Annotated in this window: 103 protein-coding genes and 4 tRNA genes (1 of these 107 running past the window's edge); 62 read left to right on the forward strand and 45 right to left on the reverse strand. The window is 38.1% G+C overall.

What is annotated here, in order from left to right:
• On the reverse strand, window positions 1–622 hold a 622-nt coding region (locus JW962_00755; protein MBN1373851.1), incomplete at its 3' end, for a hypothetical protein.
• A 161-nt stretch (window positions 623–783) separates the two neighbouring features.
• Complete coding sequence (locus JW962_00760; protein ID MBN1373852.1) at window positions 784–1,722, reverse strand: 50S ribosome-binding GTPase; 939 nt, start codon at window positions 1,720–1,722, stop codon at window positions 784–786.
• Between the two features lie 136 nt (window positions 1,723–1,858).
• Here JW962_00760 and JW962_00765 point away from each other — a divergent pair, with 136 nt between their 5' ends.
• From JW962_00765 to JW962_00785, 5 genes are all read left to right on the forward strand, one after another.
• Complete coding sequence (locus JW962_00765; protein MBN1373853.1) at window positions 1,859–2,704, forward strand: hypothetical protein; 846 nt, start codon at window positions 1,859–1,861, stop codon at window positions 2,702–2,704.
• Window positions 2,705–2,790: 86 nt separating this feature from the next.
• Window positions 2,791–3,870 (forward strand): class I SAM-dependent methyltransferase, encoded by a 1,080-nt coding sequence (locus JW962_00770; GenBank protein ID MBN1373854.1) that lies wholly within the window; start codon window positions 2,791–2,793, stop codon window positions 3,868–3,870.
• A 2-nt stretch (window positions 3,871–3,872) separates the two neighbouring features.
• Window positions 3,873–6,191: a hypothetical protein gene (locus tag JW962_00775; protein ID MBN1373855.1), complete on the forward strand. Its 2,319-nt coding sequence runs from the start codon at window positions 3,873–3,875 to the stop codon at window positions 6,189–6,191.
• A 36-nt stretch (window positions 6,192–6,227) separates the two neighbouring features.
• Window positions 6,228–8,222 carry a hypothetical protein gene (locus JW962_00780; protein MBN1373856.1) on the forward strand — a complete coding sequence of 665 codons (1,995 nt, stop codon included), beginning with the start codon at window positions 6,228–6,230 and terminating at the stop codon, window positions 8,220–8,222.
• A gap of 33 nt (window positions 8,223–8,255) precedes the next feature.
• A complete protein-coding gene (locus JW962_00785; protein MBN1373857.1) occupies window positions 8,256–8,705 on the forward strand; it encodes an MGMT family protein in 450 nt (149 codons plus the stop codon).
• A gap of 58 nt (window positions 8,706–8,763) precedes the next feature.
• On the opposite strand, the gene JW962_00790 is transcribed toward JW962_00785, so the two are convergent.
• From JW962_00790 to JW962_00810, 5 genes are all read right to left on the reverse strand, one after another.
• On the reverse strand, window positions 8,764–9,162 hold the full coding sequence (locus JW962_00790; protein MBN1373858.1) for a cupin domain-containing protein: 399 nt from the start codon (window positions 9,160–9,162) through the stop codon (window positions 8,764–8,766).
• Window positions 9,163–9,207: 45 nt separating this feature from the next.
• Window positions 9,208–9,921 (reverse strand): helix-turn-helix domain-containing protein, encoded by a 714-nt coding sequence (locus JW962_00795; GenBank protein ID MBN1373859.1) that lies wholly within the window; start codon window positions 9,919–9,921, stop codon window positions 9,208–9,210.
• 147 nt (window positions 9,922–10,068) lie between these two features.
• Window positions 10,069–10,773 (reverse strand): hypothetical protein, encoded by a 705-nt coding sequence (locus JW962_00800; GenBank protein MBN1373860.1) that lies wholly within the window; start codon window positions 10,771–10,773, stop codon window positions 10,069–10,071.
• Window positions 10,774–10,965: 192 nt separating this feature from the next.
• A tRNA-Ser gene (locus JW962_00805) sits at window positions 10,966–11,053 on the reverse strand.
• A gap of 72 nt (window positions 11,054–11,125) precedes the next feature.
• Window positions 11,126–13,249, reverse strand: coding sequence for a chitobiase/beta-hexosaminidase C-terminal domain-containing protein (locus JW962_00810; protein MBN1373861.1), 2,124 nt, complete (start codon window positions 13,247–13,249; stop codon window positions 11,126–11,128).
• Window positions 13,250–13,366: 117 nt separating this feature from the next.
• On the opposite strand from JW962_00810, the gene JW962_00815 reads away from it, so the two are divergent.
• From JW962_00815 to JW962_00870, 12 genes are all read left to right on the forward strand, one after another.
• Window positions 13,367–14,302, forward strand: coding sequence for a hypothetical protein (locus tag JW962_00815; protein MBN1373862.1), 936 nt, complete (start codon window positions 13,367–13,369; stop codon window positions 14,300–14,302).
• A gap of 105 nt (window positions 14,303–14,407) precedes the next feature.
• On the forward strand, window positions 14,408–15,361 hold the full coding sequence (locus JW962_00820; protein MBN1373863.1) for a hypothetical protein: 954 nt from the start codon (window positions 14,408–14,410) through the stop codon (window positions 15,359–15,361).
• Window positions 15,362–15,463: 102 nt separating this feature from the next.
• A complete protein-coding gene (locus JW962_00825; GenBank protein MBN1373864.1) occupies window positions 15,464–15,694 on the forward strand; it encodes a hypothetical protein in 231 nt (76 codons plus the stop codon).
• Between the two features lie 142 nt (window positions 15,695–15,836).
• Window positions 15,837–16,679 (forward strand): hypothetical protein, encoded by an 843-nt coding sequence (locus JW962_00830; GenBank protein ID MBN1373865.1) that lies wholly within the window; start codon window positions 15,837–15,839, stop codon window positions 16,677–16,679.
• A 1-nt stretch (window position 16,680) separates the two neighbouring features.
• The gene (locus JW962_00835; protein ID MBN1373866.1) at window positions 16,681–17,172 is read left to right on the forward strand and encodes a hypothetical protein; all 492 of its coding nucleotides are present in this window, start codon (window positions 16,681–16,683) and stop codon (window positions 17,170–17,172) included.
• Between the two features lie 14 nt (window positions 17,173–17,186).
• Window positions 17,187–17,696, forward strand: coding sequence for a hypothetical protein (locus JW962_00840; GenBank protein MBN1373867.1), 510 nt, complete (start codon window positions 17,187–17,189; stop codon window positions 17,694–17,696).
• A gap of 101 nt (window positions 17,697–17,797) precedes the next feature.
• Entirely contained in the window at window positions 17,798–18,034 is a 237-nt protein-coding gene (locus tag JW962_00845) for a hypothetical protein (GenBank protein ID MBN1373868.1), read from the forward strand.
• A gap of 17 nt (window positions 18,035–18,051) precedes the next feature.
• Complete coding sequence (locus tag JW962_00850) at window positions 18,052–18,231, forward strand: hypothetical protein (protein MBN1373869.1); 180 nt, start codon at window positions 18,052–18,054, stop codon at window positions 18,229–18,231.
• Window positions 18,232–18,258: 27 nt separating this feature from the next.
• The gene (locus JW962_00855) at window positions 18,259–18,543 is read left to right on the forward strand and encodes a hypothetical protein (GenBank protein MBN1373870.1); all 285 of its coding nucleotides are present in this window, start codon (window positions 18,259–18,261) and stop codon (window positions 18,541–18,543) included.
• Between the two features lie 91 nt (window positions 18,544–18,634).
• Entirely contained in the window at window positions 18,635–19,756 is a 1,122-nt protein-coding gene (locus tag JW962_00860; GenBank protein ID MBN1373871.1) for a hypothetical protein, read from the forward strand.
• Window positions 19,757–19,772: 16 nt separating this feature from the next.
• Window positions 19,773–20,402 carry a hypothetical protein gene (locus tag JW962_00865; protein ID MBN1373872.1) on the forward strand — a complete coding sequence of 210 codons (630 nt, stop codon included), beginning with the start codon at window positions 19,773–19,775 and terminating at the stop codon, window positions 20,400–20,402.
• A 63-nt stretch (window positions 20,403–20,465) separates the two neighbouring features.
• Window positions 20,466–20,999, forward strand: a complete 534-nt coding sequence (locus JW962_00870) for a hypothetical protein (protein ID MBN1373873.1) — start codon at window positions 20,466–20,468, stop codon at window positions 20,997–20,999.
• A gap of 6 nt (window positions 21,000–21,005) precedes the next feature.
• Here JW962_00870 and JW962_00875 read toward each other — a convergent pair whose 3' ends face one another.
• From JW962_00875 to JW962_00885, 3 genes are read right to left on the reverse strand one after another with little or no spacing between them, the layout of a single operon-like run.
• Window positions 21,006–21,953, reverse strand: coding sequence for a DUF459 domain-containing protein (locus JW962_00875; GenBank protein MBN1373874.1), 948 nt, complete (start codon window positions 21,951–21,953; stop codon window positions 21,006–21,008).
• A 1-nt stretch (window position 21,954) separates the two neighbouring features.
• Window positions 21,955–23,355 carry an MBOAT family protein gene (locus tag JW962_00880; GenBank protein MBN1373875.1) on the reverse strand — a complete coding sequence of 467 codons (1,401 nt, stop codon included), beginning with the start codon at window positions 23,353–23,355 and terminating at the stop codon, window positions 21,955–21,957.
• Between the two features lie 4 nt (window positions 23,356–23,359).
• Entirely contained in the window at window positions 23,360–23,737 is a 378-nt protein-coding gene (locus tag JW962_00885) for an FKBP-type peptidyl-prolyl cis-trans isomerase (protein ID MBN1373876.1), read from the reverse strand.
• Between the two features lie 230 nt (window positions 23,738–23,967).
• On the opposite strand from JW962_00885, the gene raiA reads away from it, so the two are divergent.
• From raiA to JW962_00905, 4 genes are all read left to right on the forward strand, one after another.
• Complete coding sequence (gene raiA / locus JW962_00890) at window positions 23,968–24,522, forward strand: ribosome-associated translation inhibitor RaiA (GenBank protein MBN1373877.1); 555 nt, start codon at window positions 23,968–23,970, stop codon at window positions 24,520–24,522.
• Window positions 24,523–24,587: 65 nt separating this feature from the next.
• Entirely contained in the window at window positions 24,588–25,538 is a 951-nt protein-coding gene (locus JW962_00895; protein MBN1373878.1) for a hypothetical protein, read from the forward strand.
• Window positions 25,539–25,553: 15 nt separating this feature from the next.
• The gene (locus JW962_00900; protein MBN1373879.1) at window positions 25,554–26,192 is read left to right on the forward strand and encodes a hypothetical protein; all 639 of its coding nucleotides are present in this window, start codon (window positions 25,554–25,556) and stop codon (window positions 26,190–26,192) included.
• A gap of 24 nt (window positions 26,193–26,216) precedes the next feature.
• Window positions 26,217–26,582 carry a hypothetical protein gene (locus JW962_00905; GenBank protein ID MBN1373880.1) on the forward strand — a complete coding sequence of 122 codons (366 nt, stop codon included), beginning with the start codon at window positions 26,217–26,219 and terminating at the stop codon, window positions 26,580–26,582.
• Between the two features lie 45 nt (window positions 26,583–26,627).
• On the opposite strand, the gene JW962_00910 is transcribed toward JW962_00905, so the two are convergent.
• Window positions 26,628–28,268 (reverse strand): 2,3-bisphosphoglycerate-independent phosphoglycerate mutase, encoded by a 1,641-nt coding sequence (locus JW962_00910; GenBank protein ID MBN1373881.1) that lies wholly within the window; start codon window positions 28,266–28,268, stop codon window positions 26,628–26,630.
• A 54-nt stretch (window positions 28,269–28,322) separates the two neighbouring features.
• Between JW962_00910 and prfB the strand changes: the two genes are divergently transcribed.
• The 4 genes from prfB (at window position 28,323) to JW962_00930 (ending at window position 32,601) form a co-directional block, all read left to right on the forward strand.
• The gene (gene prfB / locus JW962_00915; protein MBN1373882.1) at window positions 28,323–29,408 is read left to right on the forward strand and encodes a peptide chain release factor 2; all 1,086 of its coding nucleotides are present in this window, start codon (window positions 28,323–28,325) and stop codon (window positions 29,406–29,408) included.
• A 205-nt stretch (window positions 29,409–29,613) separates the two neighbouring features.
• On the forward strand, window positions 29,614–30,282 hold the full coding sequence (locus JW962_00920) for an ATP-binding cassette domain-containing protein (protein ID MBN1373883.1): 669 nt from the start codon (window positions 29,614–29,616) through the stop codon (window positions 30,280–30,282).
• Window positions 30,279–31,238: a hypothetical protein gene (locus tag JW962_00925; GenBank protein MBN1373884.1), complete on the forward strand. Its 960-nt coding sequence runs from the start codon at window positions 30,279–30,281 to the stop codon at window positions 31,236–31,238. Before JW962_00920 ends, JW962_00925 begins: the two co-directional genes overlap by 4 nt.
• Complete coding sequence (locus tag JW962_00930; GenBank protein MBN1373885.1) at window positions 31,222–32,601, forward strand: hypothetical protein; 1,380 nt, start codon at window positions 31,222–31,224, stop codon at window positions 32,599–32,601. The genes JW962_00925 and JW962_00930 overlap by 17 nt, the downstream gene beginning before the upstream one ends.
• Window positions 32,602–32,683: 82 nt before the next feature.
• Here the strand turns inward: JW962_00930 and JW962_00935 are convergent, their stop codons facing one another.
• The 5 genes from JW962_00935 to JW962_00955 all read right to left on the reverse strand — a co-directional run bounded on the left by JW962_00935 (window position 32,684) and on the right by JW962_00955 (window position 38,875).
• Window positions 32,684–33,736, reverse strand: a complete 1,053-nt coding sequence (locus tag JW962_00935) for a hypothetical protein (GenBank protein MBN1373886.1) — start codon at window positions 33,734–33,736, stop codon at window positions 32,684–32,686.
• Window positions 33,736–34,185 (reverse strand): transcriptional repressor NrdR, encoded by a 450-nt coding sequence (gene nrdR, locus JW962_00940; GenBank protein MBN1373887.1) that lies wholly within the window; start codon window positions 34,183–34,185, stop codon window positions 33,736–33,738. The genes JW962_00935 and nrdR overlap by 1 nt, the downstream gene beginning before the upstream one ends.
• Window positions 34,186–34,264: 79 nt before the next feature.
• Window positions 34,265–34,951 (reverse strand): anaerobic ribonucleoside-triphosphate reductase activating protein, encoded by a 687-nt coding sequence (locus JW962_00945; GenBank protein ID MBN1373888.1) that lies wholly within the window; start codon window positions 34,949–34,951, stop codon window positions 34,265–34,267.
• Window positions 34,952–34,956: 5 nt separating this feature from the next.
• Window positions 34,957–37,056, reverse strand: a complete 2,100-nt coding sequence (locus JW962_00950; GenBank protein ID MBN1373889.1) for a ribonucleoside triphosphate reductase — start codon at window positions 37,054–37,056, stop codon at window positions 34,957–34,959.
• Between the two features lie 16 nt (window positions 37,057–37,072).
• A complete protein-coding gene (locus JW962_00955) occupies window positions 37,073–38,875 on the reverse strand; it encodes a ribonucleoside triphosphate reductase (GenBank protein MBN1373890.1) in 1,803 nt (600 codons plus the stop codon).
• Window positions 38,876–39,224: 349 nt separating this feature from the next.
• On the opposite strand from JW962_00955, the gene JW962_00960 reads away from it, so the two are divergent.
• The 5 genes from JW962_00960 to JW962_00980 all read left to right on the forward strand — a co-directional run bounded on the left by JW962_00960 (window position 39,225) and on the right by JW962_00980 (window position 43,471).
• On the forward strand, window positions 39,225–39,446 hold the full coding sequence (locus JW962_00960; GenBank protein ID MBN1373891.1) for a hypothetical protein: 222 nt from the start codon (window positions 39,225–39,227) through the stop codon (window positions 39,444–39,446).
• Between the two features lie 55 nt (window positions 39,447–39,501).
• A tRNA-Asn gene (locus JW962_00965) sits at window positions 39,502–39,573 on the forward strand.
• 181 nt (window positions 39,574–39,754) lie between these two features.
• Window positions 39,755–40,330, forward strand: coding sequence for a DNA-3-methyladenine glycosylase (locus tag JW962_00970; protein ID MBN1373892.1), 576 nt, complete (start codon window positions 39,755–39,757; stop codon window positions 40,328–40,330).
• A gap of 27 nt (window positions 40,331–40,357) precedes the next feature.
• Window positions 40,358–42,268: a right-handed parallel beta-helix repeat-containing protein gene (locus JW962_00975; protein ID MBN1373893.1), complete on the forward strand. Its 1,911-nt coding sequence runs from the start codon at window positions 40,358–40,360 to the stop codon at window positions 42,266–42,268.
• Window positions 42,269–42,367: 99 nt separating this feature from the next.
• Window positions 42,368–43,471 (forward strand): helix-hairpin-helix domain-containing protein, encoded by a 1,104-nt coding sequence (locus tag JW962_00980; protein MBN1373894.1) that lies wholly within the window; start codon window positions 42,368–42,370, stop codon window positions 43,469–43,471.
• A 218-nt stretch (window positions 43,472–43,689) separates the two neighbouring features.
• Here the strand turns inward: JW962_00980 and JW962_00985 are convergent, their stop codons facing one another.
• Both JW962_00985 and JW962_00990 read right to left on the reverse strand, forming a co-directional pair.
• A complete protein-coding gene (locus JW962_00985) occupies window positions 43,690–44,862 on the reverse strand; it encodes a glycoside hydrolase family 3 protein (protein MBN1373895.1) in 1,173 nt (390 codons plus the stop codon).
• Window positions 44,863–45,369, reverse strand: a complete 507-nt coding sequence (locus tag JW962_00990; protein ID MBN1373896.1) for a DJ-1/PfpI family protein — start codon at window positions 45,367–45,369, stop codon at window positions 44,863–44,865.
• A gap of 273 nt (window positions 45,370–45,642) precedes the next feature.
• Between JW962_00990 and lexA the strand changes: the two genes are divergently transcribed.
• Window positions 45,643–46,275 (forward strand): repressor LexA, encoded by a 633-nt coding sequence (gene lexA / locus JW962_00995; GenBank protein ID MBN1373897.1) that lies wholly within the window; start codon window positions 45,643–45,645, stop codon window positions 46,273–46,275.
• Here lexA and JW962_01000 read toward each other — a convergent pair.
• Window positions 46,272–47,030, reverse strand: a complete 759-nt coding sequence (locus tag JW962_01000) for an NUDIX hydrolase (protein MBN1373898.1) — start codon at window positions 47,028–47,030, stop codon at window positions 46,272–46,274. The two genes, lexA and JW962_01000, sit on opposite strands and share 4 nt — an antisense overlap.
• A 186-nt stretch (window positions 47,031–47,216) precedes the next feature.
• Here JW962_01000 and JW962_01005 point away from each other — a divergent pair, with 186 nt between their 5' ends.
• Window positions 47,217–48,617 carry a hypothetical protein gene (locus tag JW962_01005; protein MBN1373899.1) on the forward strand — a complete coding sequence of 467 codons (1,401 nt, stop codon included), beginning with the start codon at window positions 47,217–47,219 and terminating at the stop codon, window positions 48,615–48,617.
• Here JW962_01005 and JW962_01010 read toward each other — a convergent pair whose 3' ends face one another.
• Window positions 48,618–49,286, reverse strand: coding sequence for a hypothetical protein (locus tag JW962_01010; GenBank protein MBN1373900.1), 669 nt, complete (start codon window positions 49,284–49,286; stop codon window positions 48,618–48,620).
• Between the two features lie 82 nt (window positions 49,287–49,368).
• A complete protein-coding gene (gene mutL / locus JW962_01015; protein ID MBN1373901.1) occupies window positions 49,369–50,415 on the reverse strand; it encodes a DNA mismatch repair endonuclease MutL in 1,047 nt (348 codons plus the stop codon).
• 103 nt (window positions 50,416–50,518) lie between these two features.
• Between mutL and JW962_01020 the strand changes: the two genes are divergently transcribed.
• Window positions 50,519–52,573 (forward strand): PKD domain-containing protein, encoded by a 2,055-nt coding sequence (locus JW962_01020; protein ID MBN1373902.1) that lies wholly within the window; start codon window positions 50,519–50,521, stop codon window positions 52,571–52,573.
• Between the two features lie 6 nt (window positions 52,574–52,579).
• Here JW962_01020 and JW962_01025 read toward each other — a convergent pair whose 3' ends face one another.
• The gene (locus JW962_01025; protein ID MBN1373903.1) at window positions 52,580–53,701 is read right to left on the reverse strand and encodes a hypothetical protein; all 1,122 of its coding nucleotides are present in this window, start codon (window positions 53,699–53,701) and stop codon (window positions 52,580–52,582) included.
• A 147-nt stretch (window positions 53,702–53,848) separates the two neighbouring features.
• Here JW962_01025 and JW962_01030 point away from each other — a divergent pair, with 147 nt between their 5' ends.
• The 10 genes from JW962_01030 (at window position 53,849) to JW962_01075 (ending at window position 68,193) form a co-directional block, all read left to right on the forward strand.
• Window positions 53,849–54,970, forward strand: coding sequence for a tyrosine--tRNA ligase (locus JW962_01030; GenBank protein ID MBN1373904.1), 1,122 nt, complete (start codon window positions 53,849–53,851; stop codon window positions 54,968–54,970).
• Between the two features lie 176 nt (window positions 54,971–55,146).
• The gene (locus JW962_01035; GenBank protein ID MBN1373905.1) at window positions 55,147–55,809 is read left to right on the forward strand and encodes an ABC transporter ATP-binding protein; all 663 of its coding nucleotides are present in this window, start codon (window positions 55,147–55,149) and stop codon (window positions 55,807–55,809) included.
• Window positions 55,806–57,149: an FtsX-like permease family protein gene (locus JW962_01040; GenBank protein ID MBN1373906.1), complete on the forward strand. Its 1,344-nt coding sequence runs from the start codon at window positions 55,806–55,808 to the stop codon at window positions 57,147–57,149. Before JW962_01035 ends, JW962_01040 begins: the two co-directional genes overlap by 4 nt.
• 107 nt (window positions 57,150–57,256) lie before the next feature.
• Window positions 57,257–60,805 carry a DNA polymerase III subunit alpha gene (gene dnaE / locus JW962_01045; GenBank protein ID MBN1373907.1) on the forward strand — a complete coding sequence of 1,183 codons (3,549 nt, stop codon included), beginning with the start codon at window positions 57,257–57,259 and terminating at the stop codon, window positions 60,803–60,805.
• 185 nt (window positions 60,806–60,990) lie between these two features.
• Complete coding sequence (locus tag JW962_01050) at window positions 60,991–61,977, forward strand: hypothetical protein (protein MBN1373908.1); 987 nt, start codon at window positions 60,991–60,993, stop codon at window positions 61,975–61,977.
• Window positions 61,977–63,122, forward strand: coding sequence for a hypothetical protein (locus JW962_01055; GenBank protein ID MBN1373909.1), 1,146 nt, complete (start codon window positions 61,977–61,979; stop codon window positions 63,120–63,122). Before JW962_01050 ends, JW962_01055 begins: the two co-directional genes overlap by 1 nt.
• On the forward strand, window positions 63,119–65,281 hold the full coding sequence (locus JW962_01060) for a hypothetical protein (GenBank protein MBN1373910.1): 2,163 nt from the start codon (window positions 63,119–63,121) through the stop codon (window positions 65,279–65,281). Before JW962_01055 ends, JW962_01060 begins: the two co-directional genes overlap by 4 nt.
• Before the next feature lie 53 nt (window positions 65,282–65,334).
• Window positions 65,335–65,832, forward strand: coding sequence for a hypothetical protein (locus JW962_01065; protein MBN1373911.1), 498 nt, complete (start codon window positions 65,335–65,337; stop codon window positions 65,830–65,832).
• Between the two features lie 55 nt (window positions 65,833–65,887).
• Window positions 65,888–67,666 (forward strand): arginine--tRNA ligase, encoded by a 1,779-nt coding sequence (gene argS, locus JW962_01070; GenBank protein ID MBN1373912.1) that lies wholly within the window; start codon window positions 65,888–65,890, stop codon window positions 67,664–67,666.
• Window positions 67,667–67,674: 8 nt separating this feature from the next.
• Complete coding sequence (locus tag JW962_01075; protein MBN1373913.1) at window positions 67,675–68,193, forward strand: hypothetical protein; 519 nt, start codon at window positions 67,675–67,677, stop codon at window positions 68,191–68,193.
• A gap of 1 nt (window position 68,194) precedes the next feature.
• Here JW962_01075 and JW962_01080 read toward each other — a convergent pair whose 3' ends face one another.
• Both JW962_01080 and JW962_01085 read right to left on the reverse strand, forming a co-directional pair.
• On the reverse strand, window positions 68,195–70,048 hold the full coding sequence (locus JW962_01080; protein MBN1373914.1) for a GTP-binding protein: 1,854 nt from the start codon (window positions 70,046–70,048) through the stop codon (window positions 68,195–68,197).
• A 114-nt stretch (window positions 70,049–70,162) separates the two neighbouring features.
• Window positions 70,163–72,145 carry an ATP-dependent DNA helicase RecG gene (locus JW962_01085; GenBank protein MBN1373915.1) on the reverse strand — a complete coding sequence of 661 codons (1,983 nt, stop codon included), beginning with the start codon at window positions 72,143–72,145 and terminating at the stop codon, window positions 70,163–70,165.
• A 285-nt stretch (window positions 72,146–72,430) separates the two neighbouring features.
• Between JW962_01085 and JW962_01090 the strand changes: the two genes are divergently transcribed.
• Both JW962_01090 and JW962_01095 read left to right on the forward strand, forming a co-directional pair.
• The gene (locus JW962_01090; GenBank protein ID MBN1373916.1) at window positions 72,431–75,475 is read left to right on the forward strand and encodes a transglycosylase domain-containing protein; all 3,045 of its coding nucleotides are present in this window, start codon (window positions 72,431–72,433) and stop codon (window positions 75,473–75,475) included.
• Window positions 75,476–75,668: 193 nt separating this feature from the next.
• Window positions 75,669–77,600, forward strand: coding sequence for an alanine--tRNA ligase (locus JW962_01095; GenBank protein MBN1373917.1), 1,932 nt, complete (start codon window positions 75,669–75,671; stop codon window positions 77,598–77,600).
• Here the strand turns inward: JW962_01095 and JW962_01100 are convergent.
• A complete protein-coding gene (locus tag JW962_01100) occupies window positions 77,593–79,590 on the reverse strand; it encodes a hypothetical protein (protein ID MBN1373918.1) in 1,998 nt (665 codons plus the stop codon). The genes JW962_01095 and JW962_01100 overlap by 8 nt on opposite strands.
• A gap of 34 nt (window positions 79,591–79,624) precedes the next feature.
• Between JW962_01100 and JW962_01105 the strand changes: the two genes are divergently transcribed.
• Both JW962_01105 and JW962_01110 read left to right on the forward strand, forming a co-directional pair.
• Window positions 79,625–80,512 (forward strand): DUF1749 domain-containing protein, encoded by an 888-nt coding sequence (locus tag JW962_01105; protein ID MBN1373919.1) that lies wholly within the window; start codon window positions 79,625–79,627, stop codon window positions 80,510–80,512.
• Between the two features lie 527 nt (window positions 80,513–81,039).
• On the forward strand, window positions 81,040–82,404 hold the full coding sequence (locus JW962_01110) for a hypothetical protein (protein MBN1373920.1): 1,365 nt from the start codon (window positions 81,040–81,042) through the stop codon (window positions 82,402–82,404).
• Between the two features lie 82 nt (window positions 82,405–82,486).
• Here the strand turns inward: JW962_01110 and JW962_01115 are convergent, their stop codons facing one another.
• Both JW962_01115 and JW962_01120 read right to left on the reverse strand, forming a co-directional pair.
• The gene (locus JW962_01115) at window positions 82,487–82,693 is read right to left on the reverse strand and encodes a hypothetical protein (protein MBN1373921.1); all 207 of its coding nucleotides are present in this window, start codon (window positions 82,691–82,693) and stop codon (window positions 82,487–82,489) included.
• Window positions 82,694–82,855: 162 nt separating this feature from the next.
• Window positions 82,856–83,044, reverse strand: coding sequence for a hypothetical protein (locus JW962_01120; protein MBN1373922.1), 189 nt, complete (start codon window positions 83,042–83,044; stop codon window positions 82,856–82,858).
• Window positions 83,045–83,122: 78 nt separating this feature from the next.
• Here JW962_01120 and JW962_01125 point away from each other — a divergent pair, with 78 nt between their 5' ends.
• A complete protein-coding gene (locus JW962_01125) occupies window positions 83,123–83,386 on the forward strand; it encodes a hypothetical protein (protein MBN1373923.1) in 264 nt (87 codons plus the stop codon).
• A 169-nt stretch (window positions 83,387–83,555) separates the two neighbouring features.
• Here the strand turns inward: JW962_01125 and JW962_01130 are convergent.
• From JW962_01130 to JW962_01140, 3 genes are all read right to left on the reverse strand, one after another.
• A tRNA-Pro gene (locus JW962_01130) sits at window positions 83,556–83,629 on the reverse strand.
• Entirely contained in the window at window positions 83,607–83,879 is a 273-nt protein-coding gene (locus JW962_01135) for a GIY-YIG nuclease family protein (GenBank protein MBN1373924.1), read from the reverse strand. The genes JW962_01130 and JW962_01135 overlap by 23 nt, the downstream gene beginning before the upstream one ends.
• Before the next feature lie 265 nt (window positions 83,880–84,144).
• Window positions 84,145–84,453 (reverse strand): hypothetical protein, encoded by a 309-nt coding sequence (locus tag JW962_01140; protein ID MBN1373925.1) that lies wholly within the window; start codon window positions 84,451–84,453, stop codon window positions 84,145–84,147.
• Between the two features lie 134 nt (window positions 84,454–84,587).
• Here JW962_01140 and JW962_01145 point away from each other — a divergent pair, with 134 nt between their 5' ends.
• Window positions 84,588–86,057: a bifunctional metallophosphatase/5'-nucleotidase gene (locus tag JW962_01145; GenBank protein ID MBN1373926.1), complete on the forward strand. Its 1,470-nt coding sequence runs from the start codon at window positions 84,588–84,590 to the stop codon at window positions 86,055–86,057.
• Window positions 86,058–86,082: 25 nt separating this feature from the next.
• Here JW962_01145 and JW962_01150 read toward each other — a convergent pair whose 3' ends face one another.
• The 3 genes from JW962_01150 to JW962_01160 form a co-directional block, all read right to left on the reverse strand.
• Window positions 86,083–86,724: a zinc ribbon domain-containing protein gene (locus JW962_01150; protein MBN1373927.1), complete on the reverse strand. Its 642-nt coding sequence runs from the start codon at window positions 86,722–86,724 to the stop codon at window positions 86,083–86,085.
• Between the two features lie 481 nt (window positions 86,725–87,205).
• Window positions 87,206–87,279 (reverse strand) — tRNA-Val (locus tag JW962_01155).
• A 9-nt stretch (window positions 87,280–87,288) separates the two neighbouring features.
• Window positions 87,289–88,752, reverse strand: a complete 1,464-nt coding sequence (locus JW962_01160) for a PEGA domain-containing protein (protein MBN1373928.1) — start codon at window positions 88,750–88,752, stop codon at window positions 87,289–87,291.
• A 178-nt stretch (window positions 88,753–88,930) separates the two neighbouring features.
• On the opposite strand from JW962_01160, the gene JW962_01165 reads away from it, so the two are divergent.
• Window positions 88,931–89,935, forward strand: a complete 1,005-nt coding sequence (locus JW962_01165; GenBank protein MBN1373929.1) for a rod shape-determining protein — start codon at window positions 88,931–88,933, stop codon at window positions 89,933–89,935.
• Window positions 89,936–89,968: 33 nt separating this feature from the next.
• Here the strand turns inward: JW962_01165 and JW962_01170 are convergent, their stop codons facing one another.
• A complete protein-coding gene (locus JW962_01170) occupies window positions 89,969–90,847 on the reverse strand; it encodes a deoxyribonuclease IV (protein ID MBN1373930.1) in 879 nt (292 codons plus the stop codon).
• A gap of 198 nt (window positions 90,848–91,045) precedes the next feature.
• Here JW962_01170 and JW962_01175 point away from each other — a divergent pair, with 198 nt between their 5' ends.
• The 4 genes from JW962_01175 (at window position 91,046) to JW962_01190 (ending at window position 97,177) form a co-directional block, all read left to right on the forward strand.
• Window positions 91,046–94,147 carry a M23 family metallopeptidase gene (locus JW962_01175; GenBank protein ID MBN1373931.1) on the forward strand — a complete coding sequence of 1,034 codons (3,102 nt, stop codon included), beginning with the start codon at window positions 91,046–91,048 and terminating at the stop codon, window positions 94,145–94,147.
• Between the two features lie 152 nt (window positions 94,148–94,299).
• Window positions 94,300–95,259 (forward strand): hypothetical protein, encoded by a 960-nt coding sequence (locus JW962_01180; GenBank protein MBN1373932.1) that lies wholly within the window; start codon window positions 94,300–94,302, stop codon window positions 95,257–95,259.
• 23 nt (window positions 95,260–95,282) lie between these two features.
• Entirely contained in the window at window positions 95,283–96,125 is an 843-nt protein-coding gene (locus tag JW962_01185; protein ID MBN1373933.1) for an alpha/beta hydrolase, read from the forward strand.
• A complete protein-coding gene (locus tag JW962_01190; protein MBN1373934.1) occupies window positions 96,122–97,177 on the forward strand; it encodes a glycosyltransferase family 4 protein in 1,056 nt (351 codons plus the stop codon). Before JW962_01185 ends, JW962_01190 begins: the two co-directional genes overlap by 4 nt.
• Here the strand turns inward: JW962_01190 and JW962_01195 are convergent.
• The gene (locus tag JW962_01195; protein ID MBN1373935.1) at window positions 97,162–98,394 is read right to left on the reverse strand and encodes an oligosaccharide flippase family protein; all 1,233 of its coding nucleotides are present in this window, start codon (window positions 98,392–98,394) and stop codon (window positions 97,162–97,164) included. The genes JW962_01190 and JW962_01195 overlap by 16 nt on opposite strands.
• A 287-nt stretch (window positions 98,395–98,681) precedes the next feature.
• Here JW962_01195 and JW962_01200 point away from each other — a divergent pair, with 287 nt between their 5' ends.
• Together JW962_01200 and JW962_01205 are read left to right on the forward strand one after the other, a co-directional pair.
• On the forward strand, window positions 98,682–99,842 hold the full coding sequence (locus JW962_01200; GenBank protein MBN1373936.1) for a YibE/F family protein: 1,161 nt from the start codon (window positions 98,682–98,684) through the stop codon (window positions 99,840–99,842).
• Window positions 99,826–100,959: a YibE/F family protein gene (locus JW962_01205; protein ID MBN1373937.1), complete on the forward strand. Its 1,134-nt coding sequence runs from the start codon at window positions 99,826–99,828 to the stop codon at window positions 100,957–100,959. The genes JW962_01200 and JW962_01205 overlap by 17 nt, the downstream gene beginning before the upstream one ends.
• Here the strand turns inward: JW962_01205 and JW962_01210 are convergent.
• The 4 genes from JW962_01210 to JW962_01225 all read right to left on the reverse strand — a co-directional run bounded on the left by JW962_01210 (window position 100,945) and on the right by JW962_01225 (window position 106,412).
• Window positions 100,945–101,826 (reverse strand): threonylcarbamoyl-AMP synthase, encoded by an 882-nt coding sequence (locus JW962_01210; protein MBN1373938.1) that lies wholly within the window; start codon window positions 101,824–101,826, stop codon window positions 100,945–100,947. The genes JW962_01205 and JW962_01210 overlap by 15 nt on opposite strands.
• A gap of 70 nt (window positions 101,827–101,896) precedes the next feature.
• Window positions 101,897–102,907: a tryptophan--tRNA ligase gene (gene trpS, locus JW962_01215; protein ID MBN1373939.1), complete on the reverse strand. Its 1,011-nt coding sequence runs from the start codon at window positions 102,905–102,907 to the stop codon at window positions 101,897–101,899.
• Between the two features lie 109 nt (window positions 102,908–103,016).
• Entirely contained in the window at window positions 103,017–103,649 is a 633-nt protein-coding gene (locus JW962_01220; GenBank protein MBN1373940.1) for a hypothetical protein, read from the reverse strand.
• 69 nt (window positions 103,650–103,718) lie between these two features.
• A complete protein-coding gene (locus tag JW962_01225) occupies window positions 103,719–106,412 on the reverse strand; it encodes a DNA gyrase subunit A (GenBank protein MBN1373941.1) in 2,694 nt (897 codons plus the stop codon).
• Window positions 106,413–106,543: 131 nt separating this feature from the next.
• On the opposite strand from JW962_01225, the gene JW962_01230 reads away from it, so the two are divergent.
• Both JW962_01230 and JW962_01235 read left to right on the forward strand, forming a co-directional pair.
• Window positions 106,544–106,738, forward strand: coding sequence for a zinc ribbon domain-containing protein (locus tag JW962_01230; GenBank protein MBN1373942.1), 195 nt, complete (start codon window positions 106,544–106,546; stop codon window positions 106,736–106,738).
• A gap of 24 nt (window positions 106,739–106,762) precedes the next feature.
• Entirely contained in the window at window positions 106,763–107,683 is a 921-nt protein-coding gene (locus JW962_01235; GenBank protein MBN1373943.1) for an FAD-dependent oxidoreductase, read from the forward strand.
• Window positions 107,684–107,717: 34 nt separating this feature from the next.
• Here JW962_01235 and JW962_01240 read toward each other — a convergent pair whose 3' ends face one another.
• Entirely contained in the window at window positions 107,718–108,248 is a 531-nt protein-coding gene (locus tag JW962_01240) for a transposase (protein MBN1373944.1), read from the reverse strand.
• A 76-nt stretch (window positions 108,249–108,324) separates the two neighbouring features.
• Here JW962_01240 and JW962_01245 point away from each other — a divergent pair, with 76 nt between their 5' ends.
• Window positions 108,325–108,987, forward strand: coding sequence for a hypothetical protein (locus tag JW962_01245; protein ID MBN1373945.1), 663 nt, complete (start codon window positions 108,325–108,327; stop codon window positions 108,985–108,987).
• Window positions 108,988–109,001: 14 nt separating this feature from the next.
• On the forward strand, window positions 109,002–109,436 hold the full coding sequence (locus JW962_01250) for a hypothetical protein (GenBank protein ID MBN1373946.1): 435 nt from the start codon (window positions 109,002–109,004) through the stop codon (window positions 109,434–109,436).
• A 58-nt stretch (window positions 109,437–109,494) separates the two neighbouring features.
• Here the strand turns inward: JW962_01250 and JW962_01255 are convergent, their stop codons facing one another.
• A complete protein-coding gene (locus JW962_01255; GenBank protein ID MBN1373947.1) occupies window positions 109,495–110,232 on the reverse strand; it encodes a hypothetical protein in 738 nt (245 codons plus the stop codon).
• 117 nt (window positions 110,233–110,349) lie between these two features.
• Here JW962_01255 and JW962_01260 point away from each other — a divergent pair, with 117 nt between their 5' ends.
• On the forward strand, window positions 110,350–110,544 hold the full coding sequence (locus tag JW962_01260; GenBank protein MBN1373948.1) for a hypothetical protein: 195 nt from the start codon (window positions 110,350–110,352) through the stop codon (window positions 110,542–110,544).
• 103 nt (window positions 110,545–110,647) lie between these two features.
• Here the strand turns inward: JW962_01260 and JW962_01265 are convergent, their stop codons facing one another.
• Entirely contained in the window at window positions 110,648–111,325 is a 678-nt protein-coding gene (locus JW962_01265; GenBank protein MBN1373949.1) for a TIGR00266 family protein, read from the reverse strand.
• A gap of 438 nt (window positions 111,326–111,763) precedes the next feature.
• Here JW962_01265 and eno point away from each other — a divergent pair, with 438 nt between their 5' ends.
• On the forward strand, window positions 111,764–113,083 hold the full coding sequence (gene eno, locus JW962_01270) for a phosphopyruvate hydratase (protein ID MBN1373950.1): 1,320 nt from the start codon (window positions 111,764–111,766) through the stop codon (window positions 113,081–113,083).
• A 57-nt stretch (window positions 113,084–113,140) separates the two neighbouring features.
• Here eno and JW962_01275 read toward each other — a convergent pair whose 3' ends face one another.
• The 3 genes in view from JW962_01275 to rsmH are tightly spaced (at most 16 nt apart) and all read right to left on the reverse strand, a layout consistent with a single transcriptional unit that may run on beyond the window.
• On the reverse strand, window positions 113,141–114,877 hold the full coding sequence (locus JW962_01275) for a penicillin-binding protein 2 (protein ID MBN1373951.1): 1,737 nt from the start codon (window positions 114,875–114,877) through the stop codon (window positions 113,141–113,143).
• Window position 114,878: 1 nt separating this feature from the next.
• Window positions 114,879–115,208 carry a hypothetical protein gene (locus JW962_01280; GenBank protein MBN1373952.1) on the reverse strand — a complete coding sequence of 110 codons (330 nt, stop codon included), beginning with the start codon at window positions 115,206–115,208 and terminating at the stop codon, window positions 114,879–114,881.
• Between the two features lie 16 nt (window positions 115,209–115,224).
• Window positions 115,225–115,343, reverse strand: partial view of a 16S rRNA (cytosine(1402)-N(4))-methyltransferase RsmH gene (gene rsmH, locus JW962_01285; GenBank protein ID MBN1373953.1) — the 3' end only. Its footprint extends 775 nt past the window's final position; 119 of the gene's 894 nt are visible here — the last part of the coding sequence; the start codon falls outside the window, past its right edge; the stop codon is at window positions 115,225–115,227.

A 115,343-nucleotide genomic window follows, 5' to 3' on the forward strand; every position in this document is an offset into this window, starting at 1 on the left:
ATGAATGGTCACCCCAACCATATGCTGTGTTCCAATTGGTAATGTCAGTACCCGTAATTCCACTTGATACATGTGCTGTAAACAATGGATCACTTTCGGCATATGATGTTAGGTATCCAGCCAATGAATGATCACCCCAGCTATAGGCAGTATTCCAGTTTGACAAGTTGCTTTCGGTTATTCCGGCAGAAACAGATGCACCGAATATGGGATCTGTTTCTGAGATCGATCCAGATACTCCGCTAGTCGTAGCGCTTGCCCAGTAAGCGTTTCCCAAAGCATTTGTAGTTAAAACATATCCTGGAACAGCTCCATTAGGTATGGTGAGTCCTGTTGTTTCAATATCCTTCACGTAAATCTTACCAGCTTCTGTAATTTGAAATATATCGCTCCCAATACCTTTTATAGCCAGTGCGCCATCACCGCTTTCCCAAAAGGTTTGTGTTTCTTCGGAAATCATTTCTTTGCTCTCTTGGAGTATATCGGCTTTTATTTCAGTTTCTAGCTCACTTATTTGAGTTCTGGAAAGTTTAAAAGCTAATGGGTCAAATTCTGACAAACTATTAACCGTGTTCTGAAGCTGTTCAATTTTTCTTACTTGTGTATACCAAATATAAAACATACAAGAGAAAAGAAGTAAAGAAAGTGTTACTATACCAAGTGCTTTCCCTGTGTTATGGGTTGTTCGATTATTTGCCGTTTCCAATTGGGTATAAATATAAAATTAGTTTTTCACACTTACAAATGGTATCATAAATGATAACTGATGCAAACCGTATATATTTACAGCCAAGTTTTTAACTTTGCCTGAACCTTTTTTATTGAGCTATCGTCTAATATTGAACAGCTAATAACTGTAAGCCCAAGGCCTTTAATTTTTTTTGACGTGGCTTTAAGTTTTTCTTTTGTAACTTCGTCGGTTTTGGTAAGGATAATAACCTCCGGTTTTTTATAAAGGTCTTTGCTTATGGCTTTAATCTCTGCCCGCATGGTTTTGTAAGCCTTTACAGGATCATCGTTTTCAAGGCTAATAACATGTGCAACATTTCTAACGTGTTCGGTATGCTTTAAAAACTTTGTACCAAGGCCTTTACCTTTATGAGTGTCCTCGATAAGTCCTGGCAAGTCCATAATTTTAATGCCATTCATTACACCGATTTGCGGGTCAAGTGTTGTAAATTCATATGGGGCAACTTTAACTTTGGCATTGGTGAGTGCATTTAAAAGACTCGACTTTCCGGCGTTTGGATATCCAATAAACATAATATCTGCCTTCATTTTAAAGATCATGTGGACGTTTATGGGTTCCGGAGTCGCTCTTGGTAAGTTTGTTTTTACTTCAGGGTGTTTTTTTCGGGATACGTTACCAAGTCCCCCCTTGCAACCATTACGTAATCTTACGATTTGGTTATGAGTATCAATTATGTAGGTGATCGGTTCTTTAAGCTCAACGGTAACCTCAGTGGTTAATGGCACAAGCAATATAAGATCCTTGCCTCGACTTCCATTTCGGTTGTTTCTTCTTCCGAATTCTCCGTTATCGGCTTTATATAAATGCCAGGGTTTAAAAAAATTAAGATCGTAAATATTTTCCGAACCTTTTACGAAAACACTGCCGCCTCTACCGCCATCTCCGCCATTGGCTCTTCTTAGAAATATATAGTTAGATCCGATCCCTCCCTTTCCAACCATTATTTTTATTGATATTTTGTCTTTTAACATAATATCTATTATAGCAGTATTTGATTGATAATGTGGTATAATAACAATATGAAACACAATTCTAGATCTTCGGGATCTTCAAATTTCCCTTATTGAATCTGCAAAGGTGTTGTAAATAACGTAAAAGGAGTGAACAATGAATATACTATTATTGCCCGCAGTTGAGAATTTTTCAAGAATCGAAAGTTCCCTGGGAAACAATCATACCTATACAAAAGGATACTTTAAGGACCTTGTGTTTAAGTTTAACAGCGAACCTAAAGTTCATTTAGCCGGTAAGGATATTAAAGAGTTTGATTTTGTGTGGCTGTCATCCTACTGGGAGACAAGAGATCTTGCGTATGCTATTAGTTTGTATCTAACTGCACATAATGTTAGGCATACAAAAGTTGAGGCTTCCGGGTCAAAAATTGTGGATCACATGATCTTTAATCTTGCAGGAATAAGCGTACCGGACACGTTTTTTTCGCTATTTTGGTCTAATCCCGTAGTTATACAAAGGGTTAAAGATTACTGTAGCTATCCTATTGTAATAAAAGATATTCGTGGTTGTAGAGGAAAATTTGCAAATAAAGTTGATTCCGAGATCGAGTTTGAAGAGGCAATAAAAGGATTACCTTTTTATAAAAAGTTTATGTACCAAACATATATTCCAAATGATTTTGACTGGGGTGTACTTGTTGCTAATGGAAAGATTGTTGCCGGCGAAAAGAGTTTCCCTAAAAAGGGTGAGTTTAGAAATAATGCTTGTAACGGTGCAACTGAGAGTTTTGTACCGGTTAGTGAAATTCCTTTAGAAATAAAAGAAATTGCAATTAAGTCGGTAGCTTCACTTTGTCTTTCTTGGGGTAGAGCCGACATTATTGTAAACAAAGACACAGGCAAACCATATCTTCTAGAGGTTAATCGATATCCCGGGATAACAAAAGGTTCCGATGAGGAATCTGCCGCAATCGGGTACATTAATTATTTATTGAAATAACACTAAGATTGTTTTTTGTTTTTGAAATTGCCTAGAATTTTCCCTGATGGTATATTGTATATACAGTTAAGTTTGTACAATACCTCATGAGTAAACTTAAGGAAGTATTCGATCGTATTTATGCCGGTACCAACGTACCTTTTTTGGAACCGGAAGTATATTCCGGTATTCTTGACAAAATAGACGGAAAAACAACTGAAATTGCAAGTAAACTAAATATCACAATTTCAGAAGAAGAGAGTTGGGATCTGGAACTTCTAAAGGGGCTTCTAAGAAAGGGAATGAATCCGGTGGCACTTGAACCTAATCTCATAAGTACTGCGCTTTTAGTGGAGGAAGGATTAAAATCGTTCCCGGGGAAAGAGCACTTTAAGATTTTGGAACTTGGCTTTGGTGCCGGATGGTCAACGATTGGACTTTGGAATCACTTAAAATCTACACTTGGTTCATCATTTACATTATATTCATGTGATAAATCTGTATATGCGGCAGGGACAACCGTACTAATGCTTGAATATTTTAAAATTCCTTACAAGTTTGCAGAAAGAAATGAGCTAGGAGAGGATGAGTTTAATGGAGTTGTTATAGTTGTCGACAACTTTGAAAATACAGTGCAAAGATTTAAAAACAACACCTTGCACGCAGCATATTCAAATCATGGTGTGGCATATTTGTCAATTACCGACTATGTAGGCTTACTTATAGCGCTATACGAAAAGGTCAAAAAGGGTGGATCGGTAATTTCTGATTCATTAAATCCTGATTTAATAATAAATTTGAATCAAAACAAAATTAAGATGCGGGTTCTTTTGGGAGGTAACGTTAGAAAGTTAAATAGAAATCCTGAACTTGTAGGTGTTACTATTATGAACGGTTATGTCACAGATGCGTATGATTACTCTGCTGCAAGATTTTTGGACTTTATGCATTACCTATTCTTTAGAAATCAAAGGATGTTTAAACTCTATATGGATGCAATAAGTAGTTCTGAAGAATCACAAAAGCTTTTAAGAGAGTGGGTGAAGGTTCCCTCCTCAGATTTTTATGTTTTGCTAAAATATAACTCCAAGCTGATTCCATTTAAAACAGTAGAAATTCCAAGCGTTTTTGCAAAGAAATATGTTAGGGAGCATCCTTACGTAGAAGCAGTATGGTTTAAAAAATAATTATGAGTCCGGAACAGATTCTTACTAAAATTCTGAATATGCGAATAGAGAACTTTCTTGTTTTGTTTTGGGGAGTGTTGTCTGTAGTTATTGCCATTTACGTTGGGATAAAGGGGAAGTCGCGCGTGTCAAGTCTTTTGTACGCATTTATTTCTACAATAACCGGACCACTGTGGTCAATAGCAATTGCATTTTTTAGGGAATCAACAGATATCCCAACCGCGCTGTTTTGGGATCAGATAATCTATCTGGTGTCAATACTTATTGCTCCACTTTTTTACACGTTCTCAACGTTTTTTCCGAGAGAAAAGAAGTTTCCTATTACAATGATGCTTGTTTCTGTTTTGGGTTTTTCCTATTTTCTTTATGAAATATATTTTGGAAAGAACTTTATAGCAGAGATAATTCTTAATGACAATGGAAACACAATAAGGATAGGATATGCATACGTTATTTGGTTCGTGTGGTTTGTACTCTTAATGGGACTGGGACAGTTAAGAATTTTAAAGGAGTTTTTTAGCCTAAAGGGAACGGAACGGGAACAGGTCAAATATCTGACTTGGGGTATACTTCTTCCCGCACTAGGAACTATTCCAACTAATGCCTTATTTCCGCTTTGGGGCGAGTACCGTTTCATATGGATAGGTCCTTATTTTATGATCGCAATGCATATTGTTGTAACATATGGAATTACTAGAGCAAGATTTAGAAATATCTCATCGGTAATAGGTGCAATTTTGAGATTTTTTTGTGGGTTTTTGTATTTGATCGGTGCGTTTACCATAATAAACTATTTGTATATTTATCTTTTTTCAAATGGATTTTCCGAGATTTTCATTCCTGTTGTGTTTGGGGTTGGGGTAATCTTGGGGGCACCTGCAATTTACCTTTTTAAGATAATTGATCAGTTAATTGATTCTTCACTTCAGGGCACCCAAAATCTTGATGAGTTAATGGATTTGCTCTTCCGCAAGATTCAAACGGAATTGAGTATTCTAAAGCTTACGAACCTAATAGCGTCATATCTTTCAGAAATTTTTAAAGCAACCGGCAGTGGAATAATGATAATTAATAATGAGACCAAAGAGGTTGAACATGAGGCATTTTCGGGGTTTGACGATCTGTCGACAGAAAAATTGATTCCGCTTGCATCTTTTTGGGATGAGATATACGAAAAAGGTGAACCAATAATTCTCTCCGAGCTTGAATATATTATAAAGCTTGGATTGTCGTTACCCAGAAGTAAAAGTGCCCAGAAAGTTATTGAAATTATTGACTTCATGTCTAAACACAATATTGAAGTGATTATTCCTCTTAGCGAGAAACTAAATCTTTCCGGTCTTATAATCCTTTCCAGGAAAAAGGGAGATGCTCCTTATTGGGTTGAGGATATAAAGAACCTTAAGTTGTTAACTGAACGTATATCACTTTCTGTTAGCAGGGCTCTTTTGTATGATCAGATAAACGATTTTAATCGGACACTTCAAACAAGAGTAACCAAAGCGACTCAGAAAGTTAAGGATAAGAATAAAATATTGCGGGAGAACCTTAGGAGAGAACGAGATCTTATAGACATAATGGGTCATGAACTTAGAACGCCGCTTACAATTATTCGGAACTGTTTTGATCTTGTACTTGTAAACATGCGGGCTAAAAATACTAAAGGTGTTCTTACCTGGGTAGAAAAGGGAATTGCTGGAACCAAACGAGGTATCGATATTTTAGAAAGTATGCTCACAACGACTAAAATCGATAAAAACAAAATCCAGGTTGTTATGGAAAAAGTATCATTATCTGAACTAGCTAAGTCGGTTGTAGATGGACTTACAAAAGAGGCATCCATTAAGGGGCTTGAGTTTAAATCACAAGTTGAAGACAGAATATTTGTTTATGCTGATACTGATAAAGTGCTTCAAATCATTAATAACCTAGTTAATAATGCAATAAAGTATACTGATGCCGGTTACATAAGGCTCTTGATCGAACGAAGGGGTGACAATGTTATTCTCGAGGTATCTGATACAGGAGTTGGTATTAGTAAGGAAGATATTAAAAACCTTGGGAAGAAATTTTTTAGATCTAATCCGTATATAGGTAAAGAGGAAGGAGTATCGGAAATTGTACGTCCCGGTGGTACGGGCCTTGGATTATATGTGGTTTTTAACTATGTGAAGTATTTGAATGGGGATATAAGTGTTAAAAGTGGACTTGGTAAAGGTACTACATTCACGGTGACTCTTCCTGTTTTTGAAGGACAAAAAACAAAATCTTCTAAGGGATTTTCAACGGACAAGTTTGAAAAGTTAAAGAAAGAGGTATAATAATACAAAATAAAATTATTGAATAATCTAAGAAAAATGAAAAACTATATAAGACCTGCGTTGTTTGCTGTACTTGCATTTGCCTTGGTGCTACCGATTTTTATTTCGCCTACCTATGCTGCAACTATTTACGGTGAAGGTAATTTTACCGGTGCCAGTGCAACCGGGGATGCCTCTACTTACTCAAAAGATAATACTCCCACATACACATTTACAGCTACAAACACTTCGGGAAGTGAACTTACCAATGTGAAATGTGTTTTTACTCCAGTGGATCTAAATGGAACAATAAAATATCCCGATTACATTGACTTTATTTCGGGAACAGCTACAGTTGGGGGATCAACTTATGCAATTTCCAAGGCCAGCGACCCGTCCGGCTGGTATGCTACTTCCGAAGAATTTTCCGTTCCTAATGGGACATCGGTTTTATGTAGTATTAAGATAAAAATATTAAATAACACACCGACTAACCCTGACATTGATCCACTCGGTTATGCAAAATTTCCTTTGGAATATGGAATTTATGGGTGGGGAAGCACTGTTTATGCGGATTCAAGTATAAAAGTAATCCAAGAGGCAGGTGTAGTGGAGGCACTAACCCTTAGTGTTACCGGTTCAGGTTTGTATAAAGACACCGATACAGCCACATTTAAATCTACAATAAAGAATATTTCATCGGTAATGGTAAATACTATTTGTGGTTTTGCTCCGGGGGAAATAACAGGAACAGGTTACGGGAATTTCTATGATTACATGGAATTTTCTTCTGCCAAGGCTACGGTTGGGACAACAAGTTACACAGTAAATAAAGTAGAAGATACATCAAAGCCGGGATTTTGGAAACTCGAGTCAGCTATTTTTCAGTTACCTGCGGGAGGGACTGCAATCTGTGAATTTAACGTAAAAATAAAAAAAGAAGCCCCACTAAAACTCGATACCGCAAAACTTGGTTACATGTCGATAAATATAGGTATGACTGCATCAAAGTCTGATGGGTCAAGTTATAAATCGGAAACTGTATATTTAAAGATAGAGAACGAGTCATTGGCTGCTGTTGCGAGTATTAAACTCCCATCGATATTTGGAGGAGATACAACGAATTTTTCCAATTTAACTGATGAATCGGCAAAAAAAATAGAAGATTTTACACTTGAAGTAGTCGGGAAAGGGAAGATTGTTTACAAGGAAACAGTAAATCTTTCTGGTGATGCAATAATCGTACGCATGGAGAAGCTTGATGAATACGTAATGATCAACTCGGGAAGCGTTGAAGTAAAAACAGACCGCTTTTCGGAGCTTAATAAACCGGCAACGGTTTATCTATATGGACTTAATCTAGTTAAGATTGAAGAGCTGCCCTTTACTATTTATAATGACGGTAAGGCTTCTTCCGGTGCAGTTTCGAATGTCAGATACGAAAATAAAGTTCTAAGTTTTGATGTAACGGGGTTTTCCAGATACTCTTTCGTTCCGGGGATTTCCTATGAATATGAAAGAGTAGACGGAAAATTAAAAGTTGATGGATTTGTGAACGATCTCGATGCAATAATTAAACTTATTGCCGGTGATAAAGAAGTTGTTCTAGAGGTTTCAGACGACGGTAGTTTTAAAGGTGAAATTGATGCTGATAGTGGTTCAGCAGTTAAGCTTTTAGCAACCGGGATAAGTGGTGATAAGATGGAAAAACTACTTGAAGGCGAAAGTGGATCAGGTAAATCTGCCGAAAATGAAAAGCTCTTTTTGGGGCTTGATAGTGTGAGTTGGATGTTGATAGGTGGCGGATTTTTAATCTTCATGGGTGGCTTTACCTTTATTGCATACAAAAAGGGTTGGCTTAAAAAGTGGATGGAGGCTGGTAAAAAATTTGGTGAGAAACTAAGGGTAAAATTTTCTAAAAAAGGTGCAAAACCCGTTTTGGAGATTGAAGTTTCTAAGGCGGATATAGCGTCGGATGAAAACTTAGGTACAAACAAGGTTACAACGAAGACCGGTGATGAGATTACTTTTAACGAGGTTAAGGATAATTAAGCGGCTGCCTATATAATTTAAAATTTTAGTTACATGGCAAAGGAGACCTGGATACAAAAGCGTGACAAAGAAACAAAATCGCAACGCAAAATGACCCCAAAGGGAATGATGTATATTTCAACCCCTACGGAAATTAACGAAATGATAAGAAAGATTCCTAAAGGCAAAGTTACAACGACTAAGCAAATGACCGACTTTTTGAGTAAGAAATACAAAACAGATTTTACTTGCCCATTAACTACAGGGATATTTGTTAGTATATGTGCAAATGCGGCACAAGAAGAAGAAGCTTCGGGTAAAAAAGATGTTGTGCCTTATTGGAGAGTAATTAAAGACAAGGGTAAACTATATGACAAATATCTTGGAAATACCGATACAAAACAGAAAAAGCTTTTGGAATCCGATGGGCAAAAAATTGTGCCACCCAAGCGTGGTAAAGGTGAAATAGTAGAAAATTGGGAGGATTCTTTGTTTGAGTTTTAAAAGGGCTGGTTTGAAATCCGACCTGTACAAAATCCTCCCGTACGAAACCGACAAAGGTTTATTCGGTAGTCACGCCGTCAAAATCAGCTTCGTTTGCCATGGCTTCCTCTTTTGTTGCCCTAACAATTCCGTCTTTATGATGAGCGGGTGAATAAATTGTGTAAAGCTTAAGCTCTTCTGTAGCTGAAGTATTAATTATATTGTGCTTTGCACCTTTGGGAACCACGATTGCACTGCCGTCTTTAACCTGATACTCGTTACCGTCAATTACAACTCTCCCGGTACCTGCCTCAAAACGGAAGAATTGATCGTTTTCCGGATGAATCTCTTCGCCGATGTCTTCCATTGGTTTAAGGCTCATAAGTACAAGCTGGCTAGCTTTTCCTGTGTAAAGTACCTTTCGGAAATTGGCGTTTTTGAGGGTTTCCTCTTCGATATTTATGTGAAAACCGTGCATTTTGGGGTAGTAAAAACTTATTTAACTAATTCTATTATACACGTTTTATCTGTTCCTATAAAAGACAAATTTATAATCTAGCGTATCGTTATTTGAAGCCAACTGCCAAGGGGCATCCCATTTTAAGTAATTTTCAAACTCTGTAATATTTAAATTTGATAACCTGGCAAGTACCCAATCAATGTGATTTAATTCCTGTATACTGACTAGGTTTGAAAAATTTGGATCTCTTGTGGGAAGATATTTTTTCTGAAGATAAGCAAATTGCTTACTTTCAATAATTTCGATCTCCTTTAGAGCTGCCATCTTTTTAATTAGTTTTTCAAAGTAGAGCGGTTTAGGTCCGACAGGTTTTTTTACGTAAGTTGCATCTATGATATGTTTTTTATATTTTTTGTAGTAATCAAAATCAATGAAATAAAGAATATAGAAGATAGTATTCTTATAGATATTGGGTTTTGCACCGATTTTTGTGAGAATATAAAGAAGAATTTCTTTATATTTTCTATAGTTGGGCTTGGGTCGAATGGTTTCGAAGGAAACGTCAATTATTCGATCGGCGGTATGCGGTTTATTTACAAGTTGGTCAATGGATATACCTAGGATTCTTGCAAGTTCTTCGGCTTTTGTGAGTGTGAGATCTCTTTCCCCTTTTTCTATTAGGACATAAGTTTGACGTGATATTCCAAGCTTTCGTGCAATATATGATTGCGTAAGATTTCTTTCTTCCCTTAGTTCGCGAAGATATTCTTTAGTCATTGGAGATGTGGATAGCTTAGTTATGAGTTTATCATACAGATGTACACAAAGCGTTACAGGTGATGTGTAAACAAAACAGTACACTTCTATGGCTTACTGTCACAATAGGTGAGTGGGTTCATCAAGGTACAGCGATATGTGGGATTTCTATTCTTCCGGAATTGAAGGAGGAAGATTAAGCACTTTTTCCGAAAAGGTCTCCGAAAGTGCAAAAATTAAAGCAAGTCCAAATTTTACCAACCAGAAAAAAATAAAAAACGCAGCAAGTGAATGAAATGGTGCTGCAAAAAAGAAAGCAAAGAGGTATCCGAACCAATTCGTAATAAGTTCTCCAATAGCGGGCCCCCAGTATTTAGATTTCCAACCTTTCCGGACCGCCATCATGACATATATTTCGATTACATGCCACAATCCTGCAAGCATCCAAATGTATGATGGAATCGATCTAATAAATGTAATAAGATTATTCCATTCGTATTCAAGATGTAACGTGTTATCATCAGAACAAACCAGCCTGCTTGTATTTCCTACCGTTTCGTAATGGCAGCTAGGATCTGTTACGTTTTTTAGAAAAAATGATACCAATATAAAAAAGACAATAGGAATAAATGTTAGCATAAATATGACAAGGATATTTGCTAACAGTAGACCAATTCCTTTTAATACTTTTGTGCCTGTCTTACCGAATCCAATTCCGAAAAAAGAAAAGTTTATATTTGTAGTAAACGTTGCCTCAGGTAACTTTTTAAGTTTAAAGATTCCAAATAAATGTTTTCCAAGAAATGCCGGAAAAGATAATAGGTAAATCGCCATTATTAATCCGACTAGGGCATTATCATCCTTCTTTAGCACAAAGTATAATGGAATTATGAATAGATATGGTATTAGAACGAGGTATGGTTTTATTGTTTTCACGTATTCCGATTTTTATGGATTTAAAATAATCACTATTTTAACGGAGAGGACCATGCCAGAGGCAGAACAGGTTCTCACCTTTTTTGTCCGTTGCTGGTTGACCCCACATTCGTTGGGATCATTCAGCAACGGAGAGGACAGGATTCGAACCTGCGGTTCCGACAAGCGGAACACTTGCTCTCCAAGCAAGCGCTTTCGACCACTCAGCCACCTCTCCTAGATGGTGTATTTTAACACAAGTCTCGGAAATTTCACCATATTTCAAGGGAGATTATATTTGATCTTTCTTTTATTTGGTAGCCCTATATACAAAATATGAAATTGCAACAATCACCGGAATCAACCACCAAAGAAACGTAAAATCAAATTCATTTGCGGTTTTATCTGAGGATTCAGTAGTATCAGTTGTATTATCTTGAGGAAGGGAGGGATCTCCTGTATCTTGGGTTTCTGCATCGTTATCTGTAGTTTCGGTTGGAGTCTCTTCTGGCTCTTTTTCTATCTCTGTTGTCGGAGTATATGTTAGATTTATTACAAATCTTAGATTAGCAATTCCCGATGGATTACCGGCTTCGTCACATGCAATTACGTTAAGCGTTCTTGTCGTAAAAACTCGTAAAGTTGTTTCATATAAATATCCGTAGGTGCAAGATGGATTTAGATTTCCAATAGTATATCTAATAACAGACGCTCCTTCTGCAGCCAGAGTTACAAATATGGCATTGGGATAGGTTCCGGGTACAGGTGTAGAAGTTGGAATAGAAGGGGCAACATTGTCTAGATAAACAGAAGATTTGTTTGTTGTATTGGAATAAACTTTATCAAGGTTGTCGGCGGAAATATCAAACCTGATTTGCCCTTCCCTATCGCTTGTACTTATAACAACGGTTGCGGTGTAGTGATTAGGGCTTGTTTGGATAATGACTGTTGTTCCAAGATTATATCCTCCGGCATAAAACGTAACGGTTGGATTTATCAAGGTAATGCTTGATGTAAAGCTTAGTGTAATTGTATCGTTGTTTTTTGCAAGGGTGGTAATTGCGTTAGAGCTTAGTATACTTATGCCCGAGAGCGTGGCTATATTGCTTGTGTTATAAATATTAAATGGCTCGGAATAAAATCCTGTACAAAGTGACGGGGTTCCGTTATCATAAATTGTGCCTTTGAGTATATATGAACCGTCCGATATGGTTTCTGTATCAAATATAGTACTAGTGCTAAGTGTATCCGTAATAATGTTTTGGTTGAATGACTGGTTAGCATTTAAAAGATCAATTGTGTAGGTAAGTGTGTCATTGTTCGCATCGGATGCAGGGTCCCAAGTAATATTAAGCATTCCCGAAAATGCCCCTGATACGGGATTTGTAAAAGAGGTTAAGTTTGGTGCTAAATTCGGAAGAGGTCCAAAATAAAAGTTTTTTTCAGTATAGTCTGAGCCACCGGAAATATAATTAACAGTTATTCCGGCATTTACTCCATCACGGTTGGTACTTCTGCGGGCAACATGGATGTGAGAATCTGGGCAGCCTGACTGCTCGGTAAGTGCCCAGCCAAACTGGTTGCCTGTGTACCAGCGGCCTGGGTGGTTGCAGAGCGATGCCGGCTGATATCTAAGTGTCCAGCCTCTCTGGACATTTGGCGACTTTGAGTAAAGTATAATCCAGAAATTGTTTGATACATTTAAGTTTTTTACTCCAATTGTTCCATCGGCATTTGTTTGCAAAGAGACAAGGTGATGTGATGAATTCACCGAATGGGTATGATGAAATGTAGCATCTTTGTTAAGTGTTCCAACAAGCTCAACCAGGCCCGAGCTTCGCCAATCTGTACTTAAAGTCGAAAGCGTAGCTGCATTGCCTACAAGATAAACTTCTAAATCCGAGGAATTGCCTGCATTAGGTATTGCATTAAACTCGATCCAGAAACTCATGTCGGAAACCATTTCAAACGGATTTTCATATCTGAAGACTGAGTAGGTTTCACGAAATACAGGTGTGCCTAAGGGTGCGTTGTACCAGGTAATATCTGAGGGAGCAAAGTAAACTTCAGGGTAAATTTGATCGGGATAAATATTGGGTGACTCCCAACGATCTTCTGTGCCGTTATAGGTTAGATTGTAGCCTATATGTTCTGGATTGCAGACTCCGTCAACATAATAGTTCCAGCACGACGTTGATACTGTGTTTCCGTTTATTCCATTTACGTCAATTGAAACCGAGGCAACGGTCTCATCTTCTTCGTAAATATTTGCAATATATACTTTATATGGCGAAAATCGGGAGATATCCAATGTTGGGTTAATGCTTGCATCGAGGGTAAGTGCATAAAGCGGGGACAGTCTAAAAACCAATAATCCTACAACAGATAATAGCACCACACCCAAAGCGACCCTTAAAACAGGCGGCTTTTTCATAAATTCAAAGGTTTAATAATATTCATTATAGAGTGCACATTAAATTTGTGCAAACGTTACCTTGTCGGTACTGTGCTATAATGAACTATCTATAAATAAATTTGTGTTCCTTTATATATGGAATCTTCTGCAAATGTTCCTGCTCCTAGCACGCCGGTCTCTAGTACGGTAACTCCTTCACCCGTTACCGCTTCGGTCAAGAAGTCATCGAGTTTGTTGCTTACCGTCCTTACAGTATTAGGGTTTGCTCTTGTTGTAGGTGCAGCTGTTTATATTTGGCAAGCCACAAATTTTAAGAAACAGATTGATTCTTTGGAAAAAAAGATTGACGACTTAGAAGAGGAACTAAAAAGTTCAGACAATAATGGTGATTTAAATACGGAGGATAGTGAAGACACAGAAGAGTCAACAATAACCTCGTATAACTCAGACTATGATTTATATACAAACAACAGGTACGGATTTTCCATGTTAATTCCCGTTGAGTTTTATCATGGTTATGGTGCCGATTGCGTTTGGGATAATGATTCTTTTAGGCCTGCGGGAGCTATTGTTCCAACTGCCGTATTTGAGCATGCAAATAGCATTTACATTACAAGCGAGTATTTTTACAACCTTACCGGTGAATCAGCAAATAATGGCTATCATACATATTCGGGTTGTGAGCTAATTACAAATTCATTTGCAATTATAAATTCAGGAGACTATTTTCAACAAAGTTACTGGGAAATTGTTGCAGAAGAGGTAAACAATGAAGCCGAGCTTACGACATTTATTCAGAATCGTTTTGGAGGTGGGTGTAGCCTTGGTACCCAGACTGAGTCCTCACAGAGCGGAGTGTATGATGTCTCCATATCCGGTGACTTTAATATTGAAGACTTAGATGATCCTAGTTCCTGTCCTGTAAATTATGCATATATAATAAAGTATTACCCGGCTCGAAATATTGTTGTGTCTTGGAATCTTGGACAGGCAATAACATTTGCCAGCAATGAAAACTGGACTGAGACTTTCGATCAAGAAATGGTAGATAGTTTTGAGTTTATTGAATAACTATTCTCATGGAAAAAGTAGTCCATTGCGGAATTATTTGTTCGGAATGTCCCGACTTTCCTTGTGTGTTGCTTATAAAACCTAAACACCAAAAATAGCGTTAGTATGAGTACAAATGCTTTTGTAACATTTTTAATGCTTAACGACAGTTACCTCCCGGGAAGTTTAGTACTTGGATATGCATTGCGCAAGCAAAATATTAAAGCCGATTTAGTTTGTCTTGTAACTCCGGTTATCACACAAGAAGCAAGAGCTGCTTTGTCTGTAATCTATGATCATGTAATTGAGGTCAATGAAATTTATGTTCCACATAAAGATAGACAGCGCAGACAAGATGTTCCGTATTTATGTACCAGATTTAATGCGTTACGACTTGGTGCAGATGGAGATCTTGGAGTTGCTTATGAAAAGATTGTAATTTTAGATTCGGACGTTTTGCCACTAAAAAATTACATGAGTCTTTCAAAATTAAATACACCTGCAGGAATTCTTAATGAGAAAAAAGGTCACTTTAAGGGAACTAATGACAATCGTGAAAATTTAACGGAATGGAGCTGGCATGAGGTTTATGGAGATATTTGTCCGCATGGGGCAAGAGTTCCGCAAGAAATTACGGACAGAGTAAAGTATGATCCATCCAACATGGGCATGAACGGATCTTTGTTTGTTGTAACCCCCTCATATGTAGAATTTAAAAATATCCTGAAAGATATAAACTCACCATTAATGGCAGAATATGTAGGAGACAAATTTGTATGGCCCGACATGCAGTATTTAACAATGAGATGGTCCGGAAGTTGGTATAGTGTTGATATTAAATACAGTGGATTAAATGGATATCCAAATCTTAACGCACTTAATGGAACACATTTTGCAGGAGTGAAACCTTGGTATTTTAAGCGAGACAAAAAAGCAGTAATAAGTTTCTCAAAATTCCCCGATTACCAACTTTGGTATAAAACTTATTTGGAAATGATTAAAGATTATCCTCAGCTACTAAACGTGAAACGATTAAATGCATTAGTTGAATATATCAACGGAATAGTAGTTAGTTTTTAGTGTCGGTAACCAACAATAAACAACTCACTATAACACAAAAAACTTGACAGATTCCTTAAACTATTAGATATTAAAGTAATATTTAATTTTTCTTTTACTTAAATGGCCCCAGCTAAGAAAGGAAAGGTCGCGACTAAGAAGAAAGCTGTTAAGAAAACAGTACGAAAGACAGTAAAAAAAACTGTACGAAAAGCCGTACGTAAACCTGTACGAAAGGCAGTACGCAAGCCCGTACGAAAAACAGCAAAACGGGTAGTTAAGAAAAAGACTACAACACGTAAGCCGGCAAAGAAGGCCGTGAAAAAAGTAGCAAAGAAAAAAGCTAAAAAATAGTAAACCTTCGTTGAAAAGCCGGTTATGGTAGTTTACCATAACCGGCTTTTGCTTATATAACTTACAACCTTTAGGGTCTTTCTTACTTGCCGAAATCAGTCAGTATACTGTATAGTGGGGTAGTTAAATTTATGCTAATTTAATGAAAATTAAAGACCCAAACCTTAAACTCGTAATTATTGCCTTTGTTGTTCTTCTGGTTCTACTTTTATCGTGTATTGGTTGTGGTGCTTTGAGTTACGGTTACTACAGACTCTCCGTTCGAGACTTTAATCAACTTGTTGATACAACCAAAGAGATTGATAATTATACCCTTTCATATGATTTCTACTTAAGAGGAAATTCCGAATATATGAAAGAAGATTTTTGGATTGATATTTCCGGTAGTCAGACTGTAGATGGCAAAATCTGGAGAGGGACATTAAACATCGATTCGCACGAATATGAATCAATGTCCGAGTTTGTCGATTTAGGTGATACTCTTATCGGTAAGATTGATTATGAGGATCCCAAACTTAATAAGTCTTGGAAAGAAATAACCGATCGCGGTTATGATCCGTATAATCTGAATTTCCAAAAGAATGAGAACATTGTTCTGGACGGTATTACTGCATACAATTCTGTCCTTAGTAGATTAGTTATAGCATCCGAGAAAGAAACTGTTCACAATCTTAACATCTTTGAAGGTAAGTATTACGTCACATTTGAGAACCCTGACCCGGTGATTTCATATTTCGTATCTAGTCTAATTGATGAAGCGTACCATTATGTATGTTTGGATTCCGTTGACGTCGATGTAGAAAACGTTTGGGCAACTGTTAAGGTTGAAAGCGGAGTAATTACCGAGATAAAGATTTATTTTACTGATGTTACAATTAAAGACTGTGGTGACAAATTTTACATAGAAGAAGGTGGCATTACATATACCCTAACAGATATTGATAAGACCAAAGTTGATATCCCATTTGGATTTGAGGAAGATTAACATGAAAAAGCTTGTTGTTTACAAATCATTTTTTGGTGCAACCAAAAGCTATGCCACATGGATTTCAGAAGCTATAAATGCATCACTGCTTGATTTCTGGAAAGCAAGTAGAAAAATCATTGCAGATAATGATCTTATTGTAATTTGTTCGGGCACTTACGTTGGATGGATGCCGCTTGTGCAATATCTAAAAGCCAACTGGGATATTCTTGGTGACAAAAAGGTTGTTATTGTTGCTGTTGGTGCCGTACCGGAATCTAGCCTTGATAGCAAAAGAACATACGAAAAAATTCCCGATGAGATTAGAAGATCGGTAAGATATTTTAAGCTTCAAAGCGTTCTTGGTCCTGCAAGGAATGCTATTGTAAAAAAGAAAAATATTAAAGAAGTTGTTGAATATATAAAAAAGCTAGATACAAAAAAGTCGGCAAATAGATCGCTTAAAAAGCCTACCAGGAAGCCAAGAAGCAAACATGGATATTCTAAAACCTGATCAAGAAGTTCCCGATGAGATTAACTTCGTATTCCCAAAAGGTTAAAGAGCATTCAGTAAAGTGCCTTGCTTGTAGTAATTGTTGTAATCTTCAGCTTTCTCAAAAAGGTGCTTGCGGTGCGTATCAAAATATTAATGGTAAGTTGTACTCACTTTTGTACGGACTTGTTTCCCAAAGAGTAATTGATAAAACTAAAAATGAGGTTGTAATTGCTTCGCTTGGCGATACAAATCCTTTGCTAAGACGATTTTCTAAAAAGATATCTTTCTGCCTTACAGATGCTTCGGTTAAAATTCCGGCACTTTTAGAGGTTTATCCTTTTGAGCTCTTGCGGATTTGTAAGTCCGAGGGTTTAAAGAGAATCATTTTTGATGGAAGTGATCCCGCATGTTGTATTGATTTTATTGTTGATATTGCAAAAGAGGCTAGGCGGAAGGATATTATGGTTGTTGTAAAAACGACCGATCAGTTAAGTGATATTGTAAGAAAGCGAGTCAATCATTTGAATAATCTTTCCTTGTAGATTTTACGATTTCAGCCCTTGTCTATGTTGTGCGCGGGTATTAACACTTTGGGTTGGTGGTGATATAATATCCTCCAGATAACTTAGAGACTATTAAGTAAATGCTAGAATCTCCGAGAAATAAATATATTTCAGGTGCGGATAATGTTAGTGTTGGTGTTACCGAACTTTGTTTAGGTATAGGAGGTATGGTTCTTGCAGAATCAATTCTTGCTGTAATTGGAACAGGATCACCTTTAGATATATTTGGATCAAGTGTTCCTGCAGTTTTGGGTGCCTGTTGCCTTGTAAGGCGGTTATTACTTGCTCGTCAATTATATGAGGATTCACTGAGATAATATTATTAAATAAGTAAATGGACTTCCGTGAATCAGAAGACTTTTGGAATGAAGTAGTAAACAGAGCATCAAAACTTTCCTTGTGTTTTTTTTCAACAGTTATTATTGGAGTTGCAGGCTTGGCAATATATGAAGCTTTCTGCATGTCTGATAAGTGCAATGAATTTGTCGGCTGGATAATGAGATTGATAAAGTAATAAAATGGATACTTTAGTGAAACATCTATGTCTCTAGACAAGGACTCCCCAAAAACCGGACCCACGGATGCCTCGGAGACTTGGTTTAGTAGATTAAAACTGCCAGATTTTAATGGATTTTTGTCACCAATTATAATGATTTGCTGTATAGCAGAGCTTACCGTTTTTCAAATACCATTTAGTGATCCAAAGGTTTATGTTCCCGTAGTATGTTCGATCTTTGCATTTTTTCTGGATCCCGGTGCATTGAGTTCGAGTAGTGCTAAAGAAGTAACCCAGATTGTTGATAATGAAGAAGGTGGAGAGTCCTAAACACCTTAAACAACTTTATTCAAGCGGCTAACAATTTACTAACTTTCAAACAGTTGCTATACTAAAAGGCATATAAATTGTATTTTGTATTATGGCAAAGTCAAAAAAAGTAAAACCTGCGGAAAATAGTGCCGCGGAAAACCCTTCAAAAGAATCAAAATCAACCAAAACCGAATCCGAAAAGGTAACTGTCTTGGGTGAAGATATTTCAACATTTCGTGGATTAAATCTTTTTGAAAATGTTGTAAACGCACTGTTTTTTATATTCTTGGGTTCAGTTCTTCTTCTAAATACAACAGGGTTTGTACCCTGGACGGTGTGGTTGTTTTTTATTAGATTCTGGCCAATATTTTTGATATTTGCAGGAATTCGAATAATTCTTGGAAAATCTTTAGTTGCCAGAATTATCATGTTGGTAGTGTCAATTTTGGTTTTTGGATTTATATTTCTTGCCGGAATTGTTGCTACCGCTCCTTCATTTCTGGAACGGTTTAATATTACGGTACCGGTTAACGTCCAAGAATTCATAGAAAGAGTTTGGACAAATAATTTAGAAGAAGCTGAATCAACATTTGTTGTTCCCAAAGATGAATCAGAACTGCTCGACAAACTAAAGCTTTCAATAGACGTCGGATATGGAGAATTTATTTTGTACGATAATTACGAAGGTGAAGACATATTTAAAGTGGAGTCACAATATTGTGAGGGAATTGGCGAACCTTATACAAAATATACAGTTACTGGAGGACTTTTAGATATTGATTTTAATGCTAAAAAGTATTCTAATAATGTTTTTAATTACTGCGATATTTTTTACGATATGGCAATAGAAGAAGAGGGTCTATTAGCAGATCTTGATATTACTGTAGGCGCAGGAAAGGGCAGTATAAATTTTACCAAACAATCCGTTAACAATATAAAAGCAGACGTAGGTGCGGGTGAGCTTATTGTAAAGATTTCAAAAGATTCGGAAATCGAGGGTTTAATTGACTTAAAAGTAGGTGCCGGTAAAGTTGAAGTTTTGTTAGATCCAGGGGTTTCTGTAAAAGTTAATTATAAGGTCGGGGTGGGAGATATTGAAATCTTCGGAAAATCATATGGAAACATTGGTTCCGACGGAACCTTTACGTCTGAGAATTACAATAGCGCCGGAAAGCAGATTGAAATAACTGTCGAAGTTGGAGTAGGAAGCTTCGAGCTTTCGCAAAATTAATTTTAATTATTGGTTTATGGAACATAAGGGTAAATCTATTTGGGGAATTATTCTGATTATTTTCGGAGTAAATCTCCTTATTGGTAACGTAATTAATGTTTGGCCACTTATAATAGTTGCAATAGGTGTATACATATTTGTCAGAGGAAATTTTGGATCGGGAATCTTTATGGTGGGTTTGGGCGGACTTTTATGGGCGTCAACAATTTGGGGATTTGAGTTATGGGCAAAGTTCTGGCCGCTTGTAATTATACTAATAGGTATAAGCTCCTTTTTTGGTGACAAGCGACATGGACTTAAAAGGAGTGTTGAAACAAATGGTGAAATTAGTGAAACCGTCGTATTAAGCGGAGTTGATCGAGTATATAAAACAAATGATTTTAAAGGCGGGGAAATTACTGCAGTTTTGGGTGGGGGTGAAATTGACCTTTCCGCAGTTACGATTTCGGAAGATACAACACTTGAGATAACCGTAGTTTTGGGTGGAATAAAAGTTATTTTACCCAAAGACTGTAAAACGGTAGTTAACGGAACCGCAGTTTTAGGTGGATGGGAAGACAAACGGACCAATCGGGATTCTTCCGGCAAAACACTTACTCTTACAGGTGTTGCTGTTTTAGGAGGAGTCGAAATAGTAAACAGTTAAAAGTTCAACTGTCAAAATAAGTCTTGCAGGTTCGAACATATTTAAGTTAAAACTTTACGGTGTGTGAAAAAATCAATTTTAAGAATCACCCTTGGGATATCTATTTTATTAATAGGTGCAATGCTTCTTGCAGAAAATTTGTTTCCTGGATTTTCGTTTTTTGATATGGCTATATTCTGGCCAATTTTTGTAATAATTCCTGGAATCTTTTTCTGGAGTGGATTTCTGTCGAATAGGAAGGATTGGGGATTAGTAATTCCCGGGACAATTCTTATAATTCTAGGCTTAGGATTCTTCGTGAATATGATAGTCTCACGTTATTTAGGATATGGACAAATTTGGAGTATCACATCATTTATGTATACAGGATCTGTTTCTGCTGCATTTTTTATAGCCTGGTACTTTGCAGATTCAAAGGACAAAGACGGACTTTTAATTCCCGCCTGTATTTTACTGGCCGTTTCCGGAAGTACATTTTTTAATACCGCTCTTGTCGGTGTTCGTAACTTTATAAATTCGGTAATGAAAATTTTACTGCCATTGAGTATTATTGGTGTCGGAATTTGGCTTTTAAGCGGCAGACGAAAACGCGAATAATACGATTCACTTGAAAATGATATTTTTTTCCATATATGTGATTACCAAGTCGGCCAAGATATTACCGCCGTGAACAGTAACATGAACACCGTCGGCACCTTTAACCAGCTGAGTAACCCCGTGATCGTCGGCAACGGCTGCCGCATATTCACCGTTAACAGCAAATCTGTCCCATGCATTTATATAAATTGCGTTATCATATTTTGCACACTCTTCCTTATATATCCTATTAAAAATCTGGAACTTTATATAAAAATCATTTGTGTCTCTTGGAATAGGGTGTCCCACCCAGTAAAGAAATTTCACGTCATCGGCAAAGTATTCTAGGAAAAGTGCAACTCTTTCTCTGTAAATATCTTCCCATCCATCCTCATAAAGTTGGTAATAAGTGCCATCAAAGGCTTGAATTGCCTGACCATCGTTTGCGCCAATCATAAAGATTAGAATGTCAGGGTGGTATGTTGTAATGTAATCGTTGGTAACTGTGTACCAATCGTAATAGTCAATTCTATTAAGTCCGGTCGAATATTGACCAAATCTAACAACCGAAACGTCGTAGTCAATTAATTTTGTCTCAAGCTGAGGACCAAATCCTTCTATTACCATGGAATCACCAAGAATAAGTGCAGAAAACGGTGTTGACAATGACTTTTGTGGCTCGACGGGTACAGTTGGATTATTTATTGGTTCTTCTATTGATGGGGTATTGCCGATTGGTTGATCCGGAATATCCGGTCGTTGAACATTTTGGGGTGAAACAGTTTTTGTGCCTTTTATTTTTCCCCAGACCTCTGCTTCCTCTGATTTTATATTATCTATTGTTGTACTTCCGAGTGAGAGTCCGGTTATCTTATTTATAAGGCTTAGTGTTTTGTCAATGTTAAAAATCAAGACTATTGCACATATAATTGCCCCTGCCCAGAGTATTTTTAGATCTTTTTTCTTTTGATCCATTTTAGAAGTTAAAGTAAATGAAAGGTGGCATTAAGTCGGGACCCAACCTTATTAAGGTATACGCTAATATCCCTGCAATCGCAACAGGTATCAACCCCCTTAAGTCAAAAAACTTTATAGAGGTCTTTCTAAGAAATGATCCGAATATATTTATTATGATCGTGAAGACAATTATAACTACGATTCTTATAAGATGTCCCTGGTCTGTGCTTATCTCAAATGTTGAGAAATCAAATAGATTTTTTACGTATGAAACTGCGATTCCAATGGTTTTGCTATTAAAAAATATCCAAGCAAATGTTACAAAAACATAGGTTATAAACCAACTTGGAATAAGTAGAAGCCATTTAAAAAGCTTAGACTTCAGGCTTTTGTTAAGAGTGATAACCCAGTCCGACAAGATGTTTCCTATTCCATGGAGAATTCCCCAGATCATAAATGTGATTCCTGCACCATGCCATAATCCGCTTATAAAAAATGTAATTAGGATGTTAATGTATTTCCTTAAAATTCCTTTTCTGTTACCGCCCAGCGGGATGTAAATATAGTCTTTCAAAAAGCTCGAAAGGCTAATATGCCAGCGTGCCCAAAACTCCTTGAGGTTCGTAGCACAATATGGGTAATAAAAGTTATCACCGATTTTAATCCCTATGAGTTTTGTAACCGCAATTGCAAAGTCGGAATATCCGCTAAAGTCGAGGTATATCATACTACTGTATGCGAATGCACCTATAATTAGCTCGATTCCGTTGTATGCTTGAGGTGTCGAAAAGATATCATCGATAAATTTCCACAGAAAACTAGCTAAAACATATTTTTTTAACATTCCGGCAAGTACAAGTGTAATAATTTCACCTCTTGAATACTCTGCATTTTCGGGAGTTCTTAATGATTCGTAAAATTCATGTGGACGTTGAATAGGTCCCGATACGACCTGTGGAAAAAATGATACATAGGTTGCATAGCTTACAAACGATGGTTGATATATAAGGTCTATTTTATATGAGTCTATTAAGTGTGCCAGTACTCTGAATGTATAAAACGAAATACCTACGGGGGCAAGTATCTCTATAACAGGGATCTTAACCCCCAAAAACAAAAGTGTATTTGTTGCAAATCCCGTGAATTTAAAAATAAAAAGTGCGGCGATGTTTAAAACAAGACCTAATATAAAAATAGACTTACGTAGCTTCCTTGTGGAATTGACAGCCTTTAGGATCAGGAAATTTATTATTATCGAAATTATAAGGATAATAAAGTTTCTTTGACCAAACTGAAAAATAAAGAAAAGGTTTACCGCTAAAAGAAACCATTTGTAAAGTTTGGGATATGACTTTAATGGTGTCGCAACTAAAAATACAATCGCAAAAAAGAGGAGAAATTTTACGGTAGGGAATGTCATTTATTTATTCCTCTATAATATCGACAAGTTCAACCTCAAAGATTAATGTTGCATTAGCGGGAATTGTTGGAGGGCTGCCTGCTTCACCATAGGCCTTTTCGGGTGGGATGGTTAGAGTCTTTTTTTCGCCAACGGTCATTCCAACGATTCCTTCGTCCCAACCTTTGATAACTTTACCTGCACCTAGTTCAAAGGTGTAAGGAGTGCCTGTATCGTATGAGCTTTCGAATTGTGTTCCGTCTTCTAATTTTCCAATATAGTGAACCGAGATGGTATCACCTGTCTCCGCAACATTTTTTTGTTTTTCCGGAAGGGAAAGCAAAATTAGTGCAATACCAATAATTACGGTGAGGATAAGCAGTAGTGTTCCTGTTTTTGCCATTGATATAAGGTTTATTTTATGCAAAGTTATTATATATTTGAGTTTGTTTTTTCACAAGCTGCTTGGTTTAGTCGCTTGATTGTTAAAGTTTTTTTAACTAAAGTTGGCTATTACTCTAAGGCCCCTGGGGGCACAGGGAACCTTTAATAAGTTTATGGGACTATTGTGCTTGAACAAGCAGCGTTCATCAGTTATCATTGAAGGACATAAATAAATTTAAATTTTACTAAATGGGCATTCAGATAGATGGCGTTGGAATGGAAATAACCCAAGCAATAAGCGATTATATTGAAAAGAAGTTTTCAAAATTTGATCGTTTTGTCGACTTTATTACCGAGGTTCGAGTTCGTTGTAAAGAGCTTAAAGCGTCTCGTGGTGTAAAAGAAGATTTTAAAGTTGAAGTCACCGTTGCTGTGCCTGGTACTATAATAAGAGTTGAAAAATCAGGCAGTGATATTTATCTTTTAGTTGATGAGATCGAGCGAGTTGTAATTCGAAAACTTAACCGATACAAAGAACTTTCCGAAGACTTCAAAAAAGGCTCCTTGCCCGAAAAGTTCTATGAGAATATACATACCCCGGATGATGCTTTCTATACCAGCTACATTCCCAAAGTTATTCGAAGAAAAAAGATTGCCAGTCCAGTTCCTATGAGTGAGGCAGAAGCAATTGAGCGCATGGAACTTGCTGATCTTACTTTTTTTATGTTTAAAAACAGATCAAACAATGAATGGGCTGTAGTGTATAAGCGTGACGATGGGACTTACGGAATTGTAGAACCATAAACCTATTTATTGTATCTCTTTGCGACAGATGGTATAATATTAGTATATAAGTTTTAGGTCTAATAATGGCCGAAAATCAAGGTCCGAACAATGCAAATCCCAAGTCTGCCGATGTAATTACTTCTCCCCCTAAAGCAGGAATTGGTACAGTAGAAGCTATTGGCAAAACGGCCTCAAAAATCCTTGGCGGAGTAGATTTTCTGGCTGGATCTGTTGCAACAGGTCTAACGGCAGTTGCATTAAGTTCTGGACTTGTTGGTCCAGCTCTTGTTCTAGGTACTGCAGCTACCGGGCTATTTCTTCAAGCTAGGCGTAAAAAACAGGAGGCTGAAATTCTTTCCGGAAAAGTAGAAATGACATTAGGTTATGAGGCTGGAACAGCAAAGGAAGCATCAAAAATTTGGTATGATAAAAAGCTTGGCCAGTCGTATCCAATTATTTCGACTTTAGCGGGAACAATCGGCGGCGCATTTGCCGGGGTTGCAGGAATTACTGCACTTTCACTACTCGGAATTTCACTTACAGCTACGGGAGCTTGGGTTGGTATTGCTGCTGCCGCGTTAGGTATGGGTGTTTATCAGTGGTTTGTTTCAAAAGCCGAGATAAGCGGATACGAAGCACTGGGCGAACTTAATCCTCAAAAACAATCTGATTTTTGGTTCCTTGCCAACTTAGGTGGAGGAATCGATGTGTTTTCAAATGTAGCAAGACTTATTGCAAATATTCGTGCTAAAAAGGCATTGAATATGTATAAAGCAACAATGGAAAAGCAGGTTGCTGATAAACCTCAGGATAGTGTATCACAACAACCAGAACAAACAGGGCATCCCGCAACTAACACAGCAAATCCGGAAAGCAATAATACACAAGAGCATCCGGCTAATGCAGTAGATGCTAACGCAACGGCGGAAGCACCTGTTGATGATCAAGCCGGTCATCCCGATCAATCTTCCGCCAACCCAGGTGAGCCCAACGTTCAAACCGCTTCCGGAAATACTGCCGCCCAAGTAGCTTAATTAATCGTTATTAAAATGTCGCTTAGAAAAACACTATGGCGGGCAGGCGAGTTAGCAAATGATCTTGGGTATTATTACGAGGCCGGTTTAGAAGGAATCTGTTCTACAGTATGCACCGTAGGTGCACTGGGCGCATTAGTATTTGGTGCTTCCATCGAGATACCAGTGCTTTTGGGTGCAGTAGGTATTTCTTATGGACTTGCCGGAGTAAGGGCTTTATTAAGACGTAAGTTTAATAAAGATATGTTTAGGTTAACAGAAAAGGAAGGTGCTCCTTCGATAAAGACTTCCGATCGATGGTTTGATGAAAATCTAGCGCAAAATATGCCTTTGGTTGAAGGGTTAACAATGGGTGCTATAGGAGCTACTGCAGTGGGGTTTGGTGCAGTTGCAATAGGGTTGCCGCTTACATTAGGAGTTGGTGCAGTTATGCTAGGCTCGGCAATCGCAACGGGAGCTGTATCGTATTTAATAACAAAAGCAGAAGTAAGCCAGTATGAAGCGCTTGGCAATGGAGATCCAAAACTCGAATCTAATTGTTGGTTTGGTGCAAAGATATTAAGATTTTTAGGAAATATGGAATTTCATCCATTTGCAACTGCAGGAGAAGTTGTTACTACCTTGGCTGCTCAGGATACAATAAGTCGTATGTAAGTTCTAATTTAATAAACTGCCAGAATGAATCCAGATCAGATAACAAAAAAAATGCACACAATCCTTGAGGTTGTTGGATATTCCACAGAGGATCAGTATAAGCGTGTCACAGATTTTATAAATATTGGAAAACTTACATTTTTAGAACAGGTATTAGGAACGCTTGATAAAGCTAAACAGAAAGAGCTTGAAGAGTTTGCTAAAGAAAGCAAAGACATTCAAAAAATTATTGAAAAACTTTCTGTGCTTCTGGAAAAAGATCACGAGTATTTTGTAAAGCTTTATTCCGAGGTTTTAAATAGCCTTTTTAAGGATTATCTCGATACTGTTTATCCGGTTTGCACAGAAATTCAACGGAAGCAGATAGATGATATATTAGTGAGTGTTTAGGTTAGCTTCTCCGATCTGTGGTTTGGTTCAAACTGTTGTGGATATTTATTTCCCGATGAACTCAACGAGATTTAAGCCATTCATTGGTTCGGGTGGAGTAATTCCAAGTAAGTAAAGCACAGTTGTTCCGACATCAGCTAGAATTCCGGTAGCCGGTGAGTTTTCGGGATATCCGACCTTTGGAAGATTTCCTGATTTTTTGTAAAGTTTCTCGGATTTTGGACCGTTTTTATAAATTTTGGTGAATGCAGGGAATTTTTTTATATCATCCGCAAAGATAAATGGAACATTATTTAATGTGTGTGATTTTAGCCGTTTGCCGTCCTTGGGATCGATCATTGATTCACAGTTACCATGATCCGATGTAATGATTACCTGTCCACCCTTTTGTAAAATTTCAAAAACAACTTCACCGACACATTCATCGGTAACCTCTACGGCCTTGATCGCCGCTTCCAGATCGCCTGTATGACCGACCATGTCAGGATTGGCAAAGTTAACAAGGTAAAAATCAAAGCTGTCTTTTCTGATTTGAGTAATTAGTTCATCTTTAACGGGATATGCACTCATTTCCGGGACAACGACATAATCTTTTACTAAAGGAGATGGGATTCTAAAAAGAAGTTCCTTGTCGTGTTTTGCTTCAACTCCACCATTAAAAAAGTATGATATATGAGCGTATTTTTCAGTTTCCGCAATATGCATTTGGCGAAGGTTGTAGGCTGCTAAAACATCGGGTACTGTAACCTCTGGATATACAGGCGGGAAAATAACCTCGGTGTTTAATCCTTCGGCGTAACCCACCATTGACACAAATCGGATATCTTTCAGGGTTTTCTTTCTCGTAAACCCGGTAAAATCTTCCTGAACAAATGCCTGGGTAATTTGTCTAGCACGGTCTTCACGGAAATTAAAAAATAGAACGTAGTCGGAATCTTCAATGCATCCTATGGGTTTTTCTGTCCGCGAATCTAAAAGAATTGTGGGTTCGAATATTTCATCGGTTTCTTTTTGCTTGTATGCCTCCTGCAGGGCTAAGTATGGATCATTGGCAGATCTGCCTTCTATACCAAGCATACAGTTATATGCCTTTTCCGTACGTTCCCATCTTGTATTTCGGTCCATTGAAAAAAACCTTCCTGTCATTGTTGCAATTTGTCCAACCCGTAACTCGGCTATTTTGGCTTTAAGATGATTTAAAAAGAAATAAGCTTCCTGCTCCCCGGTATCTCGACCATCGAGAAACAAATGCAAATAGGGATTGACTTTTTGGTTGGCTGCAATTTCGAGTAACTTGTAAAGATGTTTAATATGACCGTGTACGCCTGCATTTGAGAGTACGCCCATAAAATGCACACGTTTTTTTTCTTTTCTGGCCTTTTTAAAAAGTTCGTTTAGGAACTTGTCTTTTAAAAATGATCCGGTTTCAATTGATTCATTAATAAGTTGTAGGTTTTGGGGAATAACCTGACCTGCACCCATGTTAATATGACCGACTTCGGAGTTTCCTGTATATCCCTGATCTAGTCCAACTGCAGCCTCTGATGCTCGAATTAAGGTAGTATGTGCGCAGTTGCTCCAAAGAAGGTCAAGGTTTGGTGTATCGGCCTTATGGATTGCGTTACCCAAAGATTCTACTGAAAGTCCAAACCCATCCATTACAATTAGCACTAGTGGTTTTGTCATGTGTTTTATATTATCGTGATATAATTAATTGATTTTAGCATAATAACAAAAATAATGGAGCTTACCAGAAAAATTATAGATGAGATAACTGGTCGGATAGATTTGTTGGCAGGTGAACTTGATAAATCCTCATTATATGCACAAAAGACAGAATTGGAGGGAAAGATGGGAGACAAGGACTTTTGGAATGATCCGGTAGCTGCCTCAAAAATAAATGAGCTCTTCTCGGATGTAACAAAGAAAATTGAACTTATAGAAAAATTATATTCCACCAAAAGCGAGATTTTATCATATTTCGAGTTATACTCGGATCCTACAGTGGGACCTAAAGACAGAAGGAACATCGAAAAAGAGATGGAAAAACTTTTGAAAGTTATAAAAGATATTGAAATTATAGTAAAACTTAACGGAAAGTTCGACAAAAAAGATTCGATTATCACAATAAAAGCCGGACAAGGCGGTACCGATGCCTGTGACTGGGTTTCCATGTTGTATCGAATGTATACGAAGTTTGTTAATTCAGTAGGATGGGGACTACAAATAATTGATGAGGTAAAGTCCGAGGAAGCCGGTTATACCCAAGTTGTATTTAAAGTCATTGCTGATTATGCTTACGGTTACCTTAAATCTGAAACAGGAGTACATAGACTGGTTCGAATATCTCCTTTTAATGCCCAAGGTTTAAGACAAACCTCGTTTGCGGGTGTTGAGGTAATGCCTGCATTAGATAAGCTAGATACCAAGGATTTTCAGATTCCCGAAGGGGAAATCGAGTTTAAAGCTACAATGGCAAGTGGTCCCGGTGGTCAGAATGTTAATAAAAACATGACTGCGGTTCGTCTTACTCATATACCTACAGGAATCTCGGTACGTTGTGCTTCTCAACGAAGTCAGGTACAAAACAGGGAGAATGCAATGGAAATTCTAAAATCGAAACTTTTGACAATAGAAGAGGACAAAGAAGAATCAAAACGGCAGAATCTTAGAAAGGATGTTAAAGACGCTCAGTGGGGAAACCAGATTCGAAATTATGTTTTGCATCCCTATAAACTGGTTAAGGATCTACGTTCCGGAATTGAACGTAGTGATGTTGATAACGTTTTAGATGGTGATCTTTGGGATTTGGTGAGTAGTAAATAGGAAGAGTTCAGATTTAAAGCCCAAACTCTCTGTTTCGCTCAGGTCCGGATCTATGTCTTAAACCCAAGCACTTTCCCCCCTTAGGGATCTTTGCTAAGCGTGTGAATAAACTTGTTAAGAATAGCTACCTTTTCGGCGCTAACACTTTACTCTGAACTTGTCAGCTGATACAATGTAATAGTATAAACTACACTGCCAATAACGAATGTTACAAATAAAAAACGTATCCAAACAGTATCCGGGCAATATATTTGCACTTTCAAATATATCATTTAATGTTGACTCGGGGGAGCTTTGTTATCTTATCGGTCATTCCGGAGCTGGAAAATCTACATTGGTAAAACTAATTCTGCGTGAAGAATCACCAACGGAAGGAGCTATTCAATTTAACGACGTACTGGTTTCCGAACTTCCGGATGATTATATCCAGGCCTATCGTCAACAAATAGGTATTGTTTTCCAGGATTATAAGCTTATAAAAACCAAAACGGCCATAGAGAACATAATTTTTGCCATGGAAGTTACAGGAAGAGATGGTTCTGAAATAAAAAGTAAAGGCTTTCAATTGTTAGAGGCAGTTGGACTAAAAGGTAAAGAAAATCTTTATCCTGAACAGCTTTCCGGCGGGGAGGCACAGCGAGTTTCGATTGCTCGTGCTATTGCTAATGACCCGGTTATTGTAATTGCTGATGAGCCAACCGGAAATCTTGACTTTAGGACTTCACTAGGAATTCTTGATCTTTTGGAAGAAATTCGAAAAACCTTTAATACAACAATAATTGTTGCCACACATGATATGGAGATTGTTTCAAATGGTGGTGGTCACGTGATAGAATTAAAAGACGGCAAATTAATTAGAGATATTAATAAATGAAATTTAGCCAAATACTAAAGCGCGCAATCGAACATATAAAAACAACCAAATGGCTAGCCATGGCTTCTGTTGGTGTTATAACCTTAACCTTCACAATTTCAGGAATTATTTTTTTCTTGGTTAGCGGTTTAAATAGGTCCGTTAATGAATTTGCTAGTAGACCAAGAATTTATCTGTACTTTGTACCCTCAACTGAGGAGGCACAGATCTTAGAAATAAAGGATATTATACTTGCTGATTCAAAAGTTGAAAGTGTTGAGTACGATTCACAGGAAAAGGCAATGGAGGAACTTAAAAAAAGACTTGGTACCAGCGCTGAAACAAGAATTGTTGACCTTACTGCGCTTTTACCTCCTAGACTTACAATTAAATCTGCGAATCTTGATTTAGTTGAACCGACGGTAACGTTTATTGCAGAATTGGTTGAAAGTAATCCATATGTTGATGAGATAAGGTATTCATGGGATTCTATAGAGAACCTGCGGGCAATATCAAAACTGCTGTCTATAAATGGGGTTGCGCTTATCGTGCTTTCTGTTCTAGCTACAGGGCTTTTGGTTTTTGTATCCGTAAACTTTAATGTAAAGTATTTTCATGACGAGCTTAAAGTTGCAAACTATCTGGGGGGTGAGCAAAATGCCTTGATTCTGCCTTTTGTCGTTGAAGGTGTGTTGTATGGGCTTGCAGGGGGAATATTCGCGGGACTTTTGTCTTTTGTATTTTCTTATGGAAATCTAGAACTAGTTTTACAAAATAGCGTTTTAAGGCTTTTTATGGAGCGAAATCATTTTGTTTCCGGTGAATTAGTAAGAGCTTCTTGGACCGATATTGTTCTTGGTATTGGCAAAAATATTGCACTGTATTCAGCATTTGCAGTACTACTAACGGTGGTAAGCAGTATGGTTGCGGTTTACACAAATATTTATCTTATGAGAAAAAATGAAAAGACTAAATAAGTACTTTTTGATTCCACTCTTTGTTGCAGGGATTTTAACAGTCGGATTGTGGGTATTTAAATCTAACCCCGAAGTTGTTCCGGCAGTTTATGCAACAGAAACAACTTGTGATTCGATTACTAACCCTCAAGAGAAACTTACTTGTTTGCAAAACCTTTTTAATCAGATTCAGAGTCAGCGGTCACAACTTGAAAAGTCAATTGCATCTGAAAATGCCACCCAAAGCTCTCTTTATTGGCAGATATCTTTGTTAAATAATCAAATCTCCCAGACCGAACTCAATATTTTAGAGAAAAAAGTTCTAATCGAACAATCTAATACAGAAATTCTTATTTTGGAGTCGGACATTTTAACAATAATCGATACTATATCAGCTACTCAACAAGAGCTTTCAATAATGGAAGCTGCTGTGACGGACCGAATCGGTGAGATGTACAAAACCATGTGTATTGATGAAGTTGAGCTTATGTTTAGTAGTGGTGATGTTTGGACAAATATTGGTGATATGAAATACTTTGAGATTACCAAGGCGGAGGATGAAGCTTTAATTGAGCGACTTAGTGAAAAATATCAGGTACTTAAAGCTGATCAAGAGGAAGCCGCTTTAAAGCGTGATCAAGTAATTCAGAAAACGGAGGGTGTTCAGACTGAGCATTCGGAGCTTTTAAATCTTGAGGCCCAGCTTAATAATCAAAAGGCAGATCAGCAGTATTTACTAGCACTTTCGCAGGCCGCTGAAGCCAGTTATGCCCAAGCGTTACAACAAATGAAAGCGTATGAGAGTGCTGTCTCTGGTCAGATGACCGAACTTATAATGGCTTTGTATAACTCCGGGATGCTTGGGGTAGGGACGCCTGTAACTAAGGGTACGATAGTAGGGTTTCAAGGACATACCGGTTGTGCTCTTGGATCACACTTGCATTTTGAGTTCAGGATAAACGGATACAGAACAAACCCATTAATTTATTTGTCTTATAGCGGTGGATATGTCATTGATAATGCTAATTACAAGTCCCCAATGAAATCCGCTTATGTAACCTGTGGTTACGGATGTTATTCAGGACATTATGCAATTGATATGGTAAGTTATGACCCGCTTTATTATACAACGGCAAGGTATTCTTGGGATGAAGCTGGTTTAAGGGCCACGTGCGGCCCGTTCCTAGATTCTGCTGCGCTTAATCAGCTTGTTGCTGCAGCACAAGCGAGTAACTGGCAATTCTCCCTTGTGGGTGAAGGTGCACCTGTTTTGGCAATAGCCGATGGTGTTATCTATAGGAGTACAATTGATGGAGCCGGGGCTAACTATGTTCTTATTGACCATGGTAATGGTGTTGTAAGTCTTTATCTTCACTTAAGATAGAAAAGTTTCTTATCTATTTTGTTGTTAAAGCTTGCCACTTCTCTCATAGGTATCTTCCGGAGAGTATTATTTCACTACTTCACTACCTTACTGTCATATTCTCAATAACGAATTCGAACAGGGCTGGATCGCTTTCTAGTCCGGAAATAATGTATATAATGTTTTGTCCCGGATGGACAAAGCTTGCCACATAATAAGACTTTTCATTAATTAGTATGGTTGAAACAATATAACTTATGTCATGATAAATCTGTGTGTGGGTTCCCAGGATTGAGGGGACTTCGTTTCGGTCGGCAAACTCTTCTTGAATATAGAGAGGAATTGCCTGGTCGAGTGCAATGTTTGGTGCCCACCTAAAGGGAATTACTTCTATTTTGTCAGCCCTTCCTTCCAATGAAAATGCCGGACTTGGAAAGCCTTGGATGTTTTTTTCTTTAAGCTCATATTGAAACGAGTATTTTAGAGAGAAAGGATAGCTTTCCGGTAAACTATCCCCGTGAAGTGATCCAATGATTTGCTTCATCTTGGCTCGAAGTTGTTTTCTTGTTGCAAGCATACTTTCCGTGTCCTCACGGTTAAGGGTTTCATACCAGACATCTCTTGCAATCGTGTATATTCTAAGTCCGATGTTTAGCTCCTCGTTCCAGTAATATATTCCGACTTCGTTTTCTTTATCTGAGTAGGTAGCCTCTCCGATGAGTATCCAACCGTTTTGCGGGAGCAATGTAGAGTAGAATTCCTTTACATCAGAAAATGTATATGTGAATGGGATTTTGTAACATGAAATATTGTACGATATCATTTTTTTAACATAATCGTTATCGGACAGATTACTAAAAGCAAAGGTTGAGTCTTTAAAAGCAGGTATATTAAATGGGAGACCAACTACCGTATCAAGAGATTCAATGTTGGTTACAATTGTTGACTCTCTGTTTTTCCAAAAATTATATCCAATAAATGCAAGCAGAATAAGAGTTATTACAACTGTAATGTAAAAGGAGTTTGCAAGAAGGGCTTGTAGAAAAAGTTGAAGCGTTCGCTTAAATGTGTTGATGGGTGCCTTGGGTTTGTATGGAGAGATAAGACTTTGTTTGCGGGCTTTTATGTTTTTTCTTAGGATCTTTTTTTTAAACATTAGTCATTGATTAGAGACCTAATTTCAATAACAAAATCTTCGAGCTTTGAGAATCCTTTATATACCGAGGCGTAACGCATATATGCAGTTTTGTCTAATCTTTTAAGTCGGGTGAGAATCATGTCGCCCAGTTCCTTTGAGGTTACTTCAAGCTTTTGTCTGGATAAGATTCGCTTTTCGATATCGTCTGTTATTTGTTCGGCAATCTCTTCTGAATTTGACTTGGTGAGTGATTTGGTTATACTCTTTTTAAGTTTTTCCCGGTCAAATAGCTCGTCAGTTCCGTCGTTTTTTAGAACGGTGAGGTCGACCTTTTGAACTTTTTCATAAGTTGTAAAACGCTTTTTGCAAGCCGAACATTCCCTACGTCTACGTGTAAGGTTTCCTTCTTCCTGATCACGTTTGTCGACTACGCTGGTTTTAGAATTTTTGCAGTATGGACAATACATTTTAACCGGTGCCAACTAAGTTTATTATTATAGCACAGTAATTGGTTGGTTTACTGTGCTTATAAAAAAGTAGATAAAATTACTCTCTAATTTCCACATGTTTAATAATTTTTTTTAAATCTTTTGCTAGTTTTGCCAAAAAGTCTGATGAATAGCTACTGGCTTTTTTAAAAGCAGGATCAAGTGTTGTTTTAGATACAAACTGTTGTAGTACATATTTTTGAGCGCCTTTAATTTCGTTTGCCAGCTCAAGTAAGTCTGATTTTGACAAAAGTTCTTTTACTACTGTAGTTCTAAATTCATAAGGAATCGGTGAATTCATTATTAGCTCAATGCTTTCCTTTATATTAAATACCTTATCTGTCACAATTCTATATTTTGAAATCGGTGCTTTAATGTCCATTGCGATATAATCCAAAAGATTGTTTTTTATAAGATAGTTGAGCATTATAAAATTAGTTCCGTTTGTATCGAGTTTTACCTTAAATCCGAGTGATTTGATTTTTTTTATAAATGAGGGCAGGTCGGTCTGAAGTGTTGGTTCACCGCCGGTTATTACAACCCCTTCAAGTTTGTTTTGCCGGCTTTTTAGAAACTTGAGGATTTCTGAGGGTTTTATCTTGGCCGGTGTGGCTTTGGTTTTAGTTACAAGCTCGGGATTGTGACAATAAGGGCAACGGAAGTTACAACCCATTGTAAAAATAGTGCAGGCAATCTCGCCCGGATAATCAATTAGAGTCACCTTTGAAATTCCGCGTATATCCATTTTGGTTAAATTTTAAATGTTTTCCTGTCGGAAAATTCGGACTTTTTGCCTGGGTTCCATCGCTGAACGGGCGCAATTTTCCCTACGACTCTGCTATAGACTTTGCATTCAGACCCACATTCAGGACATTTAAAGTGCTCTCCCGAAATATAGCCATGCGTTTCACAAATACTAAACGTTGGGGTTAATGTAAAGTAAGGGAGCTTGTATGTTGTTGCAATTTTCTTAACAAGTTTTTTAACTTCGTCACCCGAATTTATTCGCTCACCTAAAAACCCATGAAATACCGTACCCCCGGTGTACATTGTCTGAAGTTCATCTTGCAATTCAAGTGCCTCAAAAATATCTTCGGTAAAGCCGACAGGTAGTTGTGTTGAATTTGTATAATATGGCTCGGCACCTTTTTGAAAGTCAGTCTCGTTTGCAACAATAATTTCCGGGAACAATTTTTTGTCTTTTTTCGGAAGTGCATAGGATGCGCCTTCTCCCGGGGTCGCCTCAAGGTTGTACATAATTCCGGTTGCTTTTTGGTATGCAAGAATGGTCTTATTCATAAAAGCGAGAGTTTCTTTTGCAAAATTCTGACCTTCTTTGGTTGTAATGTCGAATCCACCAAAATTTAAACAGGCTTCGTTCATGCCGATAAGTCCGATTGTGTTAAAATGATTGCTCCAGTATTTTCCTGTCTTTTCCTTGACACTGCGTAGATAAAACTTGGAATATGGGTACATTCCCTTTTCCGTTAAATTCTCGATGAGTTCACGTCGTAACATGAGGGTATTGTGACTTACATCCATTAGATATTTAAGCCGTTCGAAGAATCCTTTTTTGTTGCCTTTGTGTTGGTATCCTATTCGTGGAAGATTAATTGTTACATAACCTATACTTCCGGTTAATGGATTCGCTCCGAATAGCCCACCTCCTCGACGTCTTAGCTCTCGATTATCTATCCGAAGGCGGCAGCACATTGACCGGGCATCATCCGGATTCATGTCACTATTTACAAAGTTTGCAAAGTAAGGGATACCGTATTTTGCTGTCATATCCCAGAGTCCCTTTAGGTTATTGTTATTCCAATCAAAGTCCTTCGTAATGTTGTAGGTTGGAATAGGCCAGGTGAACGCACGACCTTTTGCATCTCCCTCAAGATAAACTTCAAAAAGTGCTTTGTTAAACATATCCATTTCGGCTTGGTATTCACCGTATTTTTCTTCTTTAAGCTTTCCACCAATGATTACGGCTTCATTTTTCATGTATGATGGACAGATAAGATCAAGGGTAATGTTTGAGAATACAACTTGGCCGCCTGATTTTGTTGGCATATTCATGTTAAAGATGAACGACTGGATCTGCTGTTTTACTTCTTTGTATGTTAATTTATCATGGCGAATAAACGGTGCCATGTATGTATCCAAGCTTGAAACAGCAACGGCTCCATCAGGCGTTTCATTTGTAAGCGTGTAAAGAAAGTTCATAAGTTGTCCAAGGGCCGATCCAAAATGGCTTGCTGGTTTAGAGGATACATTTCCCGGTACACCTTGATAACCAACAATTAGCAGGTCGCGAATATCCCAGCCAACGCAGTACGAGCTTAATGTTGAGCTTTTGTGAATATGAAGATCTTTATTTATATGAAGATTCCGCATCTCATCTGTATATACCTCGTTCATCCAATACATTTCCGATACTTCTTCTACAATTTTTTTATACATACCTTGAAGATGGTAATCAATCTCGGAATCAGAGTGGATCTTCCAATTTTTTTTATTTATGTAAGTATTGATCCAAGTGCCAACATCAAATAGATTGGACACGTTTCGCATTCTATTGTGAAGGTCCCGATATAAAATGTAGGCTTTTGCAACTTCGGGGTGTTTGTTTAGAATAAGGTGTTTTTCTACAAGATCTTGAATCTGTTCAACGGTTGGAAGTTCACTCTTTGAAAAAAAGATTTGCTTTAGTTCTTTGGTTACGGCATTGGTAACTTTCTCGGCAGCGCTTAGCGACTTAAGATTAACCGCTTCCATTGCTTTAGTAATGGCTATGGTAATTTTTGTCGGAGTGAACTCTTCGATACTTCCGTTTCGTTTTCGGATTTTGAACATGGGTGTGGTGTTGAAATTATTTTTTATTGGATACTTTGTAAGTTTTGCGCTCGGAGTATTCTTGCCTCTTACCGTTATTCCATTGATTTATGGGTCGATAATATCCGACAACACGGGAGTAAATTAGAGGAATCTCTTTGCATTTACTGCCATTTTTGTGAGGACATTCTTTTGCTTCACCTCTGATATAACCATGTACCGGACATATAGAGAAGGTTGGTGTTATTGAAAAATAAGGAATTTTGTAGTTTTCGGCAATTTTCTTAACAAGTTTTTTACATTCTTCCGCAGTAGAAACACGTTCGCCAAGAAACGTATGAAATACTGTACCGCCGGTATATGCTGTTTGTAAAGTTTCCTGAAGTTCAAGTGCTTCAAATATATCATCGGTATATCCAACCGGAAGCTGTGATGAGTTGGTATAATACGGATTTTTGATGTTACCTGCAGTAACAATGTTTTTATAAAGCAATTTGTCTTTTCTGGCAAGGCTGTATGCTGCGCTTTCGTTTGGTGTTGCTTCTAGGTTATACAGATTACCCGTTTCGTCCTGATATTTTAGAAGATTTGATTTCATATGGTTTAAAATTTCAAGTGCAAAAGATATGCCTTGAGTTGTTGTCAGATCAGGGGAGCCGAAGTTTATTAAGGTTTCGTTCATGCCTACGAGTCCAATGGTGGAAAAGTGTTTGTTAAAGGTTCCGAGGTATACTTTGCTGTACGGCATTAATCCTGTTCTCATGTGCTCATCCAGAATCTTTCGTTTATTTTCCAGGATGATTTTTGCAAGCTTCATATTTTGATCGACAAGCTTAAAAAATTTCTTTTTATCGCCATTACTTATGTAGCCAATTCTTGGGAGATTAATGTCTACTACGCCTATGGATCCTGTGGAGGCGCCATATCCCCAGAGTCCCCCGGTTTTTTTTGTAAGTTCTTTCATGTTCATTTGTAGTCTGCAACACATGGCTCGAACATCACCGGGTTTAAGATCGGAGTTTACGAAGTTTTGAAAATAAGGCATTCCATATTTTGCGGTCATCTCGAATAAAAGATTTGAATTACTTGTATTCCAGTTAAAATCCCGAGTGATGTTGTATGTTGGTATGGGGAAAGGGAAGGGTTGTTCTGCAAAATCACCGTCTTTATACACTTCCAGAAGAGCTTTGTTAAAAATATCCATTTCTTTTTGAAACTCTTTATAAGTTTCTTTCTGGACTTTACCGCCTATAATTACTTGCTGGTTTTTAAGATCTTCCGGAACCGTCCAGTCAAGTGTTATGTTCGAAAACGGAATCTGTCCTCCATAACGTGTGGAAAGACTTAAGTCATACATAAATCTTTGGACGCAATTCTTAACTTGGGCATAGGTTAATTTATCATTTCTAATGAATGGAGCCATGTAAGTGTCAACAGAGCTTATAGCTTGAGCGCCTGCCCATTCATTGCATACGATAAGGATAAACCTGGATAAATGATCGAGTGCGGATGCAAGATGCTTTGCGGGTCCTGATGTACACTTATCCGGCACACCGGATAGTCCTCTTGTAAGAATTAGGCGAGTATCCCAACCAGTACAGTATCCAACAACGTGTTTACCTAAATCATGAATGTAAATATCACCGGAAATATGAGCCTTTGAGGCTTTTGCCGGGATCAGCGTGGATAATGAGTATTTTTTTGTTATTTCTTCCGCAAGGTAATTCATAAGTCCGGGAAAACTGTAATGAACATTTGCATCTTGATTTACTTGCCAGTCTGATTGTCTTAAATATGCTTCTACCATTTCTTTGGCATTTATTGCTTGGGATGAGTTCATGTAGGCAGACTTTAACTTAGTGTGTAAACCTATCTATACCACCTGTTGTGGTTCCCGTCAAGTGTATACCCAACATATTGTGTTTAAGGGCGGTGTCAACATTTTTTAAAGAGATGGATTGATTCAGTGTTATACAGTGAATGATAACAAAATAAATGATATGTTTGGGGATAATGTTTTATTGAATTTTACATATTACGTAGGGGCGGGTTTAAACCGGCAGGGGTAATTGATATTAACGTAATTGTGTTGTTTCGCGATGAGGGGTGCGGGTCTAAACCGACGTCTACTTGTTGGGATTGTAAGAATGTTCGATAATGAGGTGAATATAAATTGTCAAATAAACAAAATGACGGCTTACACGGGACTTGTTCTGATAATTCTTGCGTGGTTACTACAGCTTATGAGCAACGAAAAAACAATGAATAAGGGTTTTCTACTTGTTTACATATTTGGAGTTGCTGTACTCGTCTACGATGGTCTTAATGCCGGTGTTACCACAATGGGACTTTTAAATCTTATCTCGGGCATATTGGCAGCTATTGTATTTATGAGGATTAGGAAAAGGTAGAAACTCTGAGGGTTGAAAGTTAACGTTGTTTAAGATATCATTATGTGTTAATCCTTCTGCGGTAGCTCAGTGGTAGAGCGACCGGCTGTTAACCGGTTGGTCGTGGGTTCGACTCCCACCCGCAGAGTATTTTTTGTGCGTGGTTTTCGAACTCCACGACCGTTCTTATCCACTCGATTAACATCGAGATTCAGCTTTAAGCTCGCTTAAGGTGGCGAGCTGGGTTCGACTCCCACCCGCAGAGTATTTTTTTGTGCGTGGTTTTCGAACTCCACGACCGTTCTTATCCACTTTTCTCTAAACAACCCATGACAACAATACTACCTCAAGCATTTTATCAAAAACCGGCGCTTGAACTTACCCCTATGATTCTTGGAAAATACCTAGTAAGAAAGACGGAAAAAGGTATTCTCCCCGGTCAAATCACCGAAGTGGAAGCATATCCATCCTGGGTGGATAATGTTTCTCAGGGCAATAAACGTACACCTAGAACCGAGATTCTATACGCAGGCCCAGGCTTTACCTATATTTATCTTGTTTACGGTTTGTACTACATGTTGTGCGTGTCTACAAACAAAAAGGCTATTCCTGATTGCGTATTAATAAGATCCGTTATTCCGGATGAAGGTGTCGAAATTATGAGAGAAAATTATGGAAGGGAAGTGCAAACTAATAGAGATTTAACGAATTCCCCGGGAAAACTCTGCAAATCATTTGGAATTTCCAAAGAATTATACGGTGAACCAGTTACTGGGAATAGAATATGGATCGAAGATAGGGGAGTAGTTGTTGATCATTCTAAAATTCAGAGTACACCACGAATAGGGATTAGTAAAAACCTTAAAGGTTGGGACTTGCCATATCGATTTGTTGTTGTTGATTAATATTATCATTTAGTCTACATTATATTCATGATGAATAAGCCTGGAAAATTGCTTATAAAAATCATTCTGTTAGTGTTATCCAGTGCAATCATTGGGTTTTTAATATGGCTACTTACTTTTTCTCAGATAAAGTCTTTGCTAAGAAAAGATTCAAGTGACGTCTTAGGAGCCGGCAGTGGATCGACCTATTATGTTTCGACCGGCAGCTGTGTCGGTGCCGATTGTAGTTGTGCTAACGACAGTAACACCGGGTTATATCCCGATTGTTCTTCGGGTGCAGGCAACGGACCATTTGCAACAATTCAGCGTGCCGTAAATGTTGCATCGTCCGACAAGTCAATTCAAATTCGTGGGGGTACATACAATCAGAGTGTCTCGATTAATAACAAATCGAATTTATCCATATCAAATTATAACGGCGAAAACGTAATTATCAATGGGACCGGAATAAATTTTAACGATTGGGGATCATTAATTACTGTTGAGAATTCAAGCACAATTACCGTTAACGGAATAAGGACTCAGAACTCAACGTGGTTCGGTTTTTATTGTGCAAATAGTACTTCCGTAACCTTTTCAAATGGGTCTACCTACAATACAAAGTCTTCAGGAATTTATGCTCAAGATTGTGATCGGATCACCGTAAAAGGTATGGATGTAAATAGAGCTGTAAATGGTGGAAATCAAGAATGTATATCAATTGTTGAATGTACAAATTTTGAGGTTTCATATAACACTGTATATGGTGGAGTTGCTCAGGATGGCGGTGGTGAAGGGATTGATATTAAGCAGGGTTGCAAAAATGGATCAGTTCATCATAATCACGTTTACGATATGACCGATGATGTACTTATTTATATTGATGCATATCATATATTGCAGGAAAACATTCGTGTTTATTCAAATTTTGTTAATTGTACTGCAGGAAAAGGTGAGATAGGTATTGCTACAGCCGCCGAGCAATCCGGCGGAGTATTAAAAGATGTATATATCTATAACAATATTGTAAGAAATTGTGACTATGGCGGTATTTCAATAACCGAATGGGATCCTCCCGGGGGATATGGCTATCATCAAAATATCTTTATTGTAAATAATACTGTTTACGGAAATGGGAGAGACTGGGGAGGGGGAATAGATGTTCGAACTGGACAAATTGTTTCCGGATCGACTGTTACTGTTCAGAACAATATTGCAAGTCAGAATTATGGATGGCAGATAGGCGTGAAAGACTCTATCGCAAGTAAAGTAGTTACGGGATACAACTTGATTGACGGATATAAAAACTACAAAGAGGACGGAAGGACTGAGGTGGCTCCAACTGGCACAAATTTTTCCGGATCACCGGCATTTATTAATGTCTCGACCGGGGATTTTCGTTTGCAGGGGACCTCCTCTGCACTTGATAGAGGATTAAATGTCTCGGCACTTGGTATAAGTAATGATTATGTAGGGACTTCACGGCCTCAAGGCAGTGCCTATGATGTAGGTGCTTACGAACTTATAGTCTCGACCCCGGTAGTTCCTCCTGAGAATACAGGCACTGACAGTGGGCCTACTATCGTACCCAATTCCCAACCTGATTCGCAAAACGGTGAATCTCCAACCGAGCAAAGTGACAATTCCTCTTCAGCTGAAATAGATTCATTAGATGGAGAAAATTCTTCCAACGATGACACAGAAGGTCAGCATAATCCAGAAAATGATTCCGTAAGTTCGACTGGAGCAGAAAAAAGTACTCTTCCGTTAACAGTATTGGGAAAAATACCGACTTCAATTGCGAAATATATTCCGGTTGGCTTATTCATTGCATTATGTGTTTTCTTATTTCAAGTTTTTGATATCAGTGGAGGATATAAGATAATCAAAAATTTTTTTGTAAATAGAGAACGGAAATTTGGATCCCAAGGTTCTAAAAAAGATTGGGACTGGAGCTGAGAAGTTTGTTAATCTTTCAACTGATTTATACTCCATTAACTATTTCTTAAAACTTGACACTCCCCTACTCCGGGTGTAATATCTATTACACCCCTACGTGTGCAGGCTGCCACACAAATGAATCTTTACGACAAAATATCAATCCTTGGGCCATCGGCCAGGTACGATACTTGCGGACCAAAAGATTTTGGCCAAACCACAGATATTCCTGGTGTCTACAATGCTAAGACATCTAATGGGAATGTGTGCCGATTGTTCAAAGTGTTACAAACTAACAATTGTCTTAATAACTGTAACTACTGTGCCTTTCGGCGTGATAGAGACTCGGCACGAACCACTGCTTCACCCGACGAAATGGCAAAAGCATTTGAAAGTGCATATTCTCGCCGACTGGTTGACGGTTTATTTTTATCTTCGGGATTAGATAATCAACCCGATGCTACAATGGACAAAATGCTGGCAACAGCAAATATTCTAAGAAAGCAATATAATTATCGTGGGTATATTCATTTAAAAGTTATGCCCGGAACCTCCTCTGCCGCACTTGATGCAACAATTGATATTGCCAACAGAATTTCTCTAAACATTGAAGCTCCCACCGAAGAATCATTGGCTGTACTTTCTCCTAATAAGCGGCTTAAAAGTGGACTTTTGCATACACTAAGTCTAATCAAGTCTAAATTGAAGTCACGAAAGTTTAACGGTAAAAAGATACCAAGTTTAACAACACAATTTGTTGTAGGGGCAGGTATTGAAACTGATAAAGAGCTAGTAAAAGCCACAAAATTTCTTTATGATAACTTTAAACTGCAACGAGTTTTTTATTCAGCGTTTCGACCTGTTTCAGGGACTCCTTTGGAAGATCATGAACCCGTATCGATAACTCGTGAGCATAGACTTTATCAGACCGATTTTCTTATGCGATTTTATAACTTTGCGCCGGTTGAAATACCCTTCGATAATTCGGGATTTTTAATGGACTCAATTGATCCCAAGACATTATGGGCTAACTTACATCCCGAGGCTTTTCCCGTAAATTTAAACACGGCTACATACTTTGAGTTATTGCGTGTTCCCGGAATCGGGCCCCAAGCTGCCCAAAAGTTGGTCAAGATCAGGCGTGAATCGCCGATTAAATCGTTTTACTCTCTTCACGGGCTTCGACTTCAGATTGATAAAATGAGTCGGTGGGTAACTGTATAAATAGGGTTCGTGTAACAAGATATTTTACAGAGTAAAATTTTCCGGAAAACAGATTTGCAAATTGTTGACAATGATTATTAATAAGCCGACTCAAGGCTAAAGGTTATTTTAAGATTCTCATAGCTGTTAATGCTTGCTTTGTCCATTATTTCAGAAATTACTGGTCCAATGTTTAAAAGTTTTTCTTTCATTTTTTTTAAAATAAAGTTAATACAAAGTTATTTTAAATCTTCTTTTTGTTCTAATATTCTGATGAGTCGTTGGTTTAATTCCTGACTTGAGACTAATGTGTTTAAATTGGCAATAAGATAGTTTTTAAGTGCGATCGTCTGATTTTTGGAAAGTGCGGTGACTAATATATCGCAACCATTGCCTAACATTTGTAATCCGGCCTCATCTATTGAAAGTCCGACGGCACCCATTTTAATATCGTCGGAGATAATAAGACCTTTAAATCCGAGTTCACCTCGTAAAATATCTTCCATCCATACTTCTGAAAGGCTTGCCATTTTGGAATCGATCTGTGGATAAAGAAGATGTCCAATCATAATAAATGGAACATCGTGTTCAATTGCAGTAATAAATGGAATTGCGTCAGATGAAAGCCATGTCTGTTTTGAAATATCGATTGTCGGCAGGAGTAAGTGACTGTCTGTTGTGGTTCTACCGTGACCCGGAAAATGCTTGGCGGTTGATAAAATATTGTTTTGATTGTAGGTATCAATTGTCACACCAACATGGGATGCAACCTTTTGCGGATCAGCTCCAAATGAGCGTTTTTGTATTATTGAGTTTTCTAAGAAAGCAATATCGGCAACTGGAGCAAAGTTTGTATTTATACCTAAGAGCTTTAGATTATCTGCGATGCTTTGAGCGTTTGCAATTGTTGTATTTGGGGTGTTAATGTTTCCAAGTTCCTCCTGTGAATATTGAGCCGGAGAAAAAGTTATTCGTTCAACAATTCCGCCCTCTTCATCCACAGCAATTATAAGTGGAGGAAGTCCTGCGTTTGCTGCCCAGGTCTGAAGATCCGCAGTTAGTTTTTGCGTTTGCGACATTGTCATGATGTTACTTTTAAAAAGTATTACTCCTCCGGGTTTTACAGCATTTAAAAGGTTAATGGTGTCTTGAGTTAACGTGGTTCCTTCAATGGAAATAATTAATAGTTGTCCAATTCTTTCCTCATAGGTTAGTAGGTTGATTTCGTCAAAGTGAGAGTTAAAGTGGTTACTAAAGTTGCTAATAGTAATCGGGTCATCATTATATTTTGGTAGGGGTAAGACATTTGATATGTTGGGGCTTGTTAATCCGGTATATACAATTGTTCCGAATGCTAACAATAAGAAGAAAGGAATTACGAACTTAAGAACGTTAAGAAATTTTGGTTTCACTTATTTTAAGAGTTTAATTAATTCTTGGGAAAACCGAATTGCTGCTGTCGGTCCGTTTGCTGTTACTATTTTTCCGGATACAACAACGGGTTTATTTATAAATATGGCACCTTTACTTGTAAGAGCTTGTACTTCTCCAGGGAAAACAGTGGATTCTATACTGGTTAATATTCCTGCATTTGCAAGAATTATTGGGGCAATGCATATTGCCCCAATAACTTTCCCAAGTTTATATGCAGTGGCAGCAATACTTAAAATTGTTGCATTGTTAAAATAGACTGTTGTGCCGCTACCTCCTATAAAGACTACACAATCATATTTCGGGATGTGTACATCGGTGATACTTAAGTTTGGTTTTACCGACGAACCATCCATTGCCGTTGCCTGATCAGTTGTCGTGGATGCAATTTCTGTAATGTAACCGGCGTTTTTGAACGCATCTAGTGTGGTCGAAAATTCTAAGGGTTGGTATCCCTGAGGGGCAATAACTAACAGTACATTTTTCATATTACGATATTTTACGCAGAAATCTTCAATTAGTAAACTAGTTGTGCCAGGGCTTGACAAACTTGCAAAGCGGGTGTAAAGTTAATTACACCTTTGGGGTAAAACTTAACTAATTTTATTTTTGATATAGCCTGCTTACCCTCGGAAAGAGGATAAAAAAATTCGCCCAAAAGGTCACAAGCGGGAGGTAAGCTTTATTGGGAGCTGCCCTTACAGCAAGTTAATTTAATAATAAAGCTTCCTCCCGATACATATAAATTAATCTAAATCTTAATGCCACAAAAAATACTTACCGAAATACAAATGCAGATTTTAAACAGCATTAAAAGGTACGTTACCAGGTATGACATGGCTCCTTCGTTAAATGAGCTTCGCGAGGAGTTTGGATTTTCATCTAAACGTGCGGTGACTTACCAACTTTCTAGGCTTGAACAAATGGGTTATATAAAACGTTCCGGTGATGCTCGTGGTATTGTTGTTGTCGGTATGCAAAAGGGTAATTTTCTGCCTGTTCCAATTATGGGCTTTGCTAATGCAGGTAGTCCACTTGTAACTGCTCAGGATGAATACCTTGGTGAACTTATGATTGACAAGCGGTTACTCTCATCCATAACAAATCTATTTGCGGTAGAAGTAAAAGGTGACTCAATGAACAAGCGCAAAATAGGTGCAGAATTTTTGGCTAACGGTTCATATGCAGTTGTTTCAAAGGGCTCAAGCTTTACCAATAACGATGTTGTTGTTGCCATAATAGATAATGGTGTTACTGTAAAAACTGCAAGGAAAAAAGGATCAATACTCATACTTTTTCCGGAATCAAGTAATCCGGTTCATAAACCGATCTATATCCATGATGAAGAAGATGCCTTTGTTATTGGAAAAGTTGTTAGTGTATTAGCAGGTTAGTCCAGTTGATTTATTGCTTTAAATGCAAGATATGCAAAGGGTGTAAGTAAACCATTTGCATATAGCTCTCTTATCTGATCAACCGTAAATGGTTCCCAACCTTCCTGTGTCTGTTCATGCGGCTTGTAGTTGTCGGGATTCAGATATGTAATCCAAGTTAGACAAAGGTGGCTTCTAATAACGTGTGTTCCACTTGAGTCAGTACCTCCATGTGTTACGAGAAATGTTCCCAAAGGTTGACTTTCAGAACACTGAGATTGGGTAAGTCTCATTTCTTCCTGGATTTCTCTGAGTCCTGCGATATCATCATAAAATCCATCATAATGACCACCGGGAATCTCGTATTTTCCGGCATGTGTACCGTTGGGTCTTTGTCTAAGATAGAAAGTAGATCCATGTTGGTAAATTGGTAATGATGCGCCTATAAGTATTGCAGGATGGTTTATCTGTATGGGAAGCGGAGTACTGCTAGTGTCTCTGGATGCGTAAAAAAAAATATTACAGCCAAAAGGGTTTGGTCCCAAAACGTACCGGGGTATATTATAACGAGTATGAGCAAGTGTTAACTGATGGGAAAGAAAATCATTTCGAGCGCAGGAACAAAGCGGATCATCCCTTCCAATTGAATTATCACGTGCAGTTTCTTGGTCTGTTCCAAGGATTGCTATAATGTCCAGTTCAGGAATGTATAATTCCCGACTGGAATCTAATTGCTCAATTGGAGGAGTTATTTTGGGATCATTCTCGGGAGACAAGTTTAATAAAAAAATTTAAATTACTGCCTAATTTAGCGATTGTATCAAAATAAATTAAATCTATGGTTAGTATTGTTAAATAACATTAACTGAATAACTGAAATTATACTTAACGGCAGCATATTTATTTTGACAATAACGATATAATCGGTATACTGGAATAGTATTAAGTTAATTACGTTAATAATGATAAAAACACTAAGATGGATTGTTTCATCACTTTTAATTTTGATTTTTCTTGTAGTAATCATTGTAGGGACACCAATGGTGTTGTTTTCTCAATATATTACCAACCCTCAGAATATAAAAGATCTTGTTTCTGACAGTACACTATATAATAAGGCTCCGGACTTTTTTGTGGATATTATGAAGGATAAAGCTTCGGCAGATCCTTTCCTGCAGGACATACTAAACAATATCTCCGATCCGGACAGTGAATCAAGGGAGATTTTTGACAAAGTCTTTAGTGAAGCCAAGCTTGCCGAGCTTGCAAACTCATCAATTGATCAAACCTATAACTTTCTTTCAGGAAAATCCCCCGACCTTGAGATTAATTTGCAACTTGTCGAGTCGAAAGATGATCTGATAAACATTTTTATTGACACATACAGAATAAAATCTGCAAGTCTACCCGTATGTACTGATACCAGTGTCGAAATTACGGCAAAAAATATCTATGAACAAAACTGTGTTCCGAGTGGATTTTCTTTTGATGAATTCGAATTGGAGTTTAGAAATATGGTTGAAACGTCGAGTGATCTTCCGTTGCAAGATATTTTGGATTCAACAACTGTAAATACTGGGAAACTCCTTAGTAGTAACGATGCATCAAGGGTTCAATTGATATTTAGTATTATTAACCAATTTTTAATTGGTTACATATTAGCGATTATTGTAATTGGACTTTTACTAATTCTTATGGTTCCTGGATTTAGAGTAGGCGTAATTGTTACCGGAATTGTAACCTTTTTAGGTGGGTCAGTTCTTTTTATATTAGGTACTTTAGCCCCATATAAAATTGTAAGAATTGTTGAAGTTGTAGGATTGGAAGGTTTTGGGTTTGTAGGGAAACTTCTGCCATATATTCAAAGTGTACTTAATAGTCTCTTAACTTGGTTTTATGGGCAATTTTCTACATGGGGTGTTTATTATATGATTGCCGGCGTGGTTCTTACCGGTATTGCAGTCTTAACTTCATTTTTGGGAAAAGGCAATGGAAAGAAGTCGCCCAAGCCGGGTGCTACCAATGATAACAGTCAAACCGTATTGCCTAGTGGTCCAACCTTTGAAAAAGAACCAACCAGTGTTAACACGGAAAAGGATATAACCGAAGCTACCGACAATTCTTTACTTGATGATTGGAAAAAAGCATCAGATGCAAAATTAAAATCAGAAGATTCTTTAGCTAATGTAGTTGGCACCGAATCAACAGATACGATTACAACTACTCAGACGACTACTGATAGCACAAATCCTGTTTCTCAACCCGTTGACACAAGTACTGTTATTGAATCCGAGCCAACAGAATCGATTACACCGACTGGACAAGGTGTGGTTACTGCAACTAACCCGCAGGACAGCAAATAGTTAGGTGCGGTCAAAGTGGGAGTCAATCTCGTCCGGAGTAATTTTCCAAAGGATTGGTCGTCCGTGCGGGCAGGAATACGGATTTTTGCATAGAAGGAGTTTTCGGACAAAGCTTTTTGCATCGGGATTGGTTATTTGCTGATTTGCCCTAAGTGATGTATGGCAGGCAAATGTTGCAATAATATCCTCATATTTATTTTTGACATAATTTTCGAGAACGTTTTGATCTTCTGTGAAAGCAATAAGCTCTTTTATTATTTCGGTTATATTACCGGACTTTAAGGTTTCCGGGACGGCTGTAATAATTAGGGTTTCGTTTGATAAATCTACTGTAAATCCAATCTTTTGTAAAAGTGGTAAGACGCTCTCAACGATAATGGATTCGGGCTTAGTAAAAGAAAGCTTAATCGGCACGAGAAGTTTTTGACTTGTTGTACTGTCTATGTGTTCGTATGCATTTAAAAGTTCCTCGAATCGGATTCGCTCTGCAGCGGCATGTTGGTCTATAACCCATAATTCGTCATCTTTCTCACATATGATATATCGACTCATATACTGATGAATGTTTGTGAGTGGTATATCGTCTGAAGATTCTGTAGATTCCAAAAGTTGTTGGCTAAATGCAATTGCCTGGTTTACAAGGTTTTTGTTGTGTTGGAATGTTTGCATAGATGAGCTTGCACTCAGTGGATTGTGGGTTGCAGGCTCAAGATCTCTTAATCTTGTTACACTACTTTCGGGCGAGGTCTCATTATATGAAGAGTAGATAATGTCTTTTTTTTAAGGCTGTTTCAAGTGCACTACGAACTGCATGCTCAATATCGCTATACACCCGGTATGGGTTAACAAAACGAACTTCAAGTTTTTGAGGATGTACGTTAACATCGACCTGAGTTGGATCAATTGTTAAGTAGATTGCAAAAGGAATTTTACTTCCGTTAGCTACAAATCTATTGGTTCCTGCATAAACCGACTTTATAATACCTCTATCCCATATGGGTCGTTTGTTTAAGAAAATATATGTATGTGATTGATTTGTTTTGGCAAGTATCGGATGACCAATCATTCCCCCCACAGTAACGGAGTCTGCCTTTGTGTAAACAGGAATTAAAGACTCTGTTTCCTCCTTTCCTAAAACATCTTCGATCCGGCTTGGATGAATGAATGTCTTGGAATCGTGGGTATTAACGGAAATAGGTAAAAAGTCGAATAGTTCTTTTCCGTTGTGAATTAGCTTAAATCGGATTGTGGGGTTTACAAGCACGCGTTTAATTATTTCGGCTGATATTTTTCTAATTTCGGTTTGGGTTGATTTAAGAAACTTTTGCCGGGCCGGAATTTTTTCAAATAAGTTTGTAATAGTTATTGTAGTCCCTGGTTTTCTGTTTGTAACTTTTGGTGTTGATATTTTGCCATGTTCTACTGTAATAGAAGTACCGTTATCAGTCTCGGATTCTTTTGTTTCTACAGTGATTTTGGACACTGATCCTATACTTGCAAGTGCTTCTCCACGAAATCCAAGTGTTTCGAGTTTAGCTAGATCTGAGATGTCTTGTAATTTGCTTGTTGTATGTGGTTCAAAGGCTAGTGGTAGATCGTCTTTTGAAAAGCCGACGCCATTATCTTCAATTTTTATTTCTGACTTGCCGCCATCTTTTAGACTTATAATGATTTCAGTTGCACCTGCGTCAATCGAGTTCTCCAATAGCTCTTTAACAACAGAAGCAGGACCTTCTATTACCTCACCTGCTGCAATTTGGTTTATAACATGTTGTGGAAGCCTTATTATTTTTGCCATATGATGGCATTATACAATATATAAATAGGTAGGGACAGCCCTGGACCTGTCTCTACTTGTAAGATATTATAATAATATAATAAATTTATCTGCAGTTGGGCCTGTGGCTAAAAAACATTTGTGGATAATTCTTTTCTGGATTTTGATAGCTTTCACTTGTTCGTCATTCGTGCAAATTCTCTCAAAAGATAGTGTGCTTGGTATATCGACAAACAAAGGATGGATATCATCTAATGCGACTTTTCCACTTGTTCCTTCAAATCCGAATGCATCTTTAAAAACAAAGGTGGTACTAAATTATATTGTTGACTTACCTACCCGAGCCGCAAATAGAGTGCTTACGGGTCAGTTTGTTGGAGCTAGTGTCGATAATCTGTTTCCGACTCGATACAATACTTATATCACGAGTATATATAGTCAATCGGGTAAGTATCCTGCAATTGTTGGGGCAGATTTTTTGTATTGTGGCTTTGCAAACAGCATGTTAACCAAGCTTATAGAACATAGTAATAACGGTGGGCTTGTGACTATAAGTTGGCACATGATGAACCCTTGGACCTCTGTGCCATTAAACTGTATGGATAGCGAGAGCTGGGGGTGCAGAACACTTCCTAGGTATGACGGCTGTGGCGAGAGTAGCGATTTGTCGGACATTGGTAGTTTGTCAGACTTATATACGCCAGGTAATCAATATTACAATGATTGGCATGCAGACTTGGATCAGAAAGCCGCTTGGCTTGCTACTTTGCGTGATAACGGAGTCGTTGTCTTGTTCAGACCTTTTCATGAAATGAATGGTAATTGGACTTGGTGGGAGAATAGAGACAAAGCTCAATATGTAGCCTTGTGGCAGCATTTATATAATTATTATACTAACACAAAAGGTTTAAACAACTTGCTTTGGGTTTATTCTCCTAATCGAAACGAGGGCGATTATAAAGATGTTCTATACTATTACCCCGGGAAAGCTTACGTAGATATCGTCGGGCTTGATTACTATTATTATGAAGGATTAAGTCAGGGTTGGAATGGCGTAATAAGCAATATTGGCTCTAGTGGTTATACAAAACTTTTGACCTTAGGCAAGCCTATTGCGTTAACAGAATTTGGTCCCGGCAGTGGTGGATACGAGCCGAGTAAGTATGTATTCGATAATCAGCTTCTAATAAACAACATTAAAACATATGCACCTCAGACCTCATATTTTATGTACTGGAATAAAAATTATGCCATAGCTAATCAGAATAATGTATCAGGACTTATGAATGACAGCTGGAGCATAACAAGGGATGAAGTTGATTACCAAAAAAGTATTGACGGGGTTGCAGATTTTTCTGTAGATCATACAAGTGGAATAGCACCTTTTACGGTAGTGTTTACCGATCTTTCGACAAATAATCCTCAAACCTATGCATGGGACTTTAACAACGACGGTATAACAGATTCGACCGATGCAAATCCTAGTTATATATATACCGGTTCGGGAACATATACTGTTAGATTGACCACCCAGAGTCTAGGAATATCAAAAACAAAGGTTGTAGAGGGTTTAATTATTGTCTCCATCCCTGGTGGTAATACTGATTCGACCAACAATAACTCGATATCTCCCAACAACACCAATAGTAATAATAGTGCTACTGATGATAATGGACAAAGCGCTAATTCCGATGACACAAATGTGTTTGTACCCGTAGGAAATGAAAATATATTTTTATCTACAGTTTCTTCCAAAATTGAAGGGGATTATATTAAAGTTATAATCTCGTACTCAGCCGTAAATAAAATAGAAGCGATCGGAGTAAATGTAGATTTGGATCCCTTGATCATTAAGGAAATTATTGTTGATGATGAAACCATTACAATCTGTTTTTACAGGGAGTCGTTAGCAGATATGGGTAAGCAGGTATTCGAAATCCCGATTAGAATTGAGGATATCAATGGAAATTATCTTGATACTGTCATCTCGACTATTCTTCCGGAGCAGGAAACCCAGATAGAATCTCATTTGGACAAAGCCAAAAATATAGGAATTGTCGTTGGAACAGTAGGTTTAATGGGTATAACATATACATATATAACTCTGTTTGTCGGAAAGTATGTAGTAAGAATTACCAGGCGAGCAAGCGGTAAGGATTCGGACTGGTCTTTCTTCTAATCTGTTTTATGCCTTAGGCGAAATGCCAGTTAAAAATTTTGCCAGAAGTTGGCGTCTAGTTAATGGCTTGTTTTCAACCGAAGAAAAAGTACCTGCGCTGAATACGGCAATCAGCCTATTTAGAATATTATTTTCATCTAACGCATCATAGTTATTAAATAGCCGGTCGAATATCTGCTCGGGAAGTTGGTCGGCTGTAATATGGAAAGGATTTGTTTCCGCAGCAGCCATTGATCCGTCTAGCAACCTATTTACAAGCGTAAATCTTGTAATAATTGAATATATACTGTCTTTTCTAGAGAGTATTGGATCTAACTGTTCTTCCGTTTGATCACTATAAAGTTCATGCCAAATCTTTTCCGTATCAGGCTCTTGCATAAGGAAAGGGAATCCATCCAAAAAGTGCCAAAGTTCTGTAAAGTCACTCATACCCATTAACGTACAAAGTATGGCAAGTCTTATTTCCGGAGAGTCTTCATCAGTAGAGTATTTATATTTTGCTTCATAATACTCTTTAGCAACTAGGGTAAAGTTTAAAAGCAGTGCAGATCTCATTAGTTCATTAGATAGAACCAAGTAAAATGCAAGTTTCCTTTGCTCGTCCGTGTACGCATATGTTGTTTCAGGATTACGTAGGCTCTGTCCGAGTATAATAATCCACTCTAGTCCTTCAATTTTGTTAACTGATACAGACATTCCGTCTTTGTTTGTAAAAAGGTAAGAATCTGTACTGGGGTCAACTAGTTGCGAAGAAAATGCACAAACACGAGGATCTATGATGGCCTCCTGTATTGAAAATCCCGTGACTCCAAATCTTTCGTAGAATTCTTGGGGTTGTGCAAGGTACAAATTTAACAATTCCGAGCTCCAGCTAAAAGAAGGAAGGTTGTACCTTGATGCAAGTTTAGCCATTTCATCCGCATAGGTTTGAATTTCTTCTGGGGTTACAGTTCGCTCAACTTGAGCACCTAATACAATTTGCTCGGGAGTTGGTGTTGGTGCTACAGTTTCTGGAACCGAAACGATAGGGGGTGGGATCTCGACGCCTGGTCTGCATCCAGTAACCATACCAGCAGCAACAGTGGCACCCAACCTGGTCAAAATCTGTCTTCTATTAACTTCCATCATTTTTATATAATCAAGTTATCGTGATAATGTTTACGTTTGATATTAGCAAAAGGTAACATTATGAATAGATCGGGACAGACCTGACCTGTCCCTACACGAATTGATTAATTTATTGTACAATTGTCAATTAACTTTGTGGTGCTTGTAATGGCAAAACCAAACTTAACAATTGATGAGCGGCTAAAGCTTGTGCTTTCTGTTGGCGAAGAAGTAGTAGGTGCCGACGAGCTAAAACCCATTTTAGAATCAGGAGAAGATCTAGTATGCTATGACGGATTTGAACCATCGGGACAAATGCATATAGCTCAAGGCATAATGCGTGCGATAAGTACCAATAAAATGACAAAAGCAGGGTTTAAATTTGTGTTTTATGTGGCCGATTGGTTTGCCTACCTTAATAAAAAAATGGGTGGTGATATAGAAAAAATTCGAACCGTTGGTAGATATTTTATTGAATTGTGGAAAGCCTCGGGAATGGATCTTTCAAATGTATCTTTTGTTTGGGCAAGTGCTCATGCAAAAGATCCCTTATACTGGGAACTTGTAATGAAAGTTGCTCAAAACACAACACTTAATCGAATTTTACGTACGACTCAAATAATGGGGCGAAGCGAATCCGATAAACTTATGGCTTCACAGATTTTTTATCCATGTATGCAGGCTGCCGATATTTTTAAGCTAAATGCACGAGTTACTCAGCTTGGAATGGACCAGCGTAAAGTTAATATGCTTGCACGCCAGGTTGGTCCCGAGCTTGGATTTTTTAAACCTATTGTAATTAGTAATCATATGCTTATGGGGTTAGGTAAGCCCGCTGCAGATAATATGGATGCAATCGAGCGTGCTATTGCCATGAAAATGAGTAAATCAATCCCGGATAGTGCAATATTCATGACAGATACAAAAGAAGATGTAGAGCGTAAAATAATGAATGCCTACTGTGCCGAAGGCGATATAAAAGACAATCCGATTCTCGAATACTGCAAATACATAATATTTGAGGCTTATCATCTTGTTGGGTTTGAAGATTTGTTGGCAGCTGGATTTGTTGTAGAACGACCGGAAAAATATGGTGGAGATGTCGTATACAAAACTTATGATGAGTTAGAGAAAGCCTTTTCCCAAAAGGAGTTATTCCCAACTGATCTAAAAGCAGCCGTTATTGGTTATATTAATAAATTACTTGATCCGGTGCGAGAGCATTTTGAAAAGGATCACGACGCAAAAGCACTTTTGGAAATGACAAAAAGCTATCAAGTAACAAGATAATTAAAGAGATTGAAATGATATCAAAATCGTTACTTATACAATTACAAACGGAACTAAAGACAGCATATTCCGGTGATATAACTGCCTTTGTAAACGATATTACTACAGATCTTACCGATTCCAAGACCGAGAAATTAAAACAAAGATCAGGCTCCAATATACCTTCCGGTAAAATAATACTTTCGGCGCGGAACTTAACAAAAACATATACCGTTGGTGGTGAAAGGATTCATGCAGTCGATGATGTAAATCTTGATATAGCTGAGGGCGAAATTGTTGCAATAATGGGATCAAGCGGAAGTGGTAAGAGTACATTACTTCATTTGTTAAGCGGGCTTGATCAACCTACTTCCGGTGAAATTTCCGTTGACGGCAAGTCGCTTTCGAGTATGACTGATAATGAAAGTGCGGCATATCGGAACCAAACAATAGGGTTTGTTTTCCAATTTTTCTTTTTACAACCGTATCTTAATGTTCGTGAAAATGTTGAAATTCCATTGATGTTTCGAAAGATGATAACATCGGAAAGACAGGAAAAAGCAGTTAACGCACTTAATCTTGTTTCGATTGCCGATAGGATAAAACACTTACCGAAGCAGTTAAGTGGAGGGCAGATGCAAAGAGTTGCAATTGCGCGTGCGCTTGTTAATAATCCCAAAATAATTTTTGCCGATGAACCTACAGGTAATCTTGACGAAAAGACAGGCAAAGAAATAATGGATGTGCTCGAAAATATTAGCAAACAAAATAGGACAACAGTTATCATTGTTACTCATAACCCTAAAATTGCAAGTAGAGCAGGTCGAATATTTAATATGGTAGATGGCAAACTTTTATGATAAAAGGCAGAGATGCAAGCAAGCTTGCGCTTACAAAATATAAACAAAGAAAAGTAAGAACAATTACCTCGGGTTGCTCGATATCGTTAGGTATAATTATTCTGCTTGTATTTCTTGTTGGAACAACAGGGGTTAACAACACACTAAAGAAAATATTTAGGGACACAATTTCATTTAAAAACTATGTTGCCGTTGATGCAAGTGCGGACTCATCGGTTCAAAAGACAGTAGAAAATACATACAAGGGAGAATATATCGGGAGAACAGCTCAACTTGACGGTATTAGTGATCATTTGGAATTCTGTATTAGTCCTTTGCTTGATCAGGTTTCATCCGAATACACATATTTCACAATGTATAATCTCGTGCTTGTTCCTGAATTTATTGCACATGATTACTTAGCTGAAGGATATAGTTTCGATGATAAATACGATGGAAAAATTCCCGTAATTATTCCTATAACCGATCTGGCATATATTAAAAATAATGTTGCCGTTTGGGATATGTCTTCAAGGGAGCAGTATGACTTTTTTCATGACTTGGCCGTAGAGTATCTTGGTAAAGAAATCTCGATTTCTTACGAGGCTATGGGTCATGTGGCTTACGATGAAACTAACGATCCAACTTCCTGGACGGAATTAGATAATAGATTTGTTATTGTAGGTTTTAGCCATTCAGGTTTTGGTTCATTATATACAATGGGATATTACAATTCGTTAATTATTCCGGACTGGGCGAAGTCTGAACTTATGGATTCAAAGGTTTTATCTCTTACGGCGGGAAAGAGTATCTACAAATTACAGAATCCTAAGGACGTAAAGAAAGTAGTCAAAGATCTATGGACGAATCCTGTTTATGGAATTGTCGAACAGACACATGAATTCACAAAAATAACAAGAAACATTGGATTGGGGCTGGGTTCATTCTTCCTTATTGTCTCAGCGTTCTCCGTATTCTTCACCGTTAATAAAATTGTATCGGAAAGTAAACGTGAAATCGGGGTATTTAGAGCTGTTGGTGCTACCCGTGCCGATATAAGGAAAATTCTATACAAATATGCTTTATTAATAACAAATGTCGGATTTGTTATTGGGCTTGTACTTTCAATTGGCTTTAATGTTGTTTTATCGCTTTTCTGGGGTAGCAGTTTGTTTTATGCACTTGCTGTAAATTCAATGCAAATGAGCGTATCAAAGCCGATGTTTTTCTTTGTTGGATTTCCTTGGGCAGGTATTATTTTGATATATTTTATTGGACTTATAACAACATTTGTTGGTACAACGATTCCGGCGTTTAGGGCATCCTTAATGCCTACAGTTACCGCCCTAAGAGATGAGTAAATTTTGTAAGTCATAATAAAATTTGACAGGGTTTAAATACTTTTATATAGTTACAGTAATATACTCCCTGGGGTAAGGGGGACTATCAAATATTAGCGGACTTTTTGATGTTTACGCATTTGCATGTACATAGCGAATTTTCTTTGCTTGATGGGCTGTCCTCTCTTAATTCTATTGTGAAGCGAGTTGCCGAAGCCGGCATGAAATCGGTTGCCTTAACCGATCATGGAGTTTTGTTTGGGGTTCACAAGTTTTATATGGCGGCAAAGGCTGCTGGAATTAAGCCCATAATTGGAGTGGAAGCGTATGTTGCCCAGCGCACTAGGTTTGATAAAGTTGCAAAGCTTGATAACGATCCTTACCACCTTATACTTTTGGCAAAAGATTCGGTAGGTTACAAAAACCTTGTAAAGCTTATATCGCTTGCCAACATTGAAGGCTTTTACTATAAGCCAAGAATTGACCGTGAGCTTATCGAAATTTATAAAGAAGGACTTATCGCCACAAGCGGATGTTTGGCCGGTGAAATTCCCCAACTTATCCTTAATAAACAGTATGCAAAAGCAAAAGAGGTTGCACTTTGGTATCAGGGTGTTTTTGGTATGGGTAATTACTATCTTGAACTTCAGGCAAACCGCATGCTTGATCAAAAAAAGGTTAATTCAAAGCTTATAGAACTCTCAAGAGACACGGGAATTCCCCTGGTTGCTACAACTGATGCCCATTACCCTACGGCCGATAACGCATTTGCACAAGATGTACTTTTGGCAATTAACACAAAAAAGAAAATTTCTGACACTAACAGGTTAACAATGGCCGATACTCCCGACTTTTACCTTTGGAAAGAGGATGAGATGCGTGAGTATTTTAAAGATATTCCAGAGGCGCTTGAAAACACCGTTAGAGTAGCCGATATGTGTAATGTTGATCTTGATCCACACGATTGGGTGCTTCCAAACGCCTATGTTCCCGACGAGTATAAAGGTGATGCCGACAAGTATCTTCACGATATTGTCTGGGCACGAGCCCCAAAAAAATTGGGTCGGGAAATGGAAGAGTCTGAAGAGGCTCGCCTAAAATACGAATACGATATTATTTCCCAAAAAGGTTTTTCAAAATACATGCTTATGGTTAGCGAATTTACCGACTGGATGAACGAAAGAAACCTGCCATTTACTACAAGAGGGTCTGCCGCAGGTAGCTTAGTTTCATTTGCACTTGGAATTGTAAACGCAAATCCACTCGATTTTAACCTTGCGTTCGAAAGATTTTTAAACCCGCTTAGGCCCAAAGCTCCCGATATCGATCTTGATATACCAAGCAATAGGCGAGACGACCTTATAAAATATGCAATTAAAAAACACGGTTCCGAAAAAGTTGCCCATATTATTACCTTTGGACGAATGCAGGCTCGTGGTTCGATTCGTGATGCAGGTAGAGTTTTGGACCTTCCTTTAGATTATGTCGACAGAATTGCAAAGCTTATTCCGCCTTCCGGGCAGGGGCTTGCAAAAGTTACTATTCAAAAAGCGCTTGATTCCGTGTCGGAGTTAGCACAACTAATTGATACCGATCCCGATGCAAGGCGACTAATCGATGTAGCAAAGCAAATTGAAGGCACCGCTCGAAACACAGGGATTCATGCTTGTGGAATTTTAGTTACACCTGGCCCAATAACTGACTATGTGCCCGTTGTTTTTGACAAAGATCTTGGCAGAATGGTCACCCAGTACGAGATGGATTCATTAGAAGAGCTAAAACTTATTAAGGTTGATTTTCTTGGGCTTACAAATCTTGAAACAATTATCGAATCTGTAAAACTTACCAAACAAACATATAATAAAGACATTAATCTTGAGGAGCTTGATTTTAAAGATAAAAAAGTCTACGAGACTATTAATAAGCTCGATACTCTTGGCATCTTCCAGCTTGAAAGTGACGTAATGAAACAAACAATAAAAACCATACGTCCGGAAAATATATTTGACGTAGCCGCTGTTAATGCACTTGTACGTCCTGGTCCTAACCAGTACCAACAGGAGTATGCCGACCGTAAATCGGGTAAAAAAGAAATTAAATATCTTGACCCTCGAATGGAGGATTTTCTTAAGCTTAGCTATGGTGTACTTGTGTATCAGGAAGATATTATTCGTGCGGTTATTCATTTGGCTGGAATGGACTGGGGTGAAGCCGATTCTGTGCGTAAGGCTACAGGTAAAAAGAAACCCGACATTTTGTTCGCAATGAAAGATGATCTTTTAAAACGTTTGGTTGATAATGGTATGGATAAAAAAACTGCTAACGAACTTTTTGAACTTTTTATTCCATTTACAAACTATGCATTTAATCAGGCGCACGCTGCCGCCTATGCAATTATTATTTACTATACGGCCTGGCTTAAAACTTATTATCCTGTTGCTTTTATGGCGGCCCTTCTAAAAACCGAAATTGCAGACAAAGAAAAAGTTGCCAAAATTCTCGATGAGTGTTTTAGAAAGGGTATTAAAATATTACCGCCATCTATTAATGAAAGTAATGTAGACTACAAAATTGAAGGGGAAGATGCTATTCGTATTGGGCTTGGCACAATTAAGGGAATTAGTAAAAAAACACTTCGTTTAATAACAAAAAAACGCGACCAGGAACAAACAGTATTTGAATCGCTCGATCATCTTTTGTTTGAATCCAATCTTTTGACCGTTCCCATAAAAACTTTTGAGCTTTTAATTATGGCTGGTGCGCTTGATGAGTTTGGCGATAGGCAGGGTCATCTCGAAATTCTTGATGCTCTTTACAAAAAATTTAAATCTGACCAGGAGCGCAAGAGTATTGGTCAAAATGGGCTTTTTGGTGGTAGTAAGGATACTAAAAAGATTATTCCTGCTAAAACATTGCTTCCTTCGTCTGTTGAGACAACCCCTGCGCAAAAAATCGCCTGGGAAAAAGAGCTTATTGGAATTTTTGTTTCAGACCATCCGCAAAAACGTACCACTGGGCTTAGGGTTAAATGTGGCATTACCGACGTTTCCAATTTATCTGTAGGCAAAGTTGGTAGGCCCGTTACCATTATGGGGTCTATTACTAATGTAAAGCGAATTTCCACTAAAAAAGGCGATCCAATGGCGTTTGTTAAACTTGAAGATTTGTCGGGCTCTATCGAAGTTGTTGTTTTTCCAAATGTTTACAAAAAATACAAAGAGATTCTCTCCGAAGATAAAATGGTTGCTATTAAGGGCAAAATTAACGAACGTAACGATGAGCTTAGTATTTTGGCCGATGCATTTAAAGAGATTTCAGAAGAGATGATTAGTAAATACGAGAATAGTTGTCCATTGGAAGATAATTCAGATGGGGTAGCGACTTCCGAAGCCTCTAACAATACATCTTTCTCCCCCAATGATATCAAACCTAAGAATGGAAGTAGTAAGGATTCCTCGCGTGATAGTATTTCAGAAAAGCTGGTAAAAATATTTCTTCCCAAAGATGCTCCCAAGACCGAGCTACTTAAGCTTAAGGACCTTATTTCTGCTCATCCTGGAGAAGCTAAGCTTGTTTTAGAGCTTGATGACGGCAACGGCGGTAAAAAAATTCCTGTTAAACAGGGTGTTGCCGTGGGTGATTGGTTTAATAGTTATAGGGTTGAAATTATAGGGTGATTGGGGAAAAGAAGTCTGTAGTTAGCAATAAGTTGTTACTGTCTAGCTACATTTCGTGTGACTTTTTTGCGGTTTGTACCATCCAACGGTTGATTTTAGAGCCTAAATTGTGTTATAATTAGCTTACAGAATCGAGAAGAAGTTTCGATAATTGTAGAAATTATTGAGTTGATCCATATAGAGATATGAGCATTATTAACCCTGGTACCCCACCTGATCCGAACGAAAGAGAGGGGCTTCCATCTTCGCTTAGCAATGCGATTTCTTGTGCAGCAGTTTATGTTTCAGCATTTTCACGTCCTCCGTTTTCGGAGATTTGGAAGGTTGCTGGGGTAGAACAGCCTGAGTTTTTACGTGACCCAAACAAAAACCGAGATCTCTTACTAGCGTTAGAATCCACTGGATGTTTGACCTCTGTGAGAACAAATGAAGCGGATGAACAGGTTATATCTGTTCCTGCGGAAATAGTTAACAAACATATGGAATCGCTGGGAATTCAAGGATCGGTAGCCGATCAGATTGTTGAAATAACTTTACCGTATCCTGTAACTGCTGTAATAAATTCTTACATTGATGCGATAGACGATCCACGTTCGGTAGTAGTACTTGCACACAGTAAAACGGCTAATGAACCCGCTGAATACACGCGCCTCGGTGGTTCTATCAAAATTCCCGACATTGATATATTACGTGGGGTTGGAAGGATAATTACCATAAATCATCCTAATGAAGTTGACAGACCGGCTAAGCGTGCCAGTGAAGTTGTTCTTTCAGAAATTAGACATTATCTTACTTCGGAACAAGCGGCAGAGCTAAAAGCCTACTTACAAGACGATTTTGTGACTTATCTTGCAGAAGTGGCAAAAGTTCCAGCAGATGACCCAAGTTTAAATCCGACCCAAGTAATGTTTGATACATACTTAAGAGCCATTGGTTTTTCATATCGTCTTTTAGCACCTAAACCACCTTTTCCTGATCAAGTCGTTTTTTTCACGTTAGAAGGAACAGAAGTTGCTCAGAGTAAAAGGTCGAATAAAAGTCTTGGGTCTATAGTTCAATGGCTTTTGAATAAAATTTCAGGGTGTCGGTATGACAGTATACGACTAGCTTTTCCAAGAAATCCAGGACAGCCACAAGTTGTTGTGGAAATATTAAATAAAATAAAAGAATAATGAAAAAAATTCTTAAAAACTTCTTAAAATCAGTAAAAGTGAGTGATATAACAACCCCACGTTTTATCTATTTTCCTACCCAATTGGAGGATAATTTAGAAGTCCTAAAAGAGTTCGAAAAAAACGGGATCCAGGTTTTATACGCAATAAAAGCTAATAATTTTATTCCAGTTGTAGAGTCGATTATTAGGACGGGATTTGGTTTTGACGTTGCATCCGCAGCCGAGTTGAAATTAGTTCATGATCTTGGAGTAGACAAAGACAAGATATCTTTCTCGGCTCCTACCAAAAGAGAACGAGATTTGATATTTTCAAATCAAATTGGAGTTAAGAACTATGCCTTTGATTCTGAAATGGAGATAGATAAAATTCTTAGGTTTGTTGATAAACCTGTACTTTTTGCAAGAATTGGTACACCGAATAAGCTTTCTGCCTTTGATCTATCAAGTAAATTCGGAATGAGTGATGTATATTTTAAGTACATTGTTAGAAAGGCTAAAAAAAATAAGTGGCCAATTCAAGGAGTAACCTTTCATGTAGGTTCACAAAACACGGCGTTATCTTCGTGGAAAGATGCGCTAGACAAATTAAGTCCCCTATTGGAGTATGCGGATCACTTGGGTGTAAAGATTAAATATTTAAATCTGGGAGGTGGTATACCTGCTAAATATAATGGTGACGTAAAGCAGTTAATTCAATATGTTAGAGGGATTTGCAGGTATGTAAATAGATTTAGACTTAAATGCAGTATCGAAAAAGTTTTTGTTGAACCGGGTCGTTCGGTAGTAGCTAATACGATGGCTCTTCTTACCAAAGTCATAAATATTAAACCATATAAGCGTCCACCAATAGTGGTTGTCGATACTAGCGTTTTCCTTGGTCTTATCGAGGCACTTGAGCACTTTGAATATCCTGTGTATCATCGTTCTCAAGTTCTAGAACTTGAGAAAAATGGAAGTGGAAAGTTTTACAAAATTGCTGGGTTTACTTGTGACGGTTATGACATTATTGCAAAGCGAGTGCTACTGCCACGAAATGTGCAACTCGGTGATCTGCTTGTCATCTCTTGTGCAGGAGCATATACTTCAGTATATGAAAATTTTCATATGAATAAGTACCCTGACATAGAGATATATAGAAAATGACGATCAACCTGTACATAATCTATTCATTTGTAGGACTTACACTTGTCTATAATATATATACGTTTGTCGTTTCGCACAAAAAACTTCCCCCAATTAATCGGTATATATATGGTTACTTGTTGTTATCTGTTGTATGTTGGTATGTAACGAATGCAGGAGCTGACCTGATTCCAGACATAAAAATTGCAAATCTCTTCGCAAAATATGCAATATTATTTCCTATTCATATCGTCAACGCACTATCACATGTTACAACAATTTTCCCCAGGACATATCTTGTTGGGAACAAGAAAAGGGACTTAACCAAAATAATTGACCTGATTGTAATTATCGGTACTGTTGCGGTACTTCCGTTTTTGAATACAGCTCACAATATCTCGGGCTTTAAATTGAATCCTGGAAGCCCTGCAGATTTCGAACCAGGTTTTCTATATATTTTAGTGATGGTCTTATCGGGTGTTTTTCTTTTTGTAGCTTTTCTAAGGTGGTTCTCAAGATATTCAACATATACTTCATTGCAAAAGAAACAAGTCCGGCTTATTGCCTCAAGTATAGCGATTTTGTTTGTTATTCTAACCATTGGACTTGGCGCTTTACCTGTTTTGGGTGTAACTCAATATGCTCCATTAGCCTTTATATCAATGAGTATACTTTTGCTGATCATAAGGGAAAACTTTTTAGTGAGTACACTCGTTATCGATACAGGAAGGTTATTAGGCAATTTGTTTTCAATTTTAATCATCACTGTAATTGCTTCAGCAGAATTATATTTCATTCAGAAGTTCATTATTATTACTGATTTCGTTATTCTGACAATAATAATTGGTTCTAATCTTGTTGTCTTTTATTATTCATACACCCGCCTTTTGTTGCCAATTTTTCTAAGTGATACAGAGCTGTCAAAAGATATATTTACGTTCATTGAGACGAGTACTAGTTCACTTAGTTTAAAATCGATAATTAATTCATTTAAAAGTGTTGCACATAAGCTTGTCAAAAAAGAAAATGTTGAAATAGTTTTTGCGAAACAAAAAACAGATACCTTTGTTGATGTTAAAAAAATGTGGGACATGTTTGGTGAATATTTCATTACTACGCCAGAAGGTCTGTTGGAACGAATGGAAATTAATCAAGTTGACTCATTTAAGCCTTCTGTAAAAAGTGTATTTGGATTAATGACCAATCGAAAGATTGATGTTATCATGCCTTTAAACAAAAATGATGAACTTTTTGGGCTTGTCCTCTTGAAGGATTTGCAGATTGTTCTTACACCTCAAAATTTTGAATTATTGTCTCTATTACAACAAAATTTCTCAATTGCTGTATCCCGTGCTCTCTTGTATGAAGAAGTTCAGGAATTTAGTAAAACCCTTCAAAAGAAGGTAGATGCAGCTACGGTAGAGATTCGTGACAAAATGGAAAAAATGAAAGAAATGCGAAGACGTGAACGAGATATGCTCGATATCATGGGACATGAGCTAAGAACTCCACTTACCATAATAAAAAATGCATCAAGCATGATCGACTATTACGAGACAAATAAGATGATAACGCTTGATCCAATAGTTAAGGAACAGTTTGTCAACATAAAGGAAGCAATGAACAGAGAAATAAACCTTGTGGAAACCATGCTCGCTGCAACCAAAATCGATGCCAACAAAATAGAGCTAAACCTTGAGGTGGTTAATCTAAATGAGATAATTCGCCAGACCAAACTAGCCTTTGATCATACCGCCAAGGAAAAGGGCTTAAAACTAACCTTTAAATACGATAAGCGAAAGAATTGGCTTGTGGTAGGTGATAAACTTCGGGTTCAAGAAGTACTCGATAATTTAGTAAGCAATGCAGTAAAGTATACAATGGAAGGTTCCGTAACGGTTACTATTAAAGAAAAGGAATATTCCGTTGAATGTTCTGTGACCGATACCGGAGTGGGAGTATCTGCTTCCGATATTAAAAATCTTGGAAAGAAATTTTTTAGAGCAAGCCCTTATGTAAATGGGAAAGAAGGTAAAGGTAGTGACGTAATTCGACCGGGAGGTACCGGGCTTGGGCTTTATGTTACCTTTGGATTAATTAAGGCAATGGGCGGAAGGATTCGAATAGAAAGTACATTGGGTAAAGGATCTACGTTTACATTTACCTTGCCGAAAGGGTAAGATTAACTTACTAAGACACTCGTCTTTTACTAAGCTAAGTTTTTAAAACTGCCATGTTACAAAAGATTAAGACATATACTTTTGCAAATTGGGGTTATCTCTTGTGGGGAAGTTTGTTTTTTGTTGTACCTAGCCTTGGACTTCCACAACTTGTTACAGGAATTGTAGTGAATGCACTTTTAGCTTATGGAGTATTAAGCTTTGGATACAAGAAGACCTTTCCATTGACCATTTTTCCATCTTTGATTTCTGTTGCTTTGGGACTTTTGTTTGGACCGTTTACGATTTTTCTCTTGTATTTTGTACCGGTTATTATACTTGCTAACAATCTGTACGTAATTATTCTAAACCGTTATGCAAAGGGCAATAATATAGCTAAATATATTTTGCCATCGGTAGTAAAGTCAGGAGTGTTATTTTTAGCTGCCTATGTTTTTGTAAAACTAGGTATTGTTCCCGGCGTTTTCTTAACAACAATGGGGTTAATCCAACTTGTTACGGCAACGGTTGGACTTTTAATAGGAATTGTCCTCGCTAAAACCAAGAAATAGTAACAAAATACCGAAGTTGTGATACAATTTATGTGTTAACCTTATACTCTGTAAAATGATTACCGATACACTAAAGTCAAAAATCCAGGAAGTCGTTAAGTCACTCTTCAAGGTAGATACTGAAATAGTTGTTGATATTCCCAATGATTCATCCAAAGGCGATTACTTTTCAAATGTGGCAATGCAGCTTGCCGGCAGACTTAAAAAAAATCCGGTAGAAATCGCACAGGAAATCGTTAAGACACTTAACGTTTCAGATATCGCAGAGGCAACCGTAGCCAGTCCCGGATATATAAATTTTAAACTACTGACTTCTGTATATCAAACAAAGTTTTGCGAAATGGTCGATGCCGCAAATAAAGGAAAACCGCTAGCTACAAACAGTCTTTGGAATGGCAAAAAAGTAATGATAGAGTTTGCACATCCTAATCCGTTTAAATCGTTTCATATTGGACACCTGCGAAATATCTGCCTTGGTGAATCACTTGTTCGCCTGTTCGAAGCATCAGGTGCAAAGGTAATAAGAACAAATTACCAGGGTGATGTAGGCTTGCATATTGCAAAATGTTTATGGGCATTTTTAAAAACCGATCCTAAAGATTATCCGATGGCTCCACGTGAGAAAGCTACATTTTTAGGGAAATTGTATGCACAAGGTGCTACCGCATATAAAGATAACGAAAGCGCAAAATCAGAAATAAGAGAAATTAATAAGCAAATATATTCAGGTGAAAATCCCAAAATCACGAAACTTTGGCAACTTGGGAAAACTTGGAGTTTGGAGCATTTTCATGAAATATATAAGCGGGTATATTCCAGATTCGATAGAGAATACATGGAAACAGAAGTTATGAACGATGGACTTATGTATAGTAAACAAGCATTAGAAAAGGGAATTCTTAAAGAGAGTGACGGTGCAGTAATTTTTGACGGAAAGCCACATGGGCTTGATACCAGGGTGTTTATAAACAATGAAGGATTACCAACCTACGAAGGTAAAGAACTCGGACTTGCATATAAAGAATTTACCGATTTTGGGGAATTAGATTTGTGTATTCACAACGTGGCCGTTGAACAGATAAGCTTTTTTAAGGTAACTTTTAAGGTCCAGGAGCTTTTAAACCCTAAGCTTTTTAAAGGAAAACAGTATCACAATGCGTATGAATTTGTGGGGCTTAAAAAAGGAAAAATGAGTTCACGAGAGGGCAAAGTTGTTTTAGCAATGGACATTTTGGATGAAGCTGTTTCTCGAATTAATGCTTTACCAACAGAAACTGCAAAAGACAATTCGGCTGAAGATTCGGATAATACCGAAATTTCGGAAACGGTGGGTGTCGGTGCCGTAAAATATTCATTCTTAAAGGTTAGCCCATTTAAATACATGGCGTTTGACATGGACGAGTGTGTAAGTCTTGAAGGAAATTCGGGTCCATATTTGCAGTATAGTTATGTAAGGGCAAGGGCCGTAGGCAGTAGGGACATGTCTGTGACTTGTCCCGCAGATAGGGACATGTCTGTGACTTGTCCCACAGATGGGGAAATGTCACAGACTTGTCCTGCTTGTTCGACAAAAGAGGAACAGGAATTAATCAAGTCAATAACCAAATTTTCGGGCGTTGTGGAAGATGCCACAAAAGCCTATAGCCCTAATTATCTTGCCGATTACTTATACAAGCTTGCGCAAAGTTTTAGTAGATTTTATGAAAATGTTCCGGTACTTAAAGAGCCTGATACCCAAAAGAAAGCTGCGAGATTAACGCTTGTCTCAATGTTTGCTCGTGTAATGAAGGAAGGGCTTTATCTTTTAGGAATAGAGATAGTAGAAAAAATGTAAAAATCGAAATGAATGATCGCGAGGATCGGCAAGTTGAATCTATAACTGTCCAACTTCCGGATTTTAATTCACCAGAATATCTAGCAGAGCATAGAAAACAACTAACTGGATTCTACGTTAGAGATCCGAGGCAAATAGATTATGATGCGTTTCGTGTACTTTTACTAAAAGCAGGGTATACGGATCTAGCACTTGAGCAGTTAACTCAAATCGATGCAGCCGTTCTTTTGAGACAAGTATCTTTAAATAAAGCCGAGGTTTCAAAATGTCAGGCTTCGGAGTCTAGCGTAAATGATCTCAGACGGGTACAGATTCTTACAGATATATATAGACTGGATCGTTTAAAACAACACCTTTCAGAAAATAACATTTCTGTCTATTCACTTAAATGGAAAGGTTCTTTTCAGCAGGCAAATAATGTAGTTAAACCATTATTCTTCATTAACAATGGAAGGGGAATATTTGGAAATTATACATTGGAGGAGCTTGAGCAGATGGCTAATGTCCAGATCACAACTAGCAAGTAATTTACTTTATGTTCCCAATCTGGCGCTTAGCTTTTGTTCGCTCGGTTCGTGTCAATAAAACCTTTCTTAGTCTTAAGCTTTGAGGCGTTACTTCAAGCATTTCATCGTCGGCAATAAAAACAAGTGCATATTCAAGGGTAAGCGGGAGCGTTTGTTTTAAAGGAATCTGGGTAACTTCACCAACACGCATTCTTGAGGAGACCTCTCGTTCCTTGGCAATGTTAATATCAAGATCTGTATCGAATTTATTAATTCCTACTATCATTCCTTCGTAAACAGGTTCGCCTGGTTTTATAAATAAGTCGCCACGATCTTGGGCTAGTCCTAGTGCATAATCAGTCGAGATACCTTTCTCGTATGCAATTAGTACACCACCTCGTTTAATTTCATCAATTTTCTCTAAAGGCTCATAGCCGGATACAAAACTATTTAAAACCGAAGTTCCTTTGGTTTGAGTCAAAAGCGTGTTTCTAAGTCCCAGCAGATTTCTTGTTTTTATTTGGTAAATAAAATGAACAATTCCTTTTGAGGTTTCCATGCTTTGTAAAATTGCTTTCCTGTGGCCAAGCTCGTTTGTTATGATACCAATCCATTCTTCCGGAACGTCGATATAAAGCTTTTCTACCGGCTCTTTAATAAGTCCGTCTTCTTCTTGCAGAATTACTTCAGGTCTTCTCACCTGAAATTCGTAGCCTTCTCGTCGTAATGTTTCAATAAGGATTGACAACTGAAGTTCTCCTCGACCAGAAATATAATAACTGCTGCCTTGGGCTTTTTCAATTTTTAATGAAATATTGGTTTCCTTTTCGCGCTCAATACGTTGTTCAATTTGCTTTGCCGTAACGTAGTCTCCATCTTTTCCGGTAAATGGTGAAGTATTAGGTTCAATTTTAATTTTTACTGAAGGTGGAGAAATCTTTATCAATGATAATGGTTCAGGAGTTTGAAAATCACAAAGTGTGGCTCCTATTTCTGTTGATTCGATTCCTGTTATTGCAACAATATCACCTGTTTCTGCGATGTCTGTTGACTCGTAGTTAAGTCCTTTTCTTACAAAAATTTTTGTAACTTTTCCCGATGATAGGTTGGAATCTTCCGGTTTACATAATATAAGCGTTTGTCCAATTTTTGCTTTTCCTCTGTTTACTCGACCAATAAGATATCTACCTACATGACTGTCATAATCAAGTGCGGCAACCTGCATTTGGAAGCTGCCATTTATGTCCCCTTGGGGTTTGGGAATATATTCAATAATTTTGTCGAGTAGGGGTTGGATTGTACCTTGAGTTACATCTGGAACGGTTAAGTCACCTTCGGGTAGATTTTCAAAGACTTTACCTTCTCTGCCGATTGCATAGAATACAGGAAAGCTTAGTTGGGTATCACTCGTAGCAAGATTTAAAAATAGGTCCTCAACTTTTTTTCTGGTACTAATGACATCTGCGAACTTTTTGTCAATTTTATTTATTACAACAATTACAGGTAGATTTAGCTCAAATGCCTTGCGCAAAACAAATTCCGTCTGAGGCATTACACCTTCCTGAGCGTCAACAACAAGAATACATCCATCAGCCATATTTAATGTTCGTTCAACTTCACCGCCAAAATCCGAGTGACCGGGAGTATCGATAATATTTATTTTGTAGCCCTTATAATCGATTGCAATATTTTTTGCAAGAATAGTTATACCTTTTTCACGTTCAAGCTCATTAGAATCAAGAATCTGGGTTTGTTTCATCTCTTGCTGATTATCTCTAAACAACTGGCTTTGTTTTATAAATGCATCAACCAGTGTGGTTTTTCCATGATCTACGTGTGCAATGATTGCTATGTTTCGAATATCTGCCTGTTGCATAGAATAATACGTAAAATATCTGTCTGCCTTTATTACTTACCCGAATGGGGATATTAATAAGTAGGAACCGACTATTATACCACCGAATGATGATTTTTTGTATCTATGTTCCGTTTATTCACCAAATACTGCATCGTGAGTGCGTTTCATCAAGCTTTGATCAAGAAGGGATGCAATTTTTATTCTAGGAATACCGCTTTGTAAAGTCCCGTAAACTTCACCCGGTCCCCTCCGCTTAAGGTCATATTCGGCGACTTTAAGTCCATCGATTGTTTTTGCAAAATATTCAAGTCTTTCCTTTACATCAGTTGAATCACTCTCGGAAAACAAAAAGCAATGAGACTTCTGATTTCGTCGTCCTATTCTTCCTCTTAATTGATGCAGTTGTGCAAGTCCAAACCTTTCCGCACTTTCAATAATCATAATACTTGCGTGCGGTATATCAATTCCAACTTCGACTACCGGTGTTGCTACCAATATGTCGTATCTAAGCTTGGCAAAATCGCTAAGAATTTTTTGTTTTTCCTGTTCCTTTTGTCTTCCATGTAGGAGTGCAATATCAAATTCAGGAAAGATTTTATTTTTAAGCCGATCAAACTCAAGCATGGCAGCCTTTGACTGGAGATGAGGGGATTCTTCAATTAACGGACAGATAACAAACAATTGTTCATAGTCTTCAGTTTCCTTTCCATTAAGGATTTTTTCTCTTATCCATTCGTATACTTTTTCCGTATTATTTGTGAAATGAGTTTTGACTGGAATTCTGCCTTTTGGCATTTCATCGATATAAGAGATGTCAAGACTTCCATACAAAGAAAGTGCTAGTGTTCTTGGAATTGGTGTTGCCGTCATAATCAAATAGTGGGGATTATTACCTGTTTTATCAACAAAAGCTAGCTTTCCTCGTTGACGTACGCCAAACCTGTGTTGCTCATCAATTACAACTACACCAATTTTTTTAGGTAGATCCTTATGATGCAGTAGCGCCTGGGTTCCAATTAAAATTTGTGGTTTGTTCTCAATTTTTATTTTTCGGGTTTGTGCCGTTATCAATTTTATAGAGTTTGTATATTTTGGTGGGAGATAGCTTTTTATTGTTTCATAGTGCTGGGCGGCAAGAATTGTCGTTGGTGCCATGATTATTCCGGTTAGCTTGTTGTCAATGGCTGATACAAGTGCTGTTAATGCAACGATTGTTTTCCCGCAACCTACGTCACCTGCAAGTAATCGGTGCATTGGCGCTTTACCGCTTGTATCGACAATAATCTCTTCAATTGATCGCTTTTGGGCTTTTGTAAGTTCATGCGGAAAAGTCTTGATTAGTAGTGGGAGGCCTTTCTTGGGAGTAATAGGGATAGCCTTTCTCTTCTTTTGAATTGTTTTTATTTTCTTAAGTTTTAGTTGAATCTCATATAATTCCTCGAAACCTATACGTTCTCTTGCTTTTTCAATGTCAGTTTCGGATTCCGGAAAATGAATCTTGAAGATTGCTTCCGAGCGGGGAATTAATGATTCCTTTGTTAATAGTTCTGTAGAAAGTGTTTCAGTTACAAGCTCTTTAACGAGTGGTTTGATTTTTGTGAAAATAGTTCTAAATTTTCTTGAGCTTAACCCCTTTGTTTCCGGATATACTGGAGTTATTCGACCAAGGTGTACAGTTGACTCAAGTGAGTTTTCTTTTATTTCCTCATGAATTGGGTTGGATAGATAAAATTCGTTGGTCTTAACCGTTAGTTTTCCCGAAAAAAGATAGTCGTTTCCGGGTTTTATTGCAGAAAGAATATAGGGCTGGTTAAACCATCTTATAGAGATAAAGTTTTCACCATCTGTTCCGGTAGCAGTTACAATTGACATTCCTTTGGTTCTTGTGAAAACCCTTTTAACATTTGTAATTTTTAGTAAAACCGTACCTTCTTTCTCTACTAGTAGTTGGTGGACCCTTAATATTTGTGAAGTGTCAACATATCTTGTAGGAAAATGATTTAACAGATCTTCGACTCGCTCAATGCCTAATTTACTAAGTAATATTGCAACTTTGGGACCAACTCTGGGAAGATATTGAACATTGTCATTGGCAGTAACTTTTTTTTCCGACATTTGGCTTTAGTAAAATATCGTAAGCAAGACTGGACCTATTATTGATAAAAGTGTAGCAACAAGAATAATTATCCAGACAGCTTTTTGAACATTTTTTACTTTCATTTTACTGCCTCTTTAGTTTATGTCGAGTTTGCCTGTAAATGGCAATTCAACAAGGTATATGATACCATTAAATAACGAAAATATAAAGGTTGTTACTTTCTTTAGGTAACCCTCGTATTGTATATACCAACAATCCCAAAATTTAGGTATAATGAAACTTGAATAATTAACAAAAACAAAATGGTAACTTTTAGCGTCTCAACAACAAAAAAACAACCAAAACGTAAAACTCCGCCCAAGCGTCGCTCGGTAATGAACATCGGGTATTCAAAGTATAGACGCAGAATAAAAGGTGTTCACCTTTCAAAAGATGCTCAAACCTGGATTAAACGTGTTGGTACAGCCGCTGTAGTTATCTTTGGAGTCATTGGAATAATAGGTGCAATTGTACTCATGATTTTCCTGCGTAATGTAAAAAAAGACCTTCCGAATCCGGGTGAAATTTGGAATCGGAATATTGCAGAAGCCACCAGAATATACGATCGTAATATGAATCTATTGTATACAACCTTTGGTGATCAGAATAGAGAATACGTTTCTCTCGACCAAATTCCCAATGTAACACGTGCGGCAGTATTATCTGCAGAAGATAAAGATTTTTATGAGCACAGTGGTGTCGATTGGACTGGTCTTGTTGCCGCATTTTACGACAACTTCCGTTCTGGAAAGATTGTCCGTGGTTCAAGTACAATAAGTCAGCAGCTAGTTAGGAACACAATTTTATTGGATTATCTTGGGGAGAAAGCATATGAACAATCATATCTCCGAAAAATAAAAGAGATATTAATAACCCTTGAACTCGAGAATCAACTTACAAAGGATGAGATATTAGAGCTTTACATGAACGAAATTCCGCTTGGTGGAACCGTATACGGGTTTCAGGCAGCAGCTCAGTCATATTTTGGAAAGGACGTATCTCAACTTACACTTGCAGAAAGTGCACTTTTGGCCGGAATAATTAAGGCTCCAAGTTATTATTCTCCGTTATTTGGATTTGCACCGGAGGAAGCGATTGCGCAGAAAGATATGGTTCTTGACTTAATGGAGAAAAATCTCACAAAACTTAACGAAAGATACGGTATTACCCAAGAAGATATTGACGAAGCTCGACTTCAGCAAATTACATATAATCCCAAACCGATTGATATTAAGTCTCCACATTTTGTACTTTGGGTGAGGCAGCTTTTGGTAGAAATGTATGGGGCCGAAGTTGTTGAGCAGGGTGGTCTTACTGTTATAACCAGTCTTGATTATGACATGCAGCAAATTGCACAAGAGGAGATTCGTGTTGCAATTGACGGTACCGGTACTGAAGTAGGATTTCGTGAACAGTACAATGTAAATAACGGAGCAATGGTTGTTCTTGATCCGCAAACAGGGGAAATACTTGTAATGGTGGGTTCATATGATTATTGGACAATTGATGACCCGCGTGTCGATGGAAATGTTAATGTTACATTAAGTCCGCGCCAAATGGGCTCTGCCGTTAAACCAATTACATACCTTACTGCGTTTGAACAAGGTTATTCGCCTTCAACACTTGCTCCCGATATATCTTGGAGTTTTGGAGCAGCATATCAACCTAAAAACTGGGATGGAAGGTACGATGGAATTATTCCTATGCGTGATGCATTACTGCGGTCAAGAAACCTTCCGGCATTATACACTTCCGAACTTGTGGGGGTACACAATTTTGTTGCAACTGCCGAGCGACTCGGGATTTCAACTCTAAATGATGTTAGTAACTACGGAGTTTCGATAACACTAGGTACTGCGGAAATGAAGCTTCTTGAGCTCACAAATGCATATGCCGCATTTGCTTCCGGTGGAATCCAGCATGAACCGGTGCCAATTTTAAAGGTTCTGGATAAAAAAGATAACGTTATCTATGAAGCCGATTTAGGTGACAGTTACAGAGTTATAAATGAACAGGAGGCATATTTACTAAACTGGGTTTTATGTAACGAAAGTAATACAACAAGACCAATGAAAGAACTTTATACAATTGGTGGACAAAGGCTTTGCGGAAAAACAGGTACAACCGATGGACCTCGAGATCTCACCTCATTTTTGTATTACCCCAAGCTTGTTGTAGGAGTATGGGCCGGAAATAACAACAACGAAGTAACCTGTGGATATCGTTATGCCGATGGGACATGTAGAGGTCAGCAGGGTTGGAGTACAACAGTTCCATTGCCAATTGCTCATAGCTACTTGCAGCGTGTGATTGGTAGATTTGATAAAGCCTGGATAACCAGACCGGGAAATATCGTAGAGAAAAGAGTTTGTATGGACACAGGCTTACCGGCTGGCGAAAATACTGCATGTCCTACCGAAACATTTGTGTTTAATGCAGACAGTTTGCCTGACAACGACGATTCGCATAAGACATATCCGATTTGTAGGGTAAACGGCCTAATTGCAACAAATGAATCAGAGGCAAGACAAATGGGATTAATCGACGATATTATGTATGTTGATTACAAGCTTGTAAATACTAACCACGATAACGAGTGGCATAAATGGTTAACCGATCATAGAGATACAATTGCAGGGATGTTAGGAAAGAATATTGCCGATGTCCGTTATGCCTTTGAGCTTCCGGCTGAAGCAACCTGTCCACTTGGACTTGGCGGGAACAATGAACCGGTGGTTGCATTCTCTTCGCCGGTAGAGGGTCAGGAGGTTATTGCCGAGACAAATCTAAGAATTGCTTTTACTACGATTTCACTTGATCCAATTGTTAGTGCACAAATATTTTTTGACTCAACACTTGTTGGAACTGGCGATATTAACAGTAATTCAGCAGATATAACTTACCTTGTTCCTTCCGGGACAACAACCGGTAACCATATCGTACGAGTTGTTGTACGTGATAGTGCCGATAGGGTGACTGAAGCAACAAGAACTGTATCTGTAAGACAACCAAGAAATATATTTCTGTCGGTATCTGTAGTTAACGGATTTTCCAGTTCTGTCAAGGAGTTGCAAGCAAACCTAAGTGGAGCCGATATTGGGGATGTAAATTCGGTTACGTTTTATGTATACAATAGTTCCAACACTTTGGTTAAAACATTGTCTGGCGAAATATCTTCGGTTAGTCTATGGACAACCAACATGACAATTAGCGATATGACATCCGGTGCATGGTACACGATTTATGCTGTTGCAAAGGCTGGTGTTGAAACATTTGAAAGTGCCGCATACAATTATCAAATACCTTAATATTTGATATAATCTACCGCGTTGATCCAAGACAAATGCCACTTGGGGAGCAAGGGAACGTTGGCTTTTCCTTAAGGTAAGTCGGGTAGGTCTTTTGTACCTAACAAGTCTTTTGGGGGTGACTTCAAAAGAAAACGGAGGTGGTACCACCTTTAAAAAGGTCCTCCGGTGTTTAAATTGTTAGGTTTTTGTTATGTTAACATCCGATCAAATCAGACAAAAATGGATATCTTACTGGACTTCTGCTCCACGTAAGCACAAGGAAATTCCGGCAGTTTCACTTGTACCCGAAAACAATCCCACACTATTGTTTGTGAATTCCGGAATGTTTCCGTTAACGGAGTATTTGGCAGGTAAAAAACATCCGCTTGGAACAAGACTTTGTAATATTCAACGGTCATTGCGTACGTCCTATGATGATTGGATGGAAATTGGTGATAATAGGCATACTCTTATGTTTGAAATGGTTGGAAATTGGTCACTTAACGACTATTTTAAGAAGGAGCAAATTCCGTGGATTATGGACTTTTTAGTAGATGAATTAGGGATTGACCCCAGTAGGTTATATGTTTCCGTTTGGGGTGGTGACGACTTGGTTCCAAGAGACGACGAGGCTGTTACCTTGTGGAAAAATGTATTTAAAAAGCATTGTATTACTGCAGAATTTTGTGAAAACAAATCAAACTTACCTAAAGATCTTGTTGCCGGAAAAACACATACTGCTCGTATTTTTCCATATGATCGTAAAAAAAACTGGTGGCAGCGAGGGGAAGCTTCCGGTGAACTAGGTGGATCTACTTCCGAAATTTTTTATGACATGGGCAAGATAGAACGGGAGCAAGACGAATACCATATTAATGATGACTCCGGCAGGTTTGTGGAGATTGGGAACAGTGTTTTTATGGAATATAGGCTTGATGATGCCATGAATTGGACCCCATTGGGTAAGCAAAATGTTGACTTTGGAGGCGGACTTGAGCGAATTTGCATGGTTGTACAAGGAAAGAAAGATATTTTTGAAACCGACATATTCAGGCCGATTATTGAAAAGTTGGAAGAGGTTAGTGGCAAAAAATACAAGGACAACGAAGAGGAAAACGCTAATACACGATATTTCAGAATTCTTGCTGATCATGGAAGGGCTTCTGTTTTCTTGATTGCCGACGGAGTTTTACCTTCAAACAAGGACCAGGGTTATATTCTTAGGCGGTTTATTAGAAGACTTGTGGTTGTTGGGAAAAAATTAGGAATCGATAAAGAGTTTGCAGGCAAAGTTGCCGAAGCGGTCATTGACAGAATGAAAACTCCTTATCCTTTTTTAGAGTCACAGCGTGGTCATATTTTAGACGTAATTCGTGAGGAAGAGGGTAAGTTTAGAAGGACGATTGATAAGGCTGTAAAACAGTTGACAAGTTGGGCAAAAGAGATAAAAGGTGTGGATAATATAACTGGTGAGAAATTGTTTTATTTTAAGGAGACGTATGGTTTGCCGGTTGAACTTATAATAGAGGAAGTTGGTAACCACATGAAATTTCGTGGGGTTATCTTTATGGATTCCGATGTTAAGAAGCTACTTTCGGAATTTAAAGCTGCAGAATTGGCTCATCGTGAAAAGTCACGCATTGGTGCTTCTCAAAAGTTTAAAGGTGGGCTTGCAGACGCATCCGAAATAACCACGATGTATCATACAACTACCCATATTCTTTTAAAGGCATTGCAAGTAGTCCTGGGTGATCATGTGCACCAAAAGGGTAGTAACATTACGGCAGAGCGGTTGCGGTTTGATTTTAGTCACCCTGAAGCATTAACCGATGATCAGGTTACAAGGGTAGAGGAACTTGTAAATAAAGCAATTTCGGGCAATCTAAAAATGACTAAGGAAGAGATGTCTTTAACCGATGCTCGTGAAGTAGGTGCCGAAGGTGTGTTTGATGATAGGTACGGTGAAAAGGTGTCAGTTTACACACTTCTAGACGAAACAACGGGGGAAGTTTTTTCCAAAGAAATTTGCGGCGGTCCTCATGTAGAAAATACTAACGAAATTGCAAAGCAAGGTAAGTTCAGGATTTTAAAGCAGGAAAATATTGGCGCTGGTAGTAGGAGAATTAAAGCGGTAGTTAATTAACAGTTTCCTCATGGTATACGACATGAATTTTTCCATTCACTACCATTACGTAGTAAATCTTAAGGTTAGTTCTATCTGGTAATTCAGGTAGACTTTCAGCACTGAACGTCGCTATATAGCTGCTGCCGTCATATTGGAACTTGGGTATAAAATACTTATCGTTAATTAGTACTCCAAGGAATTTACAGCTTGAATCTGTTACTGAACAGGTTGCAGGGACCGATAGTTTATAATGTCCATCTTCTGTATATCTCAAGAATAGATTAGGCATATCTTTATAGTCATCAGTGACTGCGATAGGTTTATCATAATCCCCAAATTGTCCAGACCCTGGAGTCCAACCTTCATTGAATGTATCAGGTATTGGAACAGGAGTTTGGGTCGGGATAGGTGTATTTGTTGGGATAGGTGTCTTTGTTGGGGTAGGTGTAGGCGTAGGAACAGGTTGGGGTGGTATTATGTTTATTTCCTGGGGTCTTACTTTTCCTGGTGCGATTCCATTTTGAGTTTGGGCATTCCAAGTAGCAAGTGGTATTCCCCACGGGGTGATCAGAATGTAATATGCGTCTACACCTTCGCCAAGCTTAAGAATGTATGTTCGGTAGGAGTGTATGCATAATGGATCGATAGAATCTCTGGGTCGACTTGCCGTTGTGCCCTCAGGCAATATAACCAGTTTACGATCAATCGGAAATTTTCCGTTGTTTTTTTCTGCTGGTACTTCAATTGTATGTGATGCATCATAATCAAATACGATCTGTCTATCATTGTCTACAGCTACGGAGCTAGGCATATAAAAAGTTATTTGAACATTGCAAGGAACAGTGATATCTATATTTTCCGGGATATCTACGGATTCTTCGGAAAAAATATTAACGACCTGTGTTCTCCACCCCCAGTCGGATGTACAATCAGGGACCTTTGTTCTATTAAGAAGAACGTTGAAAGCATTTACTAGATCAGGATTGATTGTCCATTGGTCCTGTGCTACTTTGCAATTTCCAGAAGGGGGTATAAATTCCACTAAACCATTATGTAAGGGTCTTTGTATTGCGCAAACACAATTGTGTTGTGTAAAAACAATTCTAGAGTTGTCTTGGTCGTATAAGCGTAATCGTTTATTTACTTCCCAAAGGTTTAGTTCAGAGTAGTCAATAAAGTGTGTCCCGATATAAAATAAGTAATGCATCAACTCATGCAGGTATTGATAGAAAATAGGTTTTGGAAAGTAGTCCATTGAGAATTCTGGATACATAGAGATTTCTGCCCAAGGTTTCCAATCCTTTGTAATAGGGAATGTTCCGTAAGTATGATTAAATTTTGAAAAGTATGTACAGATCCTTATTTTGTCAGGGTTATCTGTTTGATGCATAAATTCTTCAGTACAGATAACTATATCGGTTAACTGAATAGGCTGGATTGATCTTATTGGTACTCCGGATCTTTCAAGAATATTCATCATTTCCTGTTGTTGGAAAAGCAAAAAATTGATAAGTGTGTTTTGAGGATTTTCTGAATCTTGAAATTGACTTGTATATTCTCCTAATACCGAATAAGGATCGCTTTGCCAGGTATCCCAAGCTTCTTTGGAGACATATAGCATATAATTTCTGAATGAATTGTCAGAATCTCTGTTTTTGAGTGGATCAGATAAAATGGAATTCAGTTCTTCTTCGCTTGAAACCGGATGGTCAAGACAATGAATTTTAAGCTCCTGAGAAGCTTCAGCTAAGGACTCGGAAGTAATGGATATCTGTTCTGAAGGTACTGGAGTAGCAATAGGTGTACTTGTTGGAGATGTCGGAGGTGTGGTAGGTGTAGTCGGTTGCTCATCTGGTGGAATAATTTGCGGTGTTATTTTACAAGCACTCAGCAAAGGTAATACCAATAAGCTCCCAATTCCTTTTAGTGCGTTTCTTCTTCCTTCATCCATGGTTACATTTACATATTTTGTTAGCACCGAACGTATATTATAACGTATTTGTGTCATAGAAAACAGCTTAAAGCCGTGGTAGAATAAATACATGAGCACAAAAGGTCAATTGGTACAAACCTTCACAGAAGATGACTTACAGTTAAGTGCATTTTTTGTGGAAGGGGATAAAACTAAACCTGCAATTATTCATGTTCACGGGTTTGAGGGCGATTTCTTTTCAAATAAATTTGTACATGCGATTGGTGACACGGTTTCCTCAGATGGCAATGCTTATCTAACATGCCAAACTCGAGGCATGGGTATGGCTACAGAGTTTCATACAGCAACTCCCGAAGTTGGTCGAAATATTGGTGGTGATTACGAGCGCTTAGAAGAGGCTCACTACGATATTAGTGCATGGATTAAGTTTCTTTTAGAGCTTGGCTACAAATCAGTTATTTTACAAGGGCATTCTTTAGGAACTATAAAGATTGTAAGATATATGTCAGAAGGAAAATATGCAGATAGAGTAAAAGCACTGATTTTGCTTTGTCCTTTTGATAAAACTGCTGGGTCAGATATCTATACTAAAGGTAAGTTGAAAGAATATGTAGAAACGACAAGGAAAAAGGTTAGAGAAGGTAAGGGCAGAGACATTATTCCTTCGGAGTACGACCCATCTGATTCTTCTTATCAAACGTTTCTTTCCTGGTATGATGATACAAATCTTGGCAGAATGTTTGACTTTTATAATAAAGAGTACGAGTTTCCTGTGCTAAAGGCATTGAACCTCCCTGTACATGTAATTGTTGGGTCTAAAGATGAGTACTTTGCACCAGGGCAAGAAGGCAAGTTTTCAGAAGTTCTTAAATTTATGCTTTCAAAACTTAAAAATGGAACTGGCAAACTAATTGAAGGTGCAACGCACGGTTTTGGCGGGTACGAGGATATGGCTGCTAAAAGTGTTATAGAATTTGTGGGTTCAGTTGACAACTAATTGTCGCTATAGTACGAAGTGAGGTCAGGTCTACGAGGTTAGCTAGACTATTCGACAAGAATATCTTTATCCAAATCCCAAACTTCATGTATTTTTACCAGTACCGCAACAACTGGAGCCGGAGGAGAACTTCTTTTTATCATATTATATTTTCTGATTCGATGAGTGTGAGAAACGTCGCGGCACAGTTCAGTGATAGGCGACATTTTCTGTTCTCGCCTTAGGTTTAAAACCAGAGTATAAAATCAATTCCTTCTAAACATAATGATCTATCGCTGGTCGTAGAATTCTGTTCTCTTTTGTGATAACTCAGAGGTTACAGAACTTGAACCTTCCCGAAGCCTTATACTATAGTACAATGGGTGGTGTATAATTGTTGTTTCTGTATTATTACATTTATTTATTCAATGGTAGACAGTTTAAATCGAGCTACAGCTGAAACAGGAAATGGCACTACACCCTACCTGCCGGAGGAAGAAGACAGACCTACCCAAGGAGACGGTCGCTTATCGAGAAGACAGTTTGGTATGTGGCTACTTAGAGCCCTGGTCGGTGTGACGGTTTCTGCTTGTAGCCGTACTTCCCAAGTGTTTGTTGAGCAGCAGCCTGTCCAGAAAAGTGCTGGCACAACAGCAACACCGATCTCTGAGGTATCCCCAACTTCAATGAGCACAGTAGATGTAGCAAAGGCGCCGGCACCTCGTGCGCATATTGATGAGGAAACCGGACGCGTTATTTTGCATGAAGAAGTTTTTCAAGCTATAGAAGCCATGTCTGAGTCTGAGCTTATTGGCGCAATTCGTAATATCAATGAAGTATATGAAACCGATCCGCGTTTTGCTGGTTTGGGTGTTTTGGATGGGCAGAATAAATCAAGGACTGAAACCGATCCAATGCATTACAAAGAACTTGGCATACCGGTAGGATTACTGGCATTACAGGCATGTTTTGGTACCAGGCTTGCAGAGGTTCATTACAAGGATATTGTCGGCGTAAGAGCTAGAAGCTTTGTAAGAGATATAGATCTTTTTGCATCAAATTATGATCTGGCGATCACGGCAAACAGGATTGTGAGATACTCCCCTCTTGTTTATGATATGTTGGATCATAAGAATATGACACTTGGAGGAATTACGTATTTTGAAGAAGATTCGAGTGGAAGCATGAATTTCAGGCCGAGAGTATTGATTTCTCTTCAAAATATCAGTCACCTGATTGATCCTTTTCTTCGTGCTGCCCAGGTAGGTCTTGATGAAGCCGTTGAGTCATTCAAGCAGATGCCGAATTTTCTTGAAGATATGAAAGTCGTGGGAGCTGACATTTTTAGAGGCAAATATGCCGGGAAATTCATTAAAGGATTTCAAGGTTTCCGGCCAGTTCTTTGCGACACGACTGATTGCAAATATTTCACTAACGTAATTTACAGAAATGTTGATGAGTATTTTACGTCCTGGCTGACAAGGTTTGAAATTGCTGGAGATAATGAAATTGAAGAGCTAGCGTACCAGTGCGAATGCCAGTATGATTTCGGGTCAATGGTTGTTGATTATTTAATGGATAAGGTTGGAATCACTAGAGAAGAAGTGATGGGTATATTATTTACTGGTGGAGGATCTATGGGCATGCAGGACCTTATATTCGAGAGACTTGGGATAAATCCTGGATTGTTGGATTTAAATGATTCCCGGAGGTGGGTGCTATGGGATATTATCGATGAGTCGGCAAACTCAGTCTGGGCAGCTCAAGCAGAAAAACTCCCGGATCTCGGCTCTGGTGTTGCCTTAACTGCGGATATGTTTCTTCGGGCCATGAAAGAAGCGGTTCAAGAGCAATATGATATTTTAACTCAGAGAATCGATGAACATTTGGCGGAGCTTAGTAGAATAAGTTAGTGGAAAATTAATAGATGGGGCACATCATAGCTTTGTCGGGTATGAAGACCAAGTCGCTAAAAGTGTTAAGGATTTTGTAGCATCAGTGGGTTGAGTAATCTATTTGCTCGTGGCCGGTAATTGGTAAAGCTAACCCGGTAAGATTTGGATTTTTACGTTTCTTTAGGTGCTTGTCTGTATATAGAGCCATGTTTTTGCCAACGTAATTTAGCTTTACTTCATGGACGGTATGTCCAAGCTTTTCCGCATACTCGATTAGTGATTTTCTCCAGTTTATTCCGTTTGGCACCGTGCAAGTGTAAACCAATTATTAGATCGTAATTTTTTACATCTTCTGGTTCAAAGTTTCGGGTGATTCTATTAATGCAATCTCGCTCTTCCGGAAGAAGTTTCTTTCTTTTATGATTTAAGTCCCTAAATTTCCAGGGAAGTTCCTGCCAAAGCGGATCAATTACAGTTGAGCCCAGCCGGCTTGGGTAAGAAAGTAGCTAAGAAGCCCTTTTCCGCTGCCCACATCGGCAGCTTTGCAAGGTTCATACATTTCAATTAACCATTTGGCCCAAAGTTGAAACCTAAACTTTTTAGGGCGTCGAAGGCTAGTTGATTTCGTGGATTTGAGCTTCATCTTTCTCTGAGTCATATATCAAAGTCAAGTCAACTTGACTAGATTTTACCAGAAATAATTAGGGAATATCGTGATAAGCCGTATCCTGAAGTTTTGACAAGGCAAGAGATTGAATTAAAGTTAAGTCTTGTAAACAGATTGACGGACGGTCAAAGTGCTTTGCCGATTGAAAGATTGGCAAAGCGTAGACAAAAACAATATGAAAAGCAACTCGAAAAGTTTTCAAGCTATTCAGACGACCAAATATTGGAACAACATACTAAAACAGTTAACAAGGAAAGAGCTATGAGAGAGAAAATGGTAGCCAAAATCAAACGAACATGGGAAGCCGGTACGAGTGTGTCATTAGATGTCTAAATAGATAAAACACTCAAATCGGGGCGATGCCCACTTCGGGGTATCCTCCCCGCTTTGGTATTTTGACTGCACTTTGTTTGTCAAAACACTCAAATCGGGGCGATGCCCGTAAAGGGTATCACCCCCGCTATCGCATTTTGTCTGCACTTTGTTTGTCAAAACACTCAAATCGGGGCGACACGACTTGAACGTGCGACCTCATGACCCCCAGCCATGCGTTCTAGCCAACTGAACTACGCCCCGATATTATACCCGCTTCAACATAAAAGCTATCCCTAGCTATTCTACTCTTCTTTATTTTTTGCTCCAAAGATCTAGCTCCTTTCAAATCTTTACATTTCTTAAAGTACACGAGCTTCCATTCTGTGCCATTTTTCGTATATTTTGATTTTCCTCTATTGTGCTCAGATAGTCTGCGCTTTATATCATCCGTTGATCCAACGTAAATCCTATTCTTTATGTCTTTAATTATGTATATCCCAACTTTATTCATATTTCACCTATTCTATTCATGACCCTCTATCTGTCGATAGACAGGCCAGCCATGCGTTCTAGCAAATCTCCATTCTGATTCATCAGAATAAGGATCCTCGATTCCGAGTCACGGAATCGGGACTGAACTACGCCCCGATACTAGAATTTTACCAGAAAAGCAGCACGAAGTGCATAGGTTAATCAAATGAGCCAAGGGTTTGAATTTACAGCGCTAACGGTATTTATAGTATTGGCGGAGAGAAGCGGAAATAAGGCGGGTTTGCCTACTTTTCAGGTGTTGTTATTGGCTTTTGCTTCTTTTTAGATATTGAGCCAATTACATTGACAATAATTACACCCAAGATAGCACCCAAAACTGCTCCAATTATTAATGATCCGATTGCCGTAAAAAGTATATAGACCCAGCTTTTCACCATCATTTCGACGCCGAATTTCATTTCGGAAATTTTTGGAGGAAGCCAATATGTGAGTGCCCAATGCATAGTGAGATAAGCACCGGGGATTCCCCCAAGTATAATTCCCAAAAGATTTTTGCCTATTGCAACAAAGAGCTTTTTAAGATCAGTCTTCAATATTTTTTATGTAAAGTTATATATTAATATCTTAATCTAGAACTGAAATAAAGTACACACTCAATTTTATCTAATATGATAAAGGTTCTATTTGAGTGTATAATGCTTACGTTATCTTATCTTATTATAAAAATATGAAAACCAGGAAATTTACAATACTTCATTCAAACGATATGCATGGGGACTTTTTGGCGGAAGCAACTTCAGGTAAAGGAAAGCTAATTGGTGGGCTTGCACTTTTATCCGGTTACATAAACAAGGTTCGGAAAGAAGAAGAAAATGTTTTATATGTAATTTCAGGAGATATGGTTCAGGGATCTCTTATTGATTCTGAATATAAAGGTATTTCAACCATTGAAATTATGAATTATTTAGCTCCGGACGTGGTCTCTTTAGGAAATCATGAATTTGATTATGGACTTCCCCATCTTTTATTTTTGGAAAAAATGGCAAATTTCCCGATAGTAAACGCAAATTTGTATATAAAGAAATATTACAAACGGTTAATGCGACCTTACATAATTATTAAAAAAGCAGGATTTGATATTTTGTTTACGGGAATAATTACTGAAAAGGTAATGGATTCAATAAGTCAGGATAAACTTGTTGGGAGTTTTATAACGCTTGAGGAAGCAAGTAGGGAAGTAGGTAGAATTACCGATGCATATAAGCGGGATGACATTGATTTAACTGTTCTGCTTACGCATATTGGATTTGAATCTGATATTGCTTTGGCCAAGATGCTAAAGCCGGAATGGGGTGTGGATATGATAATAGGCGGGCACTCTCATACAATTTTGGATCACCCCAAGAAAGTTAACAAAGTACTTATAGCGCAGGCCGGTGTTGGAACCGATCAAATAGGACGATTTGATATTGAGGTCGATGATGATACAAATATAATTGTTAAATATAGATGGAAGTTAATACCGATAGATGAATCAATTGCTGAACCTGACCAAGAACTCGAGGCGTATATTAATTCATATAAACAGATTGTCGATCGAAAATTTAGCACGCTAATTTGCAAACTTTCCGAAAAATTGACTCATCCTCTTCGTGAAATAGAGACAACAGTGGGAAACCTTTTTGCAGATGCATTCGCAGAATCCACTGAATGTGATGTTATGTTTGTAGGATCTGGATCAATAAGATCAAAAGAGTTAGGACCATTGGTAACTTTAGGCGATTTAAACTCGTGTTTTCCCTATGATGACAGCTTAACAAGGTTTGAAATAACCGGGAATACTCTCCGAAAAATATTTGCACATATTATGCGTGTAAAAAATCGTGATGGAGAAGGCGAATGTTATCAGGTAAGCGCAGGGGTTAGTGCCGTTTATGATGATAATGCAGATAAGCTTAAAAGCCTAACGTTTAAAGGAAAACCTGTAAAAGCTACTGACAAATTCAGAATTTGCTTGCAAGGATACCATTTAAGTCAATCAAAGGCTTATTTTGGTGTTTCACAAAAGGAATTAGCAAAATTAGCGCCCCCTAAGATTGTTTCAAGCTCGGCCCAGAGTGTAATAGAAGAATTTTTAAGAAATAACCAAAATATTGACAAGAAGCTTGAAAACCGGCTGGTTTATTTAGGTTCTTAAAGCCAATTATACTATTAAGTGTAAACTAGGCTTTCTCGCCGCACTCAGGACAGAACTTAGCATTTGCGGACAGCTTTGCACCACATTTTTTACATTTGTTTTCAGGGACAAGACTTGTTCCGCATTCAACACAAAACTTTGAATGGGCTTTAACTGTTGCTCCGCACTTTGGACAAACAGCCTTTTTAACATCTTCCCAGTCTTTTTCGCCAAGGTGTTTGTCTTCTTTTGCCATTCTTGCGTGAGCAAATGCTTCGTCACGACCGTGTTGGGCCTGAGCGGCTGACATTTCCTCACCAAGTTCGGGAGCACACTCTTTGCAAAGTCCACGTTCATGATTCCAGCAGATCTCTTTACAAACCCATGTGCCGCATCGTTTACACTGTATAAACATGGGTTGCATCTCTTTTACTGCCTCGTCAAGAGCTTTATCGTGTTGAGGACCAGCGGCCATTCTGTGAATATCGTCCGATGTTGAGGCTACTGTTGAAACGGCGCCACCAAGTAGGTTGCCTACAACATTTAAAGCCCCGCTAACAAATCCTGTTGTGGATTTTTTAAATGTGCTCATGTAGCCGTTGCCGCACTTTTCACAGATGAATTTAAATTGATAACCCGATTCATTTGACATATCTTCGTAGTTGTTTGTAAATGGAATATTTGCCAAGATTATTTTTAATAAATTTAGTTTAGCTTTAGATGATAGCAGTTAACTGTTTACGTATCAATAGTTGTGAGTTAAAATTGTGATATGGCAAACCCTCTAGTATTTACTATGCCCACTTTTCCTCACATACTCGAGCTTTCTAGCATGTTTCCCAGGGTGCTTAAGCTTGGTCCGAACTTAAAAACCGAGGTTGAATATCTAAAAAATCGAATAAAAAAGGAAAAGCCCGAAATAATAATAGGTTTTGCACTAGCCAAAGGAGATAAAAGTTATATAGAAAAAACGTGTTTTAATGAGATTCATAAAAAAAAGATTCTAAAGTCTGGGTCTGATTCTTTTGAGCTGTACGTGCCTGATAGGTTGCCACCCGAAATTATTCCAAGGGAAGATGCTTCCAGAACGTTTTGTAACTATGTATGTTACTTGCTTTCGGAATTTTTGCAGAGTGAAGGACTTAAACCCAAGTTAAGCTTTTATCATATGGGCACTACAAGATTCGAACTTGTGACCCCGCGAATGTGAATCGCGTGCTCTAACCAGCTGAGCTAAGTGCCCTTGAAATGACTATCTTACAGTTACTTCTACGAGTTTAAGTTCGTTAGTAGTTTCATTGATTTTTCCAACAACAAGACTTCCCGAATCATTTAGTACTGTAAACTTACTTTCAATGTTTTCTAAAAGCTCATTCTTATTAATTCCCCAAAGATCACTATAAGATATTGTTCCATTCTTCCAAAAGAAAACTACACCCGAGTCGTCGCCCCACACAAAATTACAGGAAGTTTCTGTGCAATCAGCAATTTCATAACCGTTATAGGTGGTAAGATAGTCCCATTCATCGACTACAAGCCAGAAAACAAAATAGACGTTAGATATATTGATTATTGCTTTACTTGAGTCCGGCGATATTGAAACAAACTTACAATTAGATTCATAACAATTTACAATCTCGTGTGCCGTAAGTTTTGAAGTGTCAAGAAACCAATACGTTGAGTCAACTTTTATAACAAACATTGTCCCTGTGAGGTCGGCATGAATTTCGGTTACTTCATCTGGGTTAAGAATAAAAGAACCATTGTCTTTTTCTTGCTCTGCAGGTAGTGGTTGATACATAAACTTGGTATTTATTGGAACAATAGTCTCGGTATTATTTCCCGAAAGTGCTTTACTTACGATTCCGTCTTTATTAACGAATACAATACTCCCATTTACAAATGTGTGTGGTATTGTTTCGATTTCGTCTCCGGATAAAATAATTAGGTTTACGGACTTTGCAAAATCGTGTGAAATAATCTCATCGTTACGAGTTAAAATAAGATATTCGCTGTTGGCGGCCCAATCCGAAATATTTGCACCTGTTGGAATGTTAGTTACTTCTATATACGAATTCAATGTATTGGTCGTGAACGCAACAATAGTTTTACTGTCAATTGTGACGGTTGATTCTAGATTTTTTGTGTCTTTCGTTAGGGCACTTTTTATATCGAACTGTAAGAGAACTTTTGATAAGTCTGGAGCAGGAATAAGCTTCAGATTTTCAAGGTCGACTGCATAATCTCCATTGGTTAGGCTGACTTCTTTGCTGTTAAATACTTCGTTGCAGCTGGTTGTTGACCAAAAAACGAAGCTAATATTGCAACGTTGGATCGTAAAGTGGTCGGCAAATTCGGTATAAGCTAAAACCGTATTTTTTTCTTCGTCGGAAAAGTAATGACGTGTTGAGCGTGAAAGCAAAGTCTCCGACTCGATATAACTTTTAGTTCGAAACAACTTTGAGTAAACCGAGTACGATAAGCCTTCCTTAACTCTTACGGGGAATGAATAAGAATGGTAGTTTTCTTTTTTAACTTCAATGGTATAGTCGCCAACTTCCAGTCCTGTGAGGATTTTTGAAGAAGAGGTTCCTAGCGATTTACCGTTAAGCAGGAGTTCGGCACCACGAACATTGCTTTTAATTGTAATTGATCCGGTTTGGATGATTGTGTTGTTTACAAATCGATATCCCTTTGAGTAAAGGATAACTATCACGGTAAAAAAAATAAAAGAGACCGGAATTAGGATTGCCCCGATCCAAGAGAACACTCGTTCTAAAGTCTTCTTTAGTGAACGCTTTGGTCTTGTCATGATAACATATTTTATCACAGACAGCTTGTATATGCATCTTAGTTAATATACAATAAATCGACTATAAGATGATGGTTTTTTAATGGCTAAACGGATTGGAATTGACCTTGGAACCGCAAACTCCGTTGTATATGTGTCCGATAAAGGAATAATTTTGTGTGAACCTACGGTTGTTGCTTTAACAAAAGACGACTTAATGGTTATTGCCGTTGGGCAGGAAGCCAAAGAGATGCTTGGGAAAACACCTGATTCCATAATCGCTCGAAGACCCTTAAGAAATGGAGTAATTGCTAATGCTCGAATAACCGAAGCAATTCTTAAGTATTTTATTGGAAAAGTAATGGGACCAATAAGACTGTTTAAGCCCGAAGTTATGATTTCGGTACCTGTGGGAATAACTTCCGTTGAAAAACGCGCGGTTGTAAAGGCGGCAATTAGTGCCGGAGCCAAAAATGTTGAACTTATACCGGAACCGCTTGCAGCGGCCATAGGTGCCAAACTTCCAATTCATACATCAACCGGAAACTTAATCGTAAATATAGGTGGTGGAACTTCTGAAATCGCTGTGATTTCTCTCAATGGAATTGTAGCATTTAACTCTGCACGTGTTGCAGGTGATGCACTAAATGATGGAATTGCAGTGTATGTTAGAAAGAAACATGGATTAGTGATAGGTGAGCAAATGTCGGAACGAATAAAAATTGAAATAGGAAGTGCACTGCCTATGGAAAAACCCCTTGAAATGGAGATTAGAGGTCGTGATAACTCGACAGGTATGCCAAGATCAACAACAATTGATTCAAATCAAACGGTCGATGCCATGAAACCTCGACTTAATCAGATAATTTTGGCTGTAAAGTCGGTACTTGAACGTACTCCTCCTGAGCTTACATCCGATATTATTGATCGCGGGCTTATTTTAAGTGGTGGTACTGCCATGCTTCGAAATATAGATATGCTTTTTACTAAAGCACTTGGTGTGCCTAGTCATATTGCCGATGATCCTATTTATTGTGTGGCCCGTGGTATCGGTGAAGCCCTTAAACATATTGATATTTTAAGAAAAAGCATTGAAGCAAACATGTAGGGATATGTTTGTAATCTGTCCCTACAAATGTGTTTAAGCATCAGTCGTTGCCCAATCCAAAAGCTTTTTCATTTCGGACTTTGATCCCTCGGGTGTTTTTAATGCGGGACTTTCCAGAATCATTGGGATTTCTCTTAATTTCGGATGGTTTATTATTGCTTTTATGCCTTCTTTTCCTATTAACCCTTCGCCTAAATCGGCGTGTCGATCTTTGTTTGACCCACACTCTGTAAGAGAGTCGTTTAAGTGAATGCAGGTAACATTTGAAAGCCCCAGTGTTGAGTCTATATCTTTAATAACCCCTTCGAGGTTATTTTTCCAATCATAACCCGAGGCAAATGAATGCTGAGTATCAACAACAAATCCAATCCGGTCCGGCTGTGCAGCTTTGCGCCTCATTTCAGAAATCTCGGTAAATTTATCGCCAAGGATGTTTCCCGAACCTGCAGAATCTTCCAATAAAAGTTTGCCTTTAGGAGCATTATCTAAAATCCAATCGAGTCCATAAATAACACGACCCATTGATGCCTTTTCGGAAAGATCCTGCACTGATCCGGGGTGAAAACAAATTCCCAAGACTTCGATGTCTGAATCAAGCCTGTATAAATAATCAGAAAGGGACGCAGCAAAATTTAAGTAGGCTACAAGGGACATTTTGCTTAGGTGGAACATTTGTTTGTCGCCACGGGCGAGGTTGATAAGGTAGATCCCATGAGCAACAATCCTTTTTATTGAACTTTTTGCCAGGGCTTCGGCAAAGGCTTTTATTTGAGATTCATCAATAGGTTTTGTCGTCCAGCGTTGAGGAGCCGTGGGGTGTATTTGGATGCTGTTTGCCGAAATTGCCTCTGCATTTTTTACGGCGTTTATTAGACCTCCGGCGACTGATACATGTGATCCAAGGTAGCGCATTATGGTCTTTGTCAAATTTATTTACCATTATAGCGTGAAAGTATTCATGGGTCTATATCTGAAGTAACGAAAATACTGATAAACCCGGCGGTTGGGCCTCTTAACTTGGCATGATGTCAGATTATATTAAAGTTTTATTAAGAAATTTGGCTGGTTTGAGTGATATTATTGAACTGATATAAGTTAAGGTTGTGGAATATGATTAAAAGGTTTGTGGTTGGAATTTTGGGGTTTGTTATATTTACTCTGCTATTTATATCATCGGTTTACGCAGATCAAGTAATACTTCCTGTTTACCAGGATACTTATGTTGAAGAAGGATATCCAAATGCGATTGTCTGGGATAATAGAAACTTATTTCTTGGGTATGACAGTATCTGGGGAAAAGAGCGCACAAGAATATACATTCAATTTGATTTCTCTTTAATTCCTCCGATTCTTTATTCTGATACCGGAAGGTTACAAAGTGTTCAAATTCAGTTGTATCAATATCAAAGACAGGCTTTAGGCTCATATAATTTTTATTTATTTCAACTTTTGTTACCATTCCTGCAAGGGGAGGTTAATTGGTATACCCAGCCAATAGTGGGAGAGTTAATAGGCGAGTTCTCCTTTTCTGAAAGCCTGGCATATCAAAGTATTGATATAACCAACTGGATAATAGGTTTTTTGCAAGGCGGAGAAAATAATGGCTTTGCACTGGTTGCGGTGGATGAGTATAGCGCAGGCTCTATATTCTGGTCGGATTCATGCGAGGTTGCCGGTGAATGTGCCAAGCCAAGACTCGTTATCAACTATGATTCAAATATGCCTCCCCTTGCAGGAATGGTAACTTCTCATGATGTTTATTCTATAACCGGTGAGAATCAGACTCTTTTAACTTGGGATACGTCAACGGATCCTGAGGGAGATTCCATTACATATTCTGTATTACAGTCTGCCGGTAGTGATTTTTCTAGTGAACTTGTTCAATATTCGGGGCTTTCGGAGAATAATATATCGCTGAATCTAAATAGTGGATCTAACTTTGTTAAAGTATTGTATTGTGATCCTTATCGGTGTACCGAAACTAATCCCATAGAAATTGTTCTTGATGATTTGAGTCCCGGCATTCCAATTGCAAATCCTTTACCACCTTACGTAAGTGGTAAAAGCATTGAAGTATCGTGGCAGCAAAGCATTGATAATTATAGTAACAATGTTTCTTATCAAGTTTGTTATGGTTATACTTCCGACTTGGAAGATTGTCAGACAACTGATTGGACAGGTAATCTTTCCTTTGTAATTAATGATATTGAGATTGATGGTGAAATGTATTTTTGGGTAAGAGCGCAGGATGATTTTGAAAATATTTCAGATTGGTCGAATCGTGGCTCAACTGTAGTCGATAACAATTCTCCCGTGTTGGGAAAACTTACAATTCTAAACAGTGTTATTTCACCAAGTAATCCAACGAGCACAGGCGTTCTTGATGAGCAAGTTTTTGAAGGAGATGTTTTTGATGTAACATTACAAGAATGGAGACTGTTTGTGATGGATCAGTTTCATAATGTGGTTTTTAGTGTGGAAGGGGTCGGAACTTCGATTGAGTACATGTATCAACCGGTACTTCCTGATGGAACTTACTTCGCTTTTTTAGAGGCAACTGATTTAATTGGGAATACAGCTCGAAGCAATATAGTGTCATTTAGGATTGATGATACAAGTCCCATAATTTCTAAAATTAACATTGACAATGCCAAAATCCGTACAGTTGCCTCCGAATATCTTACATTTTCAGTGAGTGAGGAATCAACCTGTCTGGTAACCTTAAACAGTGTTACAGTAGGTCAAGCCGGTTTATTAAATTACGCTCACGGAGGGAATAAACTACTATTACACTGCATTGATACTGCAGGGAATTCAGTAAAGCAACAACTTACAATTAACGTTGATCTTATTCCTCCTGAGGCTCCTCTTATCCAAGTGATATCCGCTTCTTTGGCAGATATTCGATTGGAAGTGACGGCTGAAATCGGCTCGACAGTCTCTGTTTTTGTAAGTGGAGTAAAACTGACAACTGTGTTTATGGATGTAAACGTGAAGAAATTTTCGTTTGCAAAAATATTTTACCCAAGCCTTGATTACGAGGTTCGTGGATTTACCGTTGATTTGGCAGGCAATCAGAGTCCGTGGAGTGAAAAAAGAATGTTTAAGATTCCTTCATTACGTGAACTTGGTATTGGTGGAGGTGAGTTTATCTTACCTCAAAAGGAATATTCACCTACCGGAGAATGTACAATAACTTTTTCACAGAGTAATAACTCTTACAACGTTGATTGTAATTTATCTGCACCTTATATTAGAAGTGTTAGTAGGGTAAACTCCGGGGCGGTATCGGGTGGAGTACTTGAAGTTTCCGGTAAACATATCCCAACCGTCAATGTAAACATAATTTACAAAAGATGTAAGAAAAAAAGTTTTTTAAATCCCGAAACCTGGTTTAGTTGTATTGAGGAGACATATTTTACGGAGACACTTAAAGTTGAGGATAGTTCAAGCAATAGTTGGATTTATGGACAGTTAACCTCCCAACCTGTCAACGGGTTTATAACTTCCGAAAAGCCGAACACTGAGGAGTTTACACTTAAGTATAGGGTAGAGGACCTTAATGCCAAAAGGTTGTATCGGATTAAGCAGCATCTTTTTCTTACTTCATATACAAGTTTGGGAGATTATTTTGGAAGCTTTGAATTTAGTCGGCCTTCGACCTGGTTTTTAATTCCCCCCGAAGTTAGTATGTCAGGAAGTAAGTATTTTTCGTTCATGTTTTCCAGACTTATAAACGTAACACAATGGCATGGTTATACTGCGTTTCAGGCACCTCATAAGGGTATCGACTTTGGTAGTGTGCTTGAGCCGATTCTCGCACCTGCCGACGGCACTGTTGAAGTAATTGCCTGGGACAGTTATGGCGGTGAATGTAACTCCGGCGGAAAGATTTTACTTATAAAACATGATAATGGGATGTATTCTGCATATTTTCATCTTGAAAATTATCTTAAATCTGATGGAACGGTACTTGTTGTCGGCGAACGGGTAAGTAGAGGACAGGTGATTGCAACTTCCGGTAAAACCGGTGCATATAATTGTCAACCTTTAGGGTATCATCTGCATTTTGAACTTAGATTGGATAGGGCTCAAAGTACTCATGTTGACCCTGTTCCTTATATAGATATTAATTGGAATGAAGTTATTACAAGTGGATCAGGTGTTTACCCGGGACGACTTACAGGAGATAATCCCCATCCGGAATACTAAATTATGAGGGTGTTTATATATAAATTAATTTACAATTTAACAAAAAATGTTAAGTCTATAGCGGACTTTATATATACTTCAATATTTGTTCAGTTTATGCTGGGAACAGTTCTTGGGATAATCCTAGCCTTGATAATTTTATAAAAATCAAAATGTCAGAAAACAAAAAACGGCTTTTATCTGTCGTATGGGCTTTGGGAATTGTAGTTATTGTAAGCTTTTTGTTGTACTCGACTGTATATCTTGTATCGTTTTTAATCAGGAGGGATTTAAACCCCGGTGAGGACTCCAACAATGTTCGTGTAAAGATCCTCAGTGATTATCAATTTGTTGGGTTCTTAACCGATGGAATTTTGGTTAAAGATTCTTCGGGAATTGGTTATCTGTGTAATGAAACCTGTGAAGAAATTGTTTCCTCGGAGACAGATCTTATACGCGGAAGTGGTGACTACTTCGGATATTCGGGTGTTTTGGGTGGTAGTAGTCCCAATAATTTATATAATTATTACCAAAGCATCTTTGTCTCAACGCTTGGCGGTGTTGTGTTTTCACTGCCTGATGAGCTTTTCTCGGATTTTATCATATGGGATGAAAGACTTTATCTTATTACATATAAGGAGATCTCGAGTGCTACAGAAGATATTTCAACGATAAGAGTTTACGATATCGGAGACACGGGTCTTTTGTTCCTCGAAGAATTCTCAATTCAGCTTGAAGTTTCGGGGGATATTTTGAACGGTAACACGTTTTATACAGTGTTCCCGAGAGAGCCAATTGCTTATTTTCGTAATAATGATTCGGTACAATCACTAGCATATACCGACGATTTTGTTCTACTAAGTGAAGACTTGTGTAGTGTAAGCGTCTTGGAACAAAAGTTAATGTGTGATCAGAATGAAACTAATCTTCCTAAGTTTGTCGATGCTGCAAGTCATGATGGCAAGTTATACTTGCTTTCAAGCGGTGATCAGGCAACGGTTGAACACCAATCGGTTAATGATATAAACATAACTAAAGTTTCCTTACCGGTTACCGACAGTGCTAAAATTTTCTGCTTATCTGATAAATGTGTTGTTCAGCAGTTTAACTTATTAACAATACTTGATTTTTAATGATCAAACCTATATCCTAGAGTATGAATCAAAAAGAGGCGAAAAAGGGATATAGGCGAAGAATGCAGATTGGGAAGGTAAGTATTTTTTATAGAGAACTTGGAAACGGCGGAGTCCCGGTTTTTTTGTTCCCGGGATTTCCATTTTCTTCAACCATTTTCCAGCCAATGATGCAAGAGCTTTCTCCAAGATATAAAACAATAGCCTTGGACTTTCCTTATTGGAGTGGGAGAACTGTTGTCGGAAGATTTCGTCCTAAAGTCTCAAAATATGCCAAGCTTGTGGCAAAGTTTGTTAAGAGTTTTAATTATGAAAAATATTACGTCATAGGGTACTCAATGGGTGGATTTATTTCACAATATGCACTTACTAAAGGATATATTAATCCGGAAAAGTTTGTTCTAATGTCTACCTTTATGGACGGTTCAGCACTTGCATTTAGCAGGATTCAAAAGGAGATTATTAAATTTGTTTCTCGAAAGGGTATAAGTTCATACTTCAAAGGATATGCGTCCTTTTTCCTCATGATGTATTTTACTGTGTCCTCTGTATCGGAATTTAAATATTTTGAAGAAAGTTTTCGACTAAAAGACCTGATGACAGATTTTTTGAAGATGGATATTGTAAAAACAGTTAAACTTCTTGAGAATATCCAAAAGATTAAGATTAATATGAATAAGTTCCCGAAGATTGAATATTTATCGGTTTATGCCGAAAAAGATCATGAATATGTTATTGAGCAAATGAAGTATATGGCCAGAAAACTAAATATTGATTCAGTACTTGTTCCGGGATCGGGTCATGCTCATGCATTCTTTAATTACAAAATTGCATCTCGTTACATAAAACTTTTTTTTGATCGATGAACCTTATTTATATAACCAAAGAATCGAATCTGTATTCCGGTTGCGGAATGGTTATTTCTGAACTTATAAAAGGATTTTCCGGGGAACATAATATCACCCTTATATGCCCTACCGGTACTCTACAAGCTTGGGCGAATAAGTTTGGAAAAACCATTAAACATGTTCGTTCCGACCTTAATCTGTTTGATCTGTTTCGTGTTAGGCGGGGCATTCCGCTTAAATCGACTATTCATATTCATGGGATCTCGAGCCTGATATTTGGGATTTTTTGTGGGTTGGGTCGTACACGCAACTTATTTTACACAGAGCATTTGTGGACAAATGATTTAAAGCTGCCAAGTTTTATATCCGGATTTTTCCAGAAATTAGCATTACTTTTTTTGTCACCAATGGTTAAAAAGATTGTTTGCGTCTCGAAGAGCGTAAAAAAGTTTTTTGAAGCTCATGGTGTTTCCTCAAATAAACTTGTAGTGATTTACAACTCCGTACCGACTCCCCAAGAGGTTGTTACGCATTCCCCGAAGGAAGAGCTCATTATTTCGACAGTAGGCAATTTTAGTTTTTCTAAGGGGTATAACAATCTTGCGGAAGTTATTGACCTAATCCCTGCATCGATTCCGATTAAAGTCTGTATTGCAGGTTCGGGCAGTGAACTTAATAACTTTAAGAATCTGATAAAAGATTTGGGTATTGAAACCCGATTCGAGCTAATGGGTCAGGTACCAAGTGTTACAAACCTTCTTCTAAATTCAGATGTTTATATCCAGACGTCAATATCTGAGAGTTTTGGACTTGGGATTGCACAGGCGTTGTCGGTAGGACTTCCGGTTGTTGCATATAAAGTTGGCGGAATTCCGGAGGTTGTTCAAGACAACAAAAATGGATATTTAACAAGACTTAACGATACAATTGATTTTGCTCATAAACTTAAAACACTCTTGACCGACAATGAATTAAGAACTGAATTTGGTAAACATGGAATTATGTCTATGAAAAAGTTTAGCAGTGATAAGTTTCTGCGAAAACACAATGCTGTTTACGGACTTTTATAAACAAGTTTCTTTATAACGTAGTAGGCCGATGCTATTGATACTATTCCTTCTGCTATTACAAAGGTTACACTCGCTCCGGTTGCTCCAAATAGCTGACACAAAATAGTTCCGACAAATATATTTACAATAATGGACGTGACTGAAAATACAAGATAAATCTTGGCTTTATTAAATGAGATTAGTGTGTAACCCCAAAGATGCTGCCAAAATACGAATGGGATTCCTAATGTTATTACTCTTAGTGGTATTACACTCTCCATATATTCCGATCCGTTTATAAAGTCTATTATGGGGTTGGAGAAAATATAGATGGCCAAACTTATTCCCAGGCCTAGAATACTTAATACAATTATTGCATATAAAAATATTTTTTTAAGGTTTTGGATCTTTTTTATGTTTCTTGCGATTTCCGGAAATATTGGTGTCATAATTAGTCCCGGAATAACTGTTGCCAGTGTAAGAATTTTTTGTGCTGCAGAATAGATCCCAACCTCGTAGGCATTGCTGGTTATATCAAGAATTGCTTTATTAAGTTCGTGTGTTAAATAGTGCAAAGTAATTACAATCCCAATAAGGATAGATTGTTTTAGTAGCTTGCTAATAATTATTTTGTCCGGTTTTATGAAAGGTGGAATATGGGTTTTGTAAATAATAAAATCGACAAAAAACCATACTATTGCCGCTAACGATGTTGCAATAATAAAAGTGGTGGATGTATAAGTAAAATAACGTACAATTATAAAAAACAGAACATATTTAACTCCGGCAACTGCCACCTCGGAGATTGCTTTTGCGGAAAGATTGTTATCAACCTGTTGAAGCACGTCAATTGGTGCTTTTAAAAGACCCATCAAAACTAATACCGGGCCCATTAAAAGCCCTGATGCAAATCCAACATAATTGTGAATAAAAGGAGTGATGATAAGTACAATGCAAAATGCGAAAGCAAAAATTAACAATCTTAAGTATAATGAGTTCCAGAAATACGTTGCACGGTTCTTGGGCTTTTGACTAATATCTCTTGCTGTTATCGAATTTTGACCAAGATCTGATATGTTTTGAATCAAAAGAAGATAAAAGGTTACAAGATTAAAAATTCCAAGCTCGGCAGGCATTAATGCATGATTCATTGCCTGTGCAGCTAAAAACGAAAACAAAAAATAAAATCCGTTTGCAAAGAGTAAAACGATAATATTTTTTGATATTTTCTTGAACACGATTTTTCCCGGAACTTATAATCCATTATACAGTGAAATAGTGAAGCAGTGAAACAGTAAAGTAATACTCTGGAAGCCCGATATGTGAGCAGAGATTCGCCTTAACAAGAAAGCAAAAGAGATAAAGGGTTCACTTCGAACATAGGAATCGACGGAAGCTTAAGCAGTGAAGTAGTGAAACAGTGAAGTATTCCTCTCCGGAAGATACCTATGAGAGAAGTGCCAGGCTTTGACAACAGATTAAATAAAAAATATACTATTGCACAACATTTTATAAAACCTTGTACATGAAAAAAACTTTGTCGATTGTGTTTCTTGCTATTATTTTCTGGACAGGATTTGCCAATGTTATAGTTGCATCAAATGTAGAATCTTCCTTAAATGAGGAAACCTTATCCGAGGCGGAGGTTTCTTCAAATACTTCTGTTGTTGAAACGCTTGAAGGCAAGGTGATATCAATCATTGATCAACAGGAAACAGAGGATGGTTTCTCTCAAACCCTTGAAATCGAGATAACGAAGGGTTCACAAAAAGGCGATACTGTAACCGTTGAAAATAGTAGTACGGTTTCTTTAACTTCTGTTCGATACAAAATTTCCGATAAAATCCAACTTGAATATAATGAACTTAATGGTCAGTCATATTATTTTATTGTTGGTTATGTTAGAAGAGGCACGGTAATACTTCTAACCCTGATTTTTGTCGCATTTGTAGTTATTATCGGCGGTTTAACCGGAGTCAGGTCGATAATCTCTCTCGTTTTAAGTTTTGTTATTATATTTAGTTATACGCTTCCGCAGATTTATAATGGCAAAGATCCTTTGTTTGTTTCAATAATTACTGCGGTTCTATGTATTCCCATAACGTTTTATGTTGCACACGGCTTTAAAAGGAAAACAACAGTTGCTGTTATAAGTACTATCGTAACATTAGTTTTAACGGTTATTTTGGCTCAGCTTTTTATTAGTGCAACTCATCTTACCGGATTAGGTACCGAGGATGCTGCACTTTTACTAACATTTAAGGGCGGCGATATCGATGTGAAATCGTTAATAATTGCCGGTATTGTTATTAGTGTCATTGGTGTAATAGATGATATAGCTATTGCACAAGTTGGTTTTGTTGAAAGTATAAAAAAGAGTAATCCCAAGATAAAAACGGAGGAACTTTATAAACAGTCCATTCAGATGGGGCGTGACCACATTGCATCCATGATTAATACACTAGTTCTTGTATATGCAGGTGGATCTTTGAGTACACTTCTTTTAATAATCGACAATCCCAAACCGATTTCCGAATTTATAAACTACGAGTTTCTTGTAGATCAAATAGTAAGAACCCTTGTAGGAAGTCTTGGGCTTGTAATTGGTGTTCCAATAACAACCTTTGCTGCAATGGTTGCTTATGACGATAATATACCTAAAGAAAAAAATGAAGCTGGATTTTAAAAGGTTTTTAAACGACAAACTTCTTAAACGATTAATAATTGCGGTGCTGGTTCTAATTTTCGGATACGTGTTTACGCTTACTCCCATTGGAGATTTTTGGCTCAAAGCGGATTCCGAGTCATCCTACATTTATGGAACAATTGTTTCAGTCGAAGAAAATATTATCTGTCCCGATGGAATAAACAACAGTTGCAACGAATACATTGTAGATAGTTTTGGAGATTTAGGTGAAGTTTCCTTCGTTGAGGATCCTCAAAATAGTTATCGGTTAAATGCATTGGACTTATCTGTTGGCACGAAAGTTGCATTATATAAGGGTGCCGGCTCGGACTTGTTTTTTTATGATGTTTATCGAGTACCTTACCTTGCAATGCTTGGAATAATTCTTGTTGCCGTACTTATTTTTATATCGGGAATTCAAGGATTTAACTCACTTTTGGCGCTTATTCTATCCACAATAATTGTGCTTGCATTGGGAATATCACTTATTGGTAAAGGAGTTCATCCTTTCTGGGTCATTTCAATTGTAGGATTTCTTGTCATATTTATAACTACATTTGGCGGACACGGATTTAACAATCGATCACTTGTTGCTTTTGTATCTTCACTTCTGGTTTTATGGTTTGCCTATTTTATGGCTGTATGGTTTTCTTCCTTTGCACGGCTTACAGGATATCCATACCAGCGGGCATCATATCTTATTCAAGATATTGGCTTGTATTCAAATCTTTCTCATATACTTCACGTGAGCTTTGTGGTTGGCGTGTTAGGGCTTCTTGATGACGTAACGATGAGTCAGATAAACGTAACTTACGAAATAATGCAAAATTCTAAATTCAAGCGAAATGTATTTAAAGTTTTTGCACAGTCTATGCGTACAGGAAATGACCACATTGCATCGATGGTAAACACGTTAAGTTTTGCATATATTTCAAGCGCATTCGCCGAGATAATGTGGTATGTCCTTGATGGATGGACACTTAAAGAGATATTCACTCCGGAATTTCTTGCAGAAGAGTGTGTTAGAACAATTGTGGGAAGTATAGCAATTGTGCTTATTATCCCTGTTGCAACAATGCTGGCTGCACTTTGGTTTAAAGACTCAACCCGTAATTAAGGCTTTGCCTATATCACCTTCCCGAAGAATATTTAAAGTACCATCCGAAAGTATCTCTACAATAGTTGAAGGCTTATTCTTAATTTTGGTTTTTGGATCCTTAATTACAAGATCGACTTTGTCGATTATTTTGGGGTCAATCTCGTTAAAGCCTCCCGGTGGGGGAGCTCCTTTCTCGTTTGCAGATGAGGCAACAATAGGTTCTCCAACCTTACGGATAAGTTCCCTCGTAAATGTATGATTCGGGAGTCGAACTCCAATTGTTTGAGCCTTTCTGTTTAGGATAGCTTTAGGGTACAGTTCGGGACTTCCAACTGGAACAATAATTGTAAGTTGTCCCGGCCAGAATTCGCCCATGAGCCGGTCGAGTACGGGAGATCTAAGCGGTGTTATTCTTAGCATTTCTTCTTTGTCTGCAATAAGAATTGCTGTTGGTTGTAGTTTTGACCGTTTTTTGGCTTTGTAGAGTTTGTCTATTGCTTTTTCACTATATAACCTGCAGCCAATTCCATAAACTGTATCGGTTGGAAAGATTAAAAGCTTGTTATTTAGTAAAAGCTCGGTTGCTAACTCGAGTGCTCTGGTTTTGTCATAGGGTATTACCTTGTGAACTCGTTTTAATTCCTTAAGCTTCCACAAGAATAAAGCAACCGTGTTTTCCCGTTTAGGGTAGTCGGATACAAAGCGCATTGCGGCTTCCAAAAGGTCTGATCGTTCTTTCATTGCAAGGCGAATATATGTTGACTTGTTTTGGGGATCGTTAAGAGTTGCCGCGATATGAAGCCCAATTGATTGATAATCTTGTGTTACATAACGTTTTTGTTGCCGTTCTTTAAAGTCGGGCAAAATGTTAGATATTTTTTTCATGATTTTGTGTTGTTTGTCGGGTATGAGACTGTAGGGGCGGTTTTTAAACCCGTCCCTACGGTCTTTGTTTTTAATATCGTAATCCTATTATGTCTCTTGTCTTTTCAACGATTTCGTTGCTTATTGTGCGCACTTTTTTTGTACCTTCATGTAAGACATCCATTACGAAATCGGGTTTCTTTTCAAGTTCTGTGCGCTTTTGTCGGATTGGTGTTAAGAATTCGTCAAGTGCATTAAACAGTTTTTCTTTTACCTCTACATCACCCACGGTGCCTTTTGTGTATCTTTCCTTAAGTTCGGCTACCTCTGACTTATTTGGGTTAAATGCATCATGATAAATAAATACCGGGTTTCCTTCAACTTTTCCGGGATCCGTGGCCTTTATTCTACTTGGATCAGTATACATTTTCATGACTTTCGCTTTTACGGTTTCGGAATCATCTGACAAATATATGCAATTTCCAATGCTTTTACTCATTTTACCCTGTCCGTCAGTACCAGGTAATCGTCCCAAATTAGTTACTTTGGCTTTTGGTTCATGAAAGAAGTCTGTTTTATACATCTTGTTAAATTTGCGGACAATGTCACGAGTTAATTCTACATGTGGAACTTGGTCTTCGCCAACGGGAACCAGATCGGCATTTACACACATTATGTCGGCTACCTGATGTACCGGGTACACATAGAATCCAAGTGGTGTACTATCTTTGAAAGCTTCTTTGGTTTGACTTTTTTCGGCGAGTTCAGTTTTTATTGTTGGATTATGCGACAGCTGTTCTATAGATACGAAGTTTGCAAAATATATAAAAAGCTCTGCGATTGCAGGAATTTGCGATTGTATAAATATTGTAGATTTGGTAGGGTCGATTCCCACTGCCATATAGTCGAGAGCTAGCTCAAACACATTTTCTTGGACTTTTTTAGGGTTGTCAAAGTTGTCTGTTAAAGCTTGAATGTCAGCTACAATTACAAACTGCTCATATTCATCTTGAAGCTCGACTCGCTGCAAGAGTGAACCTACATAATGGCCCAAATGGAGTTTTCCTGTTGGTCGGTCGCCAGTGAGTATTCGCTTTTTCATTGTTGCTTTGCAAAGTTATTTTGTTCTTAAGTATAGCAGATATATCGATAGTATTGAAAATTTTGAGTGGAGTCATATCACTTGGCCGATTGAAGTGATGATAGAGTGCCTAATCTTTAGTTGCGGGTTGTTCAGGTCGAAGAACCCTAAAGACATCAAGAACTAAATTTCCCGGAACTTGCATTACAATGCCACACGATTTCGATGTATCGGTTGGTCGTATTCCAATATTTGCTATAACTCTTTTGTCAAATACAGTCTCGTTTCTTACGGCTCTCATTGCATTCATAAGTTCATCTCTATTGTGTGAGGATGACACAATCCCGTCATCAGGATTAACTTTATAACCTTTATCTGGAGAGAAGTTACCGAAATGAAGAACAAATGTTCCTCTGGCTATATAGGCGTCTGCCTGATCCTGCATGGGAGTATCGGCTATGTTTGAGACTCCGTCTCTAAGTGAATTAACTGCTTCACCCTGAATATGCGTAAGGACTGTGTGTAAGATGAGCGAAAAGGTTGGGCTATTACCGAGCCTTTTATATAGATTCTGAAACAAAATGCCGAGCGGTGTTTTATCTATAAGTTGAAGAGTTTGAGCTATTTCGGGTCTAACCAGTTCTGCCTGAATAGCTTCTTGCAATTGAGCTAATTCACTTTGCTCACCTTGCAAGGTGAGATAATCTAACAGCTCGGGTGTTATTCCGAGACGCGTGTATGCGTCTTGGGTAGCAGTTCTCATAATCTAACATGCGACAAAAGTTAATGCCGTATTATATCACAATTTCGGGGCTGGGTAAAGATTGTTTTATTATTTTTCTTCAGGTTCTTCAATATTTTCCTCTACAACGGCCAACGAAGCAACCTTATCGCCGGAATCGAGCTTCATAATGCGAACACCCTGAGTAATTCGATTAAGTGTTGGAATCTTGGTAATTCCAATTCGGATAAGTACACCTTTTTCTGAAACAACCATAATTTCGGATTCGCCGTTGGAAATAATTCTAGTTTCGGCAACTTTTCCGGTCTTTGTAGTAATCTCCATGGTTTTTACACCTTTGCCACCACGTTTTTGGGTAGGATAGTTGGTAAGTGAGGTAAATTTACCGTAACCATTATCTGAAATAATAAGGTTTCTACCGTCAGGTGAGGGAATAACATCCATGCTAACAACAAAATCGCTATCGCTTGCAAATTTAATACCTGTAACACCTTTAGTATTTCTTCCTGTTGATTTAACGTCGGTTTCTTTGAACTGAATTGATTTTCCTTCACGAGTTATAAGCATAATATTGTCTTTACCGCTTGTGGATTTAACATACGAAAGCTCATCACCCGTGTTTAGTGAAATCGCAATAAGTCCGCTAGCACGAATTTTGTCAAATTCCGAAAGCTTAGTTTTTTTAACAATACCTTGTTTGGTTGACATAATAAAGTATTTTTGGGATTTGTCTGATGTGCGCTTAGGAAGAACGGCTGTTACCTTTTCGTCGGCATCGATCTGAATAAAGTTGACAATAGGAATACCTTTGGCTTGTTTTCCATATTCCGGAATATCATATGCCTTAACCACAAAAACTTTACCTTTGCTTGTGAAAAACATTATGGAATCGTGGGTTTCACACATGAACAATTCTTTTACAAAGTCGCCGTCTTTGGTCTTTGCTGCAACAGAGCCTTTCCCGCCACGCTTTTGAGTGCGGTAAGTATTAGGATTTGTACGTTTAATATATCCAAGACTGCTTAGAGCTATAATTGTTGGCTCATTTGTAACCAAATCCTCTTCCGAGAAATCATCAACTCCGCCGGCAACAATTTTGGTTCTGCGAGCATCGCCGTACTTTTCTTTAAGTGACAAGAGATCGGCTTTAATTGTTGATAGGATTTTATCGTTACTTTCGAGAAGTGCAATTATATCTTTAATGTTTTTTTGGACTTCTTTGTATTCATCCTCGATTTTTTGACGTTCAAGTGCGGCAAGTCGCCTAAGTTGCATGTCCAAAATGGCCTGAGCTTGAACTTCGGTAAGCTTGAACTTAGTAATAAGGTTAACTTTTGCGTCTTCCTGGTTTTTTGAAGCACGAATGGTTGCAATGACTTCATCAAGAAAATCAAGTGCAATTTTTAATCCTTCAAGAATATGTTCTCGATATCGAGCCTGTGATAGATTAAACTCATTTTTACGAATTGTAACGACAATTCTGTGAGTTAGGTACTGTTCCAAGATTTCGCGCAAAGTTAAGGTTCTTGGTTCACCATCGACAAGTGCAATCATGTTGGCGTTAAAGGCCTTTTGCATGTCGGTGTATTTAAAGAGCTTGTTTAATACTGTTTGTGGGTTACTGTTTCGTGAAAGCTCTACAACAACTCTAATTCCGTCTTTTGTCGATTCATCACGGAGTCCTGAGATTCCTTTGATTTTTCCGAGCTTTACAAGACTTGCAATCTTTTCTATTAGGAATGCTTTGTTTGTTTGGAATGGAAGTTCTGTAATAATAATTGCAAATTTGCCACCTTTTAATTCTTCAATATCGGCCTTGGCCCGCATAAGTACACGGCCACGACCGGTTGCGTACATTTCGGCCATCTCTTTTTTATTGTAAGCGATTCCGTAGGTTGGGAAATCAGGTCCTTTAACAAATTTCATTAGTTCCTCGACGGTAATCTCACTTCTGAATGTCGGATAAAGAACTTCACCTTCGTTTAAGGTTGCTCCTTCCAGATAGTTTTCAAAACAGCTCTCGGGTTGATTGGAAAGTACTCTAGGGATCTTTTCGGCGTTTTCCTTTTCGTGGCGGAGTCTATTATATGCAGGCTTGCCACTCCACTTGTTACCTAAGTCAACCATGTTAATTAGAGCGTCGGTAATTTCAGAAAGATTGTGAGGTGGAATTTTTGTTGCCATACCTACGGCAATTCCTTCGGCACCATTACAGATTAGTCCTGGAAATAGTCCCGGAAGTACGCTTGGTTCTTTAAGCCGGGCATCGTAGTTGGGTTGATATGAAACGGCACCTTTTTCTAAATCTTCTAGAAGTGCAACTGTGTATCGGGTCATTTTGGCCTCGGTATAACGCATATGAGCAGCAGGATCGCCGTCGATCGAACCAAAGTTTCCTTGGCCAAAGACTAGCTGATATCTGGTACTAAAGTCTTGTGCCATGTTTACTAGTGTTCCATAAGCTGCCGCATCACCGTGTGGGTGATAGTTTCCTGTGGCGTCTCCAATGATTTTTGCACATTTAATGTAATGACCTGTCGGAGTCAGGTTAAGATCGTTCATTGCTACAAGTATTCTACGCTGGGAAGGTTTAAGTCCATCACGTACATCGGGAAGGGCACGGGCTACAATAACACTCATAGAATAGTCGATGTAGCTTTTCTTCATCTCATCAACTATATTAGTTTCGATAACGGCACCTCGACTTTGTGATTTTATCGGTTCGTTGGTTTTAGTTTTGGAGGTTGATTCGGCTAAAGGCTTATCTGTTTGTACTTCTGCCATTTGCTGATTGTGGTAAGTTTATATGAATGTATACTCGTTATTGACTGGTCATTGTAGCACAATTAAGGTCCCTGGTAAACATGGAGCAACTAGTACTTGCATAAATATCTAAGATGCGGAAAAATTAGAGTATGAAATATGATTATGTCTGCCAGTCGTGTAAGCATGAATTCGAAGTAGAGCTTAAGCTTTCTGAGCTTGGTAAGAAAAAAATTGTGTGTCCAAAGTGCAAAAGTCCTGACTGCAAAAAGATAATAAAACCAGTTAGTATAGGAAGCAGCGGTTGTAGTGGAGCTTGTGCAACATGTCCTGGTTGCGGACACTAAAATCAATAAATTAAAAAACATATAATGTCAGCGCAAACTTATGATCTTATAATAATAGGCGCGGGTCCGGCGGGATATACCGCATCGGTGTATTCATCCCGCTATCGAATTAGTAATGTAGTAATAGGCTCTATTCCCGGCGGGCTTGCAACAGAAGCTCACAATGTGTGCAATTTCCCAACAGAAAAAAGCATATCAGGAATTGGGCTTATGCAAAAAATGAAAGAGGTTGTGGAGAATAATGCAGCTGAGATTGTGATTGATGAAGTTATTTCAATAGAAAAAGAGACCGAGTGCTTTGTTGTAAAAACAGGTTTGGGAAAAGAATATACTTCAAAGGCAGTGCTAATTGCTACTGGAACATATCATAAAAAACTTGGTATTAAGGGCGAGCTAAGTCTTGTGGGAAAAGGCGTTAGCTACTGTGCCACCTGTGATGGTCCATTTTACAAAGATAAAATTGTAGGAGTAATTGGTGGAGCCAACGCAGCAAACATGGCAAGTTTGTATTTGTCCGGAGTTGCTAAGAAAGTCTATCAGTTTGTGCGAAGCACCCAAAAGGGTGATCAGGTTTTAATCGATTCCATAAATAAAAAAGAAAATATTGAAGTGCTATTAAAAACCGAGGTTGAAGTTGTCTTGGGAGAAGATAAAGTTACAGGTGTTAGGCTTGCGTCACCTCATGATGGGCAGAGCGAAATTCTGCTAGACGGTATATTTATCGAGGTTGGAACCACACCTGCTACAGCATTTACTCAAGGGCTAGGGCTTAGTGTTGATTTGGATGGATATATTGTAGTCAAACCTGATCAGGCAACCAATGTGGATGGAATTTGGGCTGCCGGCGATATAACTACAAATTCAAATAAGTATCATCAAATCATCACGGCTTGTAGCGAAGGCGCTATTGCCGCGAGTAGCATTGCCCAATGGATTCGTAAATGATTTTTTTATTTTTTTATTTTACGTAGGGACAGGTCTAGACCGGCAGGGGGTCCAGAGAGTGCTTACCAATATGTCCTTTGTGCTTTTGCACGTTAAAGTATATGTAATTACGAACACGTTGTAGATCTCTTTCATTCCGAATAATATGGTCGTAAAAAGATCTTTGCCATTCGAATCTGCCGGGAAACCTCTTGTTTATCCTCCATGATGAGTTCGATTTAAATCCTCTCATGATTTCAGACAAGTTTTTTTCTGGTTCAATCAGGTGAATTATCCCATGCAAATGGTCTGGCATTACAATGAAGGCATCCAAATCTATTCCGGAATAATGAACAGGTAAGTCATGCCAACAACCCAATATGATTGCGCCTAAGTCACTTAAGACAAACATATTTCTCTTAATCTTGCCTAGGATCTGGGGCCTTGTCTTTACTACCGTTGTAATAAAGTAAAATCCTGGTGTTTTGTAGTCGTATCCTTTAAGCCGTTGTCTTTTCCTTCCTTTTTCTTCCATACTTAACATTAACACACCCGCACCCCCATATGGAAGAAACCAAGTTGGCATAATGTGAATTTAATACCCCTGTCGGTCTAGACCTGTCCCTACTGGTCAGCATTTTGCGATTACTATATAATGAGTCATGAGCAAAATTCTTAAGGTTATGCTTACAGCAGCTTTGTTTTTTCGTGTTTTTACATCCTTCGCTTATGCTTCCGGAGGAAGCAGTTTACCCAGTGTTGCATTTTCTCCCGGAAGTGGATTCACAGGAGTAGGTGAGGAGTTTTGGGTTGACATTCTGGTAAATACTGCGGGGCAGAATTCGTTATCCACGAGAGTTGTATTTGAATTCGATCCTTCATATTTCGAGGTTACAAAGGTTGAACGAACCAATATGTACTGTAACTATCCTACCGGGGCCGCAGAGTATGGTGTATCAAATGATAGTGGATATGTTATTATTACTGGATATTGCTCTTCTTCCTATACAAATACCAGTGTTCCAGAGCGGTTTGCAACCGTATATTTTAGAGCTTTAAGAATTGGTGACACCAATCTAAATTTTCGATATAACGGAGCTGATTCACCTGGAAATACAGTCATTTATGGAACAGGTAGTCCGCCTGCAAACATTCTAACAGTTGCTCCTTCGGTTGGATCTTACAAAATTGTTACAGACATAAGTGGATACACTCAAAGTTCTCCTTCTACCGGAGTTGTTGACTATGTTTTTGCCGGGGTATCGGTTCTTGTAATTGGTGGTGGTATTTTTGTATACTTTAGGAATAGAAAAAAACTTAAATAATTTAATATATTAATGTGTTGAAAAAATACGTTTTATATTTTCTAACAAGTATTACGTCGGCTTGGATAATAAATTCAGTGCTTTCCGGAATTATTATTGCAAATCAGGCAACGCTTTTTCTTGTTGCACTTTTAATTACTGCGGCAATCTGGCTTACCGAGTATGTTTACAGCCAGTTAAAAAAGAAAAATCTGTTAATTTTTCTCTTAATGGGGACGCTTATTGGATTTTTTGTGATTTATATTGGAACGCTTTTGTTTGACGGTTTTGCATTTACCGGAGGCTCACTTGCGCCTTTGGATCTTGCAATCCTCGAGACTCCTTCTATTCGAAGTGTTGACAGCGTTCTTACACTACTACTTGCCTCGTTTATTTTTACAATTATTGCATTTGTGACTAAGTGGGCAAGTACGGGTGAAGGCAAAAAGAAAGAGAGTAGCAAGGAATAGATAACAAGAAACTGTAATCTGTGTGCGGCGGGCCGATTGGCCCGCCGCATATTAACCATTATTCGAGATCCAGGTAATCAATCATTAACCCATCCGCAACAGCAATATCTTCAGAATTTCCATTGAACACATAAGTTTCTAAACCTATTGTTGCCATAATATAGTTAGGTTGACCAACTGTTCCAAGACACATATCTGTCTCAGTGAATCTGTAAGGGGTGTAGGTCCAGTTGCCAGCACTTTCTGAACGAACTAATCCCACATGGTCCTCACCTTTTGATTCGAATACAATTGTGTACTCGGAGATATCCTTTTCCAAAATGTCGCATTGAAACCCTATTGGACCAACTACATGTAAAGACCTTTCTTCTATATAAAGTTCCGATTCTCCATTAGAAAGCCTGACCACACTTTTATCATGAATTGGGTATATTCCTTCGACATCACAACCATCTTCAGATTGCTTACAAAGAGGGGCGAAGAAGCTGATGCCTTGTTCTTGGGGAATTCGGGCATCAAGCTGTAAAACGTTTACAGTTACCTCTGTAACCTGCCAGCTTGCAGGTACTTTTATTTGCTTGTCATTTGGTAGTTTTAATGTATATGATGTACTTAACGATTCGATATTTTCATCGGTAATCGTTTCCTCTTTTTCAGTTCCTGTGCCATTGTTGTTCGAGGAGAACAAGGTGTTTACTACCGGAGTCTTATTCTCGATAAACAGTCCGGTAGCAATACCTAAGAAGAGCACAGTAATCATTGACAATGCAATGACTAACCCTTTGTTTTTAACCATTTTAAGTTTTGTAAATTTATGTTGGTTATGCATAGTAATACGAACGATATAAAAAAAAGTAACAGTACTTTCCTCGCTATTATGGGTTGAATACTTCTGTGTGAACTCGCAGGGGGATTGAATAATCGAGCCTTAAGATTGGTAGTTGGAGCTCTCGGAGAAGGGCTTTTGGTTTCTGCAAAGAGTCTAAACCGATTAGTGAAGTTTTACTTAATTGGTCAACGTGAAGGAATAGATATGGAAGAAGCTCTTGATGAGCGTTTTGCAAGACTAAGAAGACTTTATCAAAGTTCCCTGCAGGCGGTTGATTAGCTCATTCTCTTGTAGATCGACAAAGGATTTCCAACACAAGCTACCGGCTAAATACTACTTCACCGTACAAGTCCGAGACATGTCTGTACTATTTCACTACTTACTATCCTCTTCTTGGAACATAAGGAATAATCTTTTTTGCAAGTTCCATAATGGGCATGCTTTGTAGCCATACTTTGCCTGGACCCTTTACTGTTGCCAAAAACAAGCCTTCACCACCAAACAAAATGTTTTTAAATCCTTTAACCATTTGAATGTCTGCAGTTACACTGTCTTCATATGCGGCAATATATCCGGTATCGACTAGTAGTTCTTCTCCTTCTGTTAAGAGACGTTCTTCAACTGATCCTGCAACTTCGATAAAAGCTTTGCCTTTGCCTGATAATTTTTGAAGGATAAAGCCTTCACCGCCTAAAAGTCCCATTCCAAAACGTTTTGTTAAGTGAACGGATAGTTCTACTGTATTTTCTGCAACCATGAATGCATCTTTCTGTGTAATTATACTGTTACCTGATAAATCAAATTCAATAATTTGTCCTGGAAATTCCGAGGTAAAGGCAATTTCTGCGTCATCTGCTTCAGACGTGAAGGTTGCCAAAAACATACTTTCTCCGCTAAATGCTCGACCGATTGCACTCATAACACCGCCTCGCATATTTGTTTCCATTTTAATTTGTGGACTCATCCAGGCCATTCCGCCCTTTTCGGAAAACACGGATTCTCCTTTTGAGAGTTTCATTACAATGTATGGGAGATTTCCACCTTTTATTTCGTACTTCATTTTTTGTTATGTAAAAAATTATCAGATTTTAGTATAGCACAAATTTTACTTCTCATAGTGATCCTGTTGCTATAGTCTCTTGCTTGCTAGTCTATTCACTATTTCACTGCTTAAGTTTCCCTCGATTCCTATGTTCATCGGAAGCCATTTGCTTATTTTGCCTTTTTGCTAAAGCGATTTCTTCTTCTCACACTAGCTTTTCGGTGATTACTTGACTGTTTTACTACTTCACTACTTCACTGTTTCACTACGTTACTGCTTCACTGCTTAAGCTTCCGTTGATTCCTATGTTCGAAGTGAACCCTTTATCTGTTTTGCCTTTGTGTTAAAGCTTGCCACTTCTCTCATAGGTATCTTCCGGAGTGTATTACTTCACTGTTTCACTACTTTACTGTTTAAGGTATACTAAAGTAAGACTTAGTTTATGTTTATTTTAGAATGGCACCGGTAACAATAAAAGATATAATTCCCAGGCAGATTATTGATTCCCGAGGTAATCCCACCGTCGAGGTTGACTTAATTTTAACCGACGGATCGTTTCATAGAGCATCGGTTCCTAGTGGTGCATCTACCGGGACTCACGAGGTTGTAGAGCTTCGTGATACTAATGATCCCAAACGGTACCACGGTAAAGGTGTATTACAAGCATGTGTAAATGCCGAGGTCTTAATAGGTCCGCAAATTATGGGACTTGATCCAAGGCTTCAAAAACAAATCGATGAAAGCATCAGAGCTTCCGATGGAACCGAAAATTTTTCAAATATTGGAGCTAATGCAGCTTTGGCTGTGTCTATTGCAGTTTTAAAGGCAGGTGCATATTTAGAGAATGTACCCTTATATAGATACATAATGAAAATATTAAAAGATGAATATGGGCTGGCTTATCCTCCCAATCTGATATTTCCGACACCAATGTTCAATGTATTTAACGGAGGTGCCCATGCCGATAACAATATTGCAATACAAGAATTCATGATAATTCCATCCGGTATTCCTGACATAAGGGAAAAGATAAGAGCAGGTGCCGAAATTTTTCAAACGTTATTAAAGCTTCTTAGCAATCAAAAAATCGATACAGATGTAGGAAATGAAGGTGGTTTTGCTCCCGATCTTCCATCAGACGTTGAAGCAATGGAGCTCCTAATTAAAGCAATCGAAACATCGGGATACACTCCAGGTGATCAAGTAAATATTGGGCTTGATGTTGCTATATCACAATACTACGATGTCGAAAGAAAGTGGTATAAGTTGCCACATCAGCTTGTGAATGGAAAGGTGACAAATGTTGAAGGAACCTTTCAGGACGTTGTGGCCTATTACACAATGCTTTTAGATAAATACCCAATTCTTATTTTGGAGGATGGGTTTCACGAGGATGATTGGGAGGGCTTTGCAACTCTCAAACCAATTATGGATGTTAAAAATCGCTACTGTATGGGAGATGATCTTACTGTCACTAATGTTGACCGAATTCAGAAGGGTATTGATACAAACGCAATTAACTCGATAATTATTAAGCCAAATCAGATAGGCACGATAACCGGCGTATTCGAAGCTATAAAACTTTGCAAGGACAATGACATAAAAATTGCGACCTCACACAGATCCGGGGAAACTGTCGACACTACAATTTCACATATTGCAGTAGGAGGTCAGACCACATTTATAAAAGCCGGTGCACCTAGTCGGTCCGAACGTGCCGAGAAATATAACGAGCTTTTGCGCATGATTACACCGGATATGGTGATTAAGAGATAAAAAATGATCTTTGTAACGTTTATTTATGCTTTATTTGCAGTGCTAATACAGATGCATCTATAAATCCACCACTTCGTCCTTAATGGCTCTAAAAATGTTTGCCCAAACAGGAACAACGGTATCTGCCGAAAAAGTACTCGTAGTTGGCTCTTCAAGCTTTACAAGCATAATAAACTGCGGATTATCGTAAGGGGCAAATCCCACGAAAGTTACGTTAGTCTTTCCTTCTTGATATCCCGGGGCATCAATCCTTGCAATTTGGGCAGTTCCTGTTTTTCCGGCAATTTTGTATTCGGGAAATTCGTTAAGGTAATATCTGGCATCGCCTTCCGTAACAACAGTTGACATCATTTGTGATACAGAATCAGCCGTTTCTTTTGATATAGGGGTTGAAACAACTCTAGGTTCAACAATAAGTGTTTCATCCGGTCCGACTATTTTTTCAACAATATAGGGCTGCATTCGCTTGCCGTCATTTGCAATTGCCGAAATGGCTGAAATAATTTCGATTGGGGTTGCAGTAATCATTTGTCCGTACGAAGCAGTTGCAACGTCAAGTTTTGTCCATTCAGTGTGGTTAGGATAGAGTCCTGAGACTTCATCACCAAGGCCTATTCCGCTTTTTGTTCCAATTCCGAATTTTACAAGATAGTTATAATATTCCTCAGGAGTTAGTAACATTCCAATTTGTGCGGCACACACATTGTTTGACTTTTGGAGAACACCGGCAGGGGTTAGGGCTCCATCGGGACGTTTATTCCAAGTGTAGAGTTTATAGTCGTATACTTCTATATATCCATAATTATCATAACAGATATAGTTCTCATCAATTTTTCCAAGCTCAAGCGCCATTGAGATCGTAAGTGGTTTATTAACTGACCCGTATTCATAAGCATCGGATACAGCTCTATTTCTGTAAACTCCGGTGTCTTTTACTTCCCAATATTTATTTGGATCATAGGTTGGATAGCTTGCCATTGCAATAATTTCCCCTGTTTTGGGATCCATTACAATTGCGACTCCGCCTTTTGATCCGGTTTCGACTACTCCTTGCTTAAGTTCGTCTTCTACAATTCGTTGAACCGTTGAATCAATTGTTAGTACAATATCTTTACCGTCACGTGGGCGGATAGGATCGTAATCAGCCTCAAGAATAATATTTCCTAAGATATCCCTTTCCGAAAGTGAATAACCCTTTGTGCCTGAAAGTGCACCCCAATAAAATTGTGTAACGCCGTATTGACCCTCATCTTCACCATAATCATTCTTTTTTACAAACCCAAGAACGTTTGCTGCAAGTTTTCCGTTTGGATAGATACGTCGATACTCCTTTTCAAAATGAATTCCGAAAAGATTTTGTTCTTCGATTGCTCGTTTTGTTGAGTCGTCGATAAAATGCTTTATCGGATAGTAGTTTGGATTTTTTTCAATATTTGCTGAAAGTTCTTCATATGAAAATCCAAGTGTATCCGAAATAATTTTTAGAACGGTATCTTTTTGCTCTATAAATGTTTTCTTGTCATAACTTGAACTTCCTATCGAAAAATATAAAAACCATACAGGTTCATCTATAGAAAGGACTGTGCCGTCCGATGAGTAGATTATTCCCCGTTGTGAAACAATGGTTTCTTGTGCGCTAGTAAGGTTTTCCGCAGCCGTTCTGTATCGTTCATGAAAAACAATCTGCCATTTATACATTTGATAGACGATAAGTCCGATAAATATGGAAAAACCTAGGAATACCCAGATTAATCTTGGGAGCATATCGGACTCGGAATTACGACGTACATTCATTTTACTTAACCTGTGCCAAATTTCCTACTGGAAGGTATATTACCGTTTCAGGTGTTTTCATTTCAAGCTCTGTTTCTGCCTGAATGCGAATAAGTTCAGTGGAATTATAGTGTGCAAGATCATTTAAAACAGTTGCCGAGCTATCTGTGATTTTTTCAACTTCCTCTTCAATTTGTCTTAGTTCACTGCCGATTGGTAATAGTTGCGTCGAGGAATAAAGTTTGACTGTTATATAACTTAACACAGATATGAGTCCAATCAAAAAACAGATTGTAAGAGATGAAAGCCTTGGAATTTTGATGAATGATTGTCTGTTTTTGGGCAGTGTCACGGCAGTGTTTGTTATGTTATGTAGATTTTTCTATTACAAAAAGCTTGGCGCTTCTAGAGCGTTTATTTTCCAATACTTCTTCTTCTTCTGGGGTAAGAGGGACTGGGGTAAGAAGCGAAAGGCTGTCGAAGTTTT

It is taken from the genome of Candidatus Dojkabacteria bacterium (genome assembly GCA_016927995.1).
Taxonomy (GTDB): Bacteria; Patescibacteriota; Dojkabacteria; order JAFGLO01; family JAFGLO01; genus JAFGLO01.

Bases quoted from the DNA above. Each gene is read 5' to 3' on its own strand.
- JW962_00760 (MBN1373852.1), bottom strand. From the start codon at position 1,722: ATGTTAAAAGACAAAATATCAATAAAAATAATGGTTGGAAAGGGAGGG.
- JW962_00765 (MBN1373853.1), top strand. From the start codon at position 1,859: ATGAATATACTATTATTGCCCGCAGTTGAGAATTTTTCAAGAATCGAA.
- JW962_00770 (MBN1373854.1), top strand. From the start codon at position 2,791: ATGAGTAAACTTAAGGAAGTATTCGATCGTATTTATGCCGGTACCAAC.
- JW962_00775 (MBN1373855.1), top strand. From the start codon at position 3,873: ATGAGTCCGGAACAGATTCTTACTAAAATTCTGAATATGCGAATAGAG.
- JW962_00780 (MBN1373856.1), top strand. From the start codon at position 6,228: ATGAAAAACTATATAAGACCTGCGTTGTTTGCTGTACTTGCATTTGCC.
- JW962_00785 (MBN1373857.1), top strand. From the start codon at position 8,256: ATGGCAAAGGAGACCTGGATACAAAAGCGTGACAAAGAAACAAAATCG.
- JW962_00790 (MBN1373858.1), bottom strand. From the start codon at position 9,162: ATGCACGGTTTTCACATAAATATCGAAGAGGAAACCCTCAAAAACGCC.
- JW962_00795 (MBN1373859.1), bottom strand. From the start codon at position 9,921: ATGACTAAAGAATATCTTCGCGAACTAAGGGAAGAAAGAAATCTTACG.
- JW962_00810 (MBN1373861.1), bottom strand. From the start codon at position 13,249: ATGAAAAAGCCGCCTGTTTTAAGGGTCGCTTTGGGTGTGGTGCTATTA.
- JW962_00815 (MBN1373862.1), top strand. From the start codon at position 13,367: ATGGAATCTTCTGCAAATGTTCCTGCTCCTAGCACGCCGGTCTCTAGT.
- JW962_00820 (MBN1373863.1), top strand. From the start codon at position 14,408: ATGAGTACAAATGCTTTTGTAACATTTTTAATGCTTAACGACAGTTAC.
- JW962_00825 (MBN1373864.1), top strand. From the start codon at position 15,464: ATGGCCCCAGCTAAGAAAGGAAAGGTCGCGACTAAGAAGAAAGCTGTT.
- JW962_00830 (MBN1373865.1), top strand. From the start codon at position 15,837: ATGAAAATTAAAGACCCAAACCTTAAACTCGTAATTATTGCCTTTGTT.
- JW962_00835 (MBN1373866.1), top strand. From the start codon at position 16,681: ATGAAAAAGCTTGTTGTTTACAAATCATTTTTTGGTGCAACCAAAAGC.
- JW962_00840 (MBN1373867.1), top strand. From the start codon at position 17,187: ATGAGATTAACTTCGTATTCCCAAAAGGTTAAAGAGCATTCAGTAAAG.
- JW962_00845 (MBN1373868.1), top strand. From the start codon at position 17,798: ATGCTAGAATCTCCGAGAAATAAATATATTTCAGGTGCGGATAATGTT.
- JW962_00850 (MBN1373869.1), top strand. From the start codon at position 18,052: ATGGACTTCCGTGAATCAGAAGACTTTTGGAATGAAGTAGTAAACAGA.
- JW962_00855 (MBN1373870.1), top strand. From the start codon at position 18,259: ATGTCTCTAGACAAGGACTCCCCAAAAACCGGACCCACGGATGCCTCG.
- JW962_00860 (MBN1373871.1), top strand. From the start codon at position 18,635: ATGGCAAAGTCAAAAAAAGTAAAACCTGCGGAAAATAGTGCCGCGGAA.
- JW962_00865 (MBN1373872.1), top strand. From the start codon at position 19,773: ATGGAACATAAGGGTAAATCTATTTGGGGAATTATTCTGATTATTTTC.
- JW962_00875 (MBN1373874.1), bottom strand. From the start codon at position 21,953: ATGGATCAAAAGAAAAAAGATCTAAAAATACTCTGGGCAGGGGCAATT.
- JW962_00880 (MBN1373875.1), bottom strand. From the start codon at position 23,355: ATGACATTCCCTACCGTAAAATTTCTCCTCTTTTTTGCGATTGTATTT.
- JW962_00885 (MBN1373876.1), bottom strand. From the start codon at position 23,737: ATGGCAAAAACAGGAACACTACTGCTTATCCTCACCGTAATTATTGGT.
- raiA (MBN1373877.1), top strand. From the start codon at position 23,968: ATGGGCATTCAGATAGATGGCGTTGGAATGGAAATAACCCAAGCAATA.
- JW962_00895 (MBN1373878.1), top strand. From the start codon at position 24,588: ATGGCCGAAAATCAAGGTCCGAACAATGCAAATCCCAAGTCTGCCGAT.
- JW962_00900 (MBN1373879.1), top strand. From the start codon at position 25,554: ATGTCGCTTAGAAAAACACTATGGCGGGCAGGCGAGTTAGCAAATGAT.
- JW962_00905 (MBN1373880.1), top strand. From the start codon at position 26,217: ATGAATCCAGATCAGATAACAAAAAAAATGCACACAATCCTTGAGGTT.
- JW962_00910 (MBN1373881.1), bottom strand. From the start codon at position 28,268: ATGACAAAACCACTAGTGCTAATTGTAATGGATGGGTTTGGACTTTCA.
- prfB (MBN1373882.1), top strand. From the start codon at position 28,323: ATGGAGCTTACCAGAAAAATTATAGATGAGATAACTGGTCGGATAGAT.
- JW962_00920 (MBN1373883.1), top strand. From the start codon at position 29,614: ATGTTACAAATAAAAAACGTATCCAAACAGTATCCGGGCAATATATTT.
- JW962_00925 (MBN1373884.1), top strand. From the start codon at position 30,279: ATGAAATTTAGCCAAATACTAAAGCGCGCAATCGAACATATAAAAACA.
- JW962_00930 (MBN1373885.1), top strand. From the start codon at position 31,222: ATGAAAAGACTAAATAAGTACTTTTTGATTCCACTCTTTGTTGCAGGG.
- JW962_00935 (MBN1373886.1), bottom strand. From the start codon at position 33,736: ATGTTTAAAAAAAAGATCCTAAGAAAAAACATAAAAGCCCGCAAACAA.
- nrdR (MBN1373887.1), bottom strand. From the start codon at position 34,185: ATGTATTGTCCATACTGCAAAAATTCTAAAACCAGCGTAGTCGACAAA.
- JW962_00945 (MBN1373888.1), bottom strand. From the start codon at position 34,951: ATGGATATACGCGGAATTTCAAAGGTGACTCTAATTGATTATCCGGGC.
- JW962_00950 (MBN1373889.1), bottom strand. From the start codon at position 37,056: ATGTTCAAAATCCGAAAACGAAACGGAAGTATCGAAGAGTTCACTCCG.
- JW962_00955 (MBN1373890.1), bottom strand. From the start codon at position 38,875: ATGAACTCATCCCAAGCAATAAATGCCAAAGAAATGGTAGAAGCATAT.
- JW962_00960 (MBN1373891.1), top strand. From the start codon at position 39,225: ATGACGGCTTACACGGGACTTGTTCTGATAATTCTTGCGTGGTTACTA.
- JW962_00970 (MBN1373892.1), top strand. From the start codon at position 39,755: ATGACAACAATACTACCTCAAGCATTTTATCAAAAACCGGCGCTTGAA.
- JW962_00975 (MBN1373893.1), top strand. From the start codon at position 40,358: ATGATGAATAAGCCTGGAAAATTGCTTATAAAAATCATTCTGTTAGTG.
- JW962_00990 (MBN1373896.1), bottom strand. From the start codon at position 45,369: ATGAAAAATGTACTGTTAGTTATTGCCCCTCAGGGATACCAACCCTTA.
- lexA (MBN1373897.1), top strand. From the start codon at position 45,643: ATGCCACAAAAAATACTTACCGAAATACAAATGCAGATTTTAAACAGC.
- JW962_01005 (MBN1373899.1), top strand. From the start codon at position 47,217: ATGATAAAAACACTAAGATGGATTGTTTCATCACTTTTAATTTTGATT.
- JW962_01010 (MBN1373900.1), bottom strand. From the start codon at position 49,286: ATGCAAACATTCCAACACAACAAAAACCTTGTAAACCAGGCAATTGCA.
- mutL (MBN1373901.1), bottom strand. From the start codon at position 50,415: ATGGCAAAAATAATAAGGCTTCCACAACATGTTATAAACCAAATTGCA.
- JW962_01025 (MBN1373903.1), bottom strand. From the start codon at position 53,701: ATGATGGAAGTTAATAGAAGACAGATTTTGACCAGGTTGGGTGCCACT.
- JW962_01030 (MBN1373904.1), top strand. From the start codon at position 53,849: ATGGCAAAACCAAACTTAACAATTGATGAGCGGCTAAAGCTTGTGCTT.
- JW962_01040 (MBN1373906.1), top strand. From the start codon at position 55,806: ATGATAAAAGGCAGAGATGCAAGCAAGCTTGCGCTTACAAAATATAAA.
- dnaE (MBN1373907.1), top strand. From the start codon at position 57,257: ATGTTTACGCATTTGCATGTACATAGCGAATTTTCTTTGCTTGATGGG.
- JW962_01050 (MBN1373908.1), top strand. From the start codon at position 60,991: ATGAGCATTATTAACCCTGGTACCCCACCTGATCCGAACGAAAGAGAG.
- JW962_01055 (MBN1373909.1), top strand. From the start codon at position 61,977: ATGAAAAAAATTCTTAAAAACTTCTTAAAATCAGTAAAAGTGAGTGAT.
- JW962_01060 (MBN1373910.1), top strand. From the start codon at position 63,119: ATGACGATCAACCTGTACATAATCTATTCATTTGTAGGACTTACACTT.
- JW962_01065 (MBN1373911.1), top strand. From the start codon at position 65,335: ATGTTACAAAAGATTAAGACATATACTTTTGCAAATTGGGGTTATCTC.
- argS (MBN1373912.1), top strand. From the start codon at position 65,888: ATGATTACCGATACACTAAAGTCAAAAATCCAGGAAGTCGTTAAGTCA.
- JW962_01075 (MBN1373913.1), top strand. From the start codon at position 67,675: ATGAATGATCGCGAGGATCGGCAAGTTGAATCTATAACTGTCCAACTT.
- JW962_01080 (MBN1373914.1), bottom strand. From the start codon at position 70,048: ATGCAACAGGCAGATATTCGAAACATAGCAATCATTGCACACGTAGAT.
- JW962_01085 (MBN1373915.1), bottom strand. From the start codon at position 72,145: ATGTCGGAAAAAAAAGTTACTGCCAATGACAATGTTCAATATCTTCCC.
- JW962_01090 (MBN1373916.1), top strand. From the start codon at position 72,431: ATGGTAACTTTTAGCGTCTCAACAACAAAAAAACAACCAAAACGTAAA.
- JW962_01095 (MBN1373917.1), top strand. From the start codon at position 75,669: ATGTTAACATCCGATCAAATCAGACAAAAATGGATATCTTACTGGACT.
- JW962_01100 (MBN1373918.1), bottom strand. From the start codon at position 79,590: ATGACACAAATACGTTATAATATACGTTCGGTGCTAACAAAATATGTA.
- JW962_01105 (MBN1373919.1), top strand. From the start codon at position 79,625: ATGAGCACAAAAGGTCAATTGGTACAAACCTTCACAGAAGATGACTTA.
- JW962_01110 (MBN1373920.1), top strand. From the start codon at position 81,040: ATGTGGCTACTTAGAGCCCTGGTCGGTGTGACGGTTTCTGCTTGTAGC.
- JW962_01120 (MBN1373922.1), bottom strand. From the start codon at position 83,044: ATGACTCAGAGAAAGATGAAGCTCAAATCCACGAAATCAACTAGCCTT.
- JW962_01135 (MBN1373924.1), bottom strand. From the start codon at position 83,879: ATGAATAAAGTTGGGATATACATAATTAAAGACATAAAGAATAGGATT.
- JW962_01145 (MBN1373926.1), top strand. From the start codon at position 84,588: ATGAAAACCAGGAAATTTACAATACTTCATTCAAACGATATGCATGGG.
- JW962_01165 (MBN1373929.1), top strand. From the start codon at position 88,931: ATGGCTAAACGGATTGGAATTGACCTTGGAACCGCAAACTCCGTTGTA.
- JW962_01170 (MBN1373930.1), bottom strand. From the start codon at position 90,847: ATGCGCTACCTTGGATCACATGTATCAGTCGCCGGAGGTCTAATAAAC.
- JW962_01175 (MBN1373931.1), top strand. From the start codon at position 91,046: ATGATTAAAAGGTTTGTGGTTGGAATTTTGGGGTTTGTTATATTTACT.
- JW962_01180 (MBN1373932.1), top strand. From the start codon at position 94,300: ATGTCAGAAAACAAAAAACGGCTTTTATCTGTCGTATGGGCTTTGGGA.
- JW962_01185 (MBN1373933.1), top strand. From the start codon at position 95,283: ATGAATCAAAAAGAGGCGAAAAAGGGATATAGGCGAAGAATGCAGATT.
- JW962_01190 (MBN1373934.1), top strand. From the start codon at position 96,122: ATGAACCTTATTTATATAACCAAAGAATCGAATCTGTATTCCGGTTGC.
- JW962_01200 (MBN1373936.1), top strand. From the start codon at position 98,682: ATGAAAAAAACTTTGTCGATTGTGTTTCTTGCTATTATTTTCTGGACA.
- JW962_01205 (MBN1373937.1), top strand. From the start codon at position 99,826: ATGAAGCTGGATTTTAAAAGGTTTTTAAACGACAAACTTCTTAAACGA.
- JW962_01210 (MBN1373938.1), bottom strand. From the start codon at position 101,826: ATGAAAAAAATATCTAACATTTTGCCCGACTTTAAAGAACGGCAACAA.
- trpS (MBN1373939.1), bottom strand. From the start codon at position 102,907: ATGAAAAAGCGAATACTCACTGGCGACCGACCAACAGGAAAACTCCAT.
- JW962_01220 (MBN1373940.1), bottom strand. From the start codon at position 103,649: ATGAGAACTGCTACCCAAGACGCATACACGCGTCTCGGAATAACACCC.
- JW962_01225 (MBN1373941.1), bottom strand. From the start codon at position 106,412: ATGGCAGAAGTACAAACAGATAAGCCTTTAGCCGAATCAACCTCCAAA.
- JW962_01230 (MBN1373942.1), top strand. From the start codon at position 106,544: ATGAAATATGATTATGTCTGCCAGTCGTGTAAGCATGAATTCGAAGTA.
- JW962_01235 (MBN1373943.1), top strand. From the start codon at position 106,763: ATGTCAGCGCAAACTTATGATCTTATAATAATAGGCGCGGGTCCGGCG.
- JW962_01240 (MBN1373944.1), bottom strand. From the start codon at position 108,248: ATGCCAACTTGGTTTCTTCCATATGGGGGTGCGGGTGTGTTAATGTTA.
- JW962_01245 (MBN1373945.1), top strand. From the start codon at position 108,325: ATGAGCAAAATTCTTAAGGTTATGCTTACAGCAGCTTTGTTTTTTCGT.
- JW962_01255 (MBN1373947.1), bottom strand. From the start codon at position 110,232: ATGGTTAAAAACAAAGGGTTAGTCATTGCATTGTCAATGATTACTGTG.
- JW962_01265 (MBN1373949.1), bottom strand. From the start codon at position 111,325: ATGAAGTACGAAATAAAAGGTGGAAATCTCCCATACATTGTAATGAAA.
- eno (MBN1373950.1), top strand. From the start codon at position 111,764: ATGGCACCGGTAACAATAAAAGATATAATTCCCAGGCAGATTATTGAT.
- JW962_01275 (MBN1373951.1), bottom strand. From the start codon at position 114,877: ATGAATGTACGTCGTAATTCCGAGTCCGATATGCTCCCAAGATTAATC.